This window comes from Streptomyces sp. NPDC048481, assembly GCF_043200075.1.
GTDB lineage: Bacteria > Actinomycetota > Actinomycetes > Streptomycetales > Streptomycetaceae > Streptomyces.
This window is the reverse complement of the sequence record NZ_JBICXC010000001.1, coordinates 802,617-916,576: the sequence shown is the minus strand read 5'-3', so window position 1 is coordinate 916,576 and position 113,960 is coordinate 802,617. Positions and strand designations below refer to the sequence as shown.

The following is a 113,960-nucleotide window of genomic DNA, read 5'->3' as shown; positions in this document are numbered from 1 at the left end:
TCAGCAGGTCGGGGGCCAGCCGCCCGGCGGACAGCACGCGCGCGAGGTTCTCCGCGGCGGCCCCCTCGTCCCGCAGCAGCCGCAGATACCAGGGGGTCTTGCCCAGGGCGTCCGAGACCTTGCGGAAGTTGAGCAACCCCGCGTCCGGGTCGGCGGAATCCGCGAACCAGCCCAGCAGGACGGGCAGCAGGGTGCGCTGGATGGCGGCCTTGCGCGAGACGCCGGAGGCGAGCGCCTCCAGGTGCCGCATCGCGGACGCGGGGTCGGCGTAGCCGAGGGCGACGAGCCGCTCGCGGGCCGCCTTCGCGCTCAGCCTGGTCTCGCCGGGCGCGAGTTGGGCGACCGCGTCGAGCAACGGCCGGTAGAACAGCTTCTCGTGCAGCCGGCGCACCACGGCGGCGTGCCGCTTCCACTCGCGTCCCAGCTCGGCGACCGGGTCGGTGCGCAGCCCGAGGGAGCGGCCGAGCCGGCGCAGGTCCGCCTCGTCCTCCGGCACCAGGTGGGTGCGGCGCAGCCGGTAGAGCTGGATGCGGTGCTCCATGGAGCGCAGGAACCGGTACGCGGCGTCGAGCTGCGTCGCGTCCGCCCGGCCGACGTAGCCGCCCGCGGCGAGCGCCTGGAGCGCGTCGAGCGTGGTCCCGCTGCGCAGCGACGCGTCGGCCCGGCCGTGCACCAACTGCAGAAGCTGCACGGCGAACTCGACGTCCCTGAGGCCGCCCGGCGCGAGCTTGAGTTCGCGGTCGATCTCGGCGGCCGGGATGTTCTCGACGACCCGCCGCCGCATCCGCTGCACGTCGACGACGAAGTTCTCCCGCTCGGCGGCCTGCCACACCAGGGGCTCGACGGCGGCGACGTACTCGGCCCCCAGCTCCAGGTCGCCGGCCACCGGCCGGGCCTTCAACAGGGCCTGGAACTCCCAGGTCTTGGCCCATCTGCGGTAGTAGGCGAGATGGCTGCTGAGCGAGCGCACGAGCGGGCCGTTGCGGCCCTCCGGCCGCAGATTGGCGTCGACGGGCCAGATCGACCCCTCGACCGTGGTCTCGGAGCAGATCCGCATCAGGTGCGAGGCGAGCTTGGTGGCGGCCCGCAGCGCCTTGTCCTCGTCGGCGCCGTCGACGGCCTCCCCGACGAAGATGACGTCGACGTCCGACACGTAGTTCAGCTCGTGGCCGCCGCACTTGCCCATGGCGATGACGGCGAGCCGGCACAGCGCGGCATCGTCGGGCGCGTCGGCCCGGGCCAGCCGCAGCGCGGCCCGCAGGGTCGCCGTGGCGAGGTCGGCCAGCTCGGCGGCGGTCTCGGCGACGTCGGTCGTCGCGCACACGTCCCGCGCCGCGATGGACAGCAGACAGCGCCGGTAGGCGACCCTCAGCAGCACCGGGTCCGTGGCCTCGGCCAGCCCCCGCTCGAACTCCTCCACCCCCGGATGCAGGTCCCGGGGCTCGTAGGTGACCAGCGCCTCCCAGTCCCGCGGGTGGCGGGCGAGGTGGTCTGCCAGCGCGGCGGACGCCCCCAGCACCCCCAGCAGACGGTCGCGCAGCGGCTTCGCCGCGATCAGCGTGTCGAGCAGTTCCCGGCGGGCGGTGGGGCCGGGCTGCGCCTCCAGCAGCCGGACGAGACCGTGCAGGGCGAGATCGGGGTCGGCGGTGGCCGCGAGGGCCTCCAGCAGAAAGGGGTCGTCGCGCACCGGGGACAACTCGGGCCCGTCCAGCAGCCGCTCGGCGGCGGACGGATCGGTGAAGCCGTGCCGCAGCAGCCGTGTGAAGGTGCTGCTCCTGCGCCCCGGCGCCATCATCCCCGGCCTCCTCCTGCGATCAAGCCCGTCCGCAGTCGAGCGTAACCCGCACGTCTGTCCGGCGCTGCGGGCCGGCTCCCGGTTCCGCGCAGACGGAAGCGCGGGGCGCCTTCTTGTACGTCAGCGCCCCGGAAGGGCTCCTCACGGGCGGATCGCCGGCCGTGCGCGCGCAGAGGGACGCGGGCCGGTGCGGCCCGATGCGGCCCGATACGGGCCCGGCAGCCGAGGCCCCGCGACCCGTACTCCCCGCCCGCACAAGGCCGCCCGGCGGGCGGCCGCGGCGGCCCCGGCGCTACAGCACCGGCAGGTTCTTCCTCAGCTCGAAGGCGGTGACCTCGGAGCGGTACTCCTCCCACTCCTGCTTCTTGTTGCGCAGGAAGAAGTCGAAGACGTGCTCGCCGAGCGTCTCGGCGACGAGGTCGCTGCCCTCCATCAGGGTGAGCGCCTCGCCGAGGTTCTGCGGGAGCGGCTCGATGCCCATGGCGCGTCGTTCGGCGTTCGACAGGGCCCAGACGTCGTCCTCGGCGCCCGGCGGCAGCTCGTAGCCCTCCTCGACGCCCTTGAGGCCGGCGGCGAGCAGCATGGCGTAGGCCAGGTAGGGGTTGGCGCCGGAGTCGATGGAGCGGACCTCGATGCGGGCCGAGCCGGTCTTGCCGGGCTTGTACATCGGCACGCGGACCAGGGCGGAGCGGTTGTTGTGGCCCCAGCAGATGTACGAGGGGGCCTCGCCGCCGGCGCCCGCGGTGCGCTCGGAGCCGCCCCAGATGCGCTTGTAGGAGTTGACCCACTGGTTGGTGACGGCGGCGATCTCGGCGGCGTGCTTCAGCAGACCGGCGATGAACGACCGACCGACCTTCGACAGCTGGTACTCGGCGCCCGACTCGTAGAACGCGTTGCGGTCGCCCTCGAAGAGGGAGAGGTGGGTGTGCATGCCGGAGCCGGGGTGCTCGCTGAACGGCTTCGGCATGAAGGTCGCCTGGACGCCCTGCTCCAGTGCGACCTGCTTCATGACCAGGCGGAACGTCATGATGTTGTCGGCCGTGGAGAGGGCGTCGGCGTAGCGCAGGTCGATCTCCTGCTGGCCGGGGGCGCCCTCGTGGTGGGAGAACTCGACCGAGATGCCCATCGACTCCAGCATGGTGATCGCCTGGCGGCGGAAGTCCATGCCGACGTTGTGGGGGGTGTGGTCGAAGTAGCCGGAGTTGTCGGCCGGGGTCGGCCGGGAGCCGTCGGTCGGCTTGTCCTTGAGCAGGAAGAACTCGATCTCCGGGTGGGTGTAGAAGGTGAAGCCCAGGTCGGAGGCGCGGGCGAGGGCGCGCTTGAGGACGTAGCGGGGGTCGGCGAAGGAGGGCGAGCCGTCCGGCATGAGGATGTCGCAGAACATGCGGGCGGTGCCCGGGGCCTCGGCCCGCCAGGGCAGCACCTGGAAGGTGGAGGGATCCGGCTTGGCGATCATGTCGGACTCGTAGACCCGGGCGAAGCCCTCGATCGCGGAGCCGTCGAAGCCGATGCCCTCGTCGAAGGCCTGCTCCAGCTCGGCGGGGGCCACGGCGACGGACTTGAGGAAGCCCAGGACGTCCGTGAACCACAGCCGTACGAACCGGATGTCGCGCTCCTCCAACGTCCGGAGCACGAACTCCTGCTGCTTGTCCATCTTCCGCTTCCCCATCCTTGCTGGTCAGGCCGCCTGTCTCCCGTCCCACGAAAGAGGCGGTCGGGCACCTGAGCATCACACCACGCCGGCGTTTCATCCGCGTTGCGGACCATGATCGCCTCGGCGACCCGGGGCTGAACGCCTCGCGTCGGGCGGATGTACTGCTCTGGAGCCCATCTTGCCTGCTCGCACCGGCATCCGTAATGCCCGACCCCCCTCCGTCCCGGTCACCGGGCGAATCGCCCCCGGCGGCCGGGGCCGCGCCGGAGCTGCCGCGGCGGCCGCGCCTGGTCCTATCATCCGCTCACAGGCAGGAGAATCCGGAGGGGCCGTGAGCAGAAGGCGTTACGTCGCCCGCGGCGTGCCCGGGGGCTACCGGATCTGGGACAACCGGGGCCGGCGATGGTGGGGGGACCTCTACGGACTGTGCCCGGACGATCTCCTCGCGGAGCTGAACGGCGGGGCGGATCCGGCGCGGATCACGGCCCTGATGAGGCACTACCGGGCGCACGGCCGGTAGACGGCCCGGCCGGCGGCGGGCCGGTCCGGGCGGGCCGGGCGATGTCCAGCAGCAGCGGGCCCGTCGGGTCCGCCACGATGTCGGTGAGCGTGAGCGGGTCCAGGGACGCGAAGAACGCCTCCTGCGCCCGGCGCAGGGCGCCCCGCAGCCGGCAGCCCGACGCCAGCGGGCAGGGGGTGGTCCCCTCGCAGTCGACGACGTCGCCGTCGCCCTCGAAGGCGCGCACGATCGCGCCCACGGAGGCGGTACGGCCCCGCTCGGTCAGCGCCAGTCCCCCGCCCCTGCCCCGGCGGGCCTCCAGGAGCCCGAGGTGCTGGAGCTCGGCGACGACCTTGGCGGTGTGCGTGTACGGGACGTCCATGGCGGCGGCCACGTCACGGGTGGTGGGGGTGGCGGGCGTACGGGGAGTGGTGGAGGCTGCGGCCGGGTCGTCGCCGGTGACCGCGAGTCGCATGAGGACGCGCAGCGCAAGGTCGGTGGATCGCAGCAGCCGCATGCACCGAAGAGTAGATAATGCGCATCTGTCCTTCAAATTATGAGCGGGACCCCATCCCGATCCGGTCGTGCGGCGGTGACCGGTCTACGCGTTTCCCCCGTCCGCCATTACGATCAGCTGACCCGCACGTCAGAAGAGTCCCGAGCGTCCCGACCGTCCCGCCCCTTTCCCCAGAAGGACAGGCCTCATGGGTTCCGGCAGCCAGACCACCAGCGCCACGCGCAAGGCGCGCATAGAGGAGATGCGGCGGGTCGAAGTGGCCCGGGAGCGGCGCAACCGGTTCCTCGTGATCTCGGGCAGCCTGGTCGCCGTCGCCGCGATCGTCGCGGGCGGGGTGTTCGTCCTGAGGTCGCAGTCCAAGGACGACGACGGCGTCGACGCGAAGGCCGCCTCCTCGCGATCGGCCGCCGGGAAGTTCGCCACCGGCGCGGACGGGGTCAGGACCTGGACGGGCAAGCTCGGGCGCACGCACGTCACCAAGCGGGTCCACTACCCGACGGTGCCGCCCGTCGGCGGCGACCACAACCAGGTGTGGATGAACTGCGACGGCGACGTCTACACCGAGCCCGTCGACGACATGAACGCCGTGCACTCGCTGGAGCACGGCGCGGTCTGGGTGACGTACAACAGCAAGGCCCCGAAGGCCGACGTGGCCGCCCTGGCCGCCAAGGTGGAGAAGACGCCGTACACGCTCATGAGCCCCGACGACGACCAGGCCGACCCGATCATGCTCACCGCGTGGGGGCACCAGCGCACGGTGACGGGTGCGGACGACCCGAACGTGGACGCGTTCCTCGAGAAGTTCGTGCAGGGCGCGCAGACGCCGGAGCCGGGCGCGGCGTGCACGGGCGGTCTGTCGCGGTGAGGTACGCGGGGGTGGCGGTCGCCGTGGCCGGGGTCCTCGTCGCCGCGGGGGCCGTCACCTACTCGGTGGCCGGGGAGGGCGGCGCGGACGCGGCCGGCTCCGGCGTCCCCGCCGCGGGATCCGCGGACGCCGGGTTCGCCCGCGACATGGCGGTGCACCACCAGCAGGCCGTCGAGATGTCGTACGTCGTGCGCGACCGGACGACCGACGCGGAGGTGCGGCGGCTGGCCTACGACATCGCCCAGACGCAGGCCAACCAGCGCGGCATGCTGCTCGGCTGGCTCGATCTGTGGGGGCTGCCGAAGGTGTCGGCCGACGGGCCGATGGCCTGGATGGGCATGGCGGGCATGAGCGGGGGCGAGGACGGCGCGCTGATGCCGGGCATGGCCACCGACACCGAGATGAAGAAGCTCGGGACGCTGAACGGCAAGGCGGCCGAGGTGTTCTACCTGCGGCTGATGACGGCCCACCACAAGGGCGGCGTGCACATGGCCGAGGGGTGCGAGCACCGGTGCACGGTGGGCGTGGAGAAGCGGCTCGCGCAGGGCATGGTGGAGGCCCAGCAGTCGGAGATCGGCCTCATGGCGGAGATGCTGAAGGCACGCGGGGCCAAGCCGTAGCCCGCGCGCTCCCCTAGCGCAATCCATAGGGCAATTCATAGGGTTTTCCCTCGACTTCACGGACGTATCCGTCAAACCCGCCCAGAAAGCGATCACTTGGCGTCTTCTTGGTGTTCGCATTCCCCAGGCATGAAGTGTTCGTCGCGAGAGTGGCCACCACGTCGAGTGATCCACTCGCGTCGAACCACATATCAGGGGGTCCTATGAGATCCAATCGCGCCACGCTGCGCGCAGCGAGCATGGCGGCGACACTGCCCATGATCGCCGGCGCGCTGGCGCTCGGCATACCCGCGGCCCACGCCGCGGACGGCCCGGCCCGTGACACGCTGTCCGGGACCAAGCCCGCGTGGGCCACCGCCAAGGCTGACAAGGGCGCGACGGCGGACAGCGCACAGGTCTCCGCCCGTGTCTACCTCGCGGGACGCGACGCGGCCGGCCTCGCGCAGTACGCGAAGTCGGTCTCCGACCCGCACTCCGCCGCCTTCGGCAAGTACCTCTCGGCCGAGCAGGCGCAGGTCCGCTTCGGGGCGACCGAGGCCCAGGTGGCCGCGGTCAAGTCGTGGCTGACGGCGGCCGGTCTGAAGGTGACCGGCACCAGCCGGCACTACGTCTCCGTCAGCGGTGACGTCGCCGCCGCCGAGAAGGCGTTCGGCACCCAGCTGCACAACTTCGCCAAGGGCGCCAAGACCTACCGCGCGCCGGCGAAGAGCGCGACGGCTCCCGCGAGCCTGGACGGCGCCGTCCTGACCGTCACCGGTCTGGACAACGCGCCGCACAAGGCCGCCTCCAAGGAGCAGCTGCCGCCGCCGGACGCGGTGTTCAAGAACGCCGGGCCGTTCTCCTCGTACTACGGCTCCCGGACCGCGAGCAGCCTCCCGTCGGCGTACGGCAAGAAGATCCCGTACGCCGTGCAGGGCTACACCGGCAAGCAGCTGCGGTCCGCCTACGGCGCCGGGAAGTACACCGGCAAGGGCGTGCGGGTCGCCATCACCGACGCCTACGCCTCGCCGACCATCGCCTTCGACGCGGCGACGTACGCGAAGGCACACGGCGACGCGTCCTGGAAGACCGGGCAGCTGCGCCAGGTCCTGCCGGCGGACTACACGAAGACCGAGGAGTGCGGGGCGGCCGGCTGGTACGGCGAGGAGACCCTCGACGTCGAGGCCGTGCACGCGGTCGCGCCTGCCGCGAACGTCACGTACGTGGGGGCCGCGTCCTGCTACGACGACGACCTGCTCGACTCGCTCAGCAAGGTCGTCGACAACCACCTGGCCGACATCGTCTCCAACTCGTGGGGCGACATCGAGGCCAACCAGACGCCGGACCTGGCGGCCGCCTACGACCAGGTCTTCCAGTTCGGCGCGGTCGAGGGGATCGGTTTCTACTTCTCCTCCGGCGACAACGGCGACGAGGTCGCCAACACCGGTACGAAGCAGGTCGACACCCCGGCCAACTCGGCGTGGGTGACGGCGGTCGGCGGCACCTCGCTGGCGGTCGGCAAGAACGACAAGTACCTGTGGGAGACCGGCTGGGGCACCGAGAAGGCGTCGCTGTCGGCCGACGGCAAGAGCTGGACGGGCTTCCCGGGCGCGTTCACCTCGGGCGCGGGCGGCGGCACCAGCAAGACGGTCGCCCAGCCGTACTACCAGAAGGGCGTCGTCCCGAAGGCGCTCGCCACGGCCAACGGCGCCGCGGGCAACCGCGTCGTCCCGGACATCGCGGCGATCGCCGACCCGAACACGGGCTTCCGGGTCGGCCAGACCCAGACCTTCCCGGACGGGTCCCAGCAGTACAGCGAGTACCGCATCGGCGGCACCTCGCTGGCGGCTCCGGTCATCGCGGCCGTGCAGGCGCTGGCCCAGGAGGCGCGCGGCGGCAAGGCGATCGGCTTCGCCAACCCGTCGATCTACTCCAAGTTCGGGTCGCGGGTCTACCACGACGTCACGGACAACCCGACCGGCTCCGGTCTCGCGGTCGTACGCGTCGACTTCGCCAACAGCGTGGACGCGACCGGCGGTCTGCTGACCTCCGTGCGCAGCCTCGGCAAGGACAGCTCGCTGTCCGCGGTGAAGGGCTACGACGACGTCACCGGCGTGGGCACGCCCACGACGGGCTACGTGGAGTCGTACAAGAAGTAGCACCCGAGCAGCACCGGGGCGCAGCAGGCAGGCGCCTTGAGGGGGCGCGGGGTAGTCACCCGCGCCCCCTCCTCGCGTGCGGGAGCGGCGCGCAGGCGCCCGCACCGCCTATCGCGTCGCTCTGACGATTACACTGGGCCCGTGCCTGAATCGAACTTCTGGTCCCTTTATCAGCACGGGTTCGCGCGGGTCGCCGCATGCACGGGTCACACCGTCATCGCCGACCCGCCCGCCAACGCCGAAGCGGTCCTGCGCCACGCGCGCCGGTGCGCCGACGAGGGGGTGGCCGTCGCCGTCTTCCCGGAGATGGTGCTGTGCGGCTACTCCATCGAGGACCTGCTGTTGCAGGACGCGCTGCTCGACGAGGTCGAGGCGGCGCTCCAGCAGGTGGTGGCCGGGTCGGCCGGCCTGCTGCCGGTCCTCGTCGTGGGCGCCCCGCTGCGGCACCGCAACCGGGTCTACAACTGCGCGGTGATCGTGCACCGCGGCCGGGTCCTCGGCGTCGTGCCCAAGTCGTACCCGCCGAACTACCGGGAGTTCTACGAGCGCCGGCAGATCGGCGACGGCGCCGACGAGCGCGGCGGGTCGGTCCGGGTCGGCGGCGAGAGCGTGCCGTTCGGCGTCGACCTGCTGTTCACCGCGCAGGACGTCCCCGGCCTGGTGCTGCACGCCGAGATCTGCGAGGACATGTGGGTGCCGGTGCCGCCCAGCGCGGAGGCCGCCCTCGCCGGCGCGACCGTCCTCGTCAACCTGTCGGGCAGCCCGATCACGGTCGGGCGGGCCGAGGACCGCAAGCTGCTGTGCCGCTCGGCCTCCTCCCGCTGCCTGGCCGCCTACGTGTACGCGGCCGCCGGGCTGGGCGAGTCGACCACCGACCTGTCCTGGGACGGCCAGGCCATGGTCTACGAGAACGGCGTGCTGCTCGCGGAGACGGAACGGTTCCCGCTCGGCGACGAGTACGCGATCGCCGACGTCGACCTCGACCTGCTGCGGCAGGAGCGGCAGCGGATGGGCACGTTCGACGACAACCGCCGCACGCACCTCGCGCGCACCGGCGACTTCCGCACGGTCGACTTCGCACTCGGCCCGCCCTCGGCCGACCTGGGGCTGCGTCGCCGTCTGGAGCGCTTCCCGTTCGTGCCGGCCGACGCCGACCGTCTCGCCCAGGACTGCTACGAGGCGTACAACATCCAGGTCGCCGGCCTCCAGCAGCGCATGGCCGCGATCGGCGGGCCCAAGGTCGTCATCGGCGTGTCCGGCGGACTCGACTCCACGCACGCGCTGATCGTCGCCGCCCGCGCGATGGACCGGGCGGGCCGCCCGCGCAGCGACATCCTCGCCTGGACGCTGCCCGGCTTCGCCACCAGCGACCACACCAAGGACAACGCCCACAAGCTGATGAACTCGCTCGGCGTCACGGCGGCCGAGCTGGACATCACGCCCACCGCGCGGCTGATGCTCAAGGAGATGGGCCACCCCTTCGCCTCCGGCGAGCCGGTGTACGACGTCACCTTCGAGAACGTGCAGGCCGGGCTGCGCACCGACTACCTGTTCCGGCTGGCCAACCAGCGCGGGGGCATCGTGCTGGGCACCGGCGACCTGTCGGAGCTGGCGCTCGGCTGGTCCACGTACGGCGTGGGCGACCAGATGAGCCACTACAACGTCAACTCCGGCGTGCCGAAGACGCTGATGCAGCACCTCATCCGCTGGGTCGTCAGCAGCGGCCAGTTCGACGAGGAGACCGGGCGGACGCTCTCCGCGATCCTGGACACCGAGATCAGCCCGGAGCTCGTGCCGGGCGAGGAGATGCAGTCCACCGAGTCCCGGATCGGCCCCTACGCGCTGCACGACTTCACGCTCTTCCACGTGCTGCGCTACGGCTTCCGGCCCTCGAAGATCGCCTTCCTGGCCTGGCACGCCTGGCACGACGCGGACGCCGGCGACTGGCCTCCCGGCTTCCCCGACGCCAAGCGGGTGGCCTACGACCAGGCCGAGATCAGGCGCTGGCTGGAGGTCTTCTGCCGACGCTTCTTCGCCTTCGCCCAGTTCAAGCGGTCGGCGATGCCCAACGGGCCGAAGGTGTCGGCGGGCGGTTCGCTGTCGCCTCGAGGTGACTGGCGGGCGCCGTCGGACAGTTCGGCGGCGGCCTGGCTGCGGGATCTTGCGCGTTTCGACGAGTAGGGCTGCCGCCGGGGGGGCGCTTTGTCGGTGGGCGGCGTTGAAGTGGGCCGGGGGCCGGTTCGCCGGGGGCGGCGTAGAGGTGGCCGGGGGGCAAGGGCCGGGGGTGGTGCGCTGCGGGGCGTGTGCGGGTTCGTTGTGGCTGGTCGCGCAGTTCCCCGCGCCCCTGGGGAGGTTGGCCTGACGTCGATTCCCGGCGCGCCCCCGCAGGCGGGGGGATGAGGCGGATGAGGCCCGTGGGGCTCTGCGGGTCCGCTCGGGCTGGTCGCGCAGTTCCCCGCGCCCCTGGCGTCGATTCCCGGCGCGCCCCCCGCAGACGGGGGGATGAGGCGGATGAGGCCCGTGGGGCTCTGCGGGTTCGCCGGGGCTGGGCGCGCAGTTCCCCGCGCCCCTGGGGAGGTTTCCGCGCCGCGGGGGGTCAGTGGTGGGCTTTTGCTGGGGTTGGGTGGGGGTGGTGGGTGGCGATGACGCGGTCGTGTGTGGTGGGGCGGTGGGTGCGGTGGGCGTCGACCACGTAGGCGGTGGCCGCCACCGCCAGGCCGAGGGCGGCCAGGGCCGCGCCCACCAGTGCGGGTGAGGTGACGCCGAGGCCGGCCGTGAGGGCCAGGCCGCCGAGCCACGCGCCGCCGGCGTTGGCCAGGTTGAAGGCCGCCTGGTTGGCGGAGGATGCGAGGGAGGGGCCGTCGGCGGCCTTCTCCATCACCATCAGGTTCAGCGGCGAGCCCGTGACGAACGCCGCGACGCCGAGCAGGACCACGGCCAGCGCGCCGCCCCACGCCGTCGTCATCAGCAGCGGGAAGAGGGCCAGGACCAGGACCAGCGAGGTGAGGCCCGCGAACAGGGTGGGGCGCATCGCGCGGTCGGCGAGGCGGCCGCCCAGCAGGTTGCCGGCGGTGGCGCCGACGCCGAACAGCGCCAGCAGCAGCGTCACGCTGGAGTCGGCGAACCCGGCGGAGTCCGTCAGCATCGGCGTGATGTAGCTGTAGGCGGAGAAGAGGGCGCCGAAGCCGGCCACGGTGGTGCCGAGCGCCAGCCACACCGGGAGCGAGCGCAGGGCGGCCAGTTCGCGGCGCAGGCCGACGGCGGGCGCCTGGGCGTGGTCGCGCGGGATGAGCAGGGCCAGGGCGGCGATGGCGACGAGGCCGATCAGGCTGACGCCGAGGAAGGTCGCGCGCCAGCCGAGGTGCTGGCCGACGAGGGTGGCGACGGGGACGCCCGCGACGTTGGCGACGGTCAGGCCGAGGAACATCAGCGACACCGAGCGGGCCTTGCGTTCCGGCGCGACCAGGTTGGTGGCGACCACCGCGCCCACGCCGAAGAAGGCGCCGTGCGGCAGGCCGCTGAGGAAGCGGGCGGCCAGCAGCCAGCCGTCGTCCGGGGCGAGCGCCGAGAGCGCGTTGCCGGTGACGAAGAGGGCCATCAGGGAGATCAGGACCGTGCGGCGGGACATCCGCGCCGTCGCGGCGGCGAGCAGCGGCGCGCCGATGACGACGCCGAGCGCGTACGCGGAGACGAGGTGTCCGGCCGCCGGGATCGAGATGTGCAGGTCGTCCGCGACCTCGGGCAGCAGGCCCATCATCACGAACTCGGTGGTGCCGATGCCGAAGGCACCCACGGCCAGGGCGAGCAGGGCCAGGGGCATGAAGAACGTGCCTTTCAGAGAGAGCGGGTTCCGGTCATCATACGTTTCGTATGTTCAAGTACGGAACAAAGTCTCCCCGGCCCGGTATTCCGGCGGGCGACGCCCCGGTTACGGTGTGGTGACCTTCACACGCGCCGCCACCGGCAGATGGTCGCTCGCCGTCCGCGGCAGGGTCCAGGAGGTGACCGGATCCACGCCCTTGACCATGATCTGGTCGATGCGGGCCATCGGGAACGACGCCGGCCAGCTGAACCCGAAGCCGCTGCCCGCCGCGCCCTGCGTGGAGCGCATCTGCGAGGTCACGGCGTTGAGCGAACGGTCGTTCATGGTGCCGTTGAGGTCGCCCAGCAGGATCACCCGGGTCAGCTTCTCGTCGGCGATCGCCTCGCCCAGCGCGTCCGCGCTCGTGTCGCGCTGGCGGGCCGTGAAACCGGCCCGCAGCTTCACCCGCACCGAGGGCAGATGGGCGACGTACACGGCGACCTCGCCCTGCGGCGTCGCGACGGTCGCACGCATCGCGCGCGTCCAGCCCAGCTTGATGTCCACGGGCTTCACGGCGCTCAGCGCGTACTTGCTCCACAGCCCGACCGTGCCCTGCACCGAGTGGTACGGGTAGGTCGCCGCCAGCGCCTTCGCGTACACCGGCGCCGCCGTGGCGGTCAGTTCCTCCAGCGCCACCACGTCCGCGCCCGACGCGGCGACGTCGCGGGCGGTGCCGGCCGGATCGGGGTTGTCCGCGTTGACGTTGTGGGTGGCGACGGTCAGGTCCCCGCCGCCGCCGGTGCGGTCCACGAGAAGTCCGCCGAAGAGGTTCGTCCAGACCACGGCCGGGAGGACGACGGCGATCAGCGCGATCGCCGACCTGCGCACCAGCGCCAGCACCAGCAGCACCGGGACGAGGACGCCGATCCAGGGCAGGAACGTCTCCGTCAGACTGCCGAGGTTGCCGAAGCGGTTCGGGATGCGCGAGTGCAGCAGCATCACCAGGGCGAGCGCCGTGGCAATGCCGGTGAGGACCAGACCGCGCCGCCAGATGCGCGGATCACCGCGCCAGCCCGTCGACAGCCGGCCGACGAAGCGTCCGATCAGGCGCCGGAGCCGGGCTCCCCGAGGCTCGGGTCCCGAGCCGCCGTTGTCGTCCGTCTCCGTCATGTACGCCTGCTGCGCCATACCGTCGCCTCACTGCCTGCCGTGCACACCGTACGTCCCCCCGGGTACGACCCTAGGCGATGTTCGGTTTCGTTCTCGCCGTCTCGTGACGGCCGTACGGGCAGGAGGACGAACGGGGCGCGCTCAGGGGTTCCGGACCCGGGCCGCGTGACCTGGTCTGTGACGGAACGCGCACATTGGCGTTACGGGGCCGGGGAGCTGACGGGGCGTAGTCCGGCGAGCAGCGTGTCGACGATGCGTTCGGGCAGGTCCTCGGGCAGGTCGGCGTCGGGCCGCAGGACGGCGCGCACCAGCATCGGCCCGACGAACATGTCGTTCACGAGATCGACGTCGACGTCCCCGCGCAGTTCGCCGTTGCGCTGGCCCCGGCGCAGGACCTCGATCCCCAGCCTGCGCCGCGGTGCTATGACCGTGTTGTGGTAGGCGGCCCAGATCTTCGGGCTGCTCTTCATCTGGGCCTGCACGTTGTGCAGGATGGCGGAGGAACGGTTGACGAGGCCCCGCCGGCGCAGCGACTCCAGCAGCACGATCAGGTCGTCGCGCATGGAGGTGCCGGGGAGTTCCAGGTCGTCGGGTTCCGCGGTGCGCAGGACGTCGACGAAGAGCTCCTCCTTGCCGCTCCAGCGGCGGTAGATGGCGGCCTTGCCGACGCCGGCGGTGCGGGCGATGCGCTCGATGGAGATCTCGCCGAGCGAGACGCCCTCCTCCAGCAGCTTCATCACGCCCTCGACGATGGCCCGTTCCACGGCCTCGCTCCGTGGCCGGCCCCGGACCGGCTGCTCCACGGCTGTGCTGTCGGCGGGGCTCACGTCCATCGGTCCTTTCGTCCGGTCCCTCGTCGCGCTGGAGCGATTGTCACGCGGCCGGCGGGCGGGGCGGCGACTCCCGGCCGCCCCGCCCGCCCGCCGGTCACGGCTTCGCCCGCGCCAACTCCTCCTCGTCCGCGGCCTCCTGCACGGGCTTCGGACGGCCCGGCAGGAAGAGGGCCACCACGATCGCGCCCACCACGGCCACGGCCGCCCCGCACAGGGCGGTGATGTGCATGGCGTGCAGGAACGCGTCATGAGCCGGCTCGATCAGCGACCGGCCCTGGTCGCCGAGCTTGGCGGCGACCCCGAGGGTGGCCTCGATCGACTCGCCCGCCGTGTCGCGCAGGCCCGGCGGCAGCGTGCCGAGGTGACCCTCGATGCCGTTGCGGTACGACGTCGACAGCACGGAGCCGAGGACGGCGATGCCGAGCGCGCCGCCGACCTGGCGGAAGGTGTTGCTCAGGGCGGAGGCGGAGCCCGCCTTCTCGCGGGGCAGCGCCTGCATGATGACGACGCTGGTCGGGGTCATGATGTGGGCCATCCCCGCGCCCATGAAGAAGAAGACGACCTCCAGGAGCCAGATCGGGGTGCCTGCGTCCAGGGTGGCGAACGCGACGAGCGTCGCGGCGAGCACGAGCATCGCGGTCGTGGTCGTCGCCCGGATCCCTATGCGGTCGACGACCAGCCGGGCGCGCGGTGCGAAGATCAGCTGGGCGGCCGCCAGCGGCAGCAGCAGCAGACCGGTCTGGAGCGGCGAGTAGCCGCGCACGCTCTGGGTGTAGAAGACCGAGAAGAAGGTGACGCCCATCAGCGCGAAGAAGACCAGTGCGATGACGGAGATGGCGGCGGAGAACACCTTGTTCTTGAAGTAGTCCATGTCGACGGACGGGTGGTCGCTGCGCTTCTCGAACACCACGAACGCGGCCAGGACGACGAGGCCGGCCCCTATGGTCGCCAGCACCTTCGCGTCGGTGAAGTCGGCCAGTTCACCGCCCTTGATGATGCCGTAGACGAGCAGGACGAGGCCGACCACCGACAGGACGACGCCGACGAGGTCGACACGGCCCGGCTTCGGGTCGCGGGACTCGGGCACCAGCCACAGCATCAGCCCGAACGCGAGCAGCACGATCGGCACGTTGATGAGGAAGACCGAGCCCCACCAGAAGTGGTCGAGCAGCAGGCCGCCGGTGATGGGGCCTATGGCGATGGCGAGGCCGACGCCGCCGGCCCAGATGCCGATCGCCTTGGGCTGTTCCTCCCGGTCGAAGACGTTCATCAGGACGGCGAGCGTGGCGGGCATCACGAAGGCCGCGCCGAGCGCCATCAGCGCGCGGAAGGCGATGAGCTGGGCGGGCGAGCCGGACTCGGCGGCGAGCGCCGAGCCCATGCCGAACACCGCCAGTCCCCCGAGCAGGACCTTCTTGCGGCCGATGCGGTCGCCGAGGAGGCCGGCGGAGAACAGCAGTCCCGCGAAGACGAGCGTGTAGGCGTTGATCGCCCACTCCAGCTCGCTCTGGGTGGCCCCGAGGCCCGTCGGGGCCGGCGTGGAGATCGTCTTGATCGCGACGTTCAGGATCGAGTTGTCGAGCACCACGATCAGCAGACTCAGCATGAGGACGCCGAGGATCGCCCAACGACGCCGGTGCACCGCTTCCGGTATCCGCGGAGCGGTGGGGACGGCAGGAGTAGTCATGACGCCGAGCCTAGAACACTTCCGATACGGAACCGTCTCGTATCGATTCCGCCGCCGTCTTTCTTACTGAGGCTTTACCCACAGGGGGCGCTCTGGCCCTCGCCGGGACGAGGTGCCACCATGGGAAGTGGTCCGGGGACGCCGTGAGGGCGCCTCGAGATGACGAAGGAGCCGGTGCAATGACGCAGTCTTCGGCTGCCCAGACGAAGTCCACCGACGGCAGCAAGGCGCTGTACGGGGGCAAGGGCACACGCCGCATCACCGTTCGCGACCTCGCGCTCGCCAAGGAGCGGGGCGAGAAGTGGCCCATGCTCACCGCGTACGACGCGATGACCGCTTCCGTCTTCGACGAGGCCGGGATCCCCGTGATGCTCGTCGGCGACTCGGCGGGCAACTGCCACCTCGGGTACGAGACGACCGTCCCCGTCACCCTCGACGAGATGACCATGCTGTCCGCGGCGGTCGTACGCGGCACCTCCCGCGCGCTGATCGTCGGCGATCTGCCCTTCGGTTCCTACCAGGAGGGGCCGGTGCAGGCGCTGCGCTCGGCGACCCGGCTGGTCAAGGAGGCAGGGGTCGGCGCCGTGAAGCTGGAGGGCGGCGAACGCTCGCACCGGCAGATCGAGCTGCTGGTGGAGTCGGGCATCCCGGTCATGGCCCACATCGGCCTCACCCCGCAGTCCGTGAACTCCATGGGCTACCGGGTGCAGGGCCGCGGCGAGGAGGCGGCCGCGCAGCTGCTGCGCGACGCCAAGGCCGTGCAGGACGCGGGCGCGTTCGCGGTGGTGCTGGAGCTGGTCCCGGCGGAGCTGGCGGCCGAGGTCACGCGCGTGCTGCACATTCCGACGGTCGGCATCGGCGCCGGCCCGGAGACCGACGCCCAGGTGCTGGTGTGGACCGACATGCTCGGGCTGACCGGCGGCCGGGTGCCGAAGTTCGTCAAGCAGTACGCGAACCTGCGCGAGGTCATGGGCGACGCGGCGAAGGCGTTCGCGGAGGACGTCGTCGGCGGAACGTTCCCGCTGGAGGAGCACTCCGTCCACTGAGACCGGTCCCGCACCACGACAGCCCGCCGACCGTCCCCCGTCGGCGGGCTGTCCCCTTGTACGGCTCGTCACGGCTCCCGACCAGGGCCCGTCGGTGAGCCGGCGGGGCCCGTGTCGGCGATCCGTCGGTGATCTGTCGGTGCCCGGCGGCCTCCGTCGGTCACCTGTCGGCGGTTTGTCGGCGGGGGCTGACAGCGTTCTCGGCATGACACGAATCGACAAGGACTCCAGCGGCGGCGGGAACGCCGTCACCGTACGGGGGATGGTCAAGCACTACGGCGAGACCAGGGCGCTGGACGGCGTCGACCTGGACGTGCGCGAGGGCACCGTGATGGGTGTGCTCGGGCCGAACGGGGCCGGAAAGACCACCCTCGTACGGATTCTGTCCACCCTCCTGAGCCCGGACGCCGGCCGGGCGACCGTCGCCGGGTACGACGTGCTGCGCCAGCCCCGGCAGCTGCGGCGGGTCATCGGGCTCACCGGTCAGTACGCCTCCGTCGACGAGAAGCTCCCCGGGTGGGAGAACCTCTACCTCATCGGCCGGCTGCTCGACCTGTCCCGCAAGGACGCCCGGACCCGCGCCGACGAGCTGCTGGAACGGTTCTCCCTCACGGACGCGGCCAAGCGCCCCGCGAGCACCTACTCCGGCGGCATGCGGCGCAGGCTCGACCTGGCCGCGTCGATGATCGGACGCCCGCAGGTGCTGTTCCTGGACGAGCCGACCACCGGACTCGACCCCCGCACCCGCAACGAGGTCTGGGGCGAGGTCAAGCGGATGGTCGGCGACGGGGTGACCGTCCTGCTCACCACCCAGTACATGGAGGAGGCCGAGCAGCTCGCCTCCGAGCTGACCGTCGTGGACCGGGGCAAGGTCATCGCGGGCGGCGCCATCGAGGAGCTGAAGGCCAAGGTCGGCGGCCGCGCGCTGCGGGTCCGCCCGGCCGACCCGGCGCAACTGCGCCCGCTCGCCGGGTGGATCGACGACCTCGGCCTCACCGGCCTCGCGAGCACCACCGTGGACACCGAGCGCGGCTCGGTGCTGGTCCCCGTCCTCAGCGACGAACAACTGACCGCGGTGGTCGGCGCGGTCACCGCGCGAGGCATCACGCTGGCCTCCGTCACCACCGAACTGCCCAGCCTGGACGAGGTGTTCCTGTCCCTCACCGGCCACCGTGCCGGCGCCGCGGACGACACCGCGCCCGCCGACGCCCGCGAGGAGGTCTCCGTATGAGCACCACGACCGCTCCGATCGCCGGCGTCGAGCCGGACGCCCGCATCCCGCTGCGCGGCCACCTGCGCCACACGGGGGCTCTGATCCGGCGCAACCTGCTGTGGATCAGACAGGACCCCGAGTCGATGTTCGACGCGCTGCTGATGCCGATCGTCTTCACCCTGCTCTTCGTGTACGTCTTCGGCGGCTCCATCGGGCAGGCGCTGGGCGGCGGCCAGGACGGCTACGTCCAGTACGTGATCCCCGGCATGATCGCGATGATGAGCATGACGCTGTCCCAGGGCGTCGGCACCGGCTTCAGCCAGGACTTCAACTCCGGCGTCATGGACCGGTTCCGCTCGCTTCCGATCGGGCGCGGCTCGGTGCTGTTCGCGAAGATCTCGGTGGAGATCGTCCGGATGCTCTTCGCGACCACCGTGCTGATGATCGTCTCCGTCCTCGTCGGATTCGACATCGAGAGCTGGCCGGGACTGTTCGCGGCCGTCGGCCTGTCCACCGTCTTCGCCTCGTCGATCATGTGGGTGTTCCTCACCCTGGGCGTGGTCCTGAAGAACGCCCAGTCCGTGCAGGCCATGGGGTTCCTGGTGCTCTTCCCGCTGCAGTTCGGCTCGTCGATCTTCGCGCCCACGGCGTCGATGCCGGGATGGCTCCAGGCCTTCACCGACTACAACCCGCTGTCCGCGCTCGCGGACGCGGCGCGCGGTCTGATGACCGGCGGCCCGGTCGCGCACGGCCTGTGGATCACGCTGGCCTGGTCGTTCGGGATCACCGCGCTGATGGCCCCGGTCGCGATCCACAAGTTCCGCACCAAGAGCTAGTCGCGAGCGTGGCCCCGGAGCCGGGCGCGTTCGATCAGGGCGGTGGCCTCCTCGTAGGAGAGGCCGCCGCCTTCGGCGTACGCGGACGCGAAGTCCTCCTCGCCGAGGGCGGCACGGGCCCGCTTCGCGGCCAGGCCGTGCGCGTCACGCTCCCAGCGCGTGTGCACGTGCCCCGGCGGCAGCAGTGCGTCCGCCGCGCCCAGACAACGGGCGGCGGCCCCCGCGCGGCTGCCGCCGTCCATGCCGGCGAGGGCGGACGCGGCGACGTACAGGTAGACGGAGCGCATCTGGGGGGCGACGGCCATGGACAGCGGGTCGGCGGCCCGCAGCAGTGCGGTGCGGACGCCGGTCAGGGCCTGCGCGTACCGGTCCTCGACCGCGTCCAGCCAGGCCTCCGCGCCCCTCATGAAGGCGTCGAAGACCGCGAAGCGACCGAAGTCGACGTCCTCGCGCAGGAGCCGCAGTTGCTCGCGCGCCTCGGCCCGGCGGCCGGTGGTGCCGAGCCGGCCGACGAGGAAGAGCCGGGCCACGGGGGCGGCCTCGTGCCCGACGTGCTCGGGTCCGTCGATCACCTCGCGCAGGATGCGTTCGCCCCGCTCGCCGTCCTCCGTCTCCAGCAGGACACTGCCCAGCCGGGCCGCCAGGATCGCGGCCTGGGCCCGCGCGTTCAGCCGCTCCGCGTGCGCGATGGCGTCCTCGTAGTCCGCGGCGGCCCTGCGGTAGTCGCCCAGCCGCTCGCGGGCCTCGGCGCGGGCGGAGAGCGCCTCGGCGGTGCCCCAGGCGTCGCCGAGCCGCCGGAAGATCTCCAACGCCTCGTCGGCGTCGCGCAAGGCGCCCTGGGCCCAGTCGGACCGGTTGGCGAGGACGTTGGCGCGTATCTGCAGACAGGAGGCCAGCTCCCACTCGTAGCCCGGCATGCGGCGGCAGGTGTCGACGTTGGCGTCGATGATCTCGCGGATGCGCTCCTGGTCGCCGGTCATCAGCACGGCGAAGAACCAGACCAGGCCGGGCGTGCGGCAGGTCTGCGGAAGGCCCGGCTCGTAGGCCTCGGCGATCAGACGCAGCTTGGCCTGCGCGGCCGGGTTGTGCCAGGCCGCCAACTCGGTGTCCATGCAGGCGAGATGCGCCAGGTGGACGCCTCGGCGGGCCTCCCGGAGGATCTCGCCGGTCAGCGGCGGCGGGGCGTCGGTGCACGGCTGCCACACCGGGGCGGCCCTGCGCAGCGGCTCGGCGAACGGGTCGGGGCCCAGGGCCATGACCTCGACGCACCAGTCGCGGGCCTCCAGGCGCAGATCGCGCAGCTGCCAGTACCAGACCAGCGACAGGGTGAGGACGAGCGCCTCCTGCTCGTCGCGCGCGTCGACGGCCCGGCGCAGCGCCGTGCGCAGGTTCTCGTACTCCGACTGGAACCGGCCGACGGCCTCGAGCTGGCCCGCGCCCCGCAGCAACGGCTCGGTGGTACGGGCGAGTTCGCGGTAGTACGTGAGATGGGCGCGCTCGGCCGCCGCCCGTCCCCCGGACTCGTCCAGCCGCTCGCCCGCGTACTCGGCGACGGTCTCCAGGAGCCGGTAGCGCATGCCCCCGCCGGGCGCGGGGGCGGCGACGACGAGCGACTTGTCGACGAGGGAGGCGAGGGCGTCCAGGGCGGTGCGGCCCGCCCGTGAGGCGCGGGTGCCCGCGGCTTCCGCGGGCCCGGATCCGTACGGCGCCGGCGGCGCGCAGACGGCCTCGACGGCGGCGAGGTCGCAGCCGCGGGCGAAGACGGAGAGCCGGGCCAGGACGTCGCGTTCGTCGCCGTCGAGCAGGTCCCAGGACCAGTCGACGACGGCCCGCAGGGTCTGCTGGCGGGGCAGGACCGTGCGGCTGCCCGAGGTCAGGAGGCGGAACCGGTCGTCGAGGCGGTCTGCGATCTGCCGGGGCGTCAGCATCCGCAGCCGGGCGGCGGCGAGTTCTACGGCGAGGGGCAGTCCGTCGAGGCGGCGGCAGATCTCGGCGCAGGCCTCGGGGTCGTCCTCGACGCGGAAGCCCGGACGGGCGGCCGCGCCCCGGTCGGCCAGCAGGCGCAGCGCGGCCGGCTCGGGCAGCGGGTCCAGCGGGCGCAGGACCTCCCCCGGCACGCCGAGAGGCTCGCGGCTGGTGGCCAGCACCGTCACCCCGGGGCAGCGCGCCAGCAGTTCCTCGACGAGCCGTGCGGCCGCCTCCACCACGTGTTCGCAGTTGTCCAGGACGAGCAGCATGCGGCGTCGGGAGCAGTGCTCCACCAGCCGCTCCACGGGGTCGCCGCGGCGCTCGGCGACGGCCCGCAGTTCCTCGGCCCCGGCGCCGTACAGGACGGTCTCGCGGGCGCCCACGGCGGTGAGGACGGTCTGCGCCACGGCGCCCGGGTCGGCGACGGGCGCGAGTTCGGCCAGCCAGACGCCGTCGCGCGCCGTGTCCCCGACGGCCTCGGCGGCCTCCTGCGACAGCCGTGTCTTGCCGGCCCCGCCGGGCCCCAGCAGCGTCACCAGACGGGCGCTCGCGAGGTCGCCCCGCAGGGCCTTCATGTCGTCCTCACGGCCGACGAACGAGGTGAGCCGGGCCCGGAGGTTGCCGCGCGGCGGCGAGGCCGCGGACCGGGAAACCCGCGCCGGCCGCACGGCCGCCCCCTCCAGCCCGCCTTCGGGAACCGTCGGCCCCCCTGCGGCCGCGTGGGCATGCGCCCGTTCGGGGACTTCCGCCGCCCGCGGCGTCTCAGGCGTGCGGGCCGTCGGCGGGTCGAGGAGTTCGGCGTGCAGGGCGCGCAGCTCGGGCCCGGGGTCGGCGCCGAGACGGTCGGCCAGCAGTCGGCGCACCTCGTCGTAGGCGGCCAGCGCCTGGGCGGTGCGGCCCGCGTCGCGCAGGGCGCGCAGCCGCAGCGCCTGGAGCGGCTCGTCCAGCGGGTGCGCGTCGCACAGGGCGCTCAGCTCGGGCAGCGCCTGCCCGGCCTGCCCGAGGGCGAGGGCGGCGCTGTGCCGGGCGCGCAGGGCGTCCACGCGGCGGGCCTCCCAGCGGGCCGCCTCGGTCGCCCGGTCGGGCAGGTCGGCGAGGGCCGGGCCGTGCCACAGGGCGAGGGCGTCGTCGAGCAGGGCGGCCGCCTTGGCGGGGTCGCCGTCGGCCAGGGCGCGCGTCCCGTCGCCGGTCAGCCGCTCGAAACGGTGCAGGTCGACGTCGTCGGAGCCGGCCGCCAGCCGGTAGCCGCCCTCGGCGGAGCGGATCGCGTCCGCCCCGAGGGCCCGGCGCAGCCGGCCGACCAGCGCCTGGAGCGCGCCCGGCGCGTCGGCGGGCGGGTCCCCGGCCCACACCTCCTGCGTCAGCACCCCGGCCGGCACGCTGCGTCCGGCCCGCAGCGCCAGCACGGTGAGCAGGGCGCGCAGCCGCGCTCCGCCGACGGCGACGGGGGTCCCGTCGGGGCGGAGCGCCTGGGTGGTGCCGAGAATGCGGTAGCGCACGGGGTTCATTGTCCCCGGCGCGGACGGCGGCGGTCACGGGGTTCGCCGGAGTGGCGGCGGACGCGGTGGCGCCGGGGGACGCGGGACGGGCCGCCGGCCGGGGACACCGAAGCCTTCCGGGACTCCCGAGCGCGGCCCCGGAAGCCCGTTGCACCGCTCCGCTCCGCGCGGAACCAGGGGCCCGGCATGAGACGTTTCCCCGGTGTGCCCGGTACGGTCGGGCAGTTCCACACGTGCGTACGACCTCAGGGGGCCCCATGACGACCGCCACCACCCGCCGGGGCGAGCGGAGGATCAGTCCCGTCTTCGTCGGCATCCTGGCCGTGACGGCCGTCACCGGCTGGGCGACGTGGACGGGTTTCGCCGAACAGCCCGGCGTCGCGGTGTTCCTGTTCGTCACGGCGGCCTGGATCGTGTCCCTGTGCCTGCACGAGTACGCGCACGCGCGCACGGCCCTGCACAGCGGGGACATCTCGGTCGGGGCGAAGGGCTATCTCACGCTCAACCCGCTCAAGTACACGCACGCGCTGCTCAGCGTCGTGCTGCCGGTGCTGTTCGTGATCCTGGGCGGTATCGGTCTGCCCGGTGGGGCGGTGTTCATCGAGCGCGACCGCATCCGGGGCCGGTGGCGGCACAGTCTGATCTCGGCGGCCGGACCGCTGACGAACGTGGCGTTCGCGGTGGTGTGCACGGCCCCGTTCTGGCTGGACGCGCTGGACGGCGTGCCGGACGACTTCCGCTTCGCCCTCGGCTTCCTCGCCCTGCTCCAGGTGACGGCGGCGATCCTGAACTTCCTGCCGGTGCCGGGCCTGGACGGCTACGGGGTCATCGAGCCCTGGCTGTCGTACGGCGTCAAGCGGCAGGTCGAGCCGTTCGCGCCGTTCGGCCTGCTGTTCGTGTTCGCCCTGCTGTGGGTGCCGTCGGTGAACGGCGCGTTCTTCGACATGGTCGACGCGCTGCTGTGCGGGCTGGGCATCAGCGACGTCGACACGTACTGCGGTCAGTCGCTGTACCGCTTCTGGGAGGGCACGAACGAGTTCTGCTCGGTCGCCCGCTGAGCCGGGCCGGGCGGGCCGTGACTTTGGGTGCACGGGCGGCCGGTGGGCGGGCCGGCCCGTGGGCCGGTCAGCCGGTGGGCTGGGTCCGGTCCGCCCTGCGCGCCTTGTCCCGCTTCATGTAGTACCAGGTCATGTTGGACGACAGGCCCGCGAGCAGCACCCACACGATGCCCAGGAAGCTGCCCTGGACGAAGGAGACGACCGCCGCGGCCACGGCGAGGACGCAGACGACGAGGCTGTAGAGGGCGAGTCGCCGGGTCGGGCTGGGCGGGGGCACGGCGGGCATGTCGGTCGGCTCCTGTCGGGGGACACTGCTTCGCCGTCCAGTGTCCCCCATCCGCTCAGACGTCGGTGACGCGCAGCCCGGCGTGGGCCTTGTAGCGGCGGTTGACGGAGATCAGGTTGGCGACCAGGGACTCCACCTGGTGGGCGTTGCGCAGCCGGCCCGCGAAGACGCCGCGCATGCCGGGGATGCGGCCGGCCAGGGCCTGCACGATCTCGACGTCGGCCCGCTCCTCGCCCAGCACCATCACGTCGGTGTCGATCTCGTCGATCCCCGGGTCCTGGAGGAGGACGGCCGACAGGTGGTGGAAGGCGGCGGCGACGCGCGAGTCCGGCAGCAGGGCCGCGGCCTGCTCCGCCGCGCTGCCCTCCTCCGGCTTGAGCGCGTAGGCGCCCTTCTTGTCGAAGCCGAGCGGGTTGACGCAGTCCACGACGAGCTTGCCGGCCAGCTCCTCGCGCAGGGACTCCAGCGTCTTGCCGTGGCCGTCCCACGGGACGGCGACGATCACGATGTCGCTGCGGCGCGCGGTCTCGGCGTTGTCGGCGCCCTCGACGCCGTGTCCGAGTTCCTCGGCGGCGGCCAGGGCACGGTCGGCGGCGCGCGAGCCGATGATCACCTTCTGGCCGGCCTTGGCGAGGCGGTAGGCGAGGCCCTTGCCCTGCGGGCCGGTGCCGCCGAGCACGCCGACGACCAGTCCGGAGACGTCCGGAAGGTCCCAGGGGTCCTTGGCGGGGGCCTTCGCCGGGGTGTCCCCGGACGTGTGGTGGGCACTGTCGGTAGAGGTCATGGGCCGACTTTACGTGGGCGCGTCCGGCGGCCCTTCCCCTGTCGGGTGAACGGGCGGCGAACCCGGTGCCGGGGCCGGCCGGGTGCGGCAGCATGCGGGCGCATGGACGCCGTACGGGTCGCGCTGCTGCGCGAGGTGCTCGCCGGGACCGAGTGGCTCGGGGCCACCCGGAGGTTCGCCGGGGTGCTGCGGGGATCGGTCGTGTCGCACGGGGGCGGGCTGCTGCTGGCGGGGACGGCGGAGTACGAGCCGTGGCACCTCGCGGCGCACCTGGTGGACGAGGCGGCGTGGTCCGGCACGCCGGAGCTGACGCCGACGCTGGTCCGCCACGACCCGCGCCCCGGTGACCCCGCCCACCTCTCGGTGGGGCCCGGCCGTATCGAGGCGGCGCGGCGGGGCGAGACGCTGCTGGTGGCGTCGCCGTCGGCGGACGCACGGCTGCTGGAACGGGTGGCGGACGCCCGCCGGGCCGGGGTCACCGTGCTCGCCCTCGGCCCGGTGGAGGCGGAGCTGACGGCTCTGGCGCACGAGACGCTGGCCGTGCCGGACGGCTCCGAGCTGGATCTGGACACCGTGCAGCACCTGGTGAGCGCGGCGGCCGGCGAGACGCTGCCGCCGGCCCGGGGCCGCCGCCGTCTGGCCGACCGCCTCTCCCGCCTCGCCGAACGCCTGACGGCCCCACCCCCACCCCCTTGGTGAACCGGGAAAAGGAGTTGTCCGCGGCTCTTGCGGCGGCCGAGCATGACCTTTCGTGACAGATTCCGGCGCCGCCACAGTTCCCCCGCCCTCCGAATCCCCCTCGTCCCCTTCGGGTCTGCGCGGGCTGCTTCCCGACCTCGCCCCGTGGCGGGCCTCGCGGGACTTCCGGCGGCTGTGGGTCTCGGGGACGGTGTCGACGTTCGGCAGCTTCCTCACCTTCGTCGCGGTGCCGGTGCAGTTGAAGGAGCTGACCGGGTCGGCCGCCGCCGTCGGGGCCATCGGCGCGGTGGAGCTGGTGCCGCTCCTGGTGTTCGGGCTGTACGGCGGTGCGCTGGCGGACGCGTGGGACAAGCGCCTGCTCATCCTGTGGACGGAGGCCGGGCAGGGGCTGCTGAGCGCGGTGCTGCTGGTCAACGCGGTGCTGCCGGGGCCGGCCGTGTGGCCCCTGTACGTGGTCGCGGCGCTGTCGTCGGCCCTGGGCTCCGTGCAGCGGCCCGCGCTGGACGCGTTGTGGCCGCGGATCGTCGCCCATGAGCATCTGCCGGCGGCGGCCTCGCTGAACGCCCTGCGGTGGACCGTGGGCGGGGTCGCGGGGCCGGCCCTCGCCGGCGTCGTCGTCGCCTACGCGGGCCTGGGCTGGGCCTACGCCGCCGACCTGCTGACCTTCGTCGTCTCGCTCGCGCTGGTCGTGCGCATCGCGTCCTCCCCGGCGGCCCGGGAGGCGGCCCGGCCCTCCCTGCGGGCGATCGCCGAGGGCGCCCGGTACGCCTGGAACCGCAAGGAGCTGCTCGGCACGTACGCCGTCGACCTGGCCGCGATGTTCCTCGCGATGCCGCTCGCCGTGCTGCCCTTCCTCGCGGACGAGCTGCACGCGCAGTGGTCGCTCGGGCTGATGTACGCGGCCTTGCCGGCCGGGGCGCTGGTGGTGAGCGTGACGAGCGGCTGGACGGGGCGGGTGCACCGGCACGGGCGGATGGTGGTGCTGTCGGCCGCGCTGTGGGGTGCGGCGATCGCCGCCGCGGGGCTGGTGGGGAACGTCTGGCTGGTGCTGCTCTGCCTGGCCCTGGCGGGCGGCTTCGACATGGTCAGCGGGGTGTTCCGCGGGATCATGTGGAACCAGACGATCCCGGACGAGCTGCGCGGGCGGCTCGCCGGGATCGAGTTGCTGTCGTACTCGGTGGGGCCGACGGTCGGGCAGGTGCGCAGCGGCGGCCTCGCGGCCTGGCTGGGGGTGCGGACGTCGGTGTGGTCGGGCGGGGTGCTGTGCGTGGGCGCGGTGGGCCTGCTGGCGCTGTGCCTGCCGGGGCTGATGCGGTACGACGCGCGCACGGACGAGCACGCGGCGCGGGTGCGGGCACAGCGGTCGGCGGCCGCGCCCTCGCTGGAGGGCTGACCGCCCGGCCGGTCAGTCCTCGTCCCCCGCGCCCGTCGCGCCGCCCCTCGGCGCGTCGTGCCACTGGGGGTCGTTCTCCCACTGGAGGTTGCGCTCGCGGGCGCTCTCCATCGCGTGCTCGGCCTCCGTACGGGTGGCGTACGGGCCGAACCGGTCCTTGGCCGGGCACTCGGGCCCTTCCTCGACCTTCTTGTGCTCCAGGCAGTAGTACCACTCGCCCGGTTTTCCGGCGGTCCGCTTCTTGAACAGGGGCATGACGGCTCCTCTCGCCATCGTCATGTTCCCCCATGGCGTCTCGTTAGACTCACTGGCATGTCTGGCCAGTCGCTGCTCGTTCCGGGGGAGCTGTCCCCCACCCGTTCCGTGCCCGGAAACATCCGCCGCCCCGAGTACGTGGGCAAGCCGGCGCCGACGCCCTACACCGGACCGGAGGTGCAGACGCCCGAGACGATCGAGGCGATGCGCCGGGCCGGCCGGATCGCCGCGCAGGCGATGGCGGAGGCCGCGAAGCTGATCTCGCCGGGGGTCACCACCGACGAGCTGGACCGGGTGGCGCACGAGTACATGTGCGACCACGGCGCCTACCCGTCGACGCTGGGCTACCGCGGCTTCCCGAAGTCGCTGTGCACGAGCGTCAACGAGGTGATCTGCCACGGCATCCCGGACTCGACGGTCCTGCGGGACGGCGACATCGTCAACCTGGACGTGACGGCGTACATCGGCGGGGTGCACGGCGACAACAACGCCACGTATCCGGTCGGGGACGTCGACGAGGAGTCGCGGCTGCTGGTGGAGCGGACCCGGGAGTCGCTGGAGCGGGCGATCAAGGCGGTCAGGCCCGGCCGGCAGATCAACATCATCGGCCGGGTCATCGAGTCGTACGCCAAGCGGTTCGGGTACGGGGTGGTGCGGGACTTCACCGGTCACGGCATCAACTCGTCGTTCCACTCCGGGCTGATCATCCCGCACTACGACAGCCCGCACGCGACGACGGTCATCCAGCCGGGGATGACGTTCACGATCGAGCCGATGCTGACGCTCGGCACGCACGACTACGACATGTGGGACGACGGCTGGACCGTGGTGACCAAGGACCGCAAGCGCACGGCCCAGTTCGAGCACACCCTGGTGGTGACGGAGACGGGGGCGGAGATCCTCACCCTGCCGTAGCCGTGTGCGACGAAGGCCCGCCCTCCGAGGAGGGCGGGCCTTCGTCGCGCGCGGGCCGGCGCGCGGGTGCGGCGACGGGCCGGGCCCCCTCGGTTCACGGCGAGGGGGCCCGGCGCCGGGTCAGATCCGGTCGCAGTGCTTGCCGGCCCAGAAGATGTCCGCCGACACCGTGTCGATCGCGCCGACGTACGGGCTGCAGACGCCCTCGTCCCCGCCGAAGTGGTGGTGCTGGCGGGGGCCCTCGTCGGCGGTGGCGGTCGTGGCGCCGGCGGCGGCGAGAGCGATGCCGAGGACGGTCGCGGCCAGGACTGAACGGATGCGCATGGTGTTCCTCTCACGGGGCGGGTGGTCACGCCCAGAGGTCCCCGCTCCCCTCGCGCCGCACACTCCACACCACCCGTACGGACCTCAGGCGCTGGCCCGAAGGGCTCAGCGCTCCAGGAAGACCCGGCCGCCGACCTCGACCCAGCCGTGGGGCTGCGGGGCCGTCAGGATCTGGGAGCCCGCGCCCTGGGTGATGTTCAGGGCGCGGCCCAGCCGTTCGGTGAGCAGCAGGGCCGCCGCGCCGGTGGCCTCGTCCTCGTCGACGCCGTCGTCGCGGCCGGGGAAGGCGCGGGCGCGGACGCGGCCGGCGGGCTCGTCCTCCCAGGCCCAGGCGTAGATCCATTCGCCCTTGGGCGGCACGGGGAGGTCGTCGACCTCGGCGGCGGTCGCGTACTGCCGCAGGGTGCGCGGCGGGGCCCATTCGGCGCGCGCCTCGATCCAGGTGAACTCCCCGTCCAGCCGGGTGCCCACGACGCCGGCCGGGGTGACCAGCTCGGGCACGTCGAGCAGCCAGGCGACGCCCACGCAGGGGTGGCCGGCGAAGGGCAGCCGGAGGGTGGGCGTGTAGATGTCGACGACCCCGCGCTCGGGGTCGTCGACGAACACCGTCTCGCTGAAGCCGAGTTTCGCCGCGAGGTCCTGCCGGTCCTCGCGGGCGGGGAGCACCGAGCCTTCGCGGACCACGCCCAGTTCGTTGCCGTAGCCGCCGTTCGGCGCGCAGAAGACGCGGAGCACGTCGTAATCAGTCACCGGGGAATTGAAGCACCGCCGGGGCTGCCGTTTTGCCGCCGACGGGGAGGCCGCCCGCGTGGGGGACGCGACGGACGAAGCGGAGCCTTTGAACCTCCTTTGACTCTCCGTTGACGCCCGCATGGCCCTACCGTGATCGGCTCGTGCTCTTACAGCGTCTATGAGAGGTGAATCACGGCCTGGACGGGTATCACGCAGGTAAGCCTTGGATAAGTTAGGCGAGCCTCACCAATCCCTGTGAGTCCTGTCACGCGATTTTTCAGCCACCGCTGGGAGCCCGAATGCGAGCCGCCCGACTGTCCGCCGTCACCGCCGTAGCCGCCGTCACGGCTCTGGCCGCCGTCACCGGCTGCACCTCCAAGAGCGACGCGAAGGACGGCGACCGGGTCATCGGCGTGACCGCCACCGACTCCACGTGCGAGACCTCCAAGAAGGAGATCCCCGCCGGGCACGTCGAACTGGCCGTCGAGAACAAGGGCTCCAAGGTCACCGAGGTCTACCTGCTCTTCCCCGACGACCGGATCGTCAGCGAGCGCGAGAACATCGGCCCCGGCACCAAGCAGCGCGTCACCGCCGAGGTGAAGGCCGGCGAGTACCGCATCGCCTGCAAGCCGGGCATGAAGGGCGACGGCATCCGCCAGACCCTCAAGGTCACCGGCGGCTCGGCCGCCCAGCGCGACCCCCGCCTGGACAAGGCCGTCGCCGCCTACCGCGCCTACGCGCAGACCCAGGCCGACGAGACGCTCCCCAAGGTCGCCGTCTTCGCCGCCGCGGTCAAGGCCGGGAACATCGAGGCCGCCAAGAAGGCCTACGCGCCCTCGCGCATCGGCTGGGAGCGCACCGAGCCGGTCGCCGAGTCGTTCGGCGACATCGACCCGCTGGTGGACGTCCGCGCCGACGGCCTGGAGAGCGGCCAGAAGTGGACCGGCTGGCACCGGCTGGAGAAGGCGCTCTGGCAGGACAAGAAGATCGGCGCCGAGGAGAAGGCCCTCGCCGGCAAGCTCGTCACCGACCTGACCGACTGGCAGAAGCGGGTCGGCAAGGCCGTGATCACCCCCACCTCCATGGCCAACGGCGCCAAGGAACTCCTCGACGAGGTCGCCACCGGCAAGGTCACCGGCGAGGAGGAGCGCTACTCGCACACCGACCTGGTCGACTTCAAGGCCAACGTCGAGGGCGCGCAGCAGTCCTACGAGCTGCTCAAGCCGGTCGCCAAGGAGAACGACGGGGCCCTGGTCACCGAGCTGGACAAGCAGTTCGCCGCACTGGACGCGCTGCTGGACAAGTACCGCCCGAACACGACGTCGTACGAGTTCACCTCCTACGACAAGGTCGGCGCCGCCGGCCGCAAGGAACTGTCGGACGCGGTCAATGCGCTCGCCGAGCCCCTGTCCAAGCTCGCCGCCGCCGTCGCCAAGTAACCGAGGGGCATCACGAACATGACGGAGTCGGAGAACCCGGGCAACCCGAACAACCCGAACGACTCGGACAAGCCGGAGAACCCGGGGAACAGGGCCGGCGGCCCGTCCCGGCGGTCGCTGATCGGCTGGGGCGGCGCCGGGCTCGCGATCGGCGCCGCCGCGGCCGGCGGCGCGGTCGCGATGACCCGCGCCGGCAACGACGTCGACCCGGCGGGCGCCGACACGGGCGCCGCCGTCGGCTTCCACGGCGCCAACCAGGCGGGCATCGCCACCCCGGTGCAGGACCGGCTGCACTTCGCCGCGTTCGACGTGACGACGACCGACCGCGCCGAGTTCGTCCGGCTGCTCAAGGACTGGACGGAGGCGGCCCGCCGGATGACGGCCGGGAAGGCGGTCGGTGAAGGCGCCTACGGCGGTCTGCCCGAGGCCCCGCCGGACGACACCGGCGAGGCGCTGGGGCTCAAGCCGTCCCGGCTGACCCTGACCGTCGGGTTCGGTCCCTCCCTGTTCAAGAAGTTCGACCTGGCGGACCGGCGGCCGGACGCGCTCGTCGACCTGCCCACGTTCGCCGGGGACGCCCTCGACCCGGCCCGCAGCAACGGCGACCTGTGCGTGCAGGCGTGCGCGGACGACCCGCAGGTCGCCGTGCACGCGATCCGCAACCTGGCCCGCATCGGCATGGGCAAGGTCGTCATCCGCTGGTCGCAGCTGGGCTTCGGCAAGACCTCCTCCACCACGCCCGACGCGCAGACCCCGCGCAACCTGATGGGCTTCAAGGACGGCACCCGCAACATCGCCGGCACGGAGACGGACCGGCTGAAGAAGTTCGTGTGGGTCGGCGAGAAGGACGTCGACGCGAAGTCCGCCTGGATGGTGGGCGGTTCCTATCTCGTCGCCCGGCGCATCCGCATGCACATCGAGACCTGGGACCGCACCCCGCTCCAGGAGCAGGAGGACATCTTCGGCCGCGACAAGGGCGAGGGCGCTCCGGTGGGCAAGGCCAAGGAGCGCGACGAGCCGTTCCTGAAGGCGATGAAGCCCGACGCGCACGTGCGGCTCGCGCACCCCGACGCCAACCACGGGTCGACGATCCTGCGCCGCGGTTACTCCTTCACCGACGGCACCGACGGTCTGGGGCGGCTGGAAGCGGGGCTGTTCTTCCTCGCCTACATGCGCGACGTGGGCAACGGGTTCGTCCGCATCCAGCGCAATCTGGCGACCGACGCGCTCAACGAGTACATCCAGCATGTGGGTTCGGCCGTCTTCGCCGTCCCGCCCGGCGTCCGCGACGAGGACGACTGGTGGGGCCGGACGCTGTTCTCCGAGGAGGCGTGACCGTGTTCTCCAACTACCTGATCGGACTGCGCGAGGGTCTCGAGGCCTCTCTCGTCGTCTGCATCCTCATCGCCTACCTGGTGAAGACCGGCCGCCGCGACGCGCTGAAGCCGGTGTGGACCGGCATCGCCATCGCGGTGCTCCTCGCGATGGGCTTCGGCTGCGTCCTCGAATTCGGTTCGCAGGAGCTGACGTTCAAGGCGCAGGAGGCGCTCGGCGGCTCCCTGTCGATCGTCGCGGTCGCGCTGGTGACGTGGATGGTGTTCTGGATGCGGCGTACCGCCCGGCACCTGAAGTCCGAGCTGCACGGCAGGCTGGACGCGGCCCTCGCGATGGGCACGGGCGCGCTGGTGGCCACCGCGTTCCTCGCGGTCGGCCGGGAGGGCCTGGAGACCGCCCTGTTCGTGTGGACGTCCGTCCACGCGGCCGGCGACGGCACCCCGCGCCCGCTGATCGGCGCGGCGCTGGGCCTGGCGACCGCCGTCCTGCTGGGCTGGCTGTTCTACCGCGGCGCGCTGCGGATCAACCTGGCGAAGTTCTTCACCTGGACGGGCGGCATGCTCGTCGTGGTGGCCGCGGGCGTGCTGGCGTACGGCGTCCACGACCTCCAGGAGGCCGACTGGATCGCGGGCCTGACGGACCGTGCGTTCGACGTCAGCGGCGCGATCCCGCCGGACAGCTGGTACGGCACGCTGCTGAAGGGCGTGTTCAACTTCCAGCCCGATCCGACGGTCCTCCAGGTCACGGTGTGGCTGCTCTACCTGGTCCCGACGCTCGCGCTGTTCCTCGCCCCGGTAGGGTTCGCCTCCGGGAAGGGGAAGGTGAAGTCGCCTGATGACCAGGGAACGCAGCCTGACGACCGGGGTTCGCAAGCGTCGAGGACTCCGCAGGCGTGACCGGTACGCCCTCGTGGCGGCCTCGCTCGTCGCCGTCTCGCTGACCGCGAGCGGCTGCGTGGTGGTCCACGGCGAGCTGGAAGTGCTCCCGTCCGCCACCCGGAGCGAGGCCGTGAAGGCCGTCGAGCAGTTCACGGCCGCGTACAACAAGGCGGACGCGGCGTACGACGGTTCGCTGGACGCGGAGCACACCGCCGGCGCCCTCGCCGTCATCGACGCGGCCCGGCTGAAGGCCGGCCGGCTCAACCACCCCAAGGGCAACCCGAAGCACACGCCGCTGGTGCTGTCGGACGTGAAGTACACGATCCCCGAGAAGGCGGGCTGGCCGCGCTGGTTCGTCGCCGACGCCAAGGGCAGCAAGGGCGGCGACGCGCGCTGGCTGCTGGTGTTCACCCGCGAGGGGCGCACCCGCCCGTGGCAGGCCACCTACCTGACGCTGATGACGCCGGGCGCGGTGCCCGAGTTCAGGAAGGACGAGGACGGGTGGGCCGAGGCCGTGCCCGCGGCCACCACCGGACTCGCCCTGCCCCCCGCGGACATGAGCAAGGACTACGCGGCCTATCTGCACAGCGGCCGGGGCGCCTTCGCCGACGGCGAGTACACGAGCGCGCTGCGCGCCTCGCGGGCGAAGAACGCCACGAAGCCTGGCCTGGCCACCCAGTACGTCGACCAGCCGCTGACCGACGGCGCGTACGCGCCGCTGGCGCTGCGCACCGCGGACGGCGGGGCGCTGGTGTTCTTCACCACCCACCACTACATGAAGCAGACGGCCGCCGCGAACGCCGCCGTCCCCACCCCGAACGCGGACGTGCGCGCGCTGACGACCGGCGAGATCAAGCAGTCGCTGACGATGGAGTTCGTCGCCGCCGACGTCGCGCTGAGCCCCGCGAAGGGCGCCAAGGGCGGCAAGGTGAGGGTGCTGAGCCGGCTGGAGGGATTCACCGGCGCCAAGGGCGAGTGAGGCCCGCGCCGTCGCCCTCGCCGCGGCGGCCGGACGCACCGCGCTGGGGCCCGCCGGTCCTCGCGGTCACCGGCGCAGCGGCCAGGCGCCCGTCGAGTGGTCCTGGTCCTGCCCGGTGTGGCGGGCGCAGGCGTCGGTGAGGGTCTCCAGGAGGGTCAGCGGGTCGGGCAGGGGGTGCTCGGGGCCGCGCAGCCAGTGCACGGTCCGGTCGTCCTCACCGGTGAGGCGGGCGGGCGGCACGAGGACGTAGGAGCCGCGGCAGTGCCAGCGCAGGCCGGGATGCTCGTCCATGGTCTCGGGGTGGCAGTCCAGCTCGCACGGCCACCACTCGTCCTCGTCCTCGGGGGTGCCGCGGGTGAGGGTGAAGAAGAGCAGGCGTCCGTCGTCGCTCTCGGCCACCGGGCCGACCGCGACGCCCGCGCCGAGCAGGCGTTCCAGGGCCTCCCGGCCGGCTTCCAGAGGCACGTCGAGGACGTCGTGCGTGGTGCCGGTGGCGGTGATGAAGTTGGCCTGCGGCTCGTGCCGGGCCCAGCGCTCGACCTGGGCGCGGTCGGTCGTGGACTGCGTCTGCCAGGCGAAGGACACCGGGTGGCGGGCGGGCGTCGGACAGCCGACCCGGTCGCAGGAACAGCCGTAGCCGGGGGCCGGGTGCGCGGCGGGCGCCAGCGGCAGGCCCGCTTCGGCGGCGGCCAGCAGCAGGGCCTCACGGTCGCCGTCGTCGGCGGCCTCGCCCGGGCCGCTCGCGCGCAGCCACCGGGTGAGTCTTCCCCACAGTCCGGTCCGGCCGTCGAACTCCGCGCTCATCTGTCCCCTCGCCTCGCTGGTGCGGACAGCATGCCCTATCGTCGCATCATCCGGCGCATCGGGGGCCCCTGCCCGTGAATCGGGGCAGGTGGGACGGGTGGGGCCAGAGCGGGCCATGTGCGGCCGATGTGCCCCGGAACCCCTGCCCGGTCAGCGGGGGGCGAGGCCGTGGAGCGCGTAGTCGACCAGGGTGTCGGTGTACTCGTAGGTGACGGGTCCCGTGTACTGGAGCCAGCGCTGGGCGAGCGGGGAGATGAAGAACTCCAGGGCGATGCGCGGGTCGAGGTCGGCGCGCATCTGGCCGGCCCGCTGGGCCGAGCGCAGCCGGTCGACGTACAGCTGGATGGACGGTTCCAGCAGCCGCGCCGTGAACTCGCGCCCCACCTGCTCGTTCACCACGCCCTCGGCGGCCAGCGCCCGCGAGGGCGCCTCGAAGCGGGGGTCCTTCAGCTGGTCGACGGTGGCCCGCAGGACGGCCTTGACGTCGGCGGCGAGGTCACCGGTGTCGGGGATGGCGTAGGGCTCGCGCCCGGCCGGGTCGGCCTCGCGGGCGGCCTGGTCGCCGAGGTCCAGGAACGCCTCCAGCAGGACGTCGGCCTTCGACCCCCACCAGCGGTAGATGGTCTGCTTGCCGACGCCCGCGCGGGCGGCGATGCCCTCGATCGTGGTCCTGGGGTAGCCGACCTCCGCCACCAGCGCGAGGGCCGCGTCGTAGATGGCGCGCCGGGACCGCTCGCTGCGACGGCTGGTGTCGGGGGCCGGCTTGCCGGGCTGGGTGACCATGCCCCGACGGTACCAAGCCGTGAGACGACGCGTCTCGCGAGCGGTCCCGGCGGGCGCGCCGGGACCCGCGCCTCAGGGCCGGCCGCTCAGCGGGCTTCCTGCGGGTAGCGGACGCCGATGCGTGCGCGGACCGCGTCCAGCGTCCGCATCACGGCGAGGCTTCCGTCGAGGGGGACCAGCGGCGACTCGGTCTCGCCGGCCCGCAGCGCGCGCATGACCTCGCGGGCCTCGTGCCGGAACGTCGTACGCGGGCCGTCGGCCGGATCGGCGGCGAACTCCTGCGGGTCGCGGCCGGCCCGGTGCAGCACCAGCCGGTCGGGGTGGAAGAAGCCGGACGGGATGTCGATGCGGCCGTTCGAGCCGGTGACGGAGGCGGTCGTGCCGGTCCCGCCGGAGATCGAGCAGTGCAGCGTGGCGAGCGCACCGGAGTCCCAGGACAGCGCCAGCGCCGTCTGGAGGTCGACGCCCTCGGCGGACATGACGGCCTGGGCGGCGATGCCCGAGGGCTCGCCGAGCAGCAGGTGGGCGAAGGAGACCGGGTAGACGCCGAGGTCGAGGAGGGCGCCGCCGCCCTGGGCGGGGTCGCGCAGCCGGTGCGAGGGCGGGAAGGGCCCTTCGAGGCCGAAGTCGGCCTGCACCGTGCGGACCTCGCCGATCGCGCCGTCGTCGACGAGGGCCTTGAGGCGGCGGATGACCGGGTTGCAGTACATCCACATGGCCTCCATGAGGAAGCGGCCGTTGCCCCGGGCCAGCGCGACGAGTTCCTCGGCCTCGCCGGCGTTCAGCGTGAACGCCTTCTCGCACAGCACGTTGCGCCCGGCCTCCAGGCACAGGCCGGCCGCGGTGCGGTGCGCGGCGTGCGGGGTGGCCACGTAGACGACATCGATGTCCTCGTCGGCCGCGAGGGCGGCCCAGTCGCCGTAGGCCCGCGGGATGCCGAAGCGGTCGGCGAACGCCTTGGCGGAGGCCTCGCTGCGCGAGGCGACCGCGACGACCTCGGCGTCGGGCAGGTCGATCAGGTCCGCCGTGAACGCGCCGGCTATGCCCCCCGTCGCCAGGATCCCCCACCGCACCGTGTCCGTCGTCATACCCTGCCCCGCCCTCGTGCCGTCCCGTCAGTGTGTTCGAGCTGAGAGCATAGGTGGCCGGGACGTCGCAGAGGGAGGGGCAACCACATGCCGGAGGGTGGGACCGTACCCGAGGCGCCGCAGGCAGCCGTCCTCGCGCCACCGCGCGGCCGGCGCACGACCGGGCTGCTCGTCACGCTCGTCCTGGGCGGCCTGACCGCCACTCCCCCGCTGTCGATGGACATGTACCTCCCGGCGCTGCCGGAGGTCACCCGCACCCTGCACGCGCCCGCGGCGACGGTGCAGCTCACCCTCACCGCGTGCCTGGCGGGCATGGCGCTGGGGCAGCTGGTGGTCGGCCCGATGAGCGACCGGTGGGGCCGCAGACGCCCCCTGCTCGCCGGACTCGCGGTCTACGTGGTGGCGACCGCGCTGTGCGCACTGGCGCCGACCGTCGAGACGCTGATCGCGTTCCGGCTGCTCCAGGGGCTCGCGGGCGCGGCCGGGATCGTGATCGCGCGGGCCGTCGTCCGGGATCTCTACGACGGCGTGGCGATGGCCCGCTTCTTCTCCAACCTGATGCTGGTCTCCGGGGTCGCCCCGGTGGTGGCGCCGCTGATCGGCGCGCAGATCCTGCGGACGACGGACTGGCGGGGCGTGTTCGCGCTGCTCACGGCGATCGGGCTGCTGCTGGCCGCCCTGGTCTGGTTCAGGCTGCCGGAGACGCTGCCCGCCGAGGGCCGGCACGCGGGCGGGACCGGCGAGGCCCTGCGCTCGATGCGCCGGCTGCTGTCCGACCGTCCGTTCACCGGCTACGTGCTCACCGGCGGCTTCTCCTTCGCCGCGCTGTTCGCGTACATCTCGGCCTCGCCGTTCGTGATGCAGGAGATCTACGGCGCCTCGCCGCAGACGTTCGGCCTGCTGTTCGGCGCGAACTCGGTCGGCCTGGTGGTGGCCGGCCAGATCAACGGCAAGATCCTGGTGGGGCGGGTGCGGCTGGACCGGGTGCTGGCCGGCGGCCTGGCGACGGTCACGCTGGCCGCGACTGCGCTGCTGCTGATGACGACCGGCGTGTTCGGCGAGCCCGGACTCGCCCCCGTGGCCGCCGCGCTGTTCGTGCTGATGTCCGCGATGGGCGTGACGCTGCCCAACGCGCAGACGCTGGCCCTGACGCGGGTCCGGCACTCGGCCGGCTCCGCCTCCGCCCTCCTGGGCACCTCCTCGTTCCTGATCGGCGCTATCGCCACCCCCCTCGTCGGGATCGCCGGGGAGCGCAGCGCCGTCCCGATGGCCGTCGTCCAGGTGGCCGCCGCACTGGTGGCCTCGGCCTGCTTCGTGGTTATGTGCCGTCCCTGGACGGACGCGGGGACGCCCGACGGCGCTCGCCCCGGTCCGGGGCCTTCGAGAGCGGGAGAAGAGAACTGAGCGCACCGAGACTGCGCGTCGACACTCCGGAACGGGCCGGGCTCGACCCGGAGGAGACGCGGCTGCTGGTCCGTGACGTCGCCGACCTCACGGCGGGCGACCGGCCCTGGGCGCCCGGCGCCGTCGTGGTCGCCGGGCGCGGCCCGGTGATCGCCGTGCAGGAGGCCGTGGGCTGGGCGGTGCGGTACTCGGCCTACGACCCGGCGGCCGACGCGGGTGTGGAGCTGCCGCCCGCGGCGCGGGTCGCCATGACCGTGGACACCCCGTTCGACCTGGCCTCCCTCACCAAGCTGTTCACCTCCGTCGCGGCGGTCCAGCAGATCGAGCGGGGCACCCTCGGCATCGACGCCCGCGTCGGCGCCTACCTGCCCGACTTCACCGCGGCCGCAGCGCACGGCGTCACCGTCCGCCAGCTCCTCACCCACACCTCCGGGCTGCGCCCCGAGCTGCCCCTGTACGACTGCGCGGACGACACCGAGCGGCTGGAGCTGCTGCGTGCGCAGGGGCCGGTCGGCGAGCCCGGCGAGTACCTCTACTCCGACCTGAACATGCTGCTGATGCAGCAGCTCCTGGAGCGGCTGACCGGGCGCACGCTGGACGTCCTGATCCACGAGGGGATCACCCGTCCGCTGGGCATGGCCTCGACCTCGTTCGGTCCCTGCCCCGGCGCGGCCGCCACCGAGGACCAGCGGCGGCCGTGGGCCAGGGCGGACCGGGGGATGCTGCGGGGCGTGGTGCACGACGAGAACGCGTGGGCGCTGGGCGGGGTGGCCGGTCACGCGGGCCTGTTCTCCACCGGCCGCGACCTGGCGGTGTTCTGCCGGACACTGCTGGCGGGCGGCTCGTACGGTCCCGCCCGCGTCCTCGGCCCCGACTTCGTGGAACTGCTGCTGACCCCGCCCGGGCTCGGCTTCGCGGTGGACCAGCCGTGGTTCATGGGCGAGCTGGCCGGCGAGGGCGCGGCCGGCCACACGGGGTTCACCGGGACCTCCCTGGTCCTCGACCCGGCGACGGACACCTTCGTGGTGCTGCTGGCGAACACCGTCCACCCGGTGCGCCGGACGCCCGACAGCGCGCCGCGCGCCCTGGCGGGGACGCGGATGGCGATGGCGGTGCGCTGAGAACGCCCGGACCGGGTCCGGGACCGGCGAGGCCCGTCGTGACGACGTCGACCGGCGGGGCCCGGGACGGGTGGGGCTCGTGGTGAGGGCCGGGCCCGCGGCCTGAGAAAATCGGTGCGTGAACCTCTCCGCTTCCGCCGCCGAGACCCTCCGTGCCGCCCTCGGAGACCTTCTCGACGGACTGCCTCCCAAGCAGGCCTCGCAGGCCGTCGACCGGCTGATCGCCAGCTACCGCGGCGCCACCCCGACCGACGCTCCCATCCTGCGCGACCGCGCGGACGTCGCCGCCTACGCCGCGTACCGCATGCCGGCCACGTTCGAGGCGGTGCGCTCGGCGCTGGAGGCGTTCGCCGACGCCGCTGCGGAGTGGACGCCGGACAGCCACGTCGACGTCGGCGGCGGGACGGGCGCGGCGACCTGGGCGGTGAACGCGACCTGGCCGGGGGCCCGCCCGGTGACCGTCCTCGACTGGGCGGAACCCGCCCTGGCCCTGGGCCGCGAGGTGGCCGCCGCGCACCCGGCGCTCGGGGACGTCCGCTGGCAGCGCGCCCGCATCAACGCGTCCCTGACGCTGGAGGACACCGACCTCGTCACCGTCTCCTACGTCCTGAACGAACTGGCCGCGCCCGACCGGGCCGCCCTCGTGGACGCGGCCGCGTCGGCCGCGCGGGCCGTGGTGATCGTGGAGCCGGGCACGCCCGACGGGTACGCGCGGGTGATCGAGGCCCGCGACCGGCTGATCGCGTCCGGCTTCCGGGTCGCCGCGCCCTGCCCGCACAGCGCGGCCTGCCCGATCGCGCCCGGGTCAAACTGGTGCCACTTCTCGGCGCGGGTCAGCCGCTCCTCTCTGCACCGGCAGGTCAAGGGCGGCTCGCTGCCCTACGAGGACGAGAAGTTCAGCTATGTGGCGGCCGCCCGCTTCCCCGTCTCCCCTGCCGCCTCCCGGGTCGTGCGGCGGCCGCAGATCCGCAAGGGCCAGGTGCTCCTCGACCTGTGCGAGACCGACGAGCGGCTGAGCCGTACGACGGTGACGAAGAGACACGGCGAGCTGTACCGGGCGGCGCGGGACGCGGACTGGGGCGACACCTGGCCGCCGGAGGCCTGACCGGCGCTCCCCTGGCCGCCGGAGGCCTGAACGGCGCAATCCTGATCGTCCGAGGCTGACGGCGCAGGCCTGATCGTCGGGATCCTCACGGCTGGTTGCACGCGACGGCCGGATGGCGGACCGACGCGTCCCGCATGCCGGACCCCGGCCGCCCGCCCGGCCCTCCCGTACGCTGCGGGCCCATGGATGCGAAGACGAAGATCGCGGTCGTCACGGGCGCGGGCTCGGGCATCGGCCGCGCCGTGGCCGTCGAACTGCTGCGCACGGGCTGGTCGGTGGCGCTGGCCGGGCGGCGCGCCGAGCCGCTGGAGGAGACGGCCGCGCTGGCGCCCGGAAGCCCCGGTCTCGTCGTGCGGACGGACGTCTCACGCCCGGACGACGTGACGGCCCTGTTCACCGCCGTGCGCGAGCGTTTCGGGCGGCTGGACCTGCTGTTCAACAACGCCGGCACGTTCGGTCCGGGGGGCGTGCCGTTCGAGGACCTCCCCTTCGACGCCTGGCGGCATGTGGTGGACACGAACCTCAACGGGGCGTTCCTGTGCGCGCAGGGCGCGTACCGGCTGATGAGGGAACAGGAGCCTCAAGGCGGACGGATCATCAACAACGGCTCGGTGTCGGCGCACACGCCCCGGCCGCTCTCGGCCCCCTACACGGCGACCAAGCACGCGCTGACCGGCCTGACCAAGTCCCTCTCGCTGGACGGGCGGGCGTACGGGATCGCCGTCGGCCAGATCGACATCGGCAACGCGGCGACCGACATGACGGACCGGATGCGGACCGGCGTGCTCCAGGCGAACGGGGAGACCGCGCCGGAGCCGGTGATGGACGTCGCCGATGTGGCGCGCACGGTGCGGCACATGGCCGAACTGCCGCTGGAGGCGAACGTCCAGTTCGCGACGGTGATGGCGACCGCGATGCCATACGTGGGGCGGGGCTGACGGAGCCGTCCCGGCCCACGGATCGTCAACTCGTCAACCTGCACAACCGGAATTTATCGGTCCGGACCATTGCGGCCGATGGCGGACCTATGCTCAACTCTTCCGCACAGGAACTCCACATGTGCAGCACAAGAGTTCCGCACAGCGGGACCGTAAGAGCCATACCGAGGGGGGAGGGGCAGCCGTCCCACGACTCCGGGTGGGGGTGGACCTCGCAAGGGACCGCGAGGTGCACACCGGAGCCGCGGGACGGCTGCCGCACCGACGCCCGCCGGGCACGGGCGGGCAGATCCCCCGAGCCGCACACCGCCCGGACGGCGTCGGCGCTCCCGTCAGCGCTCGGTCGCGGGCGTCTGCCCCGCAGCCTCGCCACGGCGTCGACGGCGCAGCGCGTACGCTCCGGCCGCCGCCAGCGCCACCACCGCGCCGGCCCCGCCAAGAACACCCCGGCCCTCCGGCCCCCCGCCCGCCGACGAGCCCCGCGCCCCGGCCCGCGGCGCCGCTCCCGAGCCCGGCGCCATCGCCCCGCCCTCGCTCAACGCGTCCGCCAGCATCCCCACGGACCCGGCCGAACTCCCCCGCGCGAAGCCCCAGTCGAGCAGCGCGGCCGTCTCCTCGTAGACGGAGTTGTGGCCGCTCTGCGGGTGCAGCACGGTGACCACGAGGGTGCGTCCGGCGCGGGTGGCGGCGCCGGCGAAGGTGTTGCCCGCGTTGCTCGTGTAGCCGTTCTTCACACCGATCAGGCCCGGGTACGGCGTCACCCCGTACGTCCCCGACAGCAGGCGGTCGGTGTTCTCGATGGCGAAGGTCCTCCCGCCGCCGGCCGGGAAGCGGGCGGCGCCCGTGGCGCAGTAGGCGCGGAACTCGGGGTTCTTCAGACCGTGGCGGGCGAACAGGGCGAGGTCGTAGGCGGAGGACAGCTGCCCGGGGTGGTCGTAGCCGTCGGGGCTGACGACATGCGTGTCCAGCGCCTGGAGGTCGGCCGCCTTCGCCCGCATCTCGGCGACCGTCCGCGCGACCCCGCCGTTCATCCGGGCGAGCACCTGCACGGCGTCGTTGCCGGAGCGCAGGAACACGCCCTGCCACAACTGCTCGACGCTGTAGGTGACCCCGGCCCGGACGCCGACCAGGCTGGAGCCGGACGGGACGCCCACGAGATCGGCGTCGGTCACGGTGTACCGGTCGGTGCGCGCGAACCTGCCCAGCAGGGTATCGGCGAACAGCATCTTCAGCGTGGAGGCGGGAGCGAGGCGCGCGTGCGCCCGGTAACAGGCGAGCACCTCACCGGTGTCCTGGTCGGCGAGCAGCCAGGCCCGCGCGGTGAGCTTCCCCGGCAGGGCCGCGCCCCCGGCCGTCCGGACCCCGTCCGCCACCAGTCGTGCGCCGCCGGCCACCGCTCGGGGGACGGCGGCCGACGGCGCGGCGCGCGGGACGGCGAGCGGGACGCCGGCCGACGCTCCCGCGGCGAGCGCCAGCAGGGAGCGTCGGGACAGGTCCGGAAAGGGGTGCGGAAGCGGCTGCGGGGAACGGCGCGAGAATGCGTGCACTGCGGGACCGTACAAGGGGACCGGGCGAAAGGGAAACCGCCACTCAACCCCTTTCACCTGGGAATATCTCCGGAATACCCCTCCGCGGAGGCGGGATCGGCCGACTGGGCTGCCGGCCCGGGAGCCGTCAGGCCTGCCCGGTCTCGAACCGGGAGATCCGGCCGTCGTCCTCCACCGTGAAGCTCCAGCGGGTGCGCATCTCGCCCCAGGTGTCGTTGCGGTAGTCCGCGAGCAGGGAGCGCCCGCCGTCCGACTCCTTGGTGACGTCGATGTGGCCGCGCGAGGAGAAGATCTCCCGGTCGGCCCACTCGGCCAGGTCCCGGTCGGAGCCGTCGTCCGCCATGGTCGCGTCGGGGGTCAGGAGACCGCGGAAGGCCACCTCGTCATGGGCGTTGACGGCGGCGACGAAGGCCCGGACGGCCGGGTCGCTGAGTCTGTCGGTCTGGATCGCCATACGGGCCACACTCACACCGCGGGCCGGGCCCCGCCACCCGAACGGCTTCCCGGAGGGGCCGGGCGGGTGTGGAAGATGCGACGGTGGAAACGCGTGAGAGGCGTCCGCGGCGTTTCCGCCCCGATCCTCGCGACCCGCCCTCGCGACCCGACCTCGCGACCCGCTCCACCCGTGTTCCGCTTGCGTTCCCTTCCGGCCGTTTCGGCTTGCGTTCCCGTTCCGGCCGTTTCCGCTTGTTCCTGCTGTCTGTTCAGGGAGTCATCGTGACCTGTTACGACCGACGTGATCTGGGCCTGCTGCTGCTCCGGCTGGGCACCGGCGGAGTGCTGGCGGCACACGGCGCGCAGAAGCTGTTCGGCTGGTTCGGCGGCCACGGCCTCGAAGGAACGGGGCAGTTCATGGAGTCCGTGGGCTACGCGCCCGGCAAGGCCAGCGCGACGGCGGCGGGCCTCGCGGAGGCCGGCGGCGGCACCCTTCTCGCGCTGGGCCTGGCCACCCCGGCGGCCGGCGCGGCGGCGGCCGGCGCGATGGCGGGCGCGTCCGCGGTGCACACCCCCAACGGCTTCTTCGCGGCGAGCGGCGGCTACGAGCACGCGGCCTCCCTGGGCCTGACCGCCGCGGGCCTCGCCATCGCCGGCCCCGGCCGGCTGTCCCTGGACCACGCCCTCGGCCACACCGTCGACCGCGGCTGGATGGTGCCCGCGGCGCTCGGTGCGACGGCGGCCGTCACCGCGGTGGTGGTGGGCCTGCGCAACCAGCGGCTGCGCAGGCGGGCCGAGGGCGAGCAGGAGTCGCTGTTCGACGAGTGACCCGCGCGGCACGCCCTGGCAGGCTGCCGTCATGGACACCCCTTCCCCCGACGGCCCGTGGGCCGGCGCCGACGTGTGGACCACCGTCGACGCGCTGCGCACCTGGCTGGACGACCACCGGGCGCACGACGGCCGCGAGGGCCTGCTGCTGCGCGTGCTCAAACTGTCCGAAGAGGTCGGCGAGGTCGCCCAGGCCGTCATCGGCGCGACCGGCCAGAACCCCCGCAAGGGCGTCGACCACACGTGGGAGGACGTCCAGGCCGAGCTGTGCGACGTGGTCGTCACGGCGCTGGTGGCCCTGCGCACGCTGACCCCGGACGCGCCCGCGGTGTTCGCGCGCCACCTGGCGCGGGTGGCGGACCGCTCCCTGGGCGGCGGGGACACGGGCCACCGTCCCACCTGACGAACCGTCCGCCGCGGTCCAGGGGCCGGCCGCCGTGCCCTCGGCGGCGGTCGTTTCGAACGTTTCCCCGGTTCGCGGAACCGCCCGTGCGCCGTCCGCGTGCCTCTGTACGATCACCGCACGCGAAGCGGGGGCCGCTGAGGCGGAGGGGGCGGGCAGGGTGAAGGACGCGCGCAGACACAGGACCATCTGGCCGGTACGGGCGGCCGCCGCGGCGGCCGGGGCGGCGCTGCTCGTGGGCGGCTGCGGCGCCGGGGGCGGTGAGGGAGCGGGGCCGAGCCCCTCGGCGTCCGGCCGGTCCCCGGCGCCGTCCGCGCCCGGGTCGCCCTCCGCCGCCGGGCCGGGCGGGGGCGCCGCGACGCCGACGCCCACGCCGACGCCGTTCAGGGCGGACCCCGCCAGGGTGCCCCGGACGAGGCCGCGGGCCGACGCCCTGGCGCAGGCGGTCGTGCTGCGGCCGCAGGACTGGGGGCCGGGTTTCCGGGCCCAGCGGCCGGCCGCGAGCGCTCCCGGCACCGTCGCGGTGCTCGACGCGCAGTGCAGCTGGCAGCGCCGGCCCCTGCCGGACAGCGTGCTGGCCTCGTCGTCGCGCTACGGCGAACTGCCCGGCACGGGCGGCAGGGGGACGGTGAAGGTGACCTCGTCGGTCACCGTGCACGCCACGGTCGGGGCCGCCGACGAGCAGCTGGCCACCACCCTGGAGGACGCGCTGCGCTGCCGGGAGCAGCAGGTCCGCACCGACGAGCGGATCTCGCAGCTCGCGTCGGTCGCCTCTCCGTACGGCCAGGGCGGCAACACCTACGCCGACGACTCGGTGGTGGAGATCGGGTCCTATCTCACCGGGAACAGCGCGCAGCCGTACCACTGGAACGTCGCCCGGCTCGGCTCGGTGACCGTGGCGGTGTCCGTGATGGGAGCCAAGGGCTACAAGGACGACGAGTTGACCAGTTTCGCGTCGTACGCGCTCTCCAAAATGCTCAGCCGGATCGAGTCCGGGCTCGGGGGGAAGAACTGATGGAGCCGCTGCGTTCGTCCGATCCCGCGCGGATCGCGGACCACCGTCTGCTGGGCCGGCTCGGCGCCGGAGGCATGGGCGTGGTGTACCTGGCGCGCACGCCGGGCGGCGCGCTGGTGGCGCTGAAGGTCCTGCTCGCCGAGTACGCCGAGGAGCCCGGCTTCAAGGAGCGGTTCCGCCGCGAGGTCGAGGTCGCCCGGCGGGTCGACAGTCCCTGGGCGGTGCCGCTGGTGGACGCAGACCCCGACGCCGAGGCGCCGTGGCTGGCGACCGCGTTCGTGCCCGGCCCCTCGCTGGGCGAGGCGGTGACGGCGCACGGCCCGCTGGCGGAGACCGGCGTGCGGCTGCTCGGAGCCCGGCTGGCCGAGGCGCTGGGCGAGGTGCACCGGGCCGGGCTGGTCCACCGGGACCTCAAGCCGGGCAATGTGCTGATCGCGCACGACGGGCCCCGTCTCATCGACTTCGGCATCGCCCGCGCGCCGGAGGACACCGCGCTCACCGCGACCGGCCTGGTCGTCGGCACGCCCGGCTATCTGTCGCCCGAGCAGGCCACGGGACCCGGCGGCGACGGCATCGGCCCGGCGAGCGACGTGTTCTCCCTCGGCTGCGTCCTGGCGTTCGCGGCGACCGGACGGCCGCCGTTCGGCACGGGCGCGGTCGACGCCCTGCTGTACCGGGCCGTGCACGACCCGGCGGACCTCGGCGGGATCCCGCCGCGGCTGCGCGAGACGGTGGAGGGGTGCCTGGAGAAGGACCCCGTCCGGCGCCCCGGAACCGACGTCCTGGTGCGGCGGCTGACGGTCGACCGCGACCCGCGGCTCCCGGCGCCGGCCGACGGCGGCCCGCGCGACGCGGCGGCGTCCGGGTGGCTGCCCGAGCCGGTCGCCCGGCTGATCGCCGAGCGGTCGGCCGCCGCGCTCGCGCTGCCGGAGATCGAGCACACCCAGGCGCCGTCCGACGCGCTCCCCGGGTCCGGGGGCGGGGGCGACGCCGGCGGGACGGAGGAGACGGCCGGCTCGGGCGGGACGGCCTCCGACACGAGCGGCACGGGCGCCACGGCGGCGGAGCCGCGGGACGCCCGGCCGGCCGGCCGGCGCCGGTTCCTCCTGCTCGCGGGCGGGGCCGTCGCGCTGACGGCGGCCGGGGGCGGGGCGTGGTGGGCCGCCGCCCGGGACGACGACGGCACGGGAGGCGGCGGCCCGGCCGCCGCCGCGTCGTCGCGGCGCCCGGTGCACACCGTCGCGCTGCACGGCGACCTCAGCGGCCCGCACCGGGACACGGGCAGGGCGCAGGAGCGCGGACTGCGGCTGGCCGTCGCGGAGTTCAACGCGCGCGCCGACGCCCCGTTCACCGTCAAGGTCAGGACCGCCGACGACGGCGGCGACCCGGCGGCCTCGGCGCGGCTCGCGGCCGAGCTGACGGACGACGCGGCGGTCCTCGCGGTGGTCGGCCCGACGACCGACGCCACGGCGCAGGCGGCGCTCGCGAAGTACGACGCCGGGCTGCTGCCGGTCGTCACCGTGTCCGCCGGCGCGATCAGCCTCGTCCTCCAGGGGTTCCGCTCGTTCCTGCTCGGACGGCTGCCCGACTCGGTCCTGGGCGTGTACCTCAGCAACTACCTTCGCGGGACGGCGCGTTCGCACCGGGTCGGCCTCGTCGTCGACCGGCCGGCCGGCACGTACGGGACGGATTTGGGCACCGCCCTCGCCACCCAGCTCGCCAACGCACAGCAGCCGCCGGTGCCGGAGGTGGTCAGCGCGATGCGCCGCGACTTCGGCACGGCGGTGGACGCGGTGCTCTCCGCCGGCGTCGACTCCGTGTTCTTCGCCGGCCTGCCCGACCGCGGGGCGCTGATCGCCGCCACGCTGCGGCAGCGCGCCTTCCGCGGTGCGCGGGTGTCCGGCCCGGCGCTGCTCGACGGCCGTTTCCTGACACAGGCCCAGGAGGCCGCGGAGGGCTGGGCGATGGTGGCCCCCGTCGTCGACGCGACGGTCAAGCCCGAGGCGAAGAAGTTCGCCGCGGCCTACCGCGAGCGGTGGAAGGAGGCGCCGCCCCGGTACGCGGCGGAGGCCTACGACGTGACGTCGATGCTGCTGACGGCGCTGTCCCGGCTGCCGGTGGCGGGCAGGACCCGGAAGAACCTGCTGGCGGCGGTGCAGACGGGGAAGTACGAGGGCGTCACGAAGACGTTCGCGTTCGAGCAGACCGGCAAGATGGCCAGGACCGGTCTCATGGTCATCGACGGCACCGGCGGCTTCCTCTGGCGCGTCGAGCAGGGCGACTTCGTCTACGGCGGCCCGGCGCCGCTCACGGTCTGATGGAGCCGCTGCGCTCCACCGACCCGTCCCGGCTGGGCCGCTACCGGCTGCTGCGACGGCTGGGCGCCGGCGGGATGGGCGTCGTCTTCCTGGCCCGCGCGCCGGGCGGGGGCATCGCCGCGGTCAAGACGGTCCGGGCGTCCTACGCCGACGAGCGGGGCTTCCGGGCCCGGTTCCGCCGCGAGGTGGAGGCCGCCCGGCGGGTGGACAGCCCGTGGGTGGTCCCGCTGCTGGACGCGGACGCCGACGCGCCGACGCCATGGCTGGCGACCGCGTACGTCCCGGGCCCCTCGCTCGCCGAGACGGTGGACGCCTTCGGCCCGTTCGCCCCCGCCTCGGTGCGGGTGCTGGGCCTGCGGCTGGCCGAGGCGCTCGACGCGGTGCACGCGGCCGGTCTCGTGCACCGCGACGTGAAGCCGGGCAACATCCTGCTCGCCCCGGACGGCCCCCGGCTCATCGACTTCGGCATCGCCCGGGCCCCGGAGGCCACCGCGCTCACCTCCAGCGGGGTGATCGTCGGCTCACCCGGCTTCCTCTCGCCGGAGCAGGCGCAGGCGCGGGGCGGGGAGATCGGGCCGCCCAGCGACGTGTTCTCCCTCGGCTGCGTCCTGGCGTTCGCGGCGACCGGGGTGCGCCCGTTCGGCGGCGGCGGGGCGGCCGGCGTGCTGCTGCGCACGGTCCACGAGGAACCGGACCCCGCCGCGATCCCGGACGACCTGGCCACGCTCCTGCGAGCCTGTCTGCACAAGGACCCGGCAGGCCGTCCCGGCCTCGCCCGGCTGCGAGCGGAACTCGGGGCGGGCGCCGGCTCCGGCGCGGACGGCGAGGTGAGCCGGCTGCCCGAGCCGGTCGTCCGCCTGATCGGCGAACGCTCCGCCGCCGTGCTCGCCCTCGACGCCGTCGAGCCGACCCAGGTGTCCGCCCCGGCGAGCACGGGGCCCTCGGACGCCGCGACGACGACGGCCGTCACGGTCACCCCGCCCGTCGCACCGGGAATCCGCCGTCGCGGCTTCCTGCGCCTCGGATCGACGGCCGGGGTCCTGGCGGCCGGCGGTGGCGGGGCCTGGTGGTGGAGCACCCGTCGCGGTACGCCGACGACGCCGCCCGCGGCGGGCACGCGTCCGGAACTGGTCGTCGCGTTCCAGGGCGACCTCAGCGGCCCCGCGAGGGCCGGCGGCCACGCCCAGTTGAACGGGGCCCAGCTGGCCGTCGAGCAGATCAACGCCCGGAGCGGCCGGCCCCTCCGCCTGAAACTGGTCCCGTACGACGACGGCGGCGACCCGGCCCGGGCCGCGAGCCTGGCCGGACGGCTGGTGAAGGACACCTCCGTCCTCGCGGTGCTGGGGCCCACCAGCGACGCCTGCTTCCTGCGCACCGAGGCCGCGTACACCCGGGCGACGATGCCGGTGGTCACGGTCTCGGTGGACCTCAAGCTCGACGGCAGGACGTTCGGCTACAGCCAGTTCCGCTCCCATGCTCCGCTGCATGTCGAGAGGACGCTCCTCGCCGCCCCCTGCATCCGCTATCTCGGCCGGCACGTCGACGCCCGCAAGGTGTACCTGGTCGACGACCGCGCGCAGGGCGACGCCGCCTGGGATCTGTGCGACCTGGCACAGCGGGGGCTGCAGAACGCCGGCCGCGAGGCCACGCTGACGAGCGTCCCCGCCGGGAGGATCGACTACGCGGCGCTCGCCGCGTCGGTGCTGTCCTCGGGCGCGGACGCCGTCGTCTGCACGGGCGATGCGGCACGGACCGCGGGTATCGCCTCCGCGCTGAAGGCGGCCCGGTTCACCGGCGCCCGCATGGCCACGGAAGCGGCCTTCGGTCCCGGATTCCTCTCCGCCGCCGGGACGGCGGCGACCGGCTGGATCTTCGCCACCTCGTTCGTCGACCCCGCCGTGCGCCCGTCCGCCCGCGCCTTCGCCGCCGCCTACCGCGCCCGGTTCACCGCCGCCCCCGGCTGGTACGCGGCCGAGGCCTACGACGCCGTGATGTTCCTGGCCGAGGCCTGCACCCGCGACGGCACAGCCCTGCGCGAACGCGGCGCGATCGCCCGCCGGCTCCCCGAGGTCGCGCACACCGGGATCACCCGCACCGTCCGCTACCGCCCGTCGCGCGGCTACAACGACGACGCGATGTTCCTGTACGAGGCCACCGGGGGCACGTTCCGCTACCTCGGGCAGTACTTGGAGGCGGCGGTGTCGTGAGGGACGCCCGCAGCGACGCCGTCGCCCGGTGCCGTCGCCCGTGTCTCTCCGCGCCGGCGACGACCTCGTTGCCGGCGCCCGCCCTCCCATCCCTCACCGAGACCGACGAGGCGGCCCTTCGAACGACGAACCGCCCGGCGCGTCCGGGGTGGAGAAGTACCGCAGCGCGGCGCGCGCCGCAGCGGTCACCCCGAACTGTCTCCCTGGAAGCGCGTCGGCTCGTCGAGCACCGCTCGGGCGCGCTCGAAGTCAGCCATACGGGCCGCCACTGTGGCCACGGCGAGATGCTCCGGGAGGGCAGCGGAGAATTTCAGGCCACGCACGGCCCGACGGTCGATATCGGGCATGACCAGGTTGTCTCCGACGCTCTCACGGGCCGTACGCCAGTCAGCCTGGGTGAGGTTCTCACGCAGGCGCAGCCAACTGTCCGTGGGCCGCTGTGACGCGCGGACCGACGCCTGCGACCTCGCCCTCTCCTCCGGGGGAGATGCGCGCAATCCTCACAACCGAAACCGTGCGGAGCGCCGGCCCGCGACACCACGGCGTCCAAAATCGATCTCTCTCAACTCGTGCGTGCACTAACGTGGTTATCCGCTGCGCACCTTCCCGGAGGGTACGTCGGCGGTGTTCCAGGTGCCGGTCCTCGGCGCTGAGCGACGAGTGGTCTCCATCGTGTCCTGCACGCGGTGTGACTGCGGATGCCCGGTAGGGCGATCCCTGCCATTCCCAGCTCACGCTCAGGAGTGGAAACCGATGAACCCCGTTGAGTACAAGCTTGCACGTCGTGACCGGATTCGTCTGATTCTGGTCGACGTCACGGTAGGAGTCGTCATCAATCTCTTGGTGGCGGCCCTGACCGCGGCAGTGCGCCTGGTCTTCTGACCTGGCGGGTGGCGGGCCCGGAAGAGCCCGCCACGCCCCACGCCGGTACCCGTTCAGAAGAGGCGCAGCTCACCAGAGGCGCAGCTCACCAGGCTGGGTCTCCTTCTTGCGCCTTCCGCGTCGTCGGCGTCCTCGGGCGGGACGGGGCAGATGCGGCTGCCGGGCCTGCTCCGGCAGGTTCTCCCAGGTGGGCCGCAGACCGTGGATCAGGACATCGCCGACGAGACCCTTCAGGTAGTCCCGGGTCTCCTCGTCCGTGGAGTAGAGCACCGTAGCCCGGCTCGCCCTGGTCATCAGCACGTGATACGCGTGCCGGACCAGGCGCGCGAACTCGTCGTCGTCCACGCTCTTCGGCTTCACCTTGGGATCGAACGACCCGGGCACGGCGACGCGCTTGACGCCCGCCTCCTTGTCAGCCCGCTCCTTGCCCCGGCGGAACACCCAGCGGTCGCCCCGGCGCACCATGTCCTCGCCCATGATCACGCCACACCAGTCCCACTCCAGGCCCTGCGCGGTGTACACACAGCCGATCTGGCCGAGGCCGTTCTCGTGCACGGACCAGATCTTGGACGGCGGGACGGTCTTGTTCTCACAGAAGGAATCGCTGTCCGCGTTCCACGGACGGTGCCAGTCGCCGATCCGGACGTCGGGTTCGAGCCGCTTCTCCCTGCCCAGCGGTTTCGTCCAGGGCCAGCAGTATCCCGCGACCATGCGCGCGGAGGCTCCCGCACCGGCCTCGGAACGGATGATCCGCTCGAGCTCCTCGGGACTGTCCACGACCTCGACGTGCATCAGCCCGTCCGGGGTCCACGGCTCCGGCTCCGCGCCCGACACCCCCAGCGCGCCCCGCACCCAGCGGATGTAGGCGTCGCTGCCGCCGCACCGGAACTGTTCCCGCAGGCTGTAACGGACCAGCTGGGCGTCGTAGCGTCGTGCCGCGTCCTCCACCAGACCGACGGTGCCGACCTCCTGCGGACGCACGGACTGGCCTTCGTCGAGGAAGAACACCGTCAGGCGGGAGGCGTCGAGGAGTTCGTCCACCTGCGGTTTCGTACCCCAGTCCTCGGGCTTCCAGAAGCGGTTGGTGGAGCGGTCGCGCAGACGGTGCGCCTCGTCGCAGATCAGTACGTCCAGGGGCGGGTCGGGCGGAGTGACGAAGTTGCTGAAGTAGGTGAACGACTCCTTGAACTCGCGGTCGCCGTAGCCGACGTGCTCCTGGAGAGCGCCGTTGAACGCCCTGCTGCCGCTCGCGTACTTGACCGTTCGCCCGTCGGCCTCCAGTTCGGCCTTGAGCTGGAGGCCGATGGCGCTCTTGCCCGTGCCGGCGCCGCCCGTGACCAGGAAGACGACCCGTCGCTCGTCGGGGAGGAGCGCGGGCTGTGCCGGATCGGGAAGCACCTTGGCAGACGTGTCGAGGATTTGGTCCGCGACCTTCTTCTGGCGGCCGCGCAGGGTGAAGACGGTGTCCTCACCGCTGGAGCGGATCATGGCGTCGAGCAGTGGGGTGTTGCGCAGGCCCATGCTCCGTAACAGGATCTCGGCCGCCGAGTCGGCGCCGTCGGCGGCGAAGCTGCTCCGCAGGTCCGACAGCAGTTGGGCGCGACGGTCGCCGGTGTAGACGCGGGCGTAGGAACCGGTCGGCGCGTCCACGCAGACCAGCGGGAGGACCGAGGCGTCGGTGGCGTTGTGCAGGTAGGCGAAGCCGCCGCACTCGAAGTCCAGCCCGTGCAGCGGCCCTCTGGCACTCGTGAACGCCTCGTAGTATTCGCGCAGTTGAAGCGCGGGATGCTTCTTCTGCCCCATGCCGGGGACATGCACCAGGTCCGCGGTGGCCCGCTCCACGCGGGTCACGGTCGACCATCGCTTCAGCTCGACGAGCTGGACGGACAGCCCGTTCTCCTCGGGATGATGGCCGACGAGGACGACGTCGATGAGCCGCGGGTCCCCGGCGCGTTCCGTCTCGTCGAGCGTGGCAGCGCACTCGACGACCATCTCGACGTTCCCCCGGTCGGCCGCGACCAGATCCTCCGCGAGATGCACCAGGCTCTCCGCCCAGGCGGAACGTTCGCTCAACGAAGCGTCCGTGCTGAGGAAATGCTTCCATCTCGCGGCGAGATGGGGCACCATCCGGCGTCTTGAGTTCAGGTTCAGCAGATCCCGCGCTGCCAGTTTCAGCAGGAGCATGGACACGAGGGGTCCCCCAGGGCACGAGTGACTCGTGCGGGTGGGGGCATGTCCCGTAGGGAAGCCCGTCGGGCCGCAATGACGTCTGGGATCTTAGAAAGTGACGTCCCGGCCTGACATGCAGGACGCGGCACTCGGCCGGAAGCACGGAGATCATGGCCGGATATCGCGGGCTCACCGCCGCAGCAGGGGCTCCTCGCTCGTGACGGGACGCGGCTCGGGGCGGCCGGCCAGTTGCCGGAGCTTCTCCCGGGTCTCGGGATCTGTCGAGTAGACGATCGTGCCGACCATGCCTCGAGTCAGCAGCACCTTGTACGTGTTCCGGATGAGACGGTCCACGTCGGTGTCCGATACCGACTTCTTGAAGACCGGGTCCTTCGACGCGGTGCGGTCCGTGATCCATCGATCACCCCGCCAGACCAGGTCCGGGCCGATGATGACGCCGGACCAGTCGTACTCGAACCCCTGCGCGGTGTAGACACAGCCGATCTGGCCGAACCCCGCAGGGTCGGTGGCCCACAGCGCGGACGGGGGCGCGCCCGAGACCGACCGGTCACCGCGCAGGTTCCACGGCCGGGCCCATCCCCCGATGACGACGTCGGGCGGCAGCGGGTCGCCGGGCTTCGGCTCGGGCGACCACCGCCAGCAGTAGCCGGCGGACATCCGGGCCCCGTACTTCTCGGCACGGCGGGCGTCGAGGAACGCCTCCAGTTCTTCCGGGCTGTCGGTGACCAGCAGCCGCATGCGGTCATCGGGCTCCCACACGACCGGCCCGCCGGGCTCCAGGCCGAGCAGCCGGACGACCCAGCGCAGGTAGGCGTCACTTCCTCCGCAGCGGAACTGGCTTTCCAGGGGGACGACATGGCAGGCGATCCCTCGCCGGGCCGCGGCCTCACGGATTTCGCTCTCGGTGCCCATCTCACCGGGACGTACCACCTGGTGCTCGTCGAGGAAGAAGACCGGGACGTGGGCGACGTCGATGAGCTCGTCGATCTGGGCCCTGCCGGTCCGCAGGGCCGCGCGGGTGTAACGGTTCGCGGAGCTCTCCCGGATGCGGTGCGCCTCGTCACAGATCAGCGCGTCGAGAGAGTTCTTCTCCGTGGTCATGAAGCTGTTGAAGTACTTGAAGAGATCCTGGACTTCGCGTTTGCGGGAGCCTGCCACCTTGCGCATCGTCTTGGTGAACGACTGCGAGCCGGTCGCGTGAACCGCAGTCACGCCCCTCCGGTACAGCTCGCCGAGCAGCTGAAGCGCGATGACGCTCTTTCCGGTACCGGGGCCGCCCGTGACGATGACGACCTCCTTGTGGTCGGAGCGCTTCGCCCTCTCCACCGCGTTGAGCACCATGCGGTAGGCCACCTGCTGCTGGTCAAGGAGGACGAACTGCTGCCGCTCACGCACTTCCTGGGCCGCCACCGACATCAGCTGCTTCGACGGCACGGTGGCGCCCGCGAGCAGGTCGTCAGCGGCATGAACACCGGGGTGCTTGTCGCTCAGCTTCGACCGGAGGTGGTCCAGGAACGCGCCGCGACGCTCGCCGGTGAACAGAAGTCCCCGCGCGTCACGCTCGATGTCCCGTAGTCCCGACACCCCGGGCTCGGTGGCGTTGTGCAGGAAGGCGACTCCGTCGATCCGCTCGCCGTGCTCGGCCAACGCCCCGTTGAAGTCGACCAGGTAGTCGCGGTACCGCCGCACCTGCTCGATCGGATTGAGCACGGGGTGCGCATAGGCGTCGACATGGCACAGGGCGGGGTCGTCCTCGTGCGGCAGCGCCTGGCTCCACTGCTTCAGCTCCACCACGACGTACGACGGCTCCCCCGTGACCGGGTGCACTCCGGCGAGGACCGCGTCGGCCCGCTTGCTGTTCAGTGGGAGCGCGTACTCCAGCATGACCTCCACGTCGCCCAGGCCGGCGTCGTTGAGGGCGGCGGCCAGGACGGGAATGCTGCGCTCCCAGGAACGTGCTTCCGAGTCGCCGGGCCCGTAGCCGTGCATATGGACGAACTGGTCGGTCAGGTGCAGGAACAGCGAACCGTCGAGTGCCATGACGGCGACCGTTTTCGCGGACGCGCGGAACAGCAAGGACTTCCCCCAGGCAGCACGAAGTGACTCGTGCGGGTGGGGGCATGTCCTTCGAGACTCCACCAGAGCGGAGCGGAAGCCCGTCGGGCCGCATTGACGATATACCTGAGCGTACCTGGCGGCACTCGCTGTCCCAGGGGTGGTCGAAGCGGTGGTGGCGGCTCCTGCCCGGTCTCCCTCGCTCGGCTAGAAGAGCCCACCCCGACCGATCAGGCCCCCTCCGCGGGCATCAGGCCGCCGCCCGATTCGATCAAGTCCCCTGCAGAGATCAACGCGTCGATGTCGCCGGTCAGCGCGTCCCGGATGTCGGCGCCGAGCCGCGCCCATCCGAAGAAGCGTGCGGCCTCCCTCAGCAGGTCCTCGCGCTGCACGCCCGGCCCTTCGCCGACCACGTTTCTGAGCACGAGCTGCCGCTCCGCCGCAGGAACCTCCGCCACTCTCCGGGCGCACCGCTCCGTCGGAGTGCGGGCGAACTCCGCCTCATGGCCAGGCCTGTCGTAGGCCGTACCCACCTTGACGGCCTTGCCCTGCCTGAGCAGGTGGCGCAGAGCTCGATCGATGCGGTCGCGAACGACCTGGCCGGCGCGTCCGAAGCCCCACGCGAGACGGACCCTGGTGTAGATCACCTCTTTCTCGACGGGCCCTTCCACCTCGACCACACACAGCGCCACGTCCGCCACGACTTCGAGGGCAGCGGGATCCTGCAGCTCCAGGTCCCACAGACCTCGCTGATTGCTCGAGCGGACGCGCGCCTCCGTCAACAGGTCAGGGTCGACCTCCTGGTAAGGACGGCGCCAGGGAGCAGGGCCGGAGTCCACCGCCACGAACTCTGCCGGCTGCGGTAGTGCCAGCGCAGGGGCAGTCCGCGCAGGACTCCGCTGGCTTTGCACATGTCGAGGATGGATTCGAAGCCGTCGGTGGCGTCCTCATCCCACTCGTCGCCGTTGTCGCTTCCGGGCCAACGGAGGACCGGCGTCGACGGCGGTGCCCCTGCCGCCAACGCAAAAACGCGGCCACAGACGTCCGTTCTGTCCTGGTGGCCGCGCAGGTCCCGCTGATCCCCCCTGGAGGCGAATTCTACGGTCAGCGCACCATTGCGTGAAGCGCTAACTTCGGAACGATTCTCCGCACGGTTCCCAAGTCCCCTGTGACCCGCCCGAAGCTTCCAAAGCCATCGCCGCGGCAGGGCAGTCGGTGGCCGTCACTGGTCCCAGGGCGACCGTGAGCGAGATGCGCCCAGAACGACACGCTCTTACACGGCGGGCAGCAGGTGGCGGCAGACGAGTCGGGCTGTACGCCGGGTTCTGTGCCGAGGTCTCTCGCGAGGGCCTCGGTGACGGCCATCCATCTAGGGCCGGCGTTGCCGCCGGCCTCGTGCGGTCTACCCGCGGACTCGGGCGGGCAGCCCTCGAACGTCCGCGCAGAGCACGTTTCACGGTGCTCCTTTTGACCTTGCTCCGGGTGGGGTTTACCTAGCTGCCCAGGTCGCCCTGGGCACTGGTGGTCTCTTACACCACCGTTTCACCCTTACCGGGGGCCGAAGCCCTCGGCGGTCTGTTTTCTGTGGCACTGTCCCGCGGGTCACCCCGGGTGGCCGTTAGCCATCACCCTGCCCTGTGGAGCCCGGACGTTCCTCGGGAAGTCCCGTGAGGGACTCCACGCGGCCGCCCGCCCGGCTCGTCTGCCGTGTCGACCATGTTACCGGGCGCACGTCGCGCTTCGGTCCGGCCGCCGTCGCGAGGACCGAGCCCGCGAGGATCAGGGTGAAGGCGGCCACGATCGTCGCCGTCAGGGGCTCGTCCAGGAACAGGGCGCCCGCGGCCACCGCGACCGCCGGGTTGACGTACGTGATGACCGTGGCGCGCGTCGGGCCCGCCTCCTTGATCAGTTCCATGAAGGCGACGAAGGCGACGGCCGTGCAGACCAGGCCCAGGGCCGCGAGAGCGGACAGGACCGTGGCGGAGGGCAGCTCCGTGGGGCGGGTGGCGACGGCGGCCGGGGCGTAGACCAGGGCCGCCAGAGCCAGGCAGGGGGCCGTGAGGTGGAGGGAGGGGACGTCCTTGAGGTGGCGGGCGGCTATCAGGGGGGCCGTCGCGTAGCCGACGACCGTCAGCAGGACCTCGGCAAGGGAGCGGGCGTCGCCGCCGGTCAGGTGCGGCACGGTGAGGACGGCGACGCCGGTCAGGCCCAGGGCGAGGCCGGCGGTCCGGCGGGCGCCCAGCCGCTCGGTGTCGCCGAAGAACCGCGCCAGGGCCACTCCCACGATGGGGACGCCGGCGATCAGCAGTCCGGCCGTGGAGCTCGACAGGCGCCGTTCCGCGTCGGTGAGGGTGAACCAGGGGCCGATGATCTCGATGACCGCGAAGGCCAGCATGGGCTTCCAGTGGGTCCGCACGGTGCCGGCGAGGCCGCGTCGGCGCAGGGCGAAGGGGAGCAGGAGGGCCGCGCCGACGGCGCACCGGGTGAAGACGACCACGGACGGGGAGAGGCCGTCCTGGCCGTCCACCGCCACTTTGATCAGCAGGTAGGGGATCCCCCACACCACTCCCATGAGGGAGAACAGGAACCAGCCGCGAGCAGTCATGGGAGGGAGTGTCTTCCGGTCGCGCTCAGGTGTCTTGAACGCTGTTGCGGTAGGCCGCCGGGGTCACGCCCAGGACGCGGCGGAACCAGCGGGTGAGGTGGGCCTGGTCGGCGAAGCCGACGAGGGCGGCGACCTCGGCCGGGCGCAGGCCGGACTCCAGCAGGGCTCTCGCCCGGGTCACCCGGTGCTGGGCGAGCCAGGCGTAGGGCGGGATCCCGGTCGTCGTGCGGAAGGCACGCAGGAGCTGGTAGCGGGACAGGCCCAGTTCGGCGGCGAGGTCGGCCAGCGAGGGCGGGGCGAGCAGTTCGTCGGCGAGGCGGGTGCGGACGGCGCGGGCGATGCGCTCGGCGCCGGGGATCGTGTCGCACACCGGGCGGGCCGTGGAGTGGCGTCGGGCCAGGGCGGTCAGCAGCCAGGGGAGCCGGGACTCGGCCTCCAGCGGGTCGGGGCGGGCGGCCAGGTCGGTGTGGGCGCTGCGGAGGGCGGCGGCGAGTTCGGGGTCGTCCAGGAGGGGCTCCCGGAAGTGCGGTGTGCCGCCGACGACGCCGTCGGCGAGGAGGCCGGGGACCGCGTACAGGGCGCGGTAGGCATAGCCGCCGGTGTCGTCGCCAGGGCCTCCGGTGTGCGTCTCGCCCGGGTCGAGGACGACGATGGAGCCGGGGCCGGTGCGGATGTGGCCGCCGCGGTAGGCGATGATCTCCGCCCCCTCCACGCACACGCCGACCGTGAACTCCTCGTGCGCGTGGGGTGCGTAGACGTGCCGCTGGAAGCGGGCGGTGAGCAGGTCGAGGGGCGGCCCGCGGTGACCCAGTCTGGCTCTGGTCCACAACGCCTGTTCACGACTCATGCCCCACCCCCGGTCGTCCCTGCGTGTGCTCTGGGGGGTGCAACACGTCAGAGGGCCGGTTCCATGCCCGGTCAGGGCGCCGGGCGTCGTGGGGCGACGTCGCCCGGAGGGCGCCCGAACACGAGCTCCAGCGCGTCGAAGGCGGCGGTCATCCGCGCACGGTGGTCGTCGGCCACGTCGGCCGCGGCCTCCCCCGCGAGCAGGCGGCGGGCTGACGCGACGAAGACCGACCGGTACGCGGCGACCGTCAGGGCGGCGGCCAGGCCGGGGTCGGGAAGCTCCGGGGCCGTCTGCGCGAAGGCCTCGGCGAGGGCCTCCTCCACCTCTTCGGCCCCTTCGCGGGCGCGGGACCGCAGCGCGGGCGAGCCGACGACGATCCGCCAGAAGTGCGGGAAGTCGTCGTCGAGGCCGCCCAGCGGGTGGCGCTGGTCCAGGAGCCGCAGGGCCAGGGTCCGCAGGGCCGCGACCGGGCTGCGGCCGGGCTCGCGGCGGCGCACCGCCTCCGTGAACATCTCGACGGCCTGGGGGATGCGGTCGAGGAAGAGGTCCTCCTTGCGCGGGAAGTAGTTGAAGACGGTCATCGTGGAGACCTCCGCCGCCCGGGCCACCTCCGCGACCGTCACCTCGTCGAAGCCGCGCGCCACGAACAGGCGGGTCGCCACGTCCGAGATCCGCTGCCGTGTGGCCTGCTTCTTCCGCTCCCGAAGGGAAGGCTCCGCTTTCCTTTGCTCCACCATGAGGAAAAACTATAGCTGCCATAATTTTTTAGTGACTACAGTGAAACGCATGACGGACACGGAGTACGACGTGGTGGTGGCCGGCGCCGGGCCGGTCGGGCTGATGCTGGCCTGCGAACTGGCCCTCGGCGGCGCCCGGACGCTGGTCGTCGAGCGGCTCACCGAGGTGGACGAGACGGTCAAGGCGGGGGCGATCAACGTCCCCAGCGCGGTCGCCCTCTACCGGCGCGGGCTGCTGCCGGACCTCACGCGGATACAGGAAGCGGCCATGAAGCGGTTCGCCGAATTCCGGCGCGCGCAGGCCGGGACGGCAGGAACGGGGACGGGGGCGGGGGCGGGCACTGGGGCAGACACGGGGGCAGGTAGGGAGGCAGGCACGGCGGCCGGGGCCCCGGCCGCGGCGTCACCCCCGGTCCCTCGTATCGTGCCGCCGCCGAGATTCGCCGGGCACTTCGCCGGGATCATGCTGCACGCGGACCTGATGGACGACTCGGACCCGGCCTTCGACGGCCTCGGCCCCGCCGACGGCGTCGGTCTGATCCCGCAGGCCGCGCTGGAACGGCTGCTCGGCAAGCGGGCCCGTGAGCTGGGCGTGGAGATCCGCCGGGGAGCCGAGCTGACGGGATTCGACGCCGACGACGACGGCGTCACCGTCCGCCTGGCGTCCGGGCCGCAGGTGCATACGGGCTGGCTCGTCGGATGCGACGGCGGCCGCAGCACCGTGCGCAAGCTCGCCGGGTTCGACTTCCCCGGCACTCCCCCGGAGATCACCGGCTATCAGGCGCTCGCCGACCTGACCGGCGCAGAGGGGCTGGGGAGCGGCTGGCGGACGACCGACGTCGGGACGTACGCGCACGGTCCGATGCCCGGCCGGATCCTCACCGTGGAGTTCGACGGACCGCCCGCCGACCGCGAGACGCCCGTCACCGCGGCGGAACTCCAGGCCGCCGTGCGCCGCGTGACCGGCGTGGACGTGACGGTGGACAAAGTGCACTCCCTGACCCGGTTCACCGACAACTGCCGTCAGGCGAGCACCTATCGCGCGGGCCGTGTGCTGCTCGCGGGCGACGCGGCGCACGTGCACTCGCCGTTCGGCGGGCAGGGGCTGAACCTCGGCATCGGGGACGCCCTGAACCTCGGCTGGAAGCTCGCGGCGACGGTGCGCGGCCGGGCCCCCGAGGGGCTGCTCGACTCCTACACTCGCGAGCGGCATCCCATCGGCGCCTGGGTGCTGGAGTGGACACGGGCGCAGATCGCGCTGATGCGCCCCGAGTCGCACGCACGCGCCCTGCGCGAGGTGGTGACCGCGATGGCGGACACGGTCGACGGCACGACCTACCTGGTCAAGCAGATCTCCGGCGTCCACCAGCGCCACGACCTGCCCGGCGACCACCCGCTCGTCGGCCGCAGCGCCCCCGACCTGGAGTTCTCCGACGGCACCCGGCTCGCCGGCCTGCTGCACGAGGGACGAGCCCTGCTGCTCGACCTGGCCGACGACCCGAAGCTGCGGGCCCGCGCGGAGGGACACGGCGACCGGGTGGACGTCCGCACCCGGACCGCCCGCGAGCGCTCCGGTCTCACGGCGCTCCTCGTGCGGCCGGACGGATGCGTCGCCTGGGCCGCGGACCCCGAGCATGTCCCGCAGGACACTTTGGAGGCGGCCCTGGAGCGGTGGTTCGGCCCGCCCGCCGCCTGACCGGCCCTCTCGTCGACGCGGGGGCGGGGGCTCCGGCGGCACGCCGTACGCTGTGCTGCTGAGCTCGATGTGAGGAGATGTCCCGTGCTGGTCCTGCTGCCGCCCTCCGAAGGCAAGGCGTCCTCCGGACGCGGCGCCCCGCTCAAGCCGGAAGGGCTCTCGCTGCCCGGGCTGGGCCCCGCCCGCGAGGCGGTCCTGGAGGAGCTGGTGGAGCTGTGCGCCGCCGACGAGGACAAGGCGTGCGAGGTGCTGGGGCTGAGCGAGGGGCTGCGCGGCGAGGTCGCGAAGAACACCCGGCTGCGCACCGCCGGCGCCCGGCCCGCCGGGGAGATCTACACGGGCGTCCTGTACGACGCCCTCGGCCTGGCCTCCCTGGACGCCGCGGCGAAGCGGCGCGCGGCCAGGTCGCTGCTCGTGTTCTCGGGGCTGTGGGGCGCGGTCCGGGTGACGGACCGGATCCCCTCGTACCGGTGCTCCATGGGCGTGCGGCTGCCGGGCCTCGGGGCGCTGGGCGCGCACTGGCGTGCGCCGATGGCGGCCGTGCTGCCCGAGACCGCCGGGAACGGGCTGGTGCTGGATCTGCGGTCGGCGGCGTACGCGGCGGCGTGGAAGCCGAAGGGCGAGATCGCGGAGCGGACGGCCGGCGTGCGGGTCCTGCACGCGCCGACCCGCAAGGTCGTCAGCCACTTCAACAAGGCGACCAAGGGGCGGATCGTCCGCGCCCTGCTCACGGCGGGGATCGCGCCCAAGGGCCCGGCCGAGCTGGTGGAGGCCCTGCGGGATCTGGGCTACACGGTCGAGGAGCACGCCCCGGCGCGTCCGGGGACCGCGTGGTCGCTGGACGTCCTGGTGGACGAGATCCACTGACGGCCGCGGACGTCGGGTGACGTCCGCCGAGGCGTTCCTCGCCACGCGTTGCAGCATATGCAATGGTCTTTGCGGAGGGTGCAGCACGGCGGCAGGATGAGGCGCATGACCTCACCCGTGCCCCTGCCGCCGCCTGCCTCGGTGCTGGATCTCGCCCCGGCCGCGGTGGTGCCCGTGGTGGTCGTCGAGGACGCCGGCGACGCCGTGCCGCTGGCGCGGGCGCTGGTGGCGGGCGGTCTGCCCGCGATCGAGGTGACGCTGCGGACGCCGGCCGCGCTCGACGCGATCCGGGAGATCTCCGGGTCGGTCCCCGAGGCGGTGGTGGGGGCGGGGACGGTGATCTCGCCGGAGCAGGTGACGGCGTGCGCGCGGGCCGGGGCGCGCTTCCTGGTGAGCCCCGGCTGGACGGACGTCCTGCTGACGGCGATGCGCGCGTGCGGGCTGCCCTTCCTGCCCGGGGTGTCGACCACGTCGGAGGTCGTCGCCCTGCTGGAACGCGGTGTGCGGGACATGAAGTTCTTCCCGGCGCAGGCGGCGGGCGGGACCGGCTATCTGCGCTCGCTCGCCGGGCCGCTCCCGCAGGCCCGCTTCTGCCCGACGGGCGGCATCGGCCCGGACAACGCGCCCGAGTACCTCGCCCTGCCCAACGTCTGCCGGGTGGGCGGGAGTTGGATGGTCCCGGCGGAGGCGGTCGCGGCGCGGGACTGGTCCCGGATCGAAGGCCTGGCGCGTGCCGCCTCCCGGCTCAGCGCAGGTGGGACGTGTCGTTGAACAGGCGGACGCTGGCGTTGCCGTCCGCGAAGTAGGCCACCGCCGACAGCGACGCGGCCGACAGCTCCATGCGGAACAGGGACGCGGGCGGGGCGCCGAGGGCGAGGCGGACGAACGTCTTGATCGGGGTCACGTGGGTGACCAGCAGGACCGTGCGGCCCGCGTAGGCCGCGGCCAGTCTGTCGCGGGCGGCCGCGATGCGCACGGCGGTCGCCGCGAAGCTCTCGCCGCCGCCGGTCGGCTCGGCCTCCGGGTCGGCCAGCCAGGCGTTCAGGTCGTCGGGGTAGCGCTCGCGGACCTCGCCGAAGGTCAGTCCCTCCCAGGCGCCGAAGTCCGTCTCGACCAGCCCGTCGTCGACGGTGACGTCCAGCCCGAGACGGGCCGCGACCACGGCCGCGGTCTCCCGTGCGCGGGCCAGCGGGGAGGCCAGGACGTGCTGCACGGTGCCCCGGCGGGCGAGCGCGGCGGCGACCCGTTCGGCCTGCTCCCGGCCGACGTCCGAGAGCGAGGGGTCCGAGCCGCCGCTGCCGGAGAACCGCTTCTGCGGGGTGAGCGGCGTCTCGCCGTGCCGCAGGAGGACGAAGGTCGCGGGCGCCCCGAGGTCGGGTGCCGCGCCCCAGCCGACGGTGGGCGCCTCGGCGGCGGGGACACCGGACGTGGTGACGGCGGGGACGCCGGGGGTGGTGGCGGCGGGGACACCGGGGGTGGTGGCGGCGACCGTGCCGGCGGCGCGGACGTCGGACGTGGCGGCAGCGTCGTCGGAGGCGGCGGGCCGGGGCGCGGCGTCGGGGGCGCGGCGGGTCCGGGTCAGCGCCTCGCGGGCCCTGGCCGCGCCCGCGGCGGCGTCGCCGGGCGGCCCGGACGGCTCGGGAGCGGGCGGGGCCGCGGCGGTCCGGGGGCCGAGCGCGGCCCTCGACGCGCCGGCGTCCCACTGCTCGCCCCGCTTGCCCGCGTCCATGGCCTCGTTGGCCAGCCGGTCGGCGTGCTTGTTCTGCTCGCGCGGGATCCACTCGTAGGAGACCTGCGCGGCCGGCAGTACGCGGGCCGCCTCCGCGGCGAGCGGTTTCATGTCGGGGTGCTTGATCTTCCAGCGGCCCGACATCTGCTCGACGACCAGCTTGGAGTCCATGCGCACGCGAACCCGCGCCGACGGGTCGAGTTCACGGGCGGCCCGCAGCCCGGCCAGCAGCCCCCGGTACTCGGCGACGTTGTTGGTGGCGACGCCGATGTACTCGGCGCGCTCGGCGAGGGTCTCCCCCGTCGCCGCGTCGATCACCACGCTGCCGTAGCCCGCGGGCCCCGGGTTGCCCCGTGACCCGCCGTCCGCCTCGACGATGAACTCCCGCACGGAACAAGCCTCTCAGCGGCGCGGCTACAGGCCGGACTCGGACGTGCGCACCAGGATGCGGCGGCAGTTCTCGCAGCGGACGACCGTGGTCGGCGCGGCCGCGCGGATGTCGTTGATGTCGGTGATCGCCAGCTCCTGGCGGCAGCCCTGGCAGGTGCGCTGGTAGAGCTTGGCCGCGCCGATGCCGCCCTGCTGCTCGCGCAGCTTGTCGTAGAGCTTGAGCAGATCGGCGGGGACGGTCGCGGCGATGACCTCGCGGTCCTTCGTCACGGTGGCCGCCTCGCCGTCGAGCTCCTCGAAGGCCGCGTCCCGGCGCGCGGTGGCGTCGTCGATCTTCCCCTGGACGGCGCCGACCCGCTCGGTCAGCTCGGCGACCCGCTCCTGGGCGCTCTCGCGGCGCTCCATGACCTCCAGGACGACGTCCTCCAGGTCCCCCTGGCGCTTGGCGAGGGAGACGATCTCCTTCTGGAGGTTCTCCAGGTCCTTGGGGGAGGTGACGGCGCCGGAGTCCAGGCGCTGCTGGTCGCGGGCGGCGCGCTGGCGCACCTGGTCGACGTCCTGCTCGGCCTTGGTCTGCTCGCGGGCGGTGTCGCCCTCCTCGGTCTGCGCGGCGACGAGGAGGTCGCGCAGCTGCGTGAGGTCCTTGGTCAGCGACTCGATCTCGGCGTGCTCGGGCAGGGACCTGCGCTTGTGCGCGAGTTGCTGCAGACGGACGTCGAGGGCCTGGACGTCGAGGAGTCGGATCTGGTCGGCGGGCTCGGCGTTCAGTTGGGGGCTCCCGTTGAGCTAGAGGTGGGGTCGGACGCCGCGTGGGCGGTCCAGGGGTCGGTGACCGTGCGGGAGACGTGGACCCTGAGGTCCCATCCCCGCCGGTCGGAGATCTCGTCGAGCTGGGATGCGGCCAGCTCGCACCAGGGCCACTCGGTGGCCCAGTGCGCCGCGTCGAGCAGCGCGAGAGGACTGTGGGCGCCGGCCGCGACGAACTCGGACACCGGGTGGTGGCGCAGGTCCGCGGTGAGGAAGGCGTCGACGCCGGCCGCGCGGACCTGCCCGAAGAGGCTGTCGCCGGAGCCGCCACTGACGGCCACGGTCCGCACGAGCGCCTCCGGGTCGCCTGCCACGCGGATGCCCTGCGCGGTGGCGGGCAGCCGCTCGGCGGCGCGGGCGGCGAGTTCGCGGACGGTGACCGGGTGGTCGAGTTCGCAGACGCGCCCGAGGCCGCGACGGCCCTCGCCGTCGGTCGGGTCCGGCACCAGGGGGCCCACGACCCGCAGGCCGAGGGCGCCGGCAAGGGCGTCGCTGACTCCGGGGTCGGCGGTGTCGGCGTTGGTGTGGGCGACGTGCAGGGCGACGTCGTTCTTGATGAGGGTGTGCACGACGCGGCCCTTGAAGGTGGACGCCGCGACGGTCGTCGTCCCGCGCAGATACAGAGGGTGGTGGGTGACGAGCAGGTCGGCGCCGAGCCTCACGGCCTCCTCGGCGATCTCCTGGACGGGGTCGACCGCGAACAGCACCCGGGAGACCTCCTGCCCGGGATCGCCCACGACCGTGCCGACCGCGTCCCAGGACTCGGCCCGTTCGGCGGGCCACAGGGTCTCGAGCGCGGCGATGACTTCAGACAGACGGGGCACGGGCAAAAGGCTACCTGTCCCCTCTGCGCACCCGTACCGCCCGTACCGCCCTCCTCCGGAGAACCGGCCCGCCGTTTCCCGCCCGGTCCCACCGCACCGTGCCGGAGCACGGGAGCCCGAGGGGGCGGGAGGCGGGTGGGGCGCCTCCGGCCGAGGGGCCGGCGGTGGGCCCGGCGGAGGGGGCCCGGCGATGCATACCCGCCGCTCCGACCTCAGGCGAATCGCTTCTGCGCCACTCCTTCGAGGGAAGAAGGCTGCTCACGGGTCCCACGCCCGCACGTGCGAAAACTAGCTTCGTCGCCGGAGGTGACATCACGATGCCGATGCCGACGATGCCGCTGCCGGCGCCGATGGCGGCCCGTGCGATCGAGACCGCCGCGGCGGACGGCCGGATCCCCGAGCCCGCGCCCCCGCACGGGGACTGCGTGATCACGGCGAACGGCGCCTATGCCGCCCGCCTCGCCCGAGGCGGCGACGGCGACTCCTGGTTCCCGGAGCGCTGGACGCTGGACGGCCCCGAGCCCTACGCCGTGCCCCTGCCCGGCAACCAGCCGGAGGAGCCCGGCACGCAGGTGCACCCGATGGCCGACGGCCGGGTCCTCATCCGGCGGTTCACGGACGGGCGGCACGCCTTCTCCCTGCTGTATCCCACCGGTCCGGGCACGGGCGAGCTCGCGCTGGGCGCGGTCGAGTGCCCCGACGAGGGGAGCGTGCTGCGCCTGCTGCCGCCGGCCCCCTGCGGCGAGCGGGCGTACGCCCTCGCCGTCGGCCCCCGCACGACGGCCGTGTGGCTGGTGGCGGGCGGTTCCTTCGGCCCCGAGCACCTCGCCGAGATCCCCGGCCGCTGCTCCGGCGGCGTCTGGCTGGACCGTACGGGCCGCATGCTCGCGCTGGACCGGGAGGTCGCCGGCCGGACGAAGACCGTCGTGGTGGACCTGGAGCGCGGTGGCGAGGTGTCCCCCCTGTTGCAGATCGCCGCCGACAGCGACGACCGGCTGCTGCTGGCCGACCCCGACAGCGGCCTGCTGCTCATCGCCTCGGACGCCCCCTCCCCGGGCGAGACCCGGCTGGGCTGGGGGGTTCTCGGCAGCACGCTGCCGGTCCGCTTCCCGGAGTGCCTGCGGCTGCCCGACCTGGTGCTCACCCCGTTCGCGATCCAGCCGGGCCAGATGCTGCTGCCGGAGGCCTGCGCGGTGGCGCTGCGCATCGACGGCCCCTTCGGCGCCTGGGTCGGCGTCTGGCGCCCCGGCGAACGCCGTCTGCTGCAACTCGCCGCTCCCGAGGGATGGCTGACGGGCAGTGGGCTGTGGACGCCGGAGGGCGTGCTGCGGCTGCCGTACGCCACCGGGGCCGAGCCCTGCGGTGTGGCGCCGCTGTCCGTGCCCGTCGCGCCCCCGCCCGACTCCGACGCCGAAGACGGGTCCGCGGCCTCGGCGGAAGGGGCCGGGCCGATGCCGGCGACGGCCTGCGCACCCCGTCCGATCCCCCTGCAACAGGCCCCGCTGGGCGGCCTTGTAACGAAGTAGCTGCGGTTGGCGTGGCCGCCTGGATTCGCCCCGAGGTGTGCTGGATAAAATCGCCCGGCTGTAAAGAAAGATCATGTTGACGGGGTGAACTTTTCCGATGAACGACACCAGTACGATGCGGCCGCCGTCCGCAGATTCCGTGGACACGGCCGGTCACGGCCGGCACCGGGGCCCGGTCTCGTCCCAGGACGGCGACGCGGCACCGCACGGCCGGCACCGCAAGCCGGCCGCTGAGCCCAGGACCGAGAACTGGGCCGACGACAGGGCAGAGGCGACCGTCTGACGGCGTCTCAGGCGCACCGAAGGGGCTCCGGCCGTCCAAGGACGGCCGGAGCCCCTTCCGCATGCGCGCCCCCCCACCCTCACGCCCCCGTGTGGCGCGACCGCCTCGGCGCAGGTGCTACGTGCCGTCGCCGCGGCGCAGGCCCAGCACCTCCGCCGCCGCGAACGTCTCCCCGGGCGGGCGCTGCGCGAAGTGCGCGCCGAGCACGGCGTCCAGCTCCTCGAAGCCGAACGTGTCCTCCTTGCTGTCGAACTTCGCGCGTACACGCGGCCGTTCGACGACGGCGACCATGCCGCCGTGCACCACCAGCAGCTGCCCGTTGATCCGAGCGGCGGCGGGCGAGGCCAGATAGCCGACCAGCGGGGCGACATGCTCGGGGGCGAGCGGGTCGAGCCCGCCGCCCTCGGGTCCGGACAGCCCGGCGAAGACGTCCTCGGTCATCCGGGTGCGGGCGCGCGGGCAGATGACGTTGGCCGTCACGCCGTACTTGGCGAGCGCGAGCGCCGTGGACGTCGTCAGCCCGACGATCCCGCCCTTGGCCGCGGCGTAGTTGGGCTGTCCGGCCGACCCGGCGAGGAACGCCTCCGACGAGGTGTTCACGATCCGTCCGTACACCGGCGCACCCGACGCCTTGGACCGCTCGCGCCAGTGCGCGGCGGCGAACCGGGTCGTGTTGAAGTGGCCCTTGAGGTGGACCCGGACGACCGCGTCCCACTCCTCCTCGGCCATCGAGAAGACCATGCGGTCGCGCAGGATGCCCGCGTTGTTGACGAGGACGTCGAGCTTGCCGAACCCGGCGATCGCCGTCTCGACGAGCTGCCGGGCCTGGGCGAAGTCGGCGACGTCCCCGGTGTGGGCGAGCGCGGCGCCGCCCGCCTCCCGGATCTCGCGGGCCACCTCCTCGGCGGGACCGGCCGACGCCTCGCCCGAGCCGTCGCGGCCGGACTGCCCGAAGTCGTTGACGACGACGGACGCGCCCAGCCGGGCCAGTTCCAGCGCCTCGGCGCGGCCGAGCCCGCGCCCGGCGCCGGTGACGATCGCCGACAGCCCCTCCAGCGGCCGGGAGACGCGGGAGTCACGAGGGGACGGGTCCGTCGGGACACCGTGGGGCGTGTGCTCGGACATGCGGCGGCCTCAGATCTCGATGCACGTACGGAGCGCGGCCCCGGTACGCATCTGGTCGAGGGCCTCGTTGATCTCGGCGAGCGCCACCCGGTGGGTGATCAGGCCCGACAGGTCGATCCGGCCGGCCCGCCACAGGGAGATCGTCCGCTCGTAGGAGCGCAGGACGTCGCCGCCGCCGTACATCGACGGCAGGATCCGCTTCTCGTCGAAGAACAGCTCGAACATGTTGAGCTGGAGGCAGTCGTCCATGGCGCCCGCGCCGACCACGACGAGGGTGCCGCCGCGCCGGGTGTTCTCGTAGGCGGTGCGCGCGGTCGAGGAGCGGCCGACGACCTCGAAGACGTAGTCGAACCCCTCCCCGCCCGTGACGAGTTGCTTGGCGCCGGGCAGCTCCTCAGGCGAAACGGCCTTCGTGGCGCCGAAGTTCAGCGCGGCCTCCCGCCGTGAGGCGACCGGGTCGACGGCGACGATCTCGGCGGCGCCCTTGAGCCGCGCGCCCTGGATCGCGGAGATGCCGACGCCCCCGCAGCCGATGACGGCGACCGACGAACCGGCCTCCACGTCCGCCGTGTTGAGCGCGGCGCCCAGTCCGGTCGTCACCCCGCATCCGATGAGGGCGGCGATGTCGAAGGGGACGTCGTCGGGGATGGGGACCGCGCAGCCGGCGTCGACGACGACCTCCTCGGCGAAGGTCCCGGTGCCGGCGAAGCCGAAGACGTCCCCGCCGGGGCGGCGGAAGTTGGGCGTGCCCGCGTTCATGAACCCGGCCAGGCACAGTTCGGTCTGGCCGCGCCTGCACGCGGGGCACGCTCCGCAGGCCGGCAGCCAGCAGACGACCACCCGGTCGCCGGGCTTCACCCGGGTGACCCCCTCCCCGACCTCCAGGATCTCGCCCGCGCCCTCGTGACCGGGCACGAACGGCGCGGGCTGCGGCAGCACCCCGCTCATAGCGGAGAGGTCCGAGTGGCACAGCCCGGTGGCCCGCACCCGGATCCTGACCCGGCCGGGGCCGAAGCCCACCGCCTCGACGTCGTCGAGGACCTCCAGCTTGTCCTGACCGATCTCGTGCAGTACGGCTGCGCGCATGACGCGGCTCCCCTCTGTTCCTGCGGTGGCGGCTGCGGTGCTCAGGCGTGCTCGACGACCGTGTCGACGAGGACCGGCGCGTCGTCCCGCTGCACGGCGCCGACCGTCACCCGGACCGACCCCTCGCCGCGCCACATCCGGATGCGCAGGGTCTCCCCCGGGAAGACCACCCCGGCGAACCGCGTCGCGTACCCGCGCACCCGGCTGACGTCCCCGTCGAGCAGCGTGTCGACGACCGCCTTGAGCGTGATCCCGTAGGTGCACAGGCCGTGCAGAATGGGCCGGTCGAACCCGGCGGACTTCGCGAAGTCCGGGTCGGCGTGCAGCGGGTTGTAGTCGCCGGAGAGGCGGTAGAGGAGCGCCTGGTCCTCGCGGACGGCCCGCTCCACCTCCTTGTCGGGATCACCGGCGGGCGGGCCGGGCCGGGCGGAGGGGCCGCGGTCGCCGCCCCAGCCGCCCTCGCCGCGGACGTAGATCTGCGCGTCGTTGGTCCACAGCGGTCCGTCCGCGTCGGCGACCTCGGTCCGCATGACGAGGACGGCGGCCTTGCCCTTGTCGTACACGGCCGCGATGCGCCCGGTGGCGGTGGCGCGGCCCTCGACCGGGAGGGGGCGGTGGATCTCCAGGCGCTGGCCGCCATGGAGGACGCGGGTGAGGTCGACCTCGACGCCGGGCATGGACAGTCCGCTGATCACCCCGGGCGATCCGGACCCCGCGACCGTGGCGAAGCTCGGCAGGACGTGCAGGCGCGACTCCAGCGTGTACCGCAGTTCGTCGGGGTCGGTGGCGGGGACGCCCGCGCCGATGCCGAGGTGGTACAGCTGGACGTCCCGGCGGTCCCAGGCGATCTCGCCGGTCCGGGGCTCGGCGGCGAGCGCCTTGGCTGCGTCGATGGGCATGGGGCTCCTGATCGCTCGGATCGCTCGGATCGTGTCGAGACCTCGGCACGGCCGTCCGCACCGATCGGCCGCACCGAGGTCGCCACGGGCCGCGGACCGCGTCCTGCGTCCTCCGTCCCCCGCGGAACGGGAACGGATCCGCGGAACGGGGAACAGATCTAGAACGCGTTCCAGTGCGGCGATCCCCTGTATAGCCGAGCCCTCTGCACTTGTGAAGAGACCCGACGGGCGACAGCTGACGGTACGTCAGAATCAAGCTTCCCCAGCATGTCTCCGGCATGCTCTCCCGCCGGGTCCGGGGGCCGGCGCCGCCGGTGACATTTGTACCGGCCGGGCCCGTACGTCCCGGCCCTGCCGCGTCAGGGCCCGGGACCGTAGCGTCGGGACCGGCCGCACAGCACGGGTGCGGTGGACACGGGAGACGGAAACGGGGACGGGACCATGACAAGGTCGTTCGAGGACTGGCGGCGGGCGCAGGCGTGCCGACGGGCCGCCTGGCGCTCGGCCTTCCGGCAGGCCCGGGAGCAGCAGCGGCAGTGGAAGGCCGACAAGGAGGACCTCAAGGAGCGGTACCGGGCGGTCCACGAAGCGGGAGACGGGCGCGGCCGCCCGGCAGGGCGGATCGCCGACGACGAGGCGGGCCCGCCGGCCAGCGGCTTCACGCTGATGCCGTGGCTGCTGATGGGGATGGGCGCCATCTCCAACCTGTTCCACGGCGAGACCCCGAACCCGTGGATCGGCGGCCTCGGCCTGCTGACGTTCAACTCCCTCTACATCTACGTCTCGTTCCGCTCCTTCGTGAAGGAGACCCGGCGGGCGGCCTCCACCCGGGCGGCGCTGGCCTTGATGGCCCTGGTGACCTGCGGTCTCGCGCTCGCCTACGGCGACAGCTGGCTGCTGTTCTTCCCGCTGCTGGGCCTCGCGACGGGCGCGGCCCTGCGCGGCCCGCACCTGCGCGGCATCGGGACCGCGCTGGCCGTGGTGGCGGGGGTGGTCTCGGCCTTCCACGACGGCTGGGACGGCCTGACGATCGCCTACGCCACCTGGATCTCGACGATGGTGACGGCCGCGATCCTCTCCCTCTCGGAGGCCGTGCGGGAGCTGCGCGCGGCCCGCGAGGAGCTGGCCCGCCGGGCGGTGGAGGAGGAGCGGCTGCGCTTCTCGCGCGATCTGCACGACCTGCTCGGCCACACCCTCTCGGTGATCGTGGTGAAGTCGGAGGCGGCCCGGCGTCTGGCCCCGCGTGACATGGACGCGGCCCTCGCCCAGGTGACAGACATCGAGGCGGTCGGCCGCCAGGCGCTGACCGAGATCCGGGAGGCGGTCACCGGCTATCGCGAGGGAAGCCTGGCCGGCGAGCTGGACCGGGCCCGCTCGGCGCTCACGGCGGCGGGCGTCGACCCGTCGGTGACCCGGTCCGGTCCGCCGCCGGACCCGCAGAGTTCGGCGCTGCTGGGCTGGGTGGTGCGCGAGGCGGTCACCAACGTCGTCCGGCACAGCGGCGCGACCCGGTGCCTGATCACACTCGCGGCCGCCCCGGGTCGGATCCGGCTGACGATCACGGACGACGGCCGCGGCCGGCCGGACGTGACCGGCGACGACGGCCGCGCCCCGGTCGGCGGCACCGGCCTGACCGGCCTGCGCGAGCGCCTCGCGGCGGCGGGCGGCTCCCTGACGGCGGGCCCGGACCCGCGCGGCGGCTTCACGGTCACGGCGGAACTGCCGGTCGAACCGGCGGAGGGGCCCCCGGCAGGACCTCAGGCCGGGTCGCGCAGTGGTCTGACGGCGGGAATCAGGGTGGACGGCAGCACGACGACGGACGGCGACCCGGACGGCACCGGCACCGGCACCGGCAGCGCCGGCGGGGACGCGGGCCGGGCGGTGGACGGCGGGGCGGGCCGGGACGGGAAGCGGGGCGAGGCGGCATCGTCCGCGGCGCCGGATTCCGTCGGCACGGTGCCGTCCGTCGCCGTCGGCCCTAACCTTGGGCCGTGAACGAGACGCCGGGCGGGCCCGTGAACGAGATGCCCCGCCCTCACCGCCCCGCCAAGTCGATCAGGGTGCTGCTCGCGGAGGACCAGGGGATGATGCGCGGCGCGCTGGCCCTGCTGCTGGGCCTCGAACCCGACATCGAGGTGGTCGCCCAGGTGGGCGCCGGCGACGCGATCGTCGACGCGGCCCTCCTGCACCGCCCCGACATCGCTCTCCTCGACATCGAACTGCCCGGCATGAGCGGTCTGGACGCGGCCGCCGAACTGCGCGAACAGGCCCCCGACTGCCGGGTGCTGATCCTGACGACGTTCGGCCGGCCCGGCTACCTGCGCCGGGCGATGGAGGCCGGGGCGGCGGGCTTCCTGGTCAAGGACGGTCCCGTGGAGGAGCTGGCGGCGGCGATCCGCCGGGTGCTGACCGGCGAGACGGTCGTCGACCCGGCGCTGGCCGCGGCCGCGCTGAGCGCCGGTCCCAATCCGCTGACCGCCCGTGAGCGCGACGTCCTGAAGGCGTCCGTCGACGGCGCGACGGTCGCCGACATCGCCACGAGGCTGCACCTGTCGGAGTCCACCGTCCGCAACTACCTGTCCTCCGCCATCGGCAAGACGGGCACGCGCAACCGCATGGAGGCGATGCGCGAGGCCCGGCAGCAGGGCTGGCTGTAGGCCCGGGCCGCGAGACGGGCAGCGGGCAGCGGGCGGCGGACTACCGGCGGCACCCGACGGACAGGCCGCGCGCGCCCTACAGTCCGGCCGCCTCGGCGACCGCGCCGCCCGTGCGGCGCAGCACGCGCAGCGAGCCGGTGGCCGAGACCTCGGTGAAGGCTCCGGACTCCAGGGCGCGCAGGTAGACGCGGTAGGGGGCCTGGCCGGTGAACTCGTCGACCGGGTCCGGGAACACGTCGTGGATGACGAGGAGTCCGTTCTCGGCGACGTGCGGGGCCCAGCCCTCGTAGTCGGCGCTCGCGTGCTCGTCGGTGTGGCCGCCGTCCACGAAGACGAGCCCGAGGGGCGAGTTCCAGAACGCGGCGATCTGCGGCGACCGTCCGACGAGCGCGACCACGTGTTCCTCCAGGCCCGCCCGGTGCAGCGTCCGGCGGAAGGCGGGCAGCGTGTCCATCAGGCCGATCTGCGGGTCGACCGTCTCCGGGTCGTGGTACTCCCAGCCGGGCTGCTGCTCCTCGCTGCCCCGGTGGTGGTCGAGCGTCAGGGCGCTCACCCCGGCCCGGCGGGCGGCGTCCGCGAGCAGGATCGTGGACCGTCCGCAGTAGGTGCCGACCTCCAGCAGCGGCAGCCCGAGCCCGCCCGCCTCGACCGCGGCCGCGTAAAGCGCGAGTCCCTCGTCCACGGGCATGAATCCCTTGGCCGCCTCGAACGCGGCCAGGATCTCGCGCTCGGGCGCAACGGTCGCGGGGGTCGCGGTCATGGGGGTCCTTCCGGTGGTACGGGGGTGTGGGCGCCCATGCTGCCGCACCCCCCGGCGCCGTCGCGACAGGGGGTGCGGAAAGGAGGGGGACCAGGACTGCCGGACGGCGTTCACCGTCCCCGGCGCGCCGGGACGGTCAGGCGTTGACCGTCTCGCCCGGCAGGGCCAGGTCCAGGTCGACGGGCCGCTCGTCGCCCGCGTGGGTCGCGGAGCTGGCGAGCGGGCCGTGTCCCGCGGCCTTCGCGGCGAGGACGTAGGCGCCCTGGGCCGGGACCGCGAGGGCGTAGCTGCCGTCCTCCTGCGAGAGGGTCGCGCCCGCCTGGCGGCCGCGACGGTCGATGAGGGTGACCTTGGCGCGGGCGACCGGAGCTCCGCCGGCGTCCAGGACCCGGCCGCGGAAGCCCCGCAGGGCCTCCTCGGCGCGCTCCAGGTTGGCGTCCTCCTCGCTGCTGGCGCGCAGCTGCGGCACGGCCGACGGGCGCTGCTGCCGGGGCAGGAACAGGGCGAGGACGAGGCCCACCGCCACGGCTGCCGTGGCGATCAGGAAGGACACGCGGAAGCCGTGCATGGTCGGGACGGCGACACCGCCGACGTCGTTCGCCGTGTTGGCCAGTACCATGCCGATGACGGCGCTGGACACCGACGTGCCGATGGAGCGCATCAGGGTGTTGAGGCCGTTGGCCGCGCCGGTCTCGGAGGCCGGGACCGCGCCGACGATCAGCGCGGGCAGCGAGGAGTAGGCGAGGCCGATGCCCGCTCCGAGGACGACCGCGATGACGAGGCTCTGCCAGGCGGCGCTCATCAGCCCGAGGCCCGCGCCGTAGCCGATCGCGATGATCAGCATGCCCAGGATCAGGGTGAACTTGGGGCCGTACCTGGCGGACAGCCGGGCGTAGACGGGCGCGGTGATCATCATCGTCAGGCCGAGCGGCGCGACCAGCAGTCCTGCGACGACCATCGACTGGCCGAGGCCGTAGCCGGTGGCCTTCGGGAGCTGGAGCAGCTGCGGCAGGACCAGGGAGACGACGTAGAACGAGACGCCGACCATGATCGAGGCCAGGTTGGTGAACAGGACGGCCGGACGGGCCGTGGTGCGCAGGTCGACCAGCGGCGCCTTCACGCGCAGCTCCATCACGCCCCACAGGACGAGGACGACGGCGGCGGCGGCGAACAGGCCCAGGGTGGTGCCGGAGGTCCAGCCCCAGTCGCTGCCCTTGGTGATCGGCAGCAGGAAGAGGACGAGACCGATGGAGAGGCCGATCGCGCCGGCGACGTCGAAGGTGCCCTCGGCGCGCGCCGGCGACTCGGGGACGACGAGGAGGGTGAGGACGATGGCGAGGACGCCGAGGCCGGCCGCGCCGTAGAACAGGGCGTGCCAGTCGGCGTGCTGGGCGATCAGGGCCGCGAGCGGCAGGGCGAGGCCGCCGCCGACGCCGATCGAGGAGCTCATCAGGGCCATGGCCGAGCCGAGCTTCTCGCGGGGCAGCATGTCCCGCATCAGGCCGATGCCGAGCGGGATCGCGCCCATGGCGAAGCCCTGGAGGGTGCGCCCGGCGATCATGGTGAGCAGGTCGCTGGTGAGCGCGCTGACCAGCGCGCCGACGACCATCACGGCGAGGCTGGCTATCAGCATGCGCCGCTTGCCGAACAGGTCGCCGAGGCGGCCCATGATCGGGGTGGCCACGGCCCCCGACAGCAGGGTCGAGGTCAGGACCCAGGTGGCGTTGCTGGGCGCGGTGCCCAGGAGCTGCGGCAGGTCCTTGATGACGGGGACCAGCAGGGTCTGCATCACCGCGACCACGATGCCCGCGAAGGCGAGGACCGGTACCACGGCTCCGCTCGCCTCGCGGGTCGGCCGATCGGTGGTCGTGTGCGTCATGAGGAGGTGCCTCCGGGCGGTGGTTCGGCGATTACATGGGAGCTGAACCTGTATGCACGGGCAACTATTCCGATGCTTCGGCGTACTAACGATTTCTTTGTCTTCTCTTGACGCAACCGCTCAGCGGGCCGGCGTCCCCAGGATGCCGTTCAGCAGCACGTCCAGACCCCAGGAGTCCCGGTCGCCGGACGAGAACAGGGCGGCCCGCAACGCGGTGATCGTCGGGTAGCGGTCGGCGGGCAGGGCCGCGTACCGGCGTTCGGCGTCCGCCACGGCGCCGCTCTCGTCGCCGCCCCGGGAGACGCGGGCGCTGTGTTCGGCGGCGGCCGCGGCCATGTGGAGATAGAGGAGGTCGACGGCCCAGGCGGCGGTGACGTCGTCCACTCCCCCCTGTTTGAGGAGGGCGAGCACGCGGTCGAGGACGAGCAGGGCGTTGTCGCCGGTGGGGATCGCGCCGAGCGCGACGGCGGCCAGCCCCTCGTGCCGGCCCATCGCCTCGACGCCCGCCGCGACCAGGGCCCGCAACTGCTCGCGCCAGGTGCCCGGCGCGGTGAGCGGGACCAGCGCGAGCGCCTCGTCCAGCATCGCCGCCATCAGGTCCTCGCGGTGGGCGACATAGACATAGAGGGACGCGGGCCCGGTGTCCAGCTCCCTGGCGACCCGGCGCATGGTGAGCGCGTCCAGGCCTTCGCGGTCGAGGATGGCCAGCCCCGTGCGCACGATCAGCTCCCGGCTGAGAGGCGCCTTCGCGGGCCGTGCACGCCGGCTGACCGGCCCGGCGGCGGAGGACGAGCGCGAGTCGGTCGCCCCGGACCCCGCGTGCGTCTCGGAGCCCAGGGACGGCGCAGAGGCCTCGGGCGGCTCGGGCGGCTCGGGAAGTTCGGAGGTCACGCGGGTCACGGAGGAGAGGGTATCCGCGCACGGGCAAGGGGGGCCGACGCGGACGAGGATCGGGGCGGACGCCACCCACCGGGGCGGGCGCCGGCCGGGGCCTCCGCCGGAACGAATCCGCCGCGCCACCAGCCCCCTGCCCCGCAAACCTTTTGACACGAACACCGTTCGTTTCCTAGCGTGCCGGACGAACGTCGACGAACACCGTTCGCCACGAACATCGTTCGCTCCATCCACCTCCCCAGGGGGAACCACATGATCCTGATCACCGGCGGCCGCGGCGCGATCGCCACCGAGCTGCTCGCGCTGCTGCACGCGGACGGTCTGCCCCTGCGGGTCGGCTCCGCCCGGCCCGCCGACCTCGCCCCGCCGCCCGGCGTCGAGACGGTCGCGCTCGACCTCACCGACCCCGCGACCTTCCCGGTCGCGCTGGCCGGCGTCACCTCCGTCTTCCTCTACGCCAGCGCCGAACGCGTCACCGACTTCGCCGAGCAGGCCCAGCGGGCCGGGGTCGCCCATGTCGTCGTGCTGTCCAGCTCCAGCGTCCTGGGACTGCTCGGCTCCGAGCCGGAGGACGACGCGCTGGCCGCCTCCCACCTGGCCGTGGAGCGCGCCCTGCTCGACTCGCCGATCGAGACCACCCTCCTGCGGCCGGGCGCCTTCGCCTCCAACGCCACGGCCTGGGCCTGGCCCGTCAGGTCCGGAAACCCCATCCCCCTGCCGTTCCCGGGCGCCCACACCGACCCCGTCCACGAGAAGGACGTCGCCGAGGCCGCCCGCGCCGTGCTCACCGACCCCCGGCTCCGCGGCGGCCGTTTCACCCTCACCGGACCCGAGTCGCTGACGTTCGCCGAGCAGATCGACCGCCTCGGCGCCGTCACCGGCCTGGCGATCGCGTACGAGCACATCACCCCCGAGCAGTGGAAGAAGGAGATGGCCGAGCACATCCCGGCCGCCTACGCCGACGCCCTCCTCGCCTGGTGGCGGTCCACGGACGGCAGGCCCGTCGCCCTCACCCGCGATGTCGAGGAACTGACCGGCCATCCGGCCCGCCCCTTCACCGCCTGGGCCGCCGACCACATCGCCGACTTCACGGCGCCCTGACCGGCGGCCGCCGTGGAGAATCTCCGCCGGGCGAGGCAACGATCCGGGGCTCTCATGGCCTCCTTTGAACATCTAGGAGGTGCTCATGGGGGATCGGAAGCAGGACCGGGACGCGGAGTTCCGGGCCTTCGTCGTCGGCCGCTGGCCACGGCTGCTGCGCACGGCGTTTCTTCTCACGGGGGAACAGCACGCCGCGGAGGACCTGGTCCAGTCGACGCTGGAGCAGGTCTTCGTGGCCTGGCGCCGAGTCGCCGCGGCCGACGAACCGGAGGCGTACGTGCGGCGCGTGATGGTCAACTCGCACGCCCGCAGGCACCGCCGGAAGCTCCGGGAGTTCCTCGCCCCGAAGGACGACGGCGCGCGGCTCGCCCACGAGGTCGCCGACACCGGTGATCTGATCACCCGGGCCGACGACCGCCACACCCTGCTCAAGGCGCTGGCCGCGCTGCCGCCGAGGCAACGGGAGGCGGTGGTCCTGCGCTACTGGGAGGACCTGACCGAGACGCAGACGGCCGAGGCGATGGGCTGTTCGGTCGGCACGGTGAAGAGCAACGCGGCCAAGGGGATCGCGAAACTGCGGGCCATACCGGAACTGGCGGACGCGGTGGCGCACGGAGGGCGGAAGTGATGGACGCGGACCGGGAGACGAACCACGACATGGCACACCACGACATCGCCCTGCTGCTGGCCGACGCCGCGGACGAGGTGGAGATCGGCATAGCCCCCACCCAGGCGCTGATCCGTGGCGGGCGCCGCCGCAGAGCCCGCCGCTGGGCGGTCGCGGCGGCCACCGCGCTGGTGGTCGGCGGCTCGACGGGGGCGCTGGCGGTGACCGGACTGTCCGGCGACGGCGGTGAACGCACGGTCCCCGCGGCGACCCGGCCGGCCGTCTCGCAGACCCCGGCGCCGGTGCGCCCGGCCGACAGGGTCGTGCTCGCGTCCGGCACGGACGGGGGAAAGCGGTGGCAGGTCGCCCTCGACGTCTGGCCGGCCCCGGCAGACGTCCGCGACGCCCGGGCCACCGTGGTCGCGATGGCGCGGGACGGCGAGACGCCGACAGCCGTGAACACCCCGGCCGACCTGGTCGGCAAGAGTGCGTACTTCGTGCTGCGCGGCACCGGCGAGACACGGATCACCCAGGAGATGCTGACCCTGCACGGAGTCACCACCGAGGCCGACGCCCTGCACGGCCGGGACGTCGACGCCGTCGCGGTGCCGCTCTCCCCCTCCGGCCGGGGCCCCGCCCGGCTGGTGATCGGCAAGGTGGCCAAGTCCGCCCGGCAGGTGACGTGCACCTGGAAGAACGGTGCGAAGACCGAGGTCGGCAGGGGCGCGGCGACGGCCGGCCGCGCGGGCGGCGCCCCGGCGATCCGTACGGTCGACGGCTCCCCTTACGACTGGTTCGTGTGCCTGGCTCCCGCGGCCACCGCGTACGCGTCGGCGGAGGTGACGCGCTGAGGGTGCCCGTGACAGACGCCGGTTAGGGTGGCACGCGTGTCGTACTCAGGCCCGCACTCCGACCCCTACGGCCCCTCCGACCCCTACCGTCCGTCCGGCGCCTTCGGCTCGGACGGCCCGGACGGCTCGGACCGGCCCCGGCGGTCGCGGCTGCGCCGTCCGCTGACCGTGGCGCTCGCCGCGCTCGTGCCCGGCGCGCTGCTGGGCTGGCTGGCGTACGGGGCGCTGGGCGGTACCGGGAGCGGCGGGGACGGCGGGGCGCGGGCGGGAGCGGGCGTCTCCAGCGCCCCGGCGAACGGTCCGGGGACCGGCTCGACCGGCGACGACCGGCCGGACACCCTCTCCGCGCCGCCGAGCAGCGCCGCCGCCCCTCTCGCCGGCAAGGTCGTCGTCATCGATCCGGGGCACAACCCGGCCAACGCACGGCACACCGGCGAGATCGGCCGGCAGGTGGACATCGGCACCAACCGCAAGGAGTGCGACACCACGGGGACGGCCACGAACGCCGGTTACAGCGAGGCCGAGTTCACGCTGGACGTGGCCCACCGGCTGCGCACGCTGCTCCAGCGGCAGGGCGCGACGGTGAAGCTGACGCAGGACGGGGACCGGCCGTTCGGGCCGTGCGTCGACGAGCGCGCCCGCATCGGGAACGCGGCGCACGCCGACGCAGTCGTCTCGATCCACGCCGACGGCTCGGCGGCCGGCAACCGCGGCTTCCATGTGATCCTCCCGGCCGCGGTGCACGCGGGCGCCGCGGACACCCGGGCCGTCGTCGGCCCGTCGAAGGCCCTCGGGAAGCTGATCGCGAGCGACTTCGCCCGTTCCACGGGCACTTCGGCGTCCAACTACATCGGAGACGGCACCGGTCTCGTCACGCGCAGGGACCTCGGCGGTCTCAATCTGTCAACGGTTCCCAAGGTGTTCATCGAGTGCGGGAACATGCGCGATAGCAAGGACGCGGCGCTGCTGACCAGTGGCGTGTGGCGGCAGAAGGCGGCGCAAGGGATGTCTGAGGGAATCGTGGGTTTCCTGCACGGGTCGTGACCTGGGCGCGGATCCCGGCGGACAGCGCGATCGTGCGGACGATAATGTCGTCCCTACGATGAGGGGCCACCCCCGCGCTCACACCGGGGCCGACGGTGATCTGGTGACAGCGACGCCTCTACCGATATGTGCATGCGTGTGCCGATGACGAGACGACTGACGAAGGACCTGAAGTGAATATCCGCTCCCTCACTCGAGGCGACGGCGTGGTGATCGGAGCAGCGGTACTGCTGTTCGTCGCGTCGTTCCTCGACAACTACTCGATCGACGGGATCCCGGACAGCTACGACCTGCCGAACCTCTGGAACAGCGGGCCCGTGCTGTTCGGCGTCGTGCTCGCGGGGATCATCGGCGCCGCTCTCGTGGTCGTCAGCAGGGGGCTGCCGCAGCCGCCCAAGGTCTTCGGACTCGACCTGCGCCAGTTCGGTGTGGCGTTCACGGTCTTCGCGGCGTGGAGCGCCCTCGGCAACATCTTCGACCCGTCCGGCGGTTACGACAACGTCGGCGACAGCTCGAACGCCCCCGACGCCGGCGCGGGTCTGATCCTCGCCCTCATCGCCACGCTGATCCTGGCCGGCGCCGCCGTCGCCACGCCGCTGGTGCCCGCCCTCCAGGCCGGTCTCGTCCCCGCGCCGAAGCCGCAGGCCCCGCAGCCCTACGGCGCGCAGCCGCCCGCCGGTTACGGCTACCCGGGCGCGCCGCAGCCGTCGGCGTTCGGCGGCCAGCCGCAGCCGGGCCAGCCGGGTCAGCCGGGCGGTCAGTCGTTCGGCGGGCAGCCGGGTCCGGCGCAGCCGGCGTCCGGCGACTTCTCGCCGTTCTGGTTCGCCGTGCCGGTGCCGCGTCCGCTGTACGCGGAGGACGGCGCGCCGACGCCGATCGCCGAACTGGCTCCGGGCACCTGGTACCTGGCCGTCGAGCAGGGCGCCCAGGGTCTCGTCGCGCAGACCCAGGACGGCCGGCGCGGCGTGCTGCGGGACGCCTCCGGCATCCAGCGCGGCTGAGCGTCCGCCCCCACGGGGCGTCGCACCACGGCAAGCAGGCCCCTCGCCCTTCCGGGCGGGGGGCCGTTGTCGTACAGTCGCAGACCCCTGTGACTGACGGACCGTCAGGAGGCTGTGATGCGGCTCGGTCTGGCGCTCGGCTACTGGGGCCGCGGCCCCTCCGCGGACCATGTGGAGCTGGCCCGGGAGGCGGAGCGGCTCGGGTACGACTCGGTGTGGACGGCGGAGTCTTGGGGGTCGGACGCCTTCACCCCGCTCACCTGGATCGCCGCCCGCACCTCACGGATCGGGCTGGGCACGGCGGTCGCGCAGATGGCGGCCCGCTCCCCCGCCACGACCGCGATGCACGCCCTCACCCTGGACCATCTGTCCGGGGGACGCATGACGCTGGGGCTCGGACTGTCCGGCCCGCAGGTCGTCGAGGGCTGGTACGGCCGCCCCTTCCCCGCGTCGCCGCTGACCGCGACCCGCGAGTACGTGGACGTCGTCCGGCAGGTGCTGCGGCGGGAGGCCCCGGTCGAGTCGGACGGCCGGTTCCACCCCCTCCCCTACCGGGGCCCCGACGCGACCGGGCTGGGCAGGGCCCTGAAGTCCATCACCCACCCGCTGCGGCCGGACCTGCCGGTGCTGCTCGGGGCGGAGGGGCCGAAGAACGTCGCGCAGACCGTGCGGATCGCCGACGGCTGGTTGCCGCTGTACTGGTCGCCGAGCCGGCCGGACGCGTACGGCCCGGGGGTGCGGGAGCTGCCGGAGGGCTTCCGGGTGGCCCCGATGGCACGGGTCAAGGTGTGCGACGACGTCGCCGAGGGGCTTCTCGCGGTCAAGGCCATGCTCGGCTTCTACATCGGCGGCATGGGTCACGCGACCCGCAACTTCCACGCCGACCTGATGGCGCGCATGGGGTACGAGGAGGAGGCGCGGCGTGTCCAGGAACTGTTCCTGACGGGCCGTCGCGAGGAGGCCGTGCTCGCCGTGCCGGACGCGTTCGCCGACGAGATCTCCCTCGTCGGACCGCGCGAACGCATCGCGGAGCGGCTGGAGTCGTGGCGCAAGGGCCCGGTGACGGACCTGCTGGCGGTGGCTCCGGACCCGGTCTCGCTGCGGGTCCTGGCGGAGCTGAACTCCTGAGCGCCGGCGCGCGGCCGGGGGTCGGCAAGTGGCCCCGGGGCGCCGAGGTTTCATTCGGAATCGAACGGCAATCCGGATGGCATGTCTCGATATCGCAGTGGTTCCAACTCGGCAGGAACGGTCATAGCGGTCGTCGCGGACGTCATGGCCGTCATCCTGGGGCTCTGGATCCTCATGTATCTGCTGGACGCCAACCGGGGGAACGACCTGGTCCAGTTCGTCCACCACGCGGCCAACTGGCTGGCCGGCTGGTCCCGTGACCTCTTCACGTTCGACGAGGCGTGGGCCCGGGTCGTGGCCGGTTACGGCCTGGCGGCGGTGGTGTACCTGTTCGTCGGCCACGCCATCGCGAACCGCGTCCACCGCCACTGAGGCCTGAGTACCGCTCAGGCGCAGCAGTCCGCTTCCAGTCCGGAGGGCAGCTGCTCTCCGCCGAAGACGGCGCAGGTGGCCTCGTGGCCGCCCAGGGCCGCGACGGCGAGCAGCAGCGAGCCCGCCGTCCAGCTGGTCAGCTCCCGGGGCCAGATCGCCTCGTCCTCGAACACGAACCCGGTCCAGTACAGCCCCGACTCCGCGTCCCGGAGGTGCTGGATCGCCTGAAGGATCTCCAGCGCCCGGTCGGACTCGCCCATCGCCCACAGCGCGAGGGCGAGTTCGGCCGATTCGCCGCCGGTCACCCAGGGGTTGGGCACCACGCAGCGCACGCCCAGGCCGGGGACGACGAACCGGTCCCAGTCCGCCTCGATGCGGGCCTTGGCCTCCGCGCCGGTCAGCGCGCCGCCCAGGACGGGGTAGTACCAGTCCATCGAGTAGCGGCCCTTGTCGAGGAACCGTTCCGGGTGGCGCCGTATGGCGTGCCGCAGGGCGCCCGCCGCCAACTCCCAGTCGGGCTGCGGCTCTTCGCGCTGTTCGGCGACGGCCAGCGCACAGCGCAGCGCCTGGTGGATCGAGGAGGAGCCGGTGAGCAGCGCGTCGGCGGTCGGCGTGCCGTCGTCGTCGCGCCGCCAGCCGATCTGCCCGCCGGGCTGCTGGAGCCGCAGCACGTACTCGATCGCCGCGTACACCGTCGGCCACATGCGGTCGAGGAAGGTGTCGTCGCCGGTGGACAGGTAGTGGTGCCAGACGCCGACGGCGATGTAGGCGACGAAGTTCGTCTCCCGCCCCCGGTCGGTGACGGCGTCGAAGTCGCCGTCCTGGTAGGCCGCGAACCAGGAGCCGTCGTCGTTCTGGTGCCGGGCCAGCCAGTCGTAGGCGCGCTCGGCGGCCTCGTGCTCGCCGGCCGCGTCCAGGGCCATGGCGGCCTCGGTGTGGTCCCACGGGTCGAGGTGGTGGCCGCGGAACCACGGGATGGCGCCGTCCTCGCGCTGCACGGCGAGGATTCCGGCGACGGTCGCGGCGGCCTGCTCGGCGGTGAGGACCCCGGTCAGGACGAGGTGTTCTGTCCGGGGCGTCGTCACTTGGCGTCCGCCTCGGACAGCGTGGGCAGATGCGGCTTGGTCGCGTAGGCCACGAAGCTCTTGCCGATGAGCGGGTTCAGCGCCTGCTCGGCGACCCGGGTCGCCAGCGGCTTCTTCATGATGTCCCACACCAGCAGCTTGTGGTAGGCGCGCACCGGCAGCGCCTTGTCGTTGTCGACGCCGAACGCGCACTTGAGCCACCAGTACGGCGAGTGCAGCGCGTGGGCGTGGTGGGTGCCGTACGGCTTGAGGCCGGCCTCGCGGATCTTCCCGAGGAGTTCGTCCGCCTTGTAGATGCGGATGTGGCCGCCCTCAACCTCGTGGTAGGCGTCGGAGAGCGTCCAGCAGACCTTCTCGGGGCCGTAGCGCGGGACGGTGATCGCGATGCGGCCGCCCGGCTTCAGCACGCGCACCATCTCCGCGAGGACGCCCTTGTCGTCCGGTATGTGCTCCATGACCTCGGAGATGATGACGACGTCGAAGGACTCGTCGGGGAAGGGCAGGGCGAGGGCGTCGCCCTCCATGGCGGTCGCGGTCGCGCCCTCGGGGGCCTCCCCGGCCTCCTTCATCGCCGCGAACCACTTGGCGACCTCGCGGATCTCCTCGGCGTTCTGGTCGAGGGCCACCACCTGCGCGCCGCGCCGGTAGCACTCGAAGGCGTGCCGGCCGGCCCCGCAGCCGAGGTCGAGGACCCGGTCTCCCGGGGCGAGCGGGAACCGGGAGAAGTCGACGGTCAGCACGTGGCCCTGCTTTCGCGATCGGATGCTTCGGTTACGTCGGCGGCGGGAGCGCCGCCGGTGGCCCGGGCGTCGACGGCCTCGGGAGCGGAGGGGGCGGAGGAAGCGACGAGCGACGCGGGGGACGCCGCCGTGCCCGCGTCGGCGGTGACGGCGCCGGAACGGCTCGGTGCGGACCCGGGAGCCGGTGCGGACCCGGGGGTGCGTCGGGTGCGGCGGTCGTCGGCCATCGCCTCGCGGTAGCGGGCCACGGTCCCCTCGGCCGCCCGCGCCCAGGTGAACCGCTCCAGCACCCGCTGGCGTCCGGCCGCGCCGAGCCGGGCCCGTAGTGCGGGGTCGCCGAGCAGCCGGCCCAGACCCGCGGCGAGCGCCCCCGCGTCGCCGGGCGGCACGGCCAGGCAGGTCTCCCCGTCCCGCCCGGCGACCTCGGGGATCGCCCCGCCGGTCGTGGCGAGCAGCGGGGTGCCCGTGGCCATGGCCTCGGCGGCCGGCAGGGAGAAGCCCTCGTAGAGCGACGGCACGCAGGCGACTTCTGCCGAGCGCACCAGGTCGACCAGTTCGGCGTCGGAGATGCCCTTGACGAACTCGACGGCCCCTTCGAGGCCGTACCGCTCGATCGACTGGGCGACCGGCCCCTCCTGCGGGCGCTTGCCGACGACCACGAGGCGCGCGTGCGGGTGCTCGGTGCGCACCTTCGCCAGGGCGTCGACGAGATGGACGAGGCCCTTGAGCGGCACGTCCGCGCTGGACGTCGTCACGATCCGGCCCGGTATGTGCGCCACGGCGGGATTCGGCGAGAACAGGTCGGTGTCGGCGCCGATGTGGACGACGTGGATGCGGTCGTCGCGGACGCCGAGGTGGTCGACGATCTCCTGGCGGGAGGTGCCGGAGACGGTGAGCACGGAGGGCAGGCGGCGGGCGACGCGCTTCTGCATGGCGGTGAAGCCGTACCAGCGCCGCACGGAGTACCGGCGCCGCCACCCCTCGGCCGCGTCCAGCTCCAGCTGCCGGTCGACGGTGATGGGGTGGTGGATGGTGGTGACCAGAGGGGCGCCGACGTCACCGAGCAGGCCGTAGCCCAGGGTCTGGTTGTCGTGCACGACGTCGAACTCGCCGCGGCGGGCGCGCAGATGGCGGCGGGCGCGTAGCGAGAAGGTCAGCGGCTCGGGGAACCCGCCGGTCCACATCGTCGCCACTTCGAGGGCGTCGATCCAGTCGCGGTATTCGCCCCGGCCGGGGGTGCGGAAGGGGTCCGGCTGGCGGTAGAGGTCGAGGCTGGGCAGCTCGGTCAGCGACAGCCGGTCCTCGTGCCCCGGGTCGAGGACCGGATAGGGCTGCGAACCGATCACCTCGACGCTGTGCCCGAGGCGGGCGAGTTCGCGCGAGAGATGCCGTACGTAGACGCCCTGGCCACCGCAGAACGGGTTTCCCTTATAGGTGAGGAGCGCGATCTTGAGCGGTCGCCCGCCGTCAGCGGCAAGGTCATGCCGAGACCCTGCCTGACTGGCCTCAGCGGTCACCCCGGGCCCCCTTCTGCCTGCATTGTCCCGCGAGACTACGTGGGACGCTAATCTAGAACAAGTTTCAGACTTGATCGTTCGGGAGGCTCTGAATCTACCGGCAGGTACGAGCGCTGTGAGCAGTGGATCAGGTGATTCACGCCACCACCGATCACCCGCCGAGCCGTATGATCACCGCCCCCTCACCGACTGTCACCACGACTGTCACGGAACGGACCGGAACGGGACCCATGTCTGCGGAAGCCACCCCTCAGCGCCCCGCGCACTCCGCCCTCACCGAGCGGCAGGAGGCGCGCCGCCGCCGCATCCTGCACGCGAGCGCGCAGCTGGCCAGCCGGGGCGGTTTCGACGCGGTGCAGATGCGCGAGGTCGCGGAGTCCTCGCAGGTCGCCCTCGGCACGCTGTACCGCTACTTCCCGTCCAAGGTGCATCTGCTGGTGGCCACCATGCAGGACCAGTTGGAGCACATGCACGGCACGCTGCGGAAGAAGCCGCCGACGGGCGAGCGGGCTGCGGAGCGGGTCGCCGAGACGCTGATGCGCGCGTTCCGCGCCCTTCAGCGCGAGCCGCATCTGGCCGACGCGATGGTCCGCGCGCTCACCTTCGCCGACCGCAGCGTCTCGCCGGAGGTCGACCAGGTGTCGCGTCAGACGACGGCGATCATCCTGGACTCGATGGGTCTGACCGACCCCACCCCCGAGCAGCTCTCCGCGGTCCGCGTCATCGAGCACACCTGGCACTCGGCGCTCATCACCTGGCTGTCGGGCCGCGCCTCCATCGCCCAGGTGCGGATAGACATCGAGACCGTGTGCCGGCTGATCGACGTCACCGACCCCGCGGCGGCTGCCCCGACCGAGCCCCCGGCAACCGGGTAGCCCCACGAGCACTCGCCGCGGGGCGGCCGTTCTCATGGCACGGGCCCGTGTCACGGCACTGTTGATCGTCTTCTGAACGGCCCCTAGGCTCCCCTGCCCATGGACAGGGGGGAACAAGACCAGGGGCGGCGGCCATGGCGTGACGGACCGGTCGTACGTCGTGCGTCCGCGGTTCTGCTGGCCGGGGCGGGTCTGGTCGTTCTGGGCACGGTGTTCGTCGTCCTGCCGGGGATGGTGGTCGATCACGATCTCGCCGGGGCGAGCGTCACCGCGCAGGATCGGCTCGCGGCGGTGAACGATGTGCGTACGACCCTTCTCCAGGTGGTCGGCGGCCTGGTCGTGCTCTTCGGCGCGTACGCCACCTGGCGGCAACTACGGGTGAGCCAGGACGGTCTGCGCGCCACCCGGGAGGGCTACGTCACCGACCGGTTCAGCCGGGCCGTCGACCAGCTCGGCAGCGACAAGCTGGACGTGCGCATCGGCGGGCTGCACGCGCTGTGGCGGATCGCGGAGCAGTCCGCCCGCGACCGGGAGGCCATCGTCTCCATCCAGGCCGCGTATCTGCGGACCCATCTGCCCTGGCCGCCCGCCGGGCCCGGATCACCGGCGGCGGACGTGCCCATCAACGACGTCGCGCCCCTGGAGACCCGCGCCGCCGACGCCCAGGTGGCGCTGACCGCGCTCGGCGTACTGTGCGAGCACCGGGAGCAGTCCTGGGTCAATCTCAGCCTCACCGACCTGCGCCGCGCCGACTGCGACGGACTGTGGTTCCCCGAGGTCAACTTCGACCGCGCCTGCATGGAGGCGGCGGGCCTGTACCACGCCGACCTGACCCAGGCGTCCCTGGTCTCGGTCAACCTGCGGCACGCCGACCTCACGACCGCGGTTCTCCGCCGGGCTCGCTGCGTCCTGGCCGATCTGCGGGCCGCGAAGCTGGTCGGAACCGATTTGCGGGACGCCGATTTCACCGAGACCGACCTGCGCGAGGCGAACCTGCGCAAGGCCGACGCCCACGGCGCGGTCTTCCGCCGCGCCGACCTGCGCATGGCCGACCTGCGCGGCGCCGACCTGAGCACCGCCGACCTCGTCGAAGCCCGCCTGACCGGCGCGCTGGCCAGCGAGCGCACCCGCTGGCCCGCCGGCTTCGGCCACACGGCCGCCGGAGTCGTCGACACCGAGGACCCCGGCCCCGAGCCCTCGCCCCTGCTCCAGCCGCCGGGGATGACGCAGCCGGCGCCACCGCTGCGGTCCGCTCCCTGACCGGCGTCACTCCTCGGGCGGGAACACCGGTTCGCCGTTCCGGGCCAGGGTGATCATGATCGCCTCCACCGGGCAGCTCTCCGCCGCAGCCAGCACCCGTTCGTTGGCGTCCGTGTCCGGGGCGGCCGGACGGGACTGACGTGCGGTGTCCAGGCGGAAGCCGTCCGGCGCGTGGTGGACGCACTGGGCGGAGCCGATGCACAGGGACCGGTCCACCTCGACGTGCCACCGGTCGGCCGTGCCTGCGCCGGGACGCTGTGCCGTGGGAGGCGCCTCCACCCCACTCACCCCTCCCAGCCCGCCGGCAGATGGATCATCTTGTGTTCGAGGTACTCGCCGAAGCCCTCGGGCCCGAACTCCCGCCCCAGGCCGGAGTTCTTGTAGCCGCCGAACGGGCCGAGCATGTCCAGGCTGAAGGTGTTCACGGAGTACGTCCCGGTGCGGACCCGGCGCGCGACGTCGACGCCGTGTCCGACGTCGGCCGTCCAGACACTGCCGCTGAGCCCGTAGTCCGAGTCGTTCGCGATCTTCACCGCCTCGGCCTCGTCGCCGTAGGGCAGCAGGCAGATCACCGGGCCGAAGATCTCCTCGCGGGCGATCCGCATGGAGTTGTCGACGTCCCCGAAGAGCGTCGGCTCGACGTACCAGCCACGTTCCAGGCCCGCCGGGCGCCCGCCGCCGGTGAGGATCTTCGCGCCCTCCTCCTGGCCGATGCGGATGTAGTCGAGGCTGCGGCGCTGCTGCCGCTCGGCCACCAGCGGGCCGAGCTGGGTGGCCGGGTCCAGCGGGTCGCCGACCACGAGGGCGTCCGCCGCCGCGGCGAAGGCGTCCGCGAACTCGTCGTAGCGCGAACGCGGGAGCAGGATGCGGGTCTGGGCGACGCAGGCCTGGCCGTTGTTCATCCAGGCGGCCGCGGCGATCTGGGGGACGGCGGTGGCGAGGTCCGCGTCCGGCAGGACGACCGCCGCGGACTTGCCGCCCAGCTCCAGGGTCACCCGGGTGAGATGGCGGGACGCCACCTCCATGACCCGCTTGCCTGCCGCGACCGAACCGGTGAACGACACCTTGTCCACGCCCGGATGCCCGACCAGGTACTCGCTCACCTCGCGGTCCGCCGGGAGGATCGACAGCACGCCCTCCGGCAGCCCGGCCTCCCGCGCGATGTCCGCGAGGACGTAGGCGTCCAGCGGCGACTCGGGGGACGGCTTCAGGACCACCGTGCAGCCGGTGAGCAGCGCGGGAGCCAGCTTGGCGGCGGCGACGAACTGCGGGACGTTCCAGGGGACGACTGCCGCGACCACCCCGACCGGCTCGCGCCGCACGAGGATCCTGCCGAGCACGCCGTCGCGCCGCTCCTCGTAGGTGAAGCCGCGGGCGACGGTGATCGCCGCGTCCCAGACCATCATCGCGCCGAGGGCCTGCGCGAGGACGCTCCAGGAGTACGGGGAGCCGTTCTCGGAGGAGATGACGCGGGCCAGTTCCTCGTGCCGCGCGAGGATCCCGTCCTTGATCCGGCCGACGACCTCGATCCGCTCGTCGAGCGGGAGGCGGGGCCAGGGGCCCTCGTCGAAGGCCTGCCGGGCGACGGCGACGGCCCGGTCCACGTCCGCCCGCGAGGCGTGCGGCACCCGTCCGATGACCTCCTCGGTGTGCGGTGAGATCACCTCGATGACGTCGTCGCCCAACGGGTCGGTCAACTTCCCGCCGATGAAAAGCTTTCCGTGTTCCACGAGCTCGGCCATGGCCACTGCCCTCATTTTCTGACGGTGTTTCAGGAACTGATACCAGTTCCCGCCCGAGTAAGCCAGGGCTGCTACGGAAGCAGCCTCCACCAGCGGATTTACCGCCGACGGAGGCTGTCGCCGGACCGGCCCGGACCGTCTCGCCCGGACCGTCAAGCCCGGACCGCCCGACCTGCCTGACAGAGCGTCAGCTCTGGCTATAGTGGGCAACGGCCTTGCGACGGAGGGCAGATGAAGAGCAACAGCCCGAACGGACCCACCACGTACGACCACGGCGGCGGCGTCCGCTCGCTGCGGGTGCCCATCCCGGACAACCCGCTCGGGCACACCCTCGTCCACGTCGTCGACACCGACCGGGGGCCGGTCCTGATCGACACCGGCTGGGACGATCCGGCGTCCTGGGACGCCCTGAGCGCCGGGCTGGACGCGTGCGGCGTCTCCGTCGCCGAGGTGCACGGCGTGGTGATCACCCACCACCATCCCGACCACCACGGCCTGTCCGGCCGGGTACGGGAAACCTCCGGGGCATGGGTGGCGATGCACGCGGCCGACGCCGCGATCGTCCGGCGCACCCGCGAGACCCGCCCCGAGCGCTGGTACACGTACATGGCGGACAAGCTCACGGTCGCCGGCGCACCGCCGGAGCACATCGCCCCGCTGCGCAGACCGCCCGCCCTCCGGCGCCCCTTCCCGGGGCTGGCGCCCGCCCTCCCGGACCGCGAGATCGTCCCCGGCGAGCTGCTCGCCCTGCCCGGCCGCCGCCTGCGCGCGATCTGGACGCCGGGCCACACCCCGGGCCACGTCTGCCTCCACCTGGAGGAGGACCACCCCCGCGGACTCCCCGGCCGCGGCCGCCTGTTCTCCGGCGACCACCTGCTGCCGGAGATCACCCCGCACATCGGCCTGTACGAGGACCCCGACGACGCCACGGTCACCGACCCTCTCGGCGACTACCTCGACTCGCTCGAACGGGTCGGCCGGCTCGACCCCGCCGAGATCCTCCCCGCCCACCAGCACGCCTTCACCGACGCGCCCTCCCGGGTGCGGGAACTGCTCGTCCACCACGAGGAGCGTCTCACCGGCCTGCTCGCCCTTCTCGCCACCCCGCTCACCCCCTGGCAGCTCGCGGAACGCATGGAGTGGAACAGACCCTGGGAGCAGATCGCCCACGCCTCGCGCAACATCGCGGTCTCCGAGGCCGAGGCCCATCTGCGGCGCCTGGTGAAACAGGGCCGCGCGGAAGCCGCGCCGGGGAGCGAGCCGGTGAGGTACGTCGCCGTGTAGACCGGTGGCGGACGGGTCGCGGCGCGGGACACGGGTGTGGGCGCAGGGCGCGTGACGTTCGTCGCGGTGCTGCGGTGACGTACGTCGCGCCGCGACGACCGGCGGACCGCTCCGGACGGTCCATGGAGGGCGTGTCCGGCGGCCGGTGACGGGCCGTCGCGCCGCCGGCCGACCGCCCGCCGGCCCTCGGCCGGCCGCCGATCGGCCCCCGACCGGCCGCCGGCCGGCCCCGCGGGGTACGGCCACCCCCGGCGGGCCGGGTACCTGCCGGTAGAGTGGCCGCGTCGTCATCACGCCCGTACGGGGGAAAGCCGGTGCAATCCCGGCGTCGTCCTCCTCCCGGGCCCCGGCCGCCTCGTCCCGGCAGACCCCTGTCCCGGCGGGGCGGAAGCGTCCGGCACGGGGGCGTGACCGGCTCACGTGCGTCAGCAAGCCCGCCGTCGCACGGCACCGTCCGGGTCACGGAGCCGAGCCGCCGGGATGTCCCGTGCTGCCCGGCCGCGTGACCTCCCGACCGGGAGAGGCACCCGCCGATCATGAACATCCGTCGCAGCGCCGCGACCCTGGCCGCCGCAGCCGTCGTGCTGGGTGCCGCCGTCCCCGCCGTCGCGGCGCCCCCGGCCCCCACCCCGACGGTGGCGATACCCGACGGGCTGTACGGCGCCGCCGACCCCACGTACGACGGCGTCTGGCGCCAGTCGGTGGCCCTGCTCGCGCAGCGGACCACGGGCGTCACCCCGGCGGCCGGCGCGGTGGCCTGGCTGACCGGGCAGCAGTGCGCCAACGGCGCGTTCGCCGCCTTCCGCGCGGACCCCGCCAAGGCGTGCGACGCCAAGCTGATGGTGGACACCAACAGCACGGCGGCGGCCGTCCAGGCGCTGGCCGCGCTCGGCGGCCACGAGGCCGCGACGGACAAGGCGGTCGGCTGGCTGAAGTCGGTCCAGAACGCCGACGGCGGCTGGGGGTACGCCCCCGGCGGCGCCAGCGACGCGAACTCGACCTCGGTGGTCGCGGGAGCGCTCACGGCGACCGGGCAGCAGCCCGCGCAGGTGAAGAAGGCCGGCAAGTCGCCGTACGACGCCCTCGCCGGGCTCTCCCTCCCGTGCGGCGACGCGTCCGGCGGCGGCGCGTTCGCGTACCAGCCGGACAAGAAGGGCGCCCTCGCGGCCAACGCGGACGCCACGGCCGCGGGCGTGCTCGGCGTCCTCGGCAAGGGGTTCGCGGCGCAGGCGGGCAAGCCGTCCACGGACGCCCGCACCTGCGGCGACTCCCCCAAGCCGCTCACCCCGTCCGCGCTCGCCCGCAACGGCGCGCGGTACCTCGCCTCGGCGGTCGGCGGCGCCGGCTACCTGAAGTCGGTGCTCCCCGGCGCCGAGGACCAGCCCGACTACGGCAACACCGCCGACGCCGTCGTCGCCCTCGCCGCGCAGGGGTGGACCGAGCAGGCGAAGAAGCCCCTCGCCTGGCTCCAGCAGCACTCCGCGGCCTGGGCGAAGCAGAGCGGCCCCGCCGCCTACGCCCAGCTGATCTTCGCGGCGCGTGCCATGGGCGCCGACCCCCGCCACTTCGGCGGCTCCGACCTCGTCGCCCTGCTCAACGCGACGGGCCCGGCCCCGCAGGACGAGGCGAAGGCCTCCGGAGCCGCCGCCGACGACAAGAAGGACGACAAGAGCGCCAAGAGCGACAAGGCCGACGAGAAGGACGCGTCGGATTCCGTGTTCGGCGTCTGGTGGACGGTCGGCGTCTTCCTCGTCGCCGGGGCCGGCATCGGGTTCCTCATCAGCGGCCGGAAGCGGCGTCAGCCGTGAAGCGCCGGTCCGCCGCCCTCGTTCTCGCCGCGCTGGTGCTGGTCCTGACCGGCGCGGCGCAGTCGGCGCAGGCGGCCGGGTACCGCTACTGGTCCTTCTGGGACCGGACCGCGGACGGGTGGACGTACGCCACCCAGGGCCCGTCCACCGCCCGCCCCTCCGACGGCGACGTCCAGGGCTTCCGGTTCGCGGTGAGCGCGGACTCGCAGGACGCGACCCGGCCGCGCGGCGCGGCCTCCTTCGCCGCGATCTGCGCGAAGACGCCCCCGCGGGACGGCATGAAGCGGGTGGCCCTCGTCATCGACTTCGGCACCGCGGCGGACGCCCCCGGCGGCGAGACCCCGCCCTCGCCCTCGCCGCGCACGGCGTGCGCCCGCGTCGCCTCCGGCGCGACCACGGCCGAGGCGCTCGCCGCCGTCGCCAGGCCCCTGCGCTACGACGCCAACGCCCTGCTGTGCGCGATCGCCGGGTACCCGCGTTCGGGCTGTGGCGAGCAGGTGGCGACGGACGGGACGAGCACCCGGAAACCGGCGTCGGCCGACGCGAAAGCAGGAGCGGGAGCGGGAGCGGACGGGAACGGCGGCGGCGAGGACGGCGGCCCGTCGGTGGGCCTGTACGCGGGCGCGGCGGCGGTGGCGGTGCTGGGAGCGGCCGCGGTGTGGCAGGCGCGGCGGCGCCGGAATGACTGACCGCCGCTCCCGGCCCCCGCTGCACCCCGGCGCCTGGTGGCTGTGGGCCCTCGGCCTGGGCGCCGCGGCCACCCGCACCACCAATCCGCTCCTGCTCGGCCTGCTCCTCACCGCCTCCGCGTACGTCGTGACGGTGTGCCGTCCCGACACCCCCTGGTCACGGTCCTACTCCGCGTTCCTGAAGCTGGCCCTCGCCGTCCTGGTCGTGCGTCTCGTCTTCGTGGTCGTCCTCGGCTCGCCGATCCCGGGCACGCAGGTGCTGGTCACGCTGCCCGAAGTCCCGTTGCCGCACTGGGCGCAGGGCATCCGGCTGGGCGGCGCGGTCACGGCGGAGGGTCTGCTCTTCGCCTGCTACGACGGCCTGAGGCTGGCCACGCTCCTCGTGTGCGTCGGCGCCGCGAACGCCCTGGCCTCCCCGTCGCGCCTGCTGAAGGCGCTCCCGGGCGCCCTGTACGAGACGGGCGTCGCGGTGGTCGTGGCGCTCACCTTCGCCCCGAACCTCATCGCGGACGTCCAGCGGCTGCGCGCCGCCCGCCGGCTGCGCGGCCGTCCGGATCGAGGGCTGCGCGGGCTGCTCCAGGTGGGGCTGCCGGTGCTGGAGGGCGCGCTGGAGAGGTCCGTGTCGCTGGCCGCCGCGATGGACGCGCGCGGCTACGGCCGTACCGCCGACGTCCCCGCCCCCGTCCGCCGCACGACGGCCGCCCTCACGCTGGGCGGCCTGCTCGGCGTGTGCGCGGGAACGTACGGCCTGCTCACCGCCGCCGGCGGCACCTACGGACTGCCGGTGCTGCTCGCCGGCGTGGTCGCGGCCCTCGCCGGGCTGCGGCTGGGCGGCCGCCGCTCCGCGCGCACCCGCTACCGCCCGGACCGCTGGACGCCGCGGGCCGTCCTGACCGCGGCCTCCGGCGTCGCCGTCGCGGCCCTGCTCGCCCTGGCCGCGTCCGCCGACCCGGCCGCCCTGAACCCCGGGGTGGTCCCGCTGACCGCGCCCGCCCTCCCGCTGTGGCCCGCGGCGGCCGTACTCCTCGCGCTGCTGCCCGCGTTCGTGCACAAGGAGCCGTCGTGATCCGCTTCGAGAACGTCTCCGTGACGTACGACGGCCTCGCCGAACCCACCGTCGAGGACGTCGACTTCACCGTCCCCGAGGGTGAACTCGTGCTGCTGGCCGGACCGTCGGGCGTGGGCAAGTCGACGCTGCTGGGCGCGGTGAGCGGCCTCGTGCCGCACTTCACCGGCGGGCTCCTGCGCGGCCGCGTCACGGTCGCCGGCCGCGACACCCGCACCCACAAGCCGCGTGAGCTGGCCGACGTCGTGGGGACGGTGGGCCAGGACCCGCTCTCGCACTTCGTGACGGACACCGTCGAGGACGAACTCGCCTACGGCATGGAGTCGTTGGGCCTGCCGCCCGCGGTGATGCGCCGGCGCGTCGAGGAGACCCTCGACCTGCTCGGCCTGGCCCCACTGCGCGACCGTCCCCTCACCACCCTCTCGGGAGGCCAGCAGCAACGGGTCGCGATCGGCTCCGTCCTCACCCCGCATCCCCGGGTGCTCGTCCTGGACGAGCCGACGTCCGCGCTCGACCCGGCGGCCGCGGAGGAGGTCCTCGCCGTCCTCCTGCGGCTGGTCCACGACCTCGGGACGACGGTGCTGCTGGCCGAGCACCGCCTGGAACGCGTGCTCCAGTACGCCGACCGGGTCGCCCTGCTGCCCGCACCCGGAACGCCCCCGATCCTCGGCGCGCCGGCCGACGTCATGGCCGTCTCCCCCGTGTTCCCGCCGGTGGTGGACCTGGGCAGGCTGGCGGGCTGGTCCCCGCTGCCGCTGACGGTCCGCGACGCCCGCCGCAGAGCGGCCGGCCTGCGAGAACGCCTGGCCGCACGGGACCCCCGCGAGACGCCGCAGGCGCCCCTGGCGTCGCCGGCAGGGGAGATACGCGAAGCGGCCGGAGAGCCGACGGACCACGACCACCCCGCGACGGCGGCGGCGAAGGCAGCCGCAGCGACCCCGGAGTCGGCGCCCCCCGCTGCCGCCTCGCCTGCGGACCCCCCGGCCCGCCGGCTGTTCCGCCGCTCCCGCCGCACCCCCGCCGCCCTCTCTCCCTCCGCCCCGTCCGATTCCGTGCCGTCCCTCTCCTCGCCGCCCGCGGAGGCGCGGTCGCTCGCCGTTCGGCTGGGCGGCGTCCAGGCGCTGCGCGACGTCGGCCTCACCGTCGGGCCCGGAGAGACGGTCGCCCTCATGGGACGCAACGGCGCCGGGAAGTCGACGCTGCTCAACGCCTTCGTGGGGCTCGTCGCGCCGTCCGCCGGCACGGTGCGCGTCGGCGGCGCGGTCCCGCACCGCACCTCTCCCCGCGACCTGGTCCGCCGCGTCGGCCTCGTCCCGCAGGAGCCGCGCGACCTGCTCTACGCCGACACGGTCGCCGCCGAGTGCACGGCCGCCGACCGCGACGCGCAGGCCGCACCCGGGACCTGCCGCGCCCTGGTCTCGGAACTGCTGCCCGGCATCGCGGACGACACCCACCCCCGCGATCTGTCCGAGGGGCAGCGGCTCACGCTCGCGCTGGCGGTCGTCCTGGCCGCCCGGCCGCCGCTCCTGCTGCTCGACGAGCCCACCCGCGGCCTGGACTACGCGGCCAAGGGCCGCCTGGTCGCCGTCCTGCGCGCGCTGGCCGCGGCCGGTCACGCGATCGTCCTGGCCACGCACGACGTGGAACTGGCCGCGGAGCTGGCCCACCGGGTGGTGCTGCTCGCGGAGGGCGAGGTGATCGCCGACGGTCCCACGGCGGAGGTGGTGGTCTCGTCCCCGTCCTTCGCCCCACAGGTGACCAAGATCCTCGCGCCGCAGGAGTGGCTGACGGTCGCGCAGGTGAGGCGGGCCCTGCGATGACGATTCCCCCTCGGCGTCCCCGCCCCGTGCGGCTGGGGCCCCGCTCCCTGACGGCGTTGGCACTGGTCGGGGCCGTGGGCGTGATCGCGTTCGGCTGGCCCTTCCTGGCCCCGCCGAGTTCCGCCCTGAACGCGCACGCGCAGGACGCGCCCTGGCTGTTCGCGGGCCTGCTGGTCCTGCTGGTCGCGGTCGTGACGGCGACGATCTCGGAGTCCGGGCTCGGCGCGAAGGCGGTCGCGATGCTCGGCGTGCTGGCGGCGACGGGTGCGGCGCTGCGTCCGATCGGCGCGGGGACGGCGGGCATCGAGCCCATGTTCTTCCTGATGGTGCTGAGCGGCCGGGTCCTGGGCCCGGGGTTCGGATTCGTCCTGGGCTCGGTCACGATGTTCGCGTCCGCCCTGCTCACGGGCGGGGTGGGGCCGTGGATGCCGTTCCAGATGCTGGCGATGGGCTGGTTCACGATGGGGGCGGGCCTGCTGCCGGGCCCGGAGCGGCTGCGCGGCCGGGCGGAGTCGGCGCTGCTGGCCGCGTACGGCTTCCTCGCCGCCTTCGCCTACGGCACGGCGATGAACATGGCGGGCTGGCCGTTCATGGGCGCGCTGGCCTCGGGGGTGGCGTTCGACCCGGACGGGACGGTCCCGGCGAACCTGGCCCGGTTCGTCGCGTACTGCGTGGCGACGTCGCTGGGCTGGGACCTGGGACGGGCGCTGGTGACGGTGCTGCTGACGCTCACCCTCGGCCCGGCCGTGCTCAAGGCGCTACGCAGAGCCACCCGCAGGGCGGCCTTCGAGACCGCGGTCACATTCGAGGGCCCCGGAGAGCCGGCGGAGGCGGCCCGGAAGGCCGTTGACCGGTGAACCACCCCACATGACCCACATCACCTACTAGCCTCCCTAGTCGGACAAAAACGACAGAATGCGCGCACTCATACCCGCTCTGACCTGCACATAGAGATCCAGGTCACACGCGCGGCCCTCCCTCCGAGTACGGCCACAACTAGCAAAAGGGGTCTTTGCGGACGGCGTCGAAGCCTGTTTCTCTGGATGACGTCGCAGGGCGCCGACGAGCCTCACGGCCTCGGCCCCACGGCATGCAGCCACCCACCGCACCTCACGCGGTGCGGCCCACGCACCGCGTGACTCCGGCATGCAACGCGACGACAACGTCCCCGAAGGAAAAGGTTCTCTGTGTCCGTCTCCGTCATCCGTCGCATCGCTTCCCCGAAGAAGGCCCTCACCGGCATCGCCGTGGCCGCCGCCACCGCGGGGATGGCCCTGGCCGCCGCCCCCGCGCACGCCGCGACGACGTCCTCCGCCGCCCAGGCCCAGGCGATCGCGCACAAGATGATCCCGAACGCGGCCCAGTACAAGGCCTTCTCCAACATCGTCAAGCACGAGAGCGGCTGGAACGTCAGCGCCACCAACTCCTCCTCCGGCGCCTACGGCCTCGTCCAGGCCCTGCCCGGCTCGAAGATGGCCTCGGCCGGCTCCGACTGGAAGAGCAACGCCAAGACCCAGATCAAGTGGGGTCTGGACTACATGAACTCCCGCTACGGCAGCCCCGTCGCCGCCTGGAACTTCTGGCAGGCGAACGGCTGGTACTGAGCCGAACCCCGGTGAACCACTGAGTTCCCCCCGAAAACGCGCGCTCAGCGCGCCGAGAGCGGCGGCCCCCGATCCCCGGGGCCGCCGCTTTCGGCGCTCCACGACCTCTCCGTGGTGACTTCGGCGTTTCCTCACCTCTTCGTGCTGCACTGAGCGGATGACCGGCACCCAGCACCCGACCGACCCACCGCGGGACCCGCGGGCGGCGGCCCCGCACGACGCACGCGGCCTGCGCCTGGTCCACGCCCTGCTCGCCCTGACCGCCATGAGCGGCCTGATCGACGCGGTGACCTATCTCGGGCTCGGCCATGTCTTCACCGCCAACATGACCGGCAACGTCGTCGTCCTCGGCTTCGCCGCCGCCGGGGCCCCGGGCTTCTCGGTCCCGCACACGGCGGCCTCGCTCGCCTGCTTCCTGCTGGGCGCCACGACCGGCGGCCGGATGACACGCCGCCTGACCCCGCGTTCCCGCCGCGGCCTGGCCCGGACGACGCTGGGCGCGGAGGCCCTCCTCCTGGGCGCCGCGGCGGCCGTGGCCGCCCTCACCCCGGACGACGCCCCGGTCACGGTCTACGCGATCATCGCGCTGACCGCGTTCGCCATGGGACTGCGCAACGCGACGGTCCGCAAGCTGGGGGTCCGCGGCCTCACCACGACGACCGTCGTGACGATGACCCTGACCGGACTGGCCGCCGACTCCCGCGCGGGCGACGGCACCCGCCCGCGCTCCCCGCGCCGCACGGGGTCCGTGGTCTCGATGTTCGCGGGCGCGGTCCTCGGCGCGGTCCTGGTGCTCCACCACGACCTGGCGGTCCCGCTGCTGCTGGCGGCGGCGACGTCGGCGGTCCTGGCGGTCACGATCTCCGGCAAGGACTGACCCCGACGCCGGCCCACGACGCTCCCACCCGGGCCTGCGCGCCACTCCCTCACCTCACCCCGCGTCGACCCGCAGCTCCTTCACGCCGTTGATCCAGGCGGACCGCAGCCGGCGCGGATCCTCGACCAAGCGCAGATCCGGCATGGCGTCGGCGATGGCGTTGAAGATGAGGTTGATCTCCAGCACGGCGAGGGACTTGCCGAGGCAGAAGTGCGGTCCGCCCCCGCCGAACCCGAGGTGCGGGTTCGGATCGCGGGTGACGTCGAAGTCGTCGGGCCGGTCGAACACCTCGGGATCGCGGTTGGCGGAGGCGTAGAAGATCCCGACCCGGTCGCCCTTCCTGATCAGCTTGCCGCCGAGTTCGGTGTCCTGAGTGGCGGTGCGCTGGAAGGCGACGACGGGCGTGGCCCAGCGCACGATCTCCTCGGCGGCCGTGGCGGGCCGCTCGCGCTTGTACAGCTCCCACTGCTCGGGATGGGTGAGGAAGGCGTGCATGCCGTGCGTGGTGGCGTTGCGGGTCGTCTCGTTCCCGGCGACGGCGAGCATGAGCACGAAGAACCCGAACTCGTCGGAGTTGAGGTTGCCCTCGTTCTCGGCGGCCACGAGCGTGGAGACGATGTCCTGGGCGGGGCACTTCTTCCGCTCGGCGGCCATGTCCATGGCGTACGCGAGGATCTCGGCGGCGGACTGCTGGCCGACCTCGGCCGTGATGGCGTACTCGGGATCGTCGTAGGCGATCATCTTGTTGGACCAGTCGAAGATCCTGGACCGGTCGTCCTGTGGCACGCCGATCAGTTCCGCGATGGCCTGGAGCGGCAGTTCCGAGGCGACGGACGTCACGAAGTCGAAGGAGCCGCCGCCCTGTTCGCGCGCCCGCGCGACGATGTCGGTGGCCCGCGCCCGCAGCCGCTCCTCGAGCCCCCGGATCGCCCTCGGCGTGAACCCCCGCTGCACGATCTGCCGCACCCGGGTGTGCTCGGGCGGGTCCATGTTCAGCAGGATGAAGCGCTGGGCGTCGATCGAGGCGCGCTCGATGTGCTCGTTGAAGCGGATGATCGCGGTGTTGAGGTAGGAGGAGTAGATCTCGGGGTGCGTGGACACGTACTTCACGTCGGCGTGCCGGGTCACGGCCCAGTACCCCGTGTCCTGGAAACCGGCGACGTTGCCCGACTGCGGGATCCAGCGGACCGGTTCGGCCTGTCGCAGCGCGGCGAACTCCGGCAGGGGCACGTGGTGTTGCAGCAGGTCGGGGTCGGTGAAGTCGAACCCGTCGGGAAGCGCTGGACAGGGCATCGGCGGCTCCAGCCGTCTGACGAGCCATCAGAAACAGAGTGCGGTGAAGGTAGTTCAGGACCCTTGAGGCTGCAAGACCCTTGCGGTGACGCACATCACGTCAGCAGACTGCAGGGAGCAGAACTAGAACACGTACTAGTTCCGAAGGGATCCGCACCCATGGCCGCCGAACCCGTGATCGTGGAAGCAGTCCGCACCCCCATCGGCAAGCGCGGCGGCGCGCTCGCCAACCTGCACCCCGCCTACCTCCTGGGCGAGACCTACCGCGAGGTCCTCGGCCGCACCGGCATCCCCGCCGACGCGGTCGAGCAGATCGTCGGCGGAACGGTGACCCACGCCGGCGAACAGTCCATGAACCCCGCGAGAACGGCCTGGCTGACCGTGGGCCTCCCCTACGAGACGGCGGCGACGACGGTCGACTGCCAGTGCGGCTCCTCGCAGCAGGCCTCGCACATGACGGCGAACATGATCGCGGCAGGCGTCATCGACGTCGGCATCTCATGCGGAGTCGAGGCGATGTCGCGCGTCCCGCTCGGCTCGGGCTCCAAGCACGGCCCGGGAAAACCGTTCCCCGACGAGTGGAACGTCGACCTGCCCAACCAGTTCGAGGCGGCGGAACGCATCGCCCGCAGAAGGGGCCTGAGCCGCGAGGACGTCGACGCCCTCGGCCTCCTCTCCCAGAGCCGGGCGGCAACGGCCTGGTCGGAGGAGCGCTTCAAGCGCGAGACGTTCGCGGTCCAGGTCCCGACCACGGAGGACGAGCAGGCGGCCGGCCAGGGCATGTGGCGCCTCGTCGACCGCGACGAGGGCCTGCGCGACACCTCCCTCGACGCCCTCGCGGGCCTCAAGCCGGTGATGCCGACGGCGATCCACACGGCCGGCAACTCCTCGCAGATCAGCGACGGCGCGGCGGCGATCATGTGGGCGTCGAAACGGATGGCGAAGGCCCTGAAACTGAAGCCGAGGGCGAGGATCGTTGCCCAGGCCCTCGTGGGAGCCGACCCCCACTTCCACCTGGACGGCCCCATCGACGCGACCAAAGCCGTCCTCGGCAAGGCCGGCATGACCCTCAAGGACATCGACCTCGTCGAGATCAACGAGGCGTTCGCGTCGGTGGTCCTGAGCTGGTCCCAGGTCTTCGAGGCCGACATGACCAAGGTCAACGTCAACGGCGGCGCCATCGCCCTCGGCCACCCGGTCGGCGCGACGGGCGCCCGCCTGATCACCACGGCCCTGCACGAACTGGAGCGCACCGACAAGGAGTTCGCCCTGATCACCATGTGCGCGGGCGGCGCCCTGGCGACGGGGACGATCATCCAGCGGCTGTAGTCCAGCGGACGAACTCCGAGAAGACGGCGGGCTCGACGGTAAGGACCGGGCCCGCCGGGGACTTGGAGTCGCGGATGGCGACGGTGGCGGCGCTCCGAATCTCCGCGACCTCGACGCACTCGCCGCCTTGATCACCGCTGTGGCTGGACTTACGCCACTGGATCCCCGCCAGAGTCACGTCGCTCCCCATAGCGCTCCTCCATCACTCGCCGGATCAGCTCCGCCGAATCCTTGAGGGAGAGAGCGGCAGCCCGAAGATGATCGTAACGGAGCGAACAGTCCTTGACCGCGTTCGGGTTTGCACTGGGGTCACCGCTGCCGTACCCCTCCGTATAGACAATGGCCGGATCCGCTGTGAAGCGGAAGAGCGTGAACGAGCCTTGCGTCCCGGGGTGCGCCCCGACAACGAACGGCAGCACCTGGACGTTGATCCGGGGGTTGCCTTCGAACGACAACAGGTGAGCGAGTTGCTGCCGCATGACAGCCGGTCCGCCGATCTCCTGCCGCAGCACGGCCTCGCTCAGGACCAGCCAGAAGACGGGCGGCTCCCCCTTCTCGAAGATGCGCTGACGGGCGAGCCGGACGGCGGTGCGGTCGTCGAGGTCGTCCTTGTCGAAGACCCCGAGGATGGCCCTCGCATACGCAGGAGTCTGCAGCAGGCCGTGCACCAGGTGGGTTTGGAAGGTGCAGATCTCGGAGGCCCGCGCCTCCAGCTCGGCCACTTCCCGGAACCATGCCGGAAGTTGACTGCGCAGGACGAGTTCGACGAGCCGGGAGAACAGCCCACCGGTGCCGAGGGCGGCGTCCACCCGTTCGCTGAACTCGGGGGTGGGCACCTTCCGGGCGGTCTCGACCTGCCCAACCAGCGACCCCGTGTAATTGAGGATGTCCCCGAGCTGCCGCTGTGTGAGGCCGGCGGCCTCTCGCAACCGCCGCAGCTCGAACCCGTAGTAGTCGAGCGGTGAGGCTCCGGGGTCGAGGACGTTCACATGGGTCACGCAGGGCACCTCTCTCACGCGGCCACTCGTTGCATTCAACCTGTAGCCCAGAGTAGTTGCGTGAGGTCACCCTCGTAGCGTGAACGGATACTTCCCCTCGATCTACGCGTCCCCGGTCCCCACGCAGTACCGGATGACCCTGACGGTCGACGCCCACTCCGCCCACCACATCCGCAGCATCGCCCGCAGGTTCCTGACGGACTGGGCACTGGAGGAACTGACGGACACGGTGGAACTGGCACTGACGGAACTGATCGCCAACGTGGTCCGCCACGTCCCGGACCGCCGCTGCACACTGCTGCTCTTGAAACATGGATCGGGAGTACGGGCAGAGGTGACAGACGCCTACGGCCAACTGCCGCCCGCTCCGCAGACGTTGCAGCCGGAGTCGGAGAGCGGCCGAGGCCTGCTCCTCCTGAACGCCCTGGTCGACAAGTGGGGAGTGACTCCGACCCCGGAGGGCGGCAAAACGGTGTGGTTCGAGCACGCCACTCCGCAGGCGCAGGACAGCAACCCCTGAGGACTGCGGGCAGCCACGCTTCGATGAGGGTCAGCGTGTCGGCCAGGAAGCCGGCAGTCCTCGGCGTCCCATCAGCAAGGTGGCGCAGTACGACGTCACCGAGTCTGTGCGCGTCAATGTCGTGACTCGCGGCCCGCAGCCCCGGTCTACGGCAGGAGTGTCAGCGCGGGGACGTGGGCGGCTTTGACGACGCTGAAGTGCCGCCGGTCGAGGGTGGCCACCCGATCCGCGCCGAAGCGCTCGGCCACCGCGATGACGGAGGCGTCGACCCCGCCGAGCGGGAAGTCGGCGTACTGGAGGACCAGCTCACCCATACGCGTGAGGTCGGCGGGAGTGAGGTGGACCAGTTCGAAGGTTCCCCGTGCGACCTCGGCGAGAAACGCCGCTTCGACCTGGGGCCAGCGTTCCAACAGCCAGCAGACTTCGGTCATGACCGGGCTGGGCAGCAGACGGCGGCCGGTCAGTGACGTCAGCAGGGAGGCGCACTCCGGGTGACGCCGGTCGGCCGCGTTGAACGCCGCGGCCAGGGGTCCGGTGTCCAGGACCGTAGCGATCACTCCGAGTCGCCGAAGCGCTCGCGCATCCGCTCGCGGATGTAGTCGTCGTGCCGTTCAGCAAGATCCTCTGGGCCGTTCACGCTGCCGATCAGAGCCAGAAGCCCGGCCGGGACCGACTCCTCGCCCTCGCTCGCTTCGGCTGCCGGCAGTGACTGGGCCACCTGGGACAGTTCCTCATCCTGGGTGACGAGCAGGCGCAGGCGTCGCACCTGGGCCGGGGTGAGCCGGTCCACCAGGTGGTGCATGTCCTCGTAGTCGTATGCAGCGGTCACCCCAGCAGTCTAGGACGGCGTAGCAGCCTCGGACAGCTGGATCCACAGGGACTCACCCCCGCCGCCGTGCAGGCAGTCACGCTGGGACTGCCAGGAACCTGACCAGCCTGGCACTACCCCGCCTGCCCGTTTGCCGGGGAGGGCGGTTCTCGGGCGTCGGGCGGTGCCAGTGCGGCAGCGCGGAGGCCGGGAGGGGAAGGACCGCCGACGGCGGACCGGCGAGGCATCGCTACCCGCTGAAGGCGGGGCCGCCCACCGCTCCCGATGAGGCCGCGCGACGGACGCAAAGGGTCGGCCCCCGGGTCGCCCTGCGCCTGCGCACGGCTGCGGTCGTAGACGACAACGGTCTTCTGCCAGGAGCCGACCCCCGGCTATCCCAGCGAGCTGCCGCGTCGGCTCGACCAGCGTCACTCAGCGTGGAGCTGCATCAACATCTCCAGAGAATGTCCGAGAAGTCAGACATATGCGATTCGGCGGCGTATCTCACGGTGCGGCGACAGAGACTAGGGCGAACATAGTCCCGCCTGCACAACAATACGTGTGCAGACCAGGCCGCTTTTGCACGCAAGTTTTGCTGGTCAGCAGGTGATTTAACAGCCCCCGAATGTTCGCCCTCGTTCGCCGGAGTCTGCTGGTGTTGCCCTCAATACTGCCGTCGGCGGCCCATCCACATCAATTGACAAATTCCGGGGAAAGCCAGAACGAATTCAGCATGGCCCCGTTTAGGCCCAGGTGGACGCCATCAGCGATCTCCACCAATTTCTCCGGCAGTTGCCGATCGCTCACTACTCGAACCAAGCAGGAACTCTCATCGAACAGCACTTTCCAGTCTGATCGCGCGATCGATACCGAAATACCTGCCTCAAGTGGCGAGTCATCCAGCTCCACAACCACTCTGCCACTCACAGAGACCGGGAGCTCCAATTCTTCCCGCCGCCACGACTCCTTCGGCAGATAACCCCATACATAGAGGGCGCACCCGGTGTCCACCGCGACCTCCAATTGAAGAGTGTCAGCGACGAGACTCGTACTACCTCCGTCACCTACCAACCCAGTTAGGTCGTCGGCGTTTCGCAGATGGAAGGAAAACCCTCGGTCCGATTCAGAGTATCGAAGCGTGCCCGCCAGCGGGCTCGCCGCTTCAGATGTAAATGCGTGTGCCATTTCTACCTGACGAAATTGAAGTGGAGGATGGTGTTAGTGTTGGTGTCGACAACCAATTCCCAGGTGCCAGATCTCCCATTCATGGCACCTGGAGTGTCCCACCTGACTGCCCCGGTCGCCCCTCGTGGGTCCAACTTCGGCGCGCTTCCTTCCATAATTTCACGGACCACCTGAGTGGAACCCATGTACGGCCGCGCCACTCTGCCGCCCTTGGTCACGTCAGTGAAGTGATTCGCCACCGTTCGCGTCATCTTCAGAGCATCTGCGTTAACTTTGGATGCCAGCGCGGCTGGACCACACGGCCCAGAATTGTGCACCAGTACCGGAGTCTGTCCCGCCAGCACATAGTACGTGTGGATGTCCTCGATGGTGAGGTCGTGCGTGCGCTGACGCTTCGTGTAGTGATGAAGCGCCGCAATCTGGACACGAGTCCCGGCACTCGTGCGCAAGGTCTGGCCGAGTTGGAGATCGCCAGCCTGCACCCACTTCTTCAGGTCTGACACCCAGAAGGGATGAGTATCCGTAGCCACGATGCTTGAGTGCGCACCGTTTACGGTAATTGATACCTCAGTGAATTTTTTATCGTCTTCCGTGGTGATCGTCGCAACGACCGGTTTCTCGACCGTTTCTCCGGTGTCTGGGTCGCTCGCGACCACTACGTCGCCGACCTCGACGTCCTCAATTGCCTTTCTCGATCCGTCGGCAAGGAGTACTCCTGTACCCGGCACGAAACTATGGCATGACGGAACTCTGCCGGTTCCATATCCAAGTGCACCTGAAGCAGCACCCCACACTGCCGCATCGGCCATATCGCCAAGTTGTCCTGACGTGCTGTGATCAGCGTCGTCCGACAGGTAGTTCCCCACCGATGCACTTGCCGCTCCAGCTATGGCACCGCAGCCTGTTGCGGCAGCCAAGCTGGCACCACCGGTCGCAATAGCTGAGCCCGTTGCCGAGCTAAGGCAAAGTACATCTACTCCTATGTTGACACCGATTTGGATCGCGACTCTGTTCTCCTTAGCCCAATCCTTGACACCCTTCAAAGATTTTTTGAGGCTGCAAGTGCTGAACCAGGAACAGCCGCTACCGGTATCGTCTCCGCTCCCCTCCGCCGAGGTGGTGTTTTTCTTCGTGCTGCCGCAGTTGTAGCACTCACCATCTTGGGCGTAGAGCGAGTTTGCTGTCTTCTTGGGCGGCCCTGGCGTGTGCCCAGGCGTGGTGTTTTCGTAGCCCGGGCCCGGGCGGGTGGGGCAGTCGAAGTCCGCGCAGAGACCTGAAGGGTCGCTGAGTGAGACGGGATTGTTGTTCGAGTAGGTGTAGCCGTGGATCTGCTGGGGGTTCGTCAGGACGAGAACCGGGTCGACGCTGAGGAAGCGGCCGATCGAGGGGTCGTATTCGCGGGCTCCGAGGTGGGTCAGGCCCGTGTCCGTGTCCTTGGTGCCGCCTACGAAGCCCTTGTCGCCCGACCAGGGGCCGAGCTGGGCGCCGCGCGGGTTGCCGAAGATGCCCGTCTTTCTGCGGGTGATCGCCTGGGCCGCGTCCGCCGTGACCTGGGTCGTGGTCGTGCCGTGGTGGTCGGCGAGCAGGAAGGTGAGCTTGCCGCCGGTGCGCATGGCGACCGTCTGGGCGCCGGTGCTGTAGTAGCGGGTGCCCGTGGCCTTGCCGGCCTTGTCGATGGTGAGCTCGTTGCCCCCGGGGAGGTAGAGCGTCGTGCCGGTCGAGTCGGTGCGGGTCAGGCGCTGTCCGTCGGCGTCGTAGGTGTAGCTGGTGGACTTTCCGCCGTCGGTGACCGACTTGAGGTGGCCTTCGTCGTCCCAGACCAGGTCCTGGCCGACAGTTGTCGTGCCGCCCTGCTTGAAGGTGCGGGTCTTCGTGCTGCCCGCCTCGTACGTGTAGGTCTCCGTGTGCGGGTCGGTGCCCGTCTGGGTGACGCCGGGCAGGTTGTGCGTGCCGGCGGCGGGCTCGGTGTAGGTGCGGATCGTGTCCGCCGTCGGGCCCGCGGCCGTCGCGTGCTGGGTTTCCGTCTTGCGGTTGCCGAGCGCGTCGTAGGTGTAGGTCGTCCAGTACGGGTCCTGGCCTCCGACCACGGTGTCGGCGGGAGCGTCGGCGCACGCGCTGCCCGTGTTCGTCCACGCCTCGGTGATGCGGGCGAGCCCGTCCAGGGTGAAGCACTGGGTGTCGGTCGTGCGTGCCGCGTCCTGGCCGTAGTTGGTGTTGATCCGGGTGATGTTGCCGGCCGGGTCGTAGGTGTAGTGCGAGTCCTCGATCCGCTGGGGAGCTGTGTCCCGGTCGGTGTAGGCGTCGGTCAGCGCACCGGTGTGGTCGTCGAAGACGCTGGTGGTGACCATGTGCCGGCCGAACGCGCCGTACTCGAGGCGGGTGTTGCGACCGTAGTGGTCGTAGACGGTCTCCGAGATCAGCGGATCGCTGCCGCCGTTGAATCCCGACAACAGCCCTGCTGTGTCGTAGTTGGTGGTGACATCCTCGTCGGGGATGTCCGCGACTGCAGGCTGCTCGGTGAGGGTGAGCAGCCCGGTGTTGTCGTCGTAGAAGTTGAACCACTCGTAGCTTGCCGCGGGAACGCCCAGGCCCTCCGGCACGGTGACCTTGGTGCCGACAGGCTGGTAGTAGGCGTTGTACTCGGTGATCTCGCTGACGTAGGCCTTGTCGCCGATGTAGCGGGTGGTCTTGGCGGGCTGGCCCTTGGCGATCTCGTCGTAGGTCCAGGACGACAGCGTCGTCGTGCCCTTCTTCACAGCCGTTTTGCGGCCGAGGGCGTCGTAGTCGGTGTGGAGGGTGATGTTGCGGGCGTCGGTGACGTCGCTGACCCGGTCGGCCTTGTCGTAAACCGTGTGGGACTCGCCCGTGTCCGGGTCGTCGACGACGGTCTTGCGGCCTCGGACGTCGTAGGTGTACTGCCATTTCGCCCCGGAGGCGTCGGTGACCTGTTCGAGCTGACCGTGGCTGTCGTAGCGGTAGGCGACGGACTGCGACGACGTGCGTGCCGCATCCGTGTACTGCTTGAGTTCCACCGTGCGGCCGAGCGCGTCCACCACCGTGGTGGTCGCGGTGCCGCCCTTGGGCGGGATCACCGTGGTGGTGTCGCCCGTGTAGCTGGTGGTGGTGCGCTTGGTCTCGTCGCCGAACTTCTTCGCGATGACGGCGGTGGGCCGGCCCGCGCCGTCGAAGACGGTCTCGGTGGACGACGGGTACTTCGTGTCCTCGCCGGTCACCAGGACCGGTTCGGGGGTGCCCGTCGTGAAGTAGGCGCCCGACGAACGCCACGCCTCGCCACGCGTGTTGTAGAACGACTCGGACACCAGGCGGCCGGCCCGGTCCGGGGACGTCTCCTGCGTCTGGCGCTCCCGGAGAAGGCCGTCGTAGAAGGCGTAGCTGGTCTGGTACTTGTCGTTGTGGTCGAGGCGCTTGCTGGTGACGACCGCGGGGCCGTCGGCACGGACCAGGTAGGCGTAGGAGTAGTTCGGGGCGTTGGGGAGGGACGCCGCCGAGCGGGTCGGCAGCCACACCTTGCTCACGCGGCCGAGGCCGTCGTACGCCGTGGTCGTGACATTGCCGTTGGCGTCCTTCGCCTCCGTCGGCTGCCCTCGCAACGGGTCGAGCTTGGTCGTCGTCGTGTGGCCGAGGGGGTTGGTCACCGTCGTCGCGGTGGGATTCTCGCCGGTGACGGGCGAGTAGGACGTGGTCGTGATCTCGCCGTAGGCGTCGGCGGCAGCCAGCGCCCGGCCGTACTGGTCGTAGCAGAGCTGGTTCCTGGCCGTGCCGCAGACGCTGGGAACGGAGCCGACGGTGTCGTAGCCGGTGCCCTTGCCGTTGATGCGGTCGGTCTTCGTCACCAGGCCCTTGGTCGGCGCCACGCCGAAGGCCGCGTTGTCGTAGTAGGTGCGTACGTCGTCGATGACGTCCGCGGGACGCTCGGCCGTGACGCTGCACAGACGGGCGACGGTCTCGGTACGGGAGACGGCGCTGAGGATCCACGCGCCGGTGTTGCGGGCGTAGGTCGTGGTGGTGCACTTCTCGTCGCCGACCACGGTGTCGCTGGTGGTCCTGGCGGTGTCGCCGTGCTCGGCGACCTGCGTGACCATGCCGTACGCGTCGAAGGCCCGTGTGGTCTTCGTGGTACGGGTGCCGCCGGTGACCGTGCTGCGCGTCTCCTCGGCCGCGACGCCCGTGTGGTAGGCGGTGAGGGCGGGGAGGTCCGCTTCCGTGCGGGATCGCGTCGCGGTCGCAGCCGAGCGCCAGGGCGTGTAGGAGGTCGCCGAGACGAGCGCGCCGCCGTCGCCGTTGTAGGTCGCGTTCTCGCGGACCATCCCGGCGAACTGCTCGCGGTCGGTGACGGCCGCTCCCGCCGAGTCCTTCACCTCCGCGCCGTCGATGCCCCGGAAGTACCGGGTCTCCGCCAGGGTGCGGGCGTCCAGGCCGGCTCCCTTACGGGTCTGGACGCGCTCGTACCCGCGGGAGACCGAGTAGGTGCGGTCCTTCGTCTTGGCGAACTCGTCGGTGCTCTTGGCCCACTTGGCTCCGCCGAGGTACGCGTACTCGGTCACGACGTCGGGGGACTCGACGAGGTTGTCCCCTTCGATGACGCGCTTGACCGGGTAGATGACGAACCAGTCCTGCTTGGCCGTCTCGCCCTCGAAGGGCCACTTGACCGGGTAGCAGCGAGTGGTGTTCGTCCCGTCCGCCGGGGGGAGGGCGGTGGCGGTGCAGTCGGGGTCGTAGTAGTCGACACCGATGGTGCCGCCGGTCTCGGTCTTGACCTGCGACATGCGCAGCCGGACGAACGGCGCCAGGCCGTCACCCAGTTTGTCGACGCGGTTGGGCTTCTGCACGCCTGTGAACGTGACGGCGGGCAGGATTTCGGCAGTCCCCGCCTTTCCGGTGTGCTGAATGGACTTCAGCCACATCGGGGTGGATATGCCGTCGCCGGAAGGGGGGAAGTCCTGTGCCAGGGTCCAGGTGTCGACGTCCTTGTACACACCGCCGGTCAGGATCTTGGTCGTGATCGTGGAGAGGCGCTTCTGCGACCAGAACGTCGGCGAGTACTGGTCCTTGCACTCGGTGGAGCCGTCCTTGCAGTACTGGTCGTAGGGGACGTCCGGCCAGTGCGAGGCGTTGGTCTGGTCGAAGGTGCAGCCGCTCAGGCAGCGCGACGACACGCCGAACTGGACCTGGCCCGCGGCCTTGCCCGTGTAGACGGCGTCGTCGCGCAGACCGTAGTCGATGTGGTCCAGCCAGCCGCCGCGCACGTACGGGGTGACCGTGGCCTTGCCGGTCGTCGTCGAGACGTTGCGTCCGTAGTTGTTGGACTCCTTGGACCAGTAGTAGGCCATCGCGTTGCCGCGCGGGTCGACGACGTAGTCCAGCTGCCAGCGCCAGGCCTGCTGGCACCAGGCCGACGCGAAGGAGGCGTTGTAGCAGGGCTCGCCGGAGTGGTTGCCGAAGACCGGCGCGGTCCAGGTCGAGTTGGTCACCGGGTCGTCGGCGGCCGTGCCGTGGTCGCTCCAGCCCGGAAGCCTGTTGCGGCCGAAGAAGTACTGCGTTCCGTCGGCCGAGGTGACCTTCCAGTACTCGCCCTTGCCGTCGACCCCGGTCGTGCCGTCGTCACCGTTGACGGCGCCGGTGAGCTTCTCCACCTTCTCGGCCGAGTCGTCGGCCGGGTGCCACCCCTCGGTCTTGTCGAAGACCAGGTCGACGCTCTTGCCGCCCAGGGACATGACGGCGTTGTCGTTGTACCAGCACTGGTCGCCGACCTTGGTGGTGTTGGTCGCGCCGGCCTTGGCCTTGTCGTCCTCGCAGGACTTGTAACGACGCTCGATGAATCCGGGCTGCCAGTCCCAGCCGTCGCCGATCCAGGAGGGCTGGTTGTTGGAGGCCGAGGTGCGGCCGTCGACCGCCTGGGAGCTGTAGCCGAGCGAGACAGCCGGCTTCAGGCCTCCCGGCACCGCCGGTGCGTCGATCGGATACGACCAGGAGAACCCGCCGGTCGCGCCGCCCGCCGTCCATGAACCGGTGGGTTGAAGGGAGGTCGCCTTGTAGTCGCCGGCGGGACCGGAGGCCGCGGCGGTGGCTGCCAGTACGGTCGGGCTCGCGGACGCCCTCGCGGACGTCACCGAGGCAGCCGACAGGGGGGCCGTCGCGGTGAGCGTTCCGGCCTTCGTGTCGTTGGTCGTGGCCAGGGGCCTCGCGACTCGGCACGCCGACTTGTCCGGCGTGGTCAACGCGCAGGCGGGCAGTTGAACCAACCGCAGACGGGCCGCCCAGTCACCGCCGTTCGCGCCCTTGAAGGAGTTGTAGTCCACCTGGACCGAGGCGCTGCCCGGCGCCGCACTGCTCGCGTCCGCCGGTGTGAGCGAGAACAGGAGACCCACGACGCCGGCCTTGCGGGTCGTCTTCTGGTCGGCGAGACGGACGGTCGCCTTGGTCGGCGTCGCGGACGTGTTCGTCGGCGCCTTCGCGGACGCCTTGGCGGAGGCCGGTGGCCGGGCCGGGGATGCCGCGAGAGCCAGCGGCAGCGAACCCGCCTTCCGCAGGGACGCCTTGGTCTGCGACGGGACGAGCCTCACGGTGGCCGTGCCCGCGGTCGGCCAGGTGACCTTCGGCGCCTTCCACGGACGCGCGGCGTCGGAGCGCTTGTCGGTGCTGCCCACGGCCGCCGCCTTCACGGCCACCGTCGGCGGCTGCTTCGGCCGGGGAGTGTCGGCTCCCTCGGCCGAGGGAGCCGCAGCCAGACTGTTCGCGGGAAGCAACCCCACTATGAGGGCAGCGCAGATCACGCTGCCCCATCTACGCGCGCCGTACCGGCTCACGCCCCACCCCTCGTGACGGTGATCGAATCTTCAGGACAACAGCAGTGGTCAGCCGCCGGCGCACCGCTGGGCGGGGCGATCGGCGGTTGTGCCGGGAGCGATGAAGGACCGCCGCTCCCGGCTTCGGGCCCCGCTCAGGGGGTGTTGCGAGTGATGAGGGACGTGTGCGCGAAGTCCCAGGTGCCGACCCAACTGGCCACGCCGGTCATCGTGCTGTCCGCCCGGCCCAGGTAGGTGAGCATCTTCACCGTGCCGTCGCCCATGTCGTGCACCGCGCCCAGGTCGTCTCGTCCGTCGCCGTTGTAGTCGCCGGACGTGATCAGCATCTTCTGGAAGTTCAGCTTGCCCGGGTCCGCGCTTGCGGCGATCTTCGGGGCGCCGAACGTTCCGCTGCCCGACGAGAGGCTGACGAAGGTGTGGACCCTGTCGCTGGTATCCGGATAGTCGTACCAGGTCGCGACGTCGTCCAGCCCGTCCCCGTTGATGTCACCGGCATAGAAACCGGTGCGGTTCCAGTCTCCCCAGTTGGTGACGGAGAGGGACTGCACCGGTGCCTTGAATCCGCCCTCCGGCTGTCCCTGGAACTGCCAGAAGGTCACGGCGTCGTCCGGGGCGTCGGCGAGTGCGGCGATGTCGTCCCGCCCGTCGCCGTTGAAGTCGCCGGTCGTCAGCTTCACGATGTTGCGGTTCCACGTGCCGCTCCAACTGGCGAAGAGCGTGTTGAACCCGCCCTGCACGTTCGCGGTGAAGGTGTACAGGGTGTCGCTGCCGTCGGGAGAGGCGTACCAGGCGGCGATGTCGTCGCGGCCGTCGCCGTTGAAGTCGCCCACCTGAAGGGTGGCGTTGGCGAATCCCCATTTCCCGGGGTTGGCTCCCCAGGAGACGACCGGCGAGCGGAAGGTGCCGTCGGCCTGTCCGAGCAGCGTCCACAACTTGGTGGAACGGTCCGGGTAGTAGTACATGGCCGCGACATCGGTGCGTCCGTCACCGTTGAAGTCGCCCGACACCTTCCTCAGACTGCTGGCGGTCCAGCCGCTGAACGTGAAGGCGTCGCGCGGTGCCTTGAAGGAGCCGTCGGACGTACCGGAGAGGGTGTGGATCTTGTCGCTGCCGTCGGCGTACTCACGCCAGGTGAGCATGTCGCCGTAGCCGTCGCCGTCCACGTCGCCCCGCACGGAGCTGTTGCTCGTCCACTGCGACTGGCCCTTGCCGTTGTAGACGACGAGGCTGCCGCGGTCCTGAAGGAGCGCGTACCCCTCGCCGGTGGCTCCGCTCGCGGCGGCGGGACGCCACAGCACCGTGCTGCCGTCGACCGAGTAGACCGCGACGTAGCCGTTGGCCAGGACGCGTGCGGTGGCCCCGTTGTTGCCGGCGGTGCCGCTGGACCAGAGGACCTTGCCGGCTTTCGACGTGATGACCAGGTTGCCGTCCGCCTGCATGGTGAGCTTGGCCGAGTTCGAGGAGAGGGACTGACCGCCGGCGAGGGTGGTGCCGGCGGTGATGCGCTGACCTCCGCCGGCTCCGTCGATGAGGAAGCCCGTGCCGACGCTGGTGTAGTCGCCGCCGGTCTTGCGTCCGGCCCAGCCGATCAGGGCGTTGTCCTTCTTGCGGGCCCAGAGGTCGGGGATGCCGTCGCTGCCCAGGTCTCCGGAGGAACCGACGACCGGATAGAGGCTCTGGGGCAGGATGCCGGAGGCGATTTTTACGCGGCTGCTGGCGTTGCCCCATGTCGCGGCGTCCAGAATGCCGTTGGGGTCGCTCTTGCCGTAGGAGCGGTAGAGATCGCCCGTGGCGTTCTCCCGCAGAAGCAGGTCGGGGATGCCGTCGCCGTTGAGGTCCCCGGGGACGACGACGCTGAACTTGTCCCAGTCGGCCGCACCGGCGAGGACCGGGTGGGGGCGCACCATGTCGAGCAGCACGTTCGACCGCATGCCGTAGTAGACCCAGAGGTACTTGCCCTGCTTGACGAGCAGGTCGGGGTTCGCGTCACCGTTGAGGTCACCGCTCGTGGCGATCTGCTCCGCGTTGAACCAGTGATCGTCCCCGGTCCAGTTCGCGTCCCCCTTGCACCTGCCGCTGGTGGTCGCGACGGGGCACCTCACGCTCAGCGTGAGCGCGGACTCGGCGTCGATCACTCCGGTCCCGTTGTTCGCATAGACACGAAGTTGGTTCCTGCCGCCGCTCGCCCCGCCCTCCAGCGAGACCAGGTCGTTGTACCCGTCCTGCTTCCAGTCGCCGCTGAACGTCACCTGCTGCGTGGGGAACGCCCCGCCGCCGTTCGTCGCCGAGGAGAACTGGCCGTCGCCCTGTCCCGCGTAGGTGAGCAGCGTGCCGTTGGAGTCCGTGTTCCAGATGTCCGTGAAGCCGTCGCCGTTGAGGTCCCCGGGCTCGTCCCTCACCTGTGCGCGCGTGGCGTAGTAGAGGTAGGTCGCCGTGTCGGAACGGTTTCCCGCGGCGTCGACGCTGTAGGCGTAGATCATGTGCGGGCCGTAGGACGGCGGTGTCACCCCGAAGACGGCCGCGCTCGCGGTGGTGTCGTGCACCTCGGGGTCGCTGTCCGTCCACCAGTGGTACGA

97 protein-coding genes, 1 other RNA gene and 2 pseudogenes (2 of these 100 cut by a window edge) are annotated in these 113,960 nt (G+C 72.6%); 52 read left to right on the top strand and 48 right to left on the bottom strand.

Annotation, left to right across the window (positions count from 1 at the left end; genetic code table 11):
- Together ACGFSH_RS03855 and glnA are read right to left on the bottom strand one after the other, a co-directional pair.
- Positions 1-1,795, bottom strand: the 5' portion of a protein-coding gene (locus ACGFSH_RS03855; RefSeq protein ID WP_393344660.1) for a bifunctional [glutamine synthetase] adenylyltransferase/[glutamine synthetase]-adenylyl-L-tyrosine phosphorylase. Its footprint begins 1,202 nt before the window's first position; 1,795 of the gene's 2,997 nt are visible here — the first part of the coding sequence; the start codon lies at positions 1,793-1,795; its stop codon lies beyond the left edge, outside the window.
- 292 nt (positions 1,796-2,087) lie between these two features.
- Complete coding sequence (gene glnA / locus ACGFSH_RS03850; protein WP_393344658.1) at positions 2,088-3,449, bottom strand: type I glutamate--ammonia ligase; 1,362 nt, start codon at positions 3,447-3,449, stop codon at positions 2,088-2,090.
- A gap of 331 nt (positions 3,450-3,780) precedes the next feature.
- Between glnA and ACGFSH_RS03845 the strand changes: the two genes are divergently transcribed.
- Complete coding sequence (locus ACGFSH_RS03845; protein WP_393344656.1) at positions 3,781-3,969, top strand: hypothetical protein; 189 nt, start codon at positions 3,781-3,783, stop codon at positions 3,967-3,969.
- Here the strand turns inward: ACGFSH_RS03845 and ACGFSH_RS03840 are convergent.
- Positions 3,929-4,465, bottom strand: a complete 537-nt coding sequence (locus tag ACGFSH_RS03840) for an RrF2 family transcriptional regulator (protein WP_393344654.1) — start codon at positions 4,463-4,465, stop codon at positions 3,929-3,931. The genes ACGFSH_RS03845 and ACGFSH_RS03840 overlap by 41 nt on opposite strands.
- 187 nt (positions 4,466-4,652) lie before the next feature.
- On the opposite strand from ACGFSH_RS03840, the gene ACGFSH_RS03835 reads away from it, so the two are divergent.
- The 4 genes from ACGFSH_RS03835 (at position 4,653) to ACGFSH_RS03820 (ending at position 10,269) form a co-directional block, all read left to right on the top strand.
- The gene (locus tag ACGFSH_RS03835; RefSeq protein ID WP_393344652.1) at positions 4,653-5,330 is read left to right on the top strand and encodes a DUF3105 domain-containing protein; all 678 of its coding nucleotides are present in this window, start codon (positions 4,653-4,655) and stop codon (positions 5,328-5,330) included.
- 11 nt (positions 5,331-5,341) lie between these two features.
- Positions 5,342-5,950 carry a DUF305 domain-containing protein gene (locus ACGFSH_RS03830; RefSeq protein WP_393344650.1) on the top strand — a complete coding sequence of 203 codons (609 nt, stop codon included), beginning with the start codon at positions 5,342-5,344 and terminating at the stop codon, positions 5,948-5,950.
- 203 nt (positions 5,951-6,153) lie between these two features.
- Positions 6,154-8,088 carry a protease pro-enzyme activation domain-containing protein gene (locus ACGFSH_RS03825; RefSeq protein WP_393344648.1) on the top strand — a complete coding sequence of 645 codons (1,935 nt, stop codon included), beginning with the start codon at positions 6,154-6,156 and terminating at the stop codon, positions 8,086-8,088.
- 141 nt (positions 8,089-8,229) lie between these two features.
- Positions 8,230-10,269: an NAD(+) synthase gene (locus ACGFSH_RS03820; protein WP_393344645.1), complete on the top strand. Its 2,040-nt coding sequence runs from the start codon at positions 8,230-8,232 to the stop codon at positions 10,267-10,269.
- A gap of 415 nt (positions 10,270-10,684) precedes the next feature.
- Here the strand turns inward: ACGFSH_RS03820 and ACGFSH_RS03815 are convergent, their stop codons facing one another.
- The 4 genes from ACGFSH_RS03815 to ACGFSH_RS03800 all read right to left on the bottom strand — a co-directional run bounded on the left by ACGFSH_RS03815 (position 10,685) and on the right by ACGFSH_RS03800 (position 15,580).
- Positions 10,685-11,908, bottom strand: coding sequence for an MFS transporter (locus ACGFSH_RS03815; protein ID WP_393344643.1), 1,224 nt, complete (start codon positions 11,906-11,908; stop codon positions 10,685-10,687).
- A 108-nt stretch (positions 11,909-12,016) separates the two neighbouring features.
- Complete coding sequence (locus ACGFSH_RS03810; protein WP_393344641.1) at positions 12,017-13,078, bottom strand: endonuclease/exonuclease/phosphatase family protein; 1,062 nt, start codon at positions 13,076-13,078, stop codon at positions 12,017-12,019.
- A 182-nt stretch (positions 13,079-13,260) separates the two neighbouring features.
- Entirely contained in the window at positions 13,261-13,893 is a 633-nt protein-coding gene (locus tag ACGFSH_RS03805; RefSeq protein ID WP_393344638.1) for a TetR/AcrR family transcriptional regulator, read from the bottom strand.
- A gap of 94 nt (positions 13,894-13,987) precedes the next feature.
- Complete coding sequence (locus ACGFSH_RS03800) at positions 13,988-15,580, bottom strand: MFS transporter (RefSeq protein WP_393344635.1); 1,593 nt, start codon at positions 15,578-15,580, stop codon at positions 13,988-13,990.
- A 179-nt stretch (positions 15,581-15,759) separates the two neighbouring features.
- On the opposite strand from ACGFSH_RS03800, the gene panB reads away from it, so the two are divergent.
- The 3 genes from panB (at position 15,760) to ACGFSH_RS03785 (ending at position 18,675) form a co-directional block, all read left to right on the top strand.
- Positions 15,760-16,626 (top strand): 3-methyl-2-oxobutanoate hydroxymethyltransferase, encoded by an 867-nt coding sequence (gene panB, locus ACGFSH_RS03795; RefSeq protein WP_393344633.1) that lies wholly within the window; start codon positions 15,760-15,762, stop codon positions 16,624-16,626.
- Positions 16,627-16,831: 205 nt separating this feature from the next.
- On the top strand, positions 16,832-17,857 hold the full coding sequence (locus ACGFSH_RS03790) for an ATP-binding cassette domain-containing protein (protein ID WP_393344631.1): 1,026 nt from the start codon (positions 16,832-16,834) through the stop codon (positions 17,855-17,857).
- Positions 17,854-18,675 (top strand): ABC transporter permease, encoded by an 822-nt coding sequence (locus tag ACGFSH_RS03785; protein ID WP_393344629.1) that lies wholly within the window; start codon positions 17,854-17,856, stop codon positions 18,673-18,675. The genes ACGFSH_RS03790 and ACGFSH_RS03785 overlap by 4 nt, the downstream gene beginning before the upstream one ends.
- On the opposite strand, the gene ACGFSH_RS03780 is transcribed toward ACGFSH_RS03785, so the two are convergent.
- Entirely contained in the window at positions 18,672-22,151 is a 3,480-nt protein-coding gene (locus ACGFSH_RS03780; RefSeq protein ID WP_393344627.1) for a BTAD domain-containing putative transcriptional regulator, read from the bottom strand. The genes ACGFSH_RS03785 and ACGFSH_RS03780 overlap by 4 nt on opposite strands.
- Positions 22,152-22,399: 248 nt before the next feature.
- Between ACGFSH_RS03780 and ACGFSH_RS03775 the strand changes: the two genes are divergently transcribed.
- Complete coding sequence (locus tag ACGFSH_RS03775) at positions 22,400-23,200, top strand: site-2 protease family protein (protein WP_393344626.1); 801 nt, start codon at positions 22,400-22,402, stop codon at positions 23,198-23,200.
- Positions 23,201-23,267: 67 nt separating this feature from the next.
- Here ACGFSH_RS03775 and ACGFSH_RS03770 read toward each other — a convergent pair whose 3' ends face one another.
- Together ACGFSH_RS03770 and npdG are read right to left on the bottom strand one after the other, a co-directional pair.
- Positions 23,268-23,537: a hypothetical protein gene (locus tag ACGFSH_RS03770; protein ID WP_393344624.1), complete on the bottom strand. Its 270-nt coding sequence runs from the start codon at positions 23,535-23,537 to the stop codon at positions 23,268-23,270.
- Between the two features lie 4 nt (positions 23,538-23,541).
- Positions 23,542-24,270, bottom strand: coding sequence for an NADPH-dependent F420 reductase (gene npdG, locus ACGFSH_RS03765; RefSeq protein WP_393344622.1), 729 nt, complete (start codon positions 24,268-24,270; stop codon positions 23,542-23,544).
- 102 nt (positions 24,271-24,372) lie between these two features.
- Between npdG and ACGFSH_RS03760 the strand changes: the two genes are divergently transcribed.
- Entirely contained in the window at positions 24,373-24,969 is a 597-nt protein-coding gene (locus ACGFSH_RS03760; protein ID WP_393344620.1) for a hypothetical protein, read from the top strand.
- Positions 24,970-25,021: 52 nt separating this feature from the next.
- On the top strand, positions 25,022-26,362 hold the full coding sequence (locus ACGFSH_RS03755; RefSeq protein ID WP_393344619.1) for an MFS transporter: 1,341 nt from the start codon (positions 25,022-25,024) through the stop codon (positions 26,360-26,362).
- A gap of 12 nt (positions 26,363-26,374) precedes the next feature.
- Here ACGFSH_RS03755 and ACGFSH_RS03750 read toward each other — a convergent pair whose 3' ends face one another.
- Positions 26,375-26,617 (bottom strand): hypothetical protein, encoded by a 243-nt coding sequence (locus tag ACGFSH_RS03750; protein WP_393344618.1) that lies wholly within the window; start codon positions 26,615-26,617, stop codon positions 26,375-26,377.
- A gap of 57 nt (positions 26,618-26,674) precedes the next feature.
- On the opposite strand from ACGFSH_RS03750, the gene map reads away from it, so the two are divergent.
- Entirely contained in the window at positions 26,675-27,532 is an 858-nt protein-coding gene (gene map / locus ACGFSH_RS03745) for a type I methionyl aminopeptidase (protein ID WP_393344617.1), read from the top strand.
- A 120-nt stretch (positions 27,533-27,652) separates the two neighbouring features.
- Here the strand turns inward: map and ACGFSH_RS03740 are convergent, their stop codons facing one another.
- Positions 27,653-27,856, bottom strand: a complete 204-nt coding sequence (locus tag ACGFSH_RS03740; protein WP_393344615.1) for a hypothetical protein — start codon at positions 27,854-27,856, stop codon at positions 27,653-27,655.
- A gap of 105 nt (positions 27,857-27,961) precedes the next feature.
- A complete protein-coding gene (locus ACGFSH_RS03735) occupies positions 27,962-28,606 on the bottom strand; it encodes a PhzF family phenazine biosynthesis protein (RefSeq protein ID WP_393344613.1) in 645 nt (214 codons plus the stop codon).
- A 281-nt stretch (positions 28,607-28,887) separates the two neighbouring features.
- Between ACGFSH_RS03735 and efeO the strand changes: the two genes are divergently transcribed.
- The 4 genes from efeO to ACGFSH_RS03715 are packed head-to-tail and all read left to right on the top strand — an operon-like array spanning position 28,888 to position 33,219.
- Positions 28,888-30,027 carry an iron uptake system protein EfeO gene (gene efeO, locus ACGFSH_RS03730; protein ID WP_393344611.1) on the top strand — a complete coding sequence of 380 codons (1,140 nt, stop codon included), beginning with the start codon at positions 28,888-28,890 and terminating at the stop codon, positions 30,025-30,027.
- An 18-nt stretch (positions 30,028-30,045) separates the two neighbouring features.
- The gene (gene efeB / locus ACGFSH_RS03725; protein WP_393344609.1) at positions 30,046-31,362 is read left to right on the top strand and encodes an iron uptake transporter deferrochelatase/peroxidase subunit; all 1,317 of its coding nucleotides are present in this window, start codon (positions 30,046-30,048) and stop codon (positions 31,360-31,362) included.
- A 2-nt stretch (positions 31,363-31,364) separates the two neighbouring features.
- Entirely contained in the window at positions 31,365-32,258 is an 894-nt protein-coding gene (efeU, locus tag ACGFSH_RS03720; RefSeq protein ID WP_393345472.1) for an iron uptake transporter permease EfeU, read from the top strand.
- Complete coding sequence (locus tag ACGFSH_RS03715; protein WP_393344607.1) at positions 32,197-33,219, top strand: hypothetical protein; 1,023 nt, start codon at positions 32,197-32,199, stop codon at positions 33,217-33,219. The genes efeU and ACGFSH_RS03715 overlap by 62 nt, the downstream gene beginning before the upstream one ends.
- Before the next feature lie 66 nt (positions 33,220-33,285).
- On the opposite strand, the gene ACGFSH_RS03710 is transcribed toward ACGFSH_RS03715, so the two are convergent.
- The 3 genes from ACGFSH_RS03710 to ACGFSH_RS03700 all read right to left on the bottom strand — a co-directional run bounded on the left by ACGFSH_RS03710 (position 33,286) and on the right by ACGFSH_RS03700 (position 35,894).
- On the bottom strand, positions 33,286-34,023 hold the full coding sequence (locus ACGFSH_RS03710; protein ID WP_393344605.1) for a bifunctional DNA primase/polymerase: 738 nt from the start codon (positions 34,021-34,023) through the stop codon (positions 33,286-33,288).
- Positions 34,024-34,173: 150 nt separating this feature from the next.
- The gene (locus ACGFSH_RS03705; protein WP_393344603.1) at positions 34,174-34,806 is read right to left on the bottom strand and encodes a TetR/AcrR family transcriptional regulator; all 633 of its coding nucleotides are present in this window, start codon (positions 34,804-34,806) and stop codon (positions 34,174-34,176) included.
- A gap of 86 nt (positions 34,807-34,892) precedes the next feature.
- Positions 34,893-35,894 (bottom strand): Gfo/Idh/MocA family protein, encoded by a 1,002-nt coding sequence (locus ACGFSH_RS03700; protein ID WP_393344601.1) that lies wholly within the window; start codon positions 35,892-35,894, stop codon positions 34,893-34,895.
- An 87-nt stretch (positions 35,895-35,981) separates the two neighbouring features.
- On the opposite strand from ACGFSH_RS03700, the gene ACGFSH_RS03695 reads away from it, so the two are divergent.
- The 4 genes from ACGFSH_RS03695 to ACGFSH_RS03680 all read left to right on the top strand — a co-directional run bounded on the left by ACGFSH_RS03695 (position 35,982) and on the right by ACGFSH_RS03680 (position 40,462).
- Positions 35,982-37,298, top strand: coding sequence for a multidrug effflux MFS transporter (locus tag ACGFSH_RS03695; protein ID WP_393344599.1), 1,317 nt, complete (start codon positions 35,982-35,984; stop codon positions 37,296-37,298).
- Positions 37,226-38,419: a serine hydrolase domain-containing protein gene (locus ACGFSH_RS03690; protein ID WP_393345470.1), complete on the top strand. Its 1,194-nt coding sequence runs from the start codon at positions 37,226-37,228 to the stop codon at positions 38,417-38,419. Before ACGFSH_RS03695 ends, ACGFSH_RS03690 begins: the two co-directional genes overlap by 73 nt.
- Positions 38,420-38,537: 118 nt before the next feature.
- Entirely contained in the window at positions 38,538-39,524 is a 987-nt protein-coding gene (locus tag ACGFSH_RS03685) for a small ribosomal subunit Rsm22 family protein (RefSeq protein ID WP_393344597.1), read from the top strand.
- Positions 39,525-39,706: 182 nt separating this feature from the next.
- The gene (locus tag ACGFSH_RS03680) at positions 39,707-40,462 is read left to right on the top strand and encodes an SDR family oxidoreductase (RefSeq protein ID WP_393344595.1); all 756 of its coding nucleotides are present in this window, start codon (positions 39,707-39,709) and stop codon (positions 40,460-40,462) included.
- 332 nt (positions 40,463-40,794) lie between these two features.
- Here the strand turns inward: ACGFSH_RS03680 and ACGFSH_RS03675 are convergent, their stop codons facing one another.
- The gene (locus tag ACGFSH_RS03675; RefSeq protein ID WP_393344593.1) at positions 40,795-42,009 is read right to left on the bottom strand and encodes a D-alanyl-D-alanine carboxypeptidase family protein; all 1,215 of its coding nucleotides are present in this window, start codon (positions 42,007-42,009) and stop codon (positions 40,795-40,797) included.
- A gap of 127 nt (positions 42,010-42,136) precedes the next feature.
- Positions 42,137-42,463, bottom strand: a complete 327-nt coding sequence (locus ACGFSH_RS03670; RefSeq protein ID WP_393344591.1) for a nuclear transport factor 2 family protein — start codon at positions 42,461-42,463, stop codon at positions 42,137-42,139.
- A gap of 263 nt (positions 42,464-42,726) precedes the next feature.
- Here ACGFSH_RS03670 and ACGFSH_RS03665 point away from each other — a divergent pair, with 263 nt between their 5' ends.
- From ACGFSH_RS03665 to ACGFSH_RS03645, 5 genes are all read left to right on the top strand, one after another.
- Positions 42,727-43,272, top strand: a complete 546-nt coding sequence (locus ACGFSH_RS03665) for a DoxX family protein (protein WP_393344589.1) — start codon at positions 42,727-42,729, stop codon at positions 43,270-43,272.
- A 31-nt stretch (positions 43,273-43,303) separates the two neighbouring features.
- The gene (locus ACGFSH_RS03660; RefSeq protein WP_393344587.1) at positions 43,304-43,675 is read left to right on the top strand and encodes a MazG-like family protein; all 372 of its coding nucleotides are present in this window, start codon (positions 43,304-43,306) and stop codon (positions 43,673-43,675) included.
- Between the two features lie 403 nt (positions 43,676-44,078).
- Entirely contained in the window at positions 44,079-44,690 is a 612-nt protein-coding gene (locus ACGFSH_RS03655) for a hypothetical protein (protein WP_393344584.1), read from the top strand.
- Positions 44,690-47,008 carry a bifunctional serine/threonine-protein kinase/ABC transporter substrate-binding protein gene (locus tag ACGFSH_RS03650; RefSeq protein ID WP_393344582.1) on the top strand — a complete coding sequence of 773 codons (2,319 nt, stop codon included), beginning with the start codon at positions 44,690-44,692 and terminating at the stop codon, positions 47,006-47,008. Before ACGFSH_RS03655 ends, ACGFSH_RS03650 begins: the two co-directional genes overlap by 1 nt.
- Positions 47,008-49,215 (top strand): bifunctional serine/threonine-protein kinase/ABC transporter substrate-binding protein, encoded by a 2,208-nt coding sequence (locus ACGFSH_RS03645; protein ID WP_393344580.1) that lies wholly within the window; start codon positions 47,008-47,010, stop codon positions 49,213-49,215. The genes ACGFSH_RS03650 and ACGFSH_RS03645 overlap by 1 nt, the downstream gene beginning before the upstream one ends.
- 185 nt (positions 49,216-49,400) lie before the next feature.
- On the opposite strand, the pseudogene ACGFSH_RS03640 reads toward ACGFSH_RS03645, so the two are convergent.
- Positions 49,401-49,655: pseudogene (locus tag ACGFSH_RS03640) on the bottom strand (ATP-dependent helicase); the annotation flags it as partial.
- 313 nt (positions 49,656-49,968) lie between these two features.
- On the opposite strand from ACGFSH_RS03640, the gene ACGFSH_RS03635 reads away from it, so the two are divergent.
- Positions 49,969-50,097 (top strand): DUF6408 family protein, encoded by a 129-nt coding sequence (locus tag ACGFSH_RS03635; protein WP_393344578.1) that lies wholly within the window; start codon positions 49,969-49,971, stop codon positions 50,095-50,097.
- A gap of 69 nt (positions 50,098-50,166) precedes the next feature.
- Here ACGFSH_RS03635 and ACGFSH_RS03630 read toward each other — a convergent pair whose 3' ends face one another.
- The 7 genes and pseudogenes from ACGFSH_RS03630 to ACGFSH_RS03600 form a co-directional block, all read right to left on the bottom strand.
- The gene (locus tag ACGFSH_RS03630) at positions 50,167-52,170 is read right to left on the bottom strand and encodes a DUF2075 domain-containing protein (RefSeq protein ID WP_393344575.1); all 2,004 of its coding nucleotides are present in this window, start codon (positions 52,168-52,170) and stop codon (positions 50,167-50,169) included.
- A gap of 285 nt (positions 52,171-52,455) precedes the next feature.
- Positions 52,456-54,363: a DNA/RNA helicase domain-containing protein gene (locus tag ACGFSH_RS03625; protein WP_393344573.1), complete on the bottom strand. Its 1,908-nt coding sequence runs from the start codon at positions 54,361-54,363 to the stop codon at positions 52,456-52,458.
- A 209-nt stretch (positions 54,364-54,572) separates the two neighbouring features.
- Positions 54,573-55,124, bottom strand: coding sequence for a DUF3320 domain-containing protein (locus ACGFSH_RS03620; RefSeq protein ID WP_393344571.1), 552 nt, complete (start codon positions 55,122-55,124; stop codon positions 54,573-54,575).
- Between the two features lie 516 nt (positions 55,125-55,640).
- Positions 55,641-56,043: RNase P RNA component class A (gene rnpB / locus ACGFSH_RS03615), an RNA gene on the bottom strand.
- Positions 56,044-56,158: 115 nt separating this feature from the next.
- A pseudogene (locus ACGFSH_RS03610) lies at positions 56,159-56,947 on the bottom strand (DMT family transporter); the annotation flags it as partial.
- A gap of 25 nt (positions 56,948-56,972) precedes the next feature.
- Positions 56,973-57,794 (bottom strand): AraC family transcriptional regulator, encoded by an 822-nt coding sequence (locus ACGFSH_RS03605; protein WP_393344569.1) that lies wholly within the window; start codon positions 57,792-57,794, stop codon positions 56,973-56,975.
- A 71-nt stretch (positions 57,795-57,865) separates the two neighbouring features.
- On the bottom strand, positions 57,866-58,531 hold the full coding sequence (locus ACGFSH_RS03600) for a TetR/AcrR family transcriptional regulator (protein ID WP_393344567.1): 666 nt from the start codon (positions 58,529-58,531) through the stop codon (positions 57,866-57,868).
- A 49-nt stretch (positions 58,532-58,580) separates the two neighbouring features.
- On the opposite strand from ACGFSH_RS03600, the gene ACGFSH_RS03595 reads away from it, so the two are divergent.
- From ACGFSH_RS03595 to eda, 3 genes are all read left to right on the top strand, one after another.
- Positions 58,581-60,227, top strand: coding sequence for an FAD-dependent oxidoreductase (locus tag ACGFSH_RS03595; protein WP_393344565.1), 1,647 nt, complete (start codon positions 58,581-58,583; stop codon positions 60,225-60,227).
- 84 nt (positions 60,228-60,311) lie between these two features.
- Positions 60,312-61,094, top strand: a complete 783-nt coding sequence (yaaA, locus tag ACGFSH_RS03590) for a peroxide stress protein YaaA (RefSeq protein ID WP_393344563.1) — start codon at positions 60,312-60,314, stop codon at positions 61,092-61,094.
- Positions 61,095-61,199: 105 nt separating this feature from the next.
- The gene (gene eda, locus ACGFSH_RS03585) at positions 61,200-61,865 is read left to right on the top strand and encodes a bifunctional 4-hydroxy-2-oxoglutarate aldolase/2-dehydro-3-deoxy-phosphogluconate aldolase (RefSeq protein ID WP_393344561.1); all 666 of its coding nucleotides are present in this window, start codon (positions 61,200-61,202) and stop codon (positions 61,863-61,865) included.
- Here eda and ACGFSH_RS03580 read toward each other — a convergent pair.
- The 3 genes from ACGFSH_RS03580 to ACGFSH_RS03570 are packed head-to-tail and all read right to left on the bottom strand — an operon-like array spanning position 61,840 to position 64,844.
- Positions 61,840-63,213, bottom strand: coding sequence for a bifunctional RNase H/acid phosphatase (locus ACGFSH_RS03580; RefSeq protein ID WP_393344559.1), 1,374 nt, complete (start codon positions 63,211-63,213; stop codon positions 61,840-61,842). The two genes, eda and ACGFSH_RS03580, sit on opposite strands and share 26 nt — an antisense overlap.
- Before the next feature lie 24 nt (positions 63,214-63,237).
- Positions 63,238-63,981 (bottom strand): zinc ribbon domain-containing protein, encoded by a 744-nt coding sequence (locus tag ACGFSH_RS03575; RefSeq protein ID WP_393345468.1) that lies wholly within the window; start codon positions 63,979-63,981, stop codon positions 63,238-63,240.
- Entirely contained in the window at positions 63,978-64,844 is an 867-nt protein-coding gene (locus ACGFSH_RS03570; protein ID WP_393344557.1) for a Nif3-like dinuclear metal center hexameric protein, read from the bottom strand. The genes ACGFSH_RS03575 and ACGFSH_RS03570 overlap by 4 nt, the downstream gene beginning before the upstream one ends.
- A gap of 350 nt (positions 64,845-65,194) precedes the next feature.
- Here ACGFSH_RS03570 and ACGFSH_RS03565 point away from each other — a divergent pair, with 350 nt between their 5' ends.
- Entirely contained in the window at positions 65,195-66,370 is a 1,176-nt protein-coding gene (locus ACGFSH_RS03565; RefSeq protein WP_393345466.1) for a hypothetical protein, read from the top strand.
- A gap of 97 nt (positions 66,371-66,467) precedes the next feature.
- Complete coding sequence (locus ACGFSH_RS03560) at positions 66,468-66,653, top strand: hypothetical protein (RefSeq protein ID WP_393344555.1); 186 nt, start codon at positions 66,468-66,470, stop codon at positions 66,651-66,653.
- Between the two features lie 117 nt (positions 66,654-66,770).
- On the opposite strand, the gene ACGFSH_RS03555 is transcribed toward ACGFSH_RS03560, so the two are convergent.
- From ACGFSH_RS03555 to ACGFSH_RS03545, 3 genes are read right to left on the bottom strand one after another with little or no spacing between them, the layout of a single operon-like run.
- Positions 66,771-67,778, bottom strand: a complete 1,008-nt coding sequence (locus tag ACGFSH_RS03555) for a 3-oxoacyl-ACP reductase (protein WP_393344553.1) — start codon at positions 67,776-67,778, stop codon at positions 66,771-66,773.
- Positions 67,779-67,787: 9 nt separating this feature from the next.
- Positions 67,788-68,864 (bottom strand): Zn-dependent alcohol dehydrogenase, encoded by a 1,077-nt coding sequence (locus ACGFSH_RS03550; RefSeq protein ID WP_393344551.1) that lies wholly within the window; start codon positions 68,862-68,864, stop codon positions 67,788-67,790.
- 41 nt (positions 68,865-68,905) lie between these two features.
- Complete coding sequence (locus ACGFSH_RS03545; protein ID WP_393344549.1) at positions 68,906-69,763, bottom strand: MaoC/PaaZ C-terminal domain-containing protein; 858 nt, start codon at positions 69,761-69,763, stop codon at positions 68,906-68,908.
- Between the two features lie 441 nt (positions 69,764-70,204).
- Between ACGFSH_RS03545 and ACGFSH_RS03540 the strand changes: the two genes are divergently transcribed.
- Both ACGFSH_RS03540 and ACGFSH_RS03535 read left to right on the top strand, forming a co-directional pair.
- Positions 70,205-71,758, top strand: coding sequence for a sensor histidine kinase (locus ACGFSH_RS03540; RefSeq protein ID WP_393344547.1), 1,554 nt, complete (start codon positions 70,205-70,207; stop codon positions 71,756-71,758).
- 29 nt (positions 71,759-71,787) lie between these two features.
- On the top strand, positions 71,788-72,420 hold the full coding sequence (locus tag ACGFSH_RS03535) for a response regulator (protein ID WP_393345464.1): 633 nt from the start codon (positions 71,788-71,790) through the stop codon (positions 72,418-72,420).
- Between the two features lie 76 nt (positions 72,421-72,496).
- On the opposite strand, the gene ACGFSH_RS03530 is transcribed toward ACGFSH_RS03535, so the two are convergent.
- The 3 genes from ACGFSH_RS03530 to ACGFSH_RS03520 form a co-directional block, all read right to left on the bottom strand.
- The gene (locus tag ACGFSH_RS03530) at positions 72,497-73,180 is read right to left on the bottom strand and encodes a class I SAM-dependent methyltransferase (protein WP_393344545.1); all 684 of its coding nucleotides are present in this window, start codon (positions 73,178-73,180) and stop codon (positions 72,497-72,499) included.
- 136 nt (positions 73,181-73,316) lie between these two features.
- Positions 73,317-75,059, bottom strand: a complete 1,743-nt coding sequence (locus tag ACGFSH_RS03525; RefSeq protein ID WP_393344543.1) for an MFS transporter — start codon at positions 75,057-75,059, stop codon at positions 73,317-73,319.
- A gap of 120 nt (positions 75,060-75,179) precedes the next feature.
- The gene (locus ACGFSH_RS03520) at positions 75,180-75,959 is read right to left on the bottom strand and encodes a TetR/AcrR family transcriptional regulator (protein ID WP_393344541.1); all 780 of its coding nucleotides are present in this window, start codon (positions 75,957-75,959) and stop codon (positions 75,180-75,182) included.
- A 246-nt stretch (positions 75,960-76,205) separates the two neighbouring features.
- Here ACGFSH_RS03520 and ACGFSH_RS03515 point away from each other — a divergent pair, with 246 nt between their 5' ends.
- The 7 genes from ACGFSH_RS03515 to ACGFSH_RS03485 all read left to right on the top strand — a co-directional run bounded on the left by ACGFSH_RS03515 (position 76,206) and on the right by ACGFSH_RS03485 (position 82,057).
- Positions 76,206-77,054, top strand: a complete 849-nt coding sequence (locus tag ACGFSH_RS03515; RefSeq protein ID WP_393344539.1) for an NAD(P)H-binding protein — start codon at positions 76,206-76,208, stop codon at positions 77,052-77,054.
- An 85-nt stretch (positions 77,055-77,139) separates the two neighbouring features.
- Positions 77,140-77,682 (top strand): SigE family RNA polymerase sigma factor, encoded by a 543-nt coding sequence (locus tag ACGFSH_RS03510; RefSeq protein ID WP_393344537.1) that lies wholly within the window; start codon positions 77,140-77,142, stop codon positions 77,680-77,682.
- Positions 77,682-78,512: a hypothetical protein gene (locus tag ACGFSH_RS03505; RefSeq protein WP_393344535.1), complete on the top strand. Its 831-nt coding sequence runs from the start codon at positions 77,682-77,684 to the stop codon at positions 78,510-78,512. The genes ACGFSH_RS03510 and ACGFSH_RS03505 overlap by 1 nt, the downstream gene beginning before the upstream one ends.
- 36 nt (positions 78,513-78,548) lie before the next feature.
- Positions 78,549-79,556 carry an N-acetylmuramoyl-L-alanine amidase gene (locus ACGFSH_RS03500; protein ID WP_393344533.1) on the top strand — a complete coding sequence of 336 codons (1,008 nt, stop codon included), beginning with the start codon at positions 78,549-78,551 and terminating at the stop codon, positions 79,554-79,556.
- A 173-nt stretch (positions 79,557-79,729) separates the two neighbouring features.
- On the top strand, positions 79,730-80,557 hold the full coding sequence (locus tag ACGFSH_RS03495) for a hypothetical protein (protein WP_393344531.1): 828 nt from the start codon (positions 79,730-79,732) through the stop codon (positions 80,555-80,557).
- A 117-nt stretch (positions 80,558-80,674) separates the two neighbouring features.
- Positions 80,675-81,685: an LLM class F420-dependent oxidoreductase gene (locus tag ACGFSH_RS03490; RefSeq protein ID WP_393344530.1), complete on the top strand. Its 1,011-nt coding sequence runs from the start codon at positions 80,675-80,677 to the stop codon at positions 81,683-81,685.
- Positions 81,686-81,766: 81 nt separating this feature from the next.
- Positions 81,767-82,057, top strand: coding sequence for a hypothetical protein (locus ACGFSH_RS03485; RefSeq protein ID WP_057583141.1), 291 nt, complete (start codon positions 81,767-81,769; stop codon positions 82,055-82,057).
- Between the two features lie 14 nt (positions 82,058-82,071).
- Here ACGFSH_RS03485 and ACGFSH_RS03480 read toward each other — a convergent pair whose 3' ends face one another.
- From ACGFSH_RS03480 to ACGFSH_RS03470, 3 genes are read right to left on the bottom strand one after another with little or no spacing between them, the layout of a single operon-like run.
- Complete coding sequence (locus tag ACGFSH_RS03480) at positions 82,072-83,142, bottom strand: prenyltransferase (RefSeq protein WP_393344527.1); 1,071 nt, start codon at positions 83,140-83,142, stop codon at positions 82,072-82,074.
- On the bottom strand, positions 83,139-83,882 hold the full coding sequence (locus ACGFSH_RS03475; RefSeq protein ID WP_393344524.1) for a class I SAM-dependent methyltransferase: 744 nt from the start codon (positions 83,880-83,882) through the stop codon (positions 83,139-83,141). Before ACGFSH_RS03475 ends, ACGFSH_RS03480 begins: the two co-directional genes overlap by 4 nt.
- Positions 83,876-85,399, bottom strand: coding sequence for a glycosyltransferase family 4 protein (locus ACGFSH_RS03470; RefSeq protein WP_393344522.1), 1,524 nt, complete (start codon positions 85,397-85,399; stop codon positions 83,876-83,878). The genes ACGFSH_RS03475 and ACGFSH_RS03470 overlap by 7 nt, the downstream gene beginning before the upstream one ends.
- A 230-nt stretch (positions 85,400-85,629) precedes the next feature.
- Here ACGFSH_RS03470 and ACGFSH_RS03465 point away from each other — a divergent pair, with 230 nt between their 5' ends.
- Positions 85,630-86,274: a TetR family transcriptional regulator gene (locus tag ACGFSH_RS03465; RefSeq protein WP_393344520.1), complete on the top strand. Its 645-nt coding sequence runs from the start codon at positions 85,630-85,632 to the stop codon at positions 86,272-86,274.
- Positions 86,275-86,373: 99 nt separating this feature from the next.
- On the top strand, positions 86,374-87,534 hold the full coding sequence (locus ACGFSH_RS03460) for a pentapeptide repeat-containing protein (protein ID WP_393344518.1): 1,161 nt from the start codon (positions 86,374-86,376) through the stop codon (positions 87,532-87,534).
- A gap of 6 nt (positions 87,535-87,540) precedes the next feature.
- Here the strand turns inward: ACGFSH_RS03460 and ACGFSH_RS03455 are convergent, their stop codons facing one another.
- On the bottom strand, positions 87,541-87,813 hold the full coding sequence (locus ACGFSH_RS03455) for a ferredoxin (protein ID WP_393344515.1): 273 nt from the start codon (positions 87,811-87,813) through the stop codon (positions 87,541-87,543).
- 5 nt (positions 87,814-87,818) lie between these two features.
- The gene (locus tag ACGFSH_RS03450; RefSeq protein ID WP_393344512.1) at positions 87,819-89,276 is read right to left on the bottom strand and encodes an aldehyde dehydrogenase; all 1,458 of its coding nucleotides are present in this window, start codon (positions 89,274-89,276) and stop codon (positions 87,819-87,821) included.
- A gap of 231 nt (positions 89,277-89,507) precedes the next feature.
- On the opposite strand from ACGFSH_RS03450, the gene ACGFSH_RS03445 reads away from it, so the two are divergent.
- The 8 genes from ACGFSH_RS03445 to ACGFSH_RS03410 all read left to right on the top strand — a co-directional run bounded on the left by ACGFSH_RS03445 (position 89,508) and on the right by ACGFSH_RS03410 (position 98,424).
- Complete coding sequence (locus ACGFSH_RS03445; RefSeq protein WP_393344510.1) at positions 89,508-90,560, top strand: MBL fold metallo-hydrolase; 1,053 nt, start codon at positions 89,508-89,510, stop codon at positions 90,558-90,560.
- A gap of 536 nt (positions 90,561-91,096) precedes the next feature.
- Positions 91,097-92,368, top strand: coding sequence for a prenyltransferase/squalene oxidase repeat-containing protein (locus ACGFSH_RS03440; RefSeq protein ID WP_393344508.1), 1,272 nt, complete (start codon positions 91,097-91,099; stop codon positions 92,366-92,368).
- The gene (locus ACGFSH_RS03435; protein WP_393344506.1) at positions 92,365-93,057 is read left to right on the top strand and encodes an SCO2322 family protein; all 693 of its coding nucleotides are present in this window, start codon (positions 92,365-92,367) and stop codon (positions 93,055-93,057) included. Before ACGFSH_RS03440 ends, ACGFSH_RS03435 begins: the two co-directional genes overlap by 4 nt.
- Entirely contained in the window at positions 93,050-94,123 is a 1,074-nt protein-coding gene (locus ACGFSH_RS03430; protein WP_393344504.1) for an energy-coupling factor transporter transmembrane component T, read from the top strand. Before ACGFSH_RS03435 ends, ACGFSH_RS03430 begins: the two co-directional genes overlap by 8 nt.
- Positions 94,120-95,943, top strand: coding sequence for an ABC transporter ATP-binding protein (locus ACGFSH_RS03425; RefSeq protein WP_393344502.1), 1,824 nt, complete (start codon positions 94,120-94,122; stop codon positions 95,941-95,943). Before ACGFSH_RS03430 ends, ACGFSH_RS03425 begins: the two co-directional genes overlap by 4 nt.
- Positions 95,940-96,800: an ECF transporter S component gene (locus ACGFSH_RS03420; protein ID WP_393344500.1), complete on the top strand. Its 861-nt coding sequence runs from the start codon at positions 95,940-95,942 to the stop codon at positions 96,798-96,800. Before ACGFSH_RS03425 ends, ACGFSH_RS03420 begins: the two co-directional genes overlap by 4 nt.
- A gap of 330 nt (positions 96,801-97,130) precedes the next feature.
- On the top strand, positions 97,131-97,547 hold the full coding sequence (locus tag ACGFSH_RS03415; RefSeq protein WP_393344498.1) for a transglycosylase SLT domain-containing protein: 417 nt from the start codon (positions 97,131-97,133) through the stop codon (positions 97,545-97,547).
- Between the two features lie 157 nt (positions 97,548-97,704).
- Entirely contained in the window at positions 97,705-98,424 is a 720-nt protein-coding gene (locus ACGFSH_RS03410) for a YoaK family protein (protein WP_393344496.1), read from the top strand.
- 54 nt (positions 98,425-98,478) lie between these two features.
- Here ACGFSH_RS03410 and ACGFSH_RS03405 read toward each other — a convergent pair whose 3' ends face one another.
- The gene (locus tag ACGFSH_RS03405; RefSeq protein ID WP_393344494.1) at positions 98,479-99,717 is read right to left on the bottom strand and encodes a cytochrome P450; all 1,239 of its coding nucleotides are present in this window, start codon (positions 99,715-99,717) and stop codon (positions 98,479-98,481) included.
- Between the two features lie 159 nt (positions 99,718-99,876).
- Here ACGFSH_RS03405 and ACGFSH_RS03400 point away from each other — a divergent pair, with 159 nt between their 5' ends.
- Positions 99,877-101,046 (top strand): steroid 3-ketoacyl-CoA thiolase, encoded by a 1,170-nt coding sequence (locus ACGFSH_RS03400; RefSeq protein ID WP_393344492.1) that lies wholly within the window; start codon positions 99,877-99,879, stop codon positions 101,044-101,046.
- Here ACGFSH_RS03400 and ACGFSH_RS03395 read toward each other — a convergent pair.
- Positions 101,030-101,236: a DUF397 domain-containing protein gene (locus tag ACGFSH_RS03395; RefSeq protein WP_393344490.1), complete on the bottom strand. Its 207-nt coding sequence runs from the start codon at positions 101,234-101,236 to the stop codon at positions 101,030-101,032. The two genes, ACGFSH_RS03400 and ACGFSH_RS03395, sit on opposite strands and share 17 nt — an antisense overlap.
- Positions 101,196-102,044, bottom strand: a complete 849-nt coding sequence (locus ACGFSH_RS03390; protein WP_393344488.1) for a helix-turn-helix domain-containing protein — start codon at positions 102,042-102,044, stop codon at positions 101,196-101,198. The genes ACGFSH_RS03395 and ACGFSH_RS03390 overlap by 41 nt, the downstream gene beginning before the upstream one ends.
- A 79-nt stretch (positions 102,045-102,123) precedes the next feature.
- On the opposite strand from ACGFSH_RS03390, the gene ACGFSH_RS03385 reads away from it, so the two are divergent.
- Complete coding sequence (locus ACGFSH_RS03385) at positions 102,124-102,564, top strand: ATP-binding protein (RefSeq protein ID WP_393344486.1); 441 nt, start codon at positions 102,124-102,126, stop codon at positions 102,562-102,564.
- A gap of 146 nt (positions 102,565-102,710) precedes the next feature.
- Here the strand turns inward: ACGFSH_RS03385 and ACGFSH_RS03380 are convergent, their stop codons facing one another.
- The 5 genes from ACGFSH_RS03380 to ACGFSH_RS03360 all read right to left on the bottom strand — a co-directional run.
- Entirely contained in the window at positions 102,711-103,121 is a 411-nt protein-coding gene (locus tag ACGFSH_RS03380) for a type II toxin-antitoxin system VapC family toxin (RefSeq protein ID WP_393344484.1), read from the bottom strand.
- Positions 103,118-103,393, bottom strand: a complete 276-nt coding sequence (locus ACGFSH_RS03375; RefSeq protein ID WP_393344482.1) for a hypothetical protein — start codon at positions 103,391-103,393, stop codon at positions 103,118-103,120. Before ACGFSH_RS03375 ends, ACGFSH_RS03380 begins: the two co-directional genes overlap by 4 nt.
- Positions 103,394-104,065: 672 nt before the next feature.
- Positions 104,066-104,395 (bottom strand): hypothetical protein, encoded by a 330-nt coding sequence (locus ACGFSH_RS03370; protein ID WP_393344480.1) that lies wholly within the window; start codon positions 104,393-104,395, stop codon positions 104,066-104,068.
- A gap of 164 nt (positions 104,396-104,559) precedes the next feature.
- A complete protein-coding gene (locus ACGFSH_RS03365) occupies positions 104,560-111,225 on the bottom strand; it encodes a polymorphic toxin-type HINT domain-containing protein (protein WP_393344478.1) in 6,666 nt (2,221 codons plus the stop codon).
- Between the two features lie 293 nt (positions 111,226-111,518).
- A protein-coding gene (locus ACGFSH_RS03360; RefSeq protein WP_393344476.1) for an FG-GAP-like repeat-containing protein crosses the window boundary here: on the bottom strand, positions 111,519-113,960 show its 3' portion. The gene runs 1,914 nt beyond the window's last position; the window shows 2,442 of its 4,356 coding nt (coding positions 1,915-4,356); the start codon falls outside the window, past its right edge; its stop codon occupies positions 111,519-111,521.

Excerpts from the sequence above, each read along its gene's own strand:
- ACGFSH_RS03430 (WP_393344504.1), top strand. The coding sequence starts at position 93,050 with ATGACTGACCGCCGCTCCCGGCCCCCGCTGCACCCCGGCGCCTGGTGG.
- ACGFSH_RS03400 (WP_393344492.1), top strand. The coding sequence starts at position 99,877 with ATGGCCGCCGAACCCGTGATCGTGGAAGCAGTCCGCACCCCCATCGGC.
- ACGFSH_RS03635 (WP_393344578.1), top strand. The coding sequence starts at position 49,969 with ATGAACCCCGTTGAGTACAAGCTTGCACGTCGTGACCGGATTCGTCTG.
- ACGFSH_RS03770 (WP_393344624.1), bottom strand. The coding sequence starts at position 23,537 with ATGGGGGACACTGGACGGCGAAGCAGTGTCCCCCGACAGGAGCCGACC.
- ACGFSH_RS03530 (WP_393344545.1), bottom strand. The coding sequence starts at position 73,180 with ATGACCGCGACCCCCGCGACCGTTGCGCCCGAGCGCGAGATCCTGGCC.
- ACGFSH_RS03710 (WP_393344605.1), bottom strand. The coding sequence starts at position 34,023 with ATGAGCGCGGAGTTCGACGGCCGGACCGGACTGTGGGGAAGACTCACC.
- ACGFSH_RS03750 (WP_393344618.1), bottom strand. The coding sequence starts at position 26,617 with ATGCCCCTGTTCAAGAAGCGGACCGCCGGAAAACCGGGCGAGTGGTAC.
- ACGFSH_RS03540 (WP_393344547.1), top strand. The coding sequence starts at position 70,205 with ATGACAAGGTCGTTCGAGGACTGGCGGCGGGCGCAGGCGTGCCGACGG.
- ACGFSH_RS03560 (WP_393344555.1), top strand. The coding sequence starts at position 66,468 with ATGAACGACACCAGTACGATGCGGCCGCCGTCCGCAGATTCCGTGGAC.
- ACGFSH_RS03525 (WP_393344543.1), bottom strand. The coding sequence starts at position 75,059 with ATGACGCACACGACCACCGATCGGCCGACCCGCGAGGCGAGCGGAGCC.
- ACGFSH_RS03715 (WP_393344607.1), top strand. The coding sequence starts at position 32,197 with ATGACCAGGGAACGCAGCCTGACGACCGGGGTTCGCAAGCGTCGAGGA.
- npdG (WP_393344622.1), bottom strand. The coding sequence starts at position 24,270 with ATGACCTCTACCGACAGTGCCCACCACACGTCCGGGGACACCCCGGCG.
- ACGFSH_RS03760 (WP_393344620.1), top strand. The coding sequence starts at position 24,373 with ATGGACGCCGTACGGGTCGCGCTGCTGCGCGAGGTGCTCGCCGGGACC.
- ACGFSH_RS03450 (WP_393344512.1), bottom strand. The coding sequence starts at position 89,276 with ATGGCCGAGCTCGTGGAACACGGAAAGCTTTTCATCGGCGGGAAGTTG.
- ACGFSH_RS03780 (WP_393344627.1), bottom strand. The coding sequence starts at position 22,151 with ATGAACCCCGTGCGCTACCGCATTCTCGGCACCACCCAGGCGCTCCGC.
- ACGFSH_RS03790 (WP_393344631.1), top strand. The coding sequence starts at position 16,832 with ATGACACGAATCGACAAGGACTCCAGCGGCGGCGGGAACGCCGTCACC.
- ACGFSH_RS03660 (WP_393344587.1), top strand. The coding sequence starts at position 43,304 with ATGGACACCCCTTCCCCCGACGGCCCGTGGGCCGGCGCCGACGTGTGG.
- ACGFSH_RS03815 (WP_393344643.1), bottom strand. The coding sequence starts at position 11,908 with ATGCCCCTGGCCCTGCTCGCCCTGGCCGTGGGTGCCTTCGGCATCGGC.
- ACGFSH_RS03465 (WP_393344520.1), top strand. The coding sequence starts at position 85,630 with ATGTCTGCGGAAGCCACCCCTCAGCGCCCCGCGCACTCCGCCCTCACC.
- ACGFSH_RS03490 (WP_393344530.1), top strand. The coding sequence starts at position 80,675 with ATGCGGCTCGGTCTGGCGCTCGGCTACTGGGGCCGCGGCCCCTCCGCG.
- ACGFSH_RS03700 (WP_393344601.1), bottom strand. The coding sequence starts at position 35,894 with ATGACGACGGACACGGTGCGGTGGGGGATCCTGGCGACGGGGGGCATA.
- ACGFSH_RS03485 (WP_057583141.1), top strand. The coding sequence starts at position 81,767 with ATGTCTCGATATCGCAGTGGTTCCAACTCGGCAGGAACGGTCATAGCG.
- ACGFSH_RS03680 (WP_393344595.1), top strand. The coding sequence starts at position 39,707 with ATGGATGCGAAGACGAAGATCGCGGTCGTCACGGGCGCGGGCTCGGGC.
- ACGFSH_RS03785 (WP_393344629.1), top strand. The coding sequence starts at position 17,854 with ATGAGCACCACGACCGCTCCGATCGCCGGCGTCGAGCCGGACGCCCGC.
- ACGFSH_RS03705 (WP_393344603.1), bottom strand. The coding sequence starts at position 34,806 with ATGGTCACCCAGCCCGGCAAGCCGGCCCCCGACACCAGCCGTCGCAGC.
- ACGFSH_RS03825 (WP_393344648.1), top strand. The coding sequence starts at position 6,154 with ATGAGATCCAATCGCGCCACGCTGCGCGCAGCGAGCATGGCGGCGACA.
- ACGFSH_RS03395 (WP_393344490.1), bottom strand. The coding sequence starts at position 101,236 with ATGGGGAGCGACGTGACTCTGGCGGGGATCCAGTGGCGTAAGTCCAGC.
- ACGFSH_RS03805 (WP_393344638.1), bottom strand. The coding sequence starts at position 13,893 with ATGGACGTGAGCCCCGCCGACAGCACAGCCGTGGAGCAGCCGGTCCGG.
- ACGFSH_RS03565 (WP_393345466.1), top strand. The coding sequence starts at position 65,195 with ATGGCGGCCCGTGCGATCGAGACCGCCGCGGCGGACGGCCGGATCCCC.
- ACGFSH_RS03650 (WP_393344582.1), top strand. The coding sequence starts at position 44,690 with ATGGAGCCGCTGCGTTCGTCCGATCCCGCGCGGATCGCGGACCACCGT.
- eda (WP_393344561.1), top strand. The coding sequence starts at position 61,200 with ATGACCTCACCCGTGCCCCTGCCGCCGCCTGCCTCGGTGCTGGATCTC.
- ACGFSH_RS03645 (WP_393344580.1), top strand. The coding sequence starts at position 47,008 with ATGGAGCCGCTGCGCTCCACCGACCCGTCCCGGCTGGGCCGCTACCGG.
- panB (WP_393344633.1), top strand. The coding sequence starts at position 15,760 with ATGACGCAGTCTTCGGCTGCCCAGACGAAGTCCACCGACGGCAGCAAG.
- ACGFSH_RS03505 (WP_393344535.1), top strand. The coding sequence starts at position 77,682 with ATGGACGCGGACCGGGAGACGAACCACGACATGGCACACCACGACATC.
- ACGFSH_RS03840 (WP_393344654.1), bottom strand. The coding sequence starts at position 4,465 with ATGCGGCTGCTGCGATCCACCGACCTTGCGCTGCGCGTCCTCATGCGA.
- ACGFSH_RS03555 (WP_393344553.1), bottom strand. The coding sequence starts at position 67,778 with ATGTCCGAGCACACGCCCCACGGTGTCCCGACGGACCCGTCCCCTCGT.
- ACGFSH_RS03460 (WP_393344518.1), top strand. The coding sequence starts at position 86,374 with ATGGACAGGGGGGAACAAGACCAGGGGCGGCGGCCATGGCGTGACGGA.
- ACGFSH_RS03670 (WP_393344591.1), bottom strand. The coding sequence starts at position 42,463 with ATGGCGATCCAGACCGACAGACTCAGCGACCCGGCCGTCCGGGCCTTC.
- efeB (WP_393344609.1), top strand. The coding sequence starts at position 30,046 with ATGACGGAGTCGGAGAACCCGGGCAACCCGAACAACCCGAACGACTCG.
- ACGFSH_RS03600 (WP_393344567.1), bottom strand. The coding sequence starts at position 58,531 with ATGGTGGAGCAAAGGAAAGCGGAGCCTTCCCTTCGGGAGCGGAAGAAG.
- ACGFSH_RS03810 (WP_393344641.1), bottom strand. The coding sequence starts at position 13,078 with ATGGCGCAGCAGGCGTACATGACGGAGACGGACGACAACGGCGGCTCG.
- efeO (WP_393344611.1), top strand. The coding sequence starts at position 28,888 with ATGCGAGCCGCCCGACTGTCCGCCGTCACCGCCGTAGCCGCCGTCACG.
- ACGFSH_RS03775 (WP_393344626.1), top strand. The coding sequence starts at position 22,400 with ATGACGACCGCCACCACCCGCCGGGGCGAGCGGAGGATCAGTCCCGTC.
- ACGFSH_RS03445 (WP_393344510.1), top strand. The coding sequence starts at position 89,508 with ATGAAGAGCAACAGCCCGAACGGACCCACCACGTACGACCACGGCGGC.
- ACGFSH_RS03740 (WP_393344615.1), bottom strand. The coding sequence starts at position 27,856 with ATGCGCATCCGTTCAGTCCTGGCCGCGACCGTCCTCGGCATCGCTCTC.
- ACGFSH_RS03535 (WP_393345464.1), top strand. The coding sequence starts at position 71,788 with ATGCCCCGCCCTCACCGCCCCGCCAAGTCGATCAGGGTGCTGCTCGCG.
- ACGFSH_RS03800 (WP_393344635.1), bottom strand. The coding sequence starts at position 15,580 with ATGACTACTCCTGCCGTCCCCACCGCTCCGCGGATACCGGAAGCGGTG.
- ACGFSH_RS03595 (WP_393344565.1), top strand. The coding sequence starts at position 58,581 with ATGACGGACACGGAGTACGACGTGGTGGTGGCCGGCGCCGGGCCGGTC.
- ACGFSH_RS03835 (WP_393344652.1), top strand. The coding sequence starts at position 4,653 with ATGGGTTCCGGCAGCCAGACCACCAGCGCCACGCGCAAGGCGCGCATA.
- ACGFSH_RS03695 (WP_393344599.1), top strand. The coding sequence starts at position 35,982 with ATGCCGGAGGGTGGGACCGTACCCGAGGCGCCGCAGGCAGCCGTCCTC.
- ACGFSH_RS03550 (WP_393344551.1), bottom strand. The coding sequence starts at position 68,864 with ATGCGCGCAGCCGTACTGCACGAGATCGGTCAGGACAAGCTGGAGGTC.
- ACGFSH_RS03515 (WP_393344539.1), top strand. The coding sequence starts at position 76,206 with ATGATCCTGATCACCGGCGGCCGCGGCGCGATCGCCACCGAGCTGCTC.
- ACGFSH_RS03405 (WP_393344494.1), bottom strand. The coding sequence starts at position 99,717 with ATGCCCTGTCCAGCGCTTCCCGACGGGTTCGACTTCACCGACCCCGAC.
- ACGFSH_RS03510 (WP_393344537.1), top strand. The coding sequence starts at position 77,140 with ATGGGGGATCGGAAGCAGGACCGGGACGCGGAGTTCCGGGCCTTCGTC.
- map (WP_393344617.1), top strand. The coding sequence starts at position 26,675 with ATGTCTGGCCAGTCGCTGCTCGTTCCGGGGGAGCTGTCCCCCACCCGT.
- ACGFSH_RS03420 (WP_393344500.1), top strand. The coding sequence starts at position 95,940 with ATGACGATTCCCCCTCGGCGTCCCCGCCCCGTGCGGCTGGGGCCCCGC.
- glnA (WP_393344658.1), bottom strand. The coding sequence starts at position 3,449 with ATGGACAAGCAGCAGGAGTTCGTGCTCCGGACGTTGGAGGAGCGCGAC.
- ACGFSH_RS03410 (WP_393344496.1), top strand. The coding sequence starts at position 97,705 with ATGACCGGCACCCAGCACCCGACCGACCCACCGCGGGACCCGCGGGCG.
- ACGFSH_RS03545 (WP_393344549.1), bottom strand. The coding sequence starts at position 69,763 with ATGCCCATCGACGCAGCCAAGGCGCTCGCCGCCGAGCCCCGGACCGGC.
- ACGFSH_RS03605 (WP_393344569.1), bottom strand. The coding sequence starts at position 57,794 with ATGAGTCGTGAACAGGCGTTGTGGACCAGAGCCAGACTGGGTCACCGC.
- ACGFSH_RS03440 (WP_393344508.1), top strand. The coding sequence starts at position 91,097 with ATGAACATCCGTCGCAGCGCCGCGACCCTGGCCGCCGCAGCCGTCGTG.